The sequence below is a fragment of the Marinobacter azerbaijanicus genome, assembly GCF_030250645.1.
Taxonomy (GTDB): domain Bacteria; phylum Pseudomonadota; class Gammaproteobacteria; order Pseudomonadales; family Oleiphilaceae; genus Marinobacter; species Marinobacter azerbaijanicus.
Map to the genome: position 1 here is coordinate 57,672 of NZ_JASSVS010000009.1, position 112,634 is coordinate 170,305.

General features: G+C 58.2%; 112 protein-coding genes (2 of these 112 cut by a window edge). 50 read left to right on the forward strand and 62 right to left on the reverse strand.

Annotation, left to right across the window (positions count from 1 at the left end; translation table 11 throughout):
- Positions 1–868, reverse strand: partial view of an NAD(P)/FAD-dependent oxidoreductase gene (locus QPM17_RS16430; RefSeq protein WP_285392002.1) — the 5' portion only. The gene continues 443 nt to the left of window position 1, outside the view; the window shows 868 of its 1,311 coding nt (coding positions 1–868); the start codon lies at positions 866–868; its stop codon lies off the left edge, out of view.
- A 168-nt stretch (positions 869–1,036) separates the two neighbouring features.
- Complete coding sequence (locus tag QPM17_RS16435; protein ID WP_285392003.1) at positions 1,037–1,642, reverse strand: TetR/AcrR family transcriptional regulator; 606 nt, start codon at positions 1,640–1,642, stop codon at positions 1,037–1,039.
- Between the two features lie 124 nt (positions 1,643–1,766).
- On the opposite strand from QPM17_RS16435, the gene QPM17_RS16440 reads away from it, so the two are divergent.
- Positions 1,767–2,321, forward strand: coding sequence for a carboxymuconolactone decarboxylase family protein (locus QPM17_RS16440; RefSeq protein WP_285392004.1), 555 nt, complete (start codon positions 1,767–1,769; stop codon positions 2,319–2,321).
- Positions 2,322–2,331: 10 nt separating this feature from the next.
- Here QPM17_RS16440 and QPM17_RS16445 read toward each other — a convergent pair whose 3' ends face one another.
- Together QPM17_RS16445 and QPM17_RS16450 are read right to left on the reverse strand one after the other, a co-directional pair.
- A complete protein-coding gene (locus QPM17_RS16445; protein ID WP_285392005.1) occupies positions 2,332–4,458 on the reverse strand; it encodes a NosR/NirI family protein in 2,127 nt (708 codons plus the stop codon).
- 137 nt (positions 4,459–4,595) lie between these two features.
- The gene (locus tag QPM17_RS16450) at positions 4,596–5,333 is read right to left on the reverse strand and encodes a spermidine synthase (RefSeq protein ID WP_285392006.1); all 738 of its coding nucleotides are present in this window, start codon (positions 5,331–5,333) and stop codon (positions 4,596–4,598) included.
- A gap of 92 nt (positions 5,334–5,425) precedes the next feature.
- On the opposite strand from QPM17_RS16450, the gene QPM17_RS16455 reads away from it, so the two are divergent.
- Entirely contained in the window at positions 5,426–6,292 is an 867-nt protein-coding gene (locus QPM17_RS16455; protein ID WP_285392007.1) for a putative RNA methyltransferase, read from the forward strand.
- Here the strand turns inward: QPM17_RS16455 and QPM17_RS16460 are convergent.
- Positions 6,273–6,803 (reverse strand): ankyrin repeat domain-containing protein, encoded by a 531-nt coding sequence (locus QPM17_RS16460; RefSeq protein WP_285392008.1) that lies wholly within the window; start codon positions 6,801–6,803, stop codon positions 6,273–6,275. The two genes, QPM17_RS16455 and QPM17_RS16460, sit on opposite strands and share 20 nt — an antisense overlap.
- A gap of 166 nt (positions 6,804–6,969) precedes the next feature.
- Here QPM17_RS16460 and QPM17_RS16465 point away from each other — a divergent pair, with 166 nt between their 5' ends.
- The 3 genes from QPM17_RS16465 to QPM17_RS16475 all read left to right on the forward strand — a co-directional run bounded on the left by QPM17_RS16465 (position 6,970) and on the right by QPM17_RS16475 (position 10,578).
- Positions 6,970–7,593 carry a YbhB/YbcL family Raf kinase inhibitor-like protein gene (locus QPM17_RS16465; protein ID WP_285392009.1) on the forward strand — a complete coding sequence of 208 codons (624 nt, stop codon included), beginning with the start codon at positions 6,970–6,972 and terminating at the stop codon, positions 7,591–7,593.
- Positions 7,594–7,606: 13 nt separating this feature from the next.
- Positions 7,607–8,302 (forward strand): TVP38/TMEM64 family protein, encoded by a 696-nt coding sequence (locus QPM17_RS16470; RefSeq protein WP_285392010.1) that lies wholly within the window; start codon positions 7,607–7,609, stop codon positions 8,300–8,302.
- A gap of 149 nt (positions 8,303–8,451) precedes the next feature.
- Positions 8,452–10,578 (forward strand): TonB-dependent receptor, encoded by a 2,127-nt coding sequence (locus QPM17_RS16475; protein WP_285392011.1) that lies wholly within the window; start codon positions 8,452–8,454, stop codon positions 10,576–10,578.
- A gap of 46 nt (positions 10,579–10,624) precedes the next feature.
- Here the strand turns inward: QPM17_RS16475 and QPM17_RS16480 are convergent, their stop codons facing one another.
- Genes QPM17_RS16480 through QPM17_RS16490 form a run of 3 tightly spaced genes read right to left on the reverse strand, consistent with a single transcriptional unit; the run spans position 10,625 to position 13,616 of the window.
- Positions 10,625–11,671: a FecCD family ABC transporter permease gene (locus tag QPM17_RS16480; RefSeq protein ID WP_285392013.1), complete on the reverse strand. Its 1,047-nt coding sequence runs from the start codon at positions 11,669–11,671 to the stop codon at positions 10,625–10,627.
- Positions 11,668–12,672: a FecCD family ABC transporter permease gene (locus tag QPM17_RS16485; RefSeq protein ID WP_285392014.1), complete on the reverse strand. Its 1,005-nt coding sequence runs from the start codon at positions 12,670–12,672 to the stop codon at positions 11,668–11,670. The genes QPM17_RS16480 and QPM17_RS16485 overlap by 4 nt, the downstream gene beginning before the upstream one ends.
- Positions 12,666–13,616, reverse strand: coding sequence for an ABC transporter substrate-binding protein (locus QPM17_RS16490; protein WP_285392015.1), 951 nt, complete (start codon positions 13,614–13,616; stop codon positions 12,666–12,668). Before QPM17_RS16490 ends, QPM17_RS16485 begins: the two co-directional genes overlap by 7 nt.
- Positions 13,617–13,754: 138 nt before the next feature.
- On the opposite strand from QPM17_RS16490, the gene QPM17_RS16495 reads away from it, so the two are divergent.
- A complete protein-coding gene (locus tag QPM17_RS16495) occupies positions 13,755–14,576 on the forward strand; it encodes an ABC transporter ATP-binding protein (RefSeq protein WP_422732779.1) in 822 nt (273 codons plus the stop codon).
- The gene (locus QPM17_RS16500; RefSeq protein WP_285392016.1) at positions 14,573–15,490 is read left to right on the forward strand and encodes a sucrase ferredoxin; all 918 of its coding nucleotides are present in this window, start codon (positions 14,573–14,575) and stop codon (positions 15,488–15,490) included. Before QPM17_RS16495 ends, QPM17_RS16500 begins: the two co-directional genes overlap by 4 nt.
- Before the next feature lie 36 nt (positions 15,491–15,526).
- On the opposite strand, the gene QPM17_RS16505 is transcribed toward QPM17_RS16500, so the two are convergent.
- Entirely contained in the window at positions 15,527–17,581 is a 2,055-nt protein-coding gene (locus tag QPM17_RS16505; RefSeq protein WP_285392017.1) for a TonB-dependent receptor, read from the reverse strand.
- A gap of 194 nt (positions 17,582–17,775) precedes the next feature.
- On the opposite strand from QPM17_RS16505, the gene QPM17_RS16510 reads away from it, so the two are divergent.
- The 5 genes from QPM17_RS16510 to QPM17_RS16530 all read left to right on the forward strand — a co-directional run bounded on the left by QPM17_RS16510 (position 17,776) and on the right by QPM17_RS16530 (position 21,857).
- Positions 17,776–18,621, forward strand: coding sequence for a DUF547 domain-containing protein (locus tag QPM17_RS16510; protein WP_285392018.1), 846 nt, complete (start codon positions 17,776–17,778; stop codon positions 18,619–18,621).
- 87 nt (positions 18,622–18,708) lie between these two features.
- Positions 18,709–19,665 (forward strand): sulfurtransferase, encoded by a 957-nt coding sequence (locus QPM17_RS16515; protein ID WP_285392019.1) that lies wholly within the window; start codon positions 18,709–18,711, stop codon positions 19,663–19,665.
- 17 nt (positions 19,666–19,682) lie between these two features.
- Positions 19,683–20,897, forward strand: a complete 1,215-nt coding sequence (locus tag QPM17_RS16520) for a YeeE/YedE family protein (protein WP_285392021.1) — start codon at positions 19,683–19,685, stop codon at positions 20,895–20,897.
- A gap of 14 nt (positions 20,898–20,911) precedes the next feature.
- Positions 20,912–21,106: a hypothetical protein gene (locus QPM17_RS16525; protein WP_285392022.1), complete on the forward strand. Its 195-nt coding sequence runs from the start codon at positions 20,912–20,914 to the stop codon at positions 21,104–21,106.
- Between the two features lie 52 nt (positions 21,107–21,158).
- Complete coding sequence (locus tag QPM17_RS16530) at positions 21,159–21,857, forward strand: SDR family NAD(P)-dependent oxidoreductase (protein ID WP_285392023.1); 699 nt, start codon at positions 21,159–21,161, stop codon at positions 21,855–21,857.
- Positions 21,858–21,891: 34 nt separating this feature from the next.
- On the opposite strand, the gene QPM17_RS16535 is transcribed toward QPM17_RS16530, so the two are convergent.
- The 9 genes from QPM17_RS16535 to QPM17_RS16575 form a co-directional block, all read right to left on the reverse strand.
- Entirely contained in the window at positions 21,892–22,269 is a 378-nt protein-coding gene (locus tag QPM17_RS16535) for a cupredoxin domain-containing protein (protein ID WP_285392024.1), read from the reverse strand.
- Positions 22,270–22,352: 83 nt separating this feature from the next.
- Positions 22,353–23,342, reverse strand: a complete 990-nt coding sequence (locus tag QPM17_RS16540; protein WP_285392025.1) for a hypothetical protein — start codon at positions 23,340–23,342, stop codon at positions 22,353–22,355.
- 156 nt (positions 23,343–23,498) lie between these two features.
- Positions 23,499–24,731: an ADP-ribosylglycohydrolase family protein gene (locus QPM17_RS16545; RefSeq protein WP_285392026.1), complete on the reverse strand. Its 1,233-nt coding sequence runs from the start codon at positions 24,729–24,731 to the stop codon at positions 23,499–23,501.
- A gap of 32 nt (positions 24,732–24,763) precedes the next feature.
- Entirely contained in the window at positions 24,764–25,510 is a 747-nt protein-coding gene (locus QPM17_RS16550; RefSeq protein ID WP_285392027.1) for an amino acid ABC transporter ATP-binding protein, read from the reverse strand.
- Positions 25,507–26,181 (reverse strand): amino acid ABC transporter permease, encoded by a 675-nt coding sequence (locus tag QPM17_RS16555; protein ID WP_285392028.1) that lies wholly within the window; start codon positions 26,179–26,181, stop codon positions 25,507–25,509. Before QPM17_RS16555 ends, QPM17_RS16550 begins: the two co-directional genes overlap by 4 nt.
- Before the next feature lie 26 nt (positions 26,182–26,207).
- Positions 26,208–26,963, reverse strand: a complete 756-nt coding sequence (locus QPM17_RS16560) for an amino acid ABC transporter substrate-binding protein (protein ID WP_285392029.1) — start codon at positions 26,961–26,963, stop codon at positions 26,208–26,210.
- Between the two features lie 69 nt (positions 26,964–27,032).
- A complete protein-coding gene (locus QPM17_RS16565; protein WP_285392030.1) occupies positions 27,033–28,208 on the reverse strand; it encodes an ADP-ribosylglycohydrolase family protein in 1,176 nt (391 codons plus the stop codon).
- A gap of 73 nt (positions 28,209–28,281) precedes the next feature.
- Positions 28,282–28,596 (reverse strand): non-heme iron oxygenase ferredoxin subunit, encoded by a 315-nt coding sequence (locus QPM17_RS16570; RefSeq protein ID WP_285392032.1) that lies wholly within the window; start codon positions 28,594–28,596, stop codon positions 28,282–28,284.
- The gene (locus QPM17_RS16575; RefSeq protein ID WP_285392034.1) at positions 28,593–29,531 is read right to left on the reverse strand and encodes a fatty acid desaturase family protein; all 939 of its coding nucleotides are present in this window, start codon (positions 29,529–29,531) and stop codon (positions 28,593–28,595) included. Before QPM17_RS16575 ends, QPM17_RS16570 begins: the two co-directional genes overlap by 4 nt.
- Before the next feature lie 162 nt (positions 29,532–29,693).
- On the opposite strand from QPM17_RS16575, the gene QPM17_RS16580 reads away from it, so the two are divergent.
- Positions 29,694–30,452 carry an alpha/beta hydrolase family protein gene (locus tag QPM17_RS16580; RefSeq protein WP_285392036.1) on the forward strand — a complete coding sequence of 253 codons (759 nt, stop codon included), beginning with the start codon at positions 29,694–29,696 and terminating at the stop codon, positions 30,450–30,452.
- Here the strand turns inward: QPM17_RS16580 and QPM17_RS16585 are convergent, their stop codons facing one another.
- From QPM17_RS16585 to merT, 5 genes are read right to left on the reverse strand one after another with little or no spacing between them, the layout of a single operon-like run.
- Positions 30,453–31,532 carry an ADP-ribosylglycohydrolase family protein gene (locus QPM17_RS16585; protein WP_285392037.1) on the reverse strand — a complete coding sequence of 360 codons (1,080 nt, stop codon included), beginning with the start codon at positions 31,530–31,532 and terminating at the stop codon, positions 30,453–30,455. It abuts the gene before it with no gap.
- 40 nt (positions 31,533–31,572) lie between these two features.
- Positions 31,573–32,979, reverse strand: a complete 1,407-nt coding sequence (gene merA / locus QPM17_RS16590; RefSeq protein WP_285392039.1) for a mercury(II) reductase — start codon at positions 32,977–32,979, stop codon at positions 31,573–31,575.
- Positions 32,969–33,229, reverse strand: coding sequence for a mercury resistance system transport protein MerF (gene merF / locus QPM17_RS16595; protein ID WP_285392040.1), 261 nt, complete (start codon positions 33,227–33,229; stop codon positions 32,969–32,971). Before merF ends, merA begins: the two co-directional genes overlap by 11 nt.
- Positions 33,230–33,231: 2 nt before the next feature.
- Positions 33,232–33,528, reverse strand: coding sequence for a mercury resistance system periplasmic binding protein MerP (merP, locus tag QPM17_RS16600; protein ID WP_285392041.1), 297 nt, complete (start codon positions 33,526–33,528; stop codon positions 33,232–33,234).
- A 13-nt stretch (positions 33,529–33,541) separates the two neighbouring features.
- Positions 33,542–33,892, reverse strand: a complete 351-nt coding sequence (gene merT / locus QPM17_RS16605) for a mercuric ion transporter MerT (RefSeq protein ID WP_285392042.1) — start codon at positions 33,890–33,892, stop codon at positions 33,542–33,544.
- Between the two features lie 73 nt (positions 33,893–33,965).
- Here merT and merR point away from each other — a divergent pair, with 73 nt between their 5' ends.
- From merR to QPM17_RS16625, 5 genes are all read left to right on the forward strand, one after another.
- Positions 33,966–34,385, forward strand: coding sequence for an Hg(II)-responsive transcriptional regulator (gene merR / locus QPM17_RS16610; protein WP_285392043.1), 420 nt, complete (start codon positions 33,966–33,968; stop codon positions 34,383–34,385).
- A 35-nt stretch (positions 34,386–34,420) separates the two neighbouring features.
- Positions 34,421–34,570, forward strand: a complete 150-nt coding sequence (locus QPM17_RS23810) for an acyloxyacyl hydrolase (protein ID WP_422732780.1) — start codon at positions 34,421–34,423, stop codon at positions 34,568–34,570.
- Between the two features lie 129 nt (positions 34,571–34,699).
- Positions 34,700–35,017, forward strand: coding sequence for a heavy-metal-associated domain-containing protein (locus QPM17_RS16615; RefSeq protein WP_285392044.1), 318 nt, complete (start codon positions 34,700–34,702; stop codon positions 35,015–35,017).
- Positions 35,004–35,924 (forward strand): transporter, encoded by a 921-nt coding sequence (locus QPM17_RS16620; protein WP_285392045.1) that lies wholly within the window; start codon positions 35,004–35,006, stop codon positions 35,922–35,924. The genes QPM17_RS16615 and QPM17_RS16620 overlap by 14 nt, the downstream gene beginning before the upstream one ends.
- Before the next feature lie 14 nt (positions 35,925–35,938).
- Complete coding sequence (locus QPM17_RS16625) at positions 35,939–36,913, forward strand: NHL repeat-containing protein (RefSeq protein WP_285392046.1); 975 nt, start codon at positions 35,939–35,941, stop codon at positions 36,911–36,913.
- A gap of 26 nt (positions 36,914–36,939) precedes the next feature.
- Here the strand turns inward: QPM17_RS16625 and QPM17_RS16630 are convergent, their stop codons facing one another.
- The gene (locus QPM17_RS16630; protein WP_285392047.1) at positions 36,940–38,274 is read right to left on the reverse strand and encodes a TrkH family potassium uptake protein; all 1,335 of its coding nucleotides are present in this window, start codon (positions 38,272–38,274) and stop codon (positions 36,940–36,942) included.
- Between the two features lie 227 nt (positions 38,275–38,501).
- On the opposite strand from QPM17_RS16630, the gene QPM17_RS16635 reads away from it, so the two are divergent.
- Both QPM17_RS16635 and QPM17_RS16640 read left to right on the forward strand, forming a co-directional pair.
- On the forward strand, positions 38,502–38,933 hold the full coding sequence (locus tag QPM17_RS16635) for an SRPBCC family protein (protein ID WP_285392048.1): 432 nt from the start codon (positions 38,502–38,504) through the stop codon (positions 38,931–38,933).
- A 93-nt stretch (positions 38,934–39,026) separates the two neighbouring features.
- Positions 39,027–39,944 carry a YeeE/YedE thiosulfate transporter family protein gene (locus QPM17_RS16640; RefSeq protein ID WP_285392049.1) on the forward strand — a complete coding sequence of 306 codons (918 nt, stop codon included), beginning with the start codon at positions 39,027–39,029 and terminating at the stop codon, positions 39,942–39,944.
- Here QPM17_RS16640 and QPM17_RS16645 read toward each other — a convergent pair.
- Complete coding sequence (locus tag QPM17_RS16645; RefSeq protein ID WP_285392050.1) at positions 39,934–40,767, reverse strand: sterol desaturase family protein; 834 nt, start codon at positions 40,765–40,767, stop codon at positions 39,934–39,936. The genes QPM17_RS16640 and QPM17_RS16645 overlap by 11 nt on opposite strands.
- Positions 40,768–41,054: 287 nt before the next feature.
- Here QPM17_RS16645 and QPM17_RS16650 point away from each other — a divergent pair, with 287 nt between their 5' ends.
- The gene (locus tag QPM17_RS16650; protein ID WP_285392051.1) at positions 41,055–43,073 is read left to right on the forward strand and encodes an oleate hydratase; all 2,019 of its coding nucleotides are present in this window, start codon (positions 41,055–41,057) and stop codon (positions 43,071–43,073) included.
- A 12-nt stretch (positions 43,074–43,085) separates the two neighbouring features.
- Here the strand turns inward: QPM17_RS16650 and QPM17_RS16655 are convergent, their stop codons facing one another.
- From QPM17_RS16655 to QPM17_RS16680, 6 genes are all read right to left on the reverse strand, one after another.
- Positions 43,086–43,292, reverse strand: coding sequence for a hypothetical protein (locus QPM17_RS16655; protein ID WP_285392052.1), 207 nt, complete (start codon positions 43,290–43,292; stop codon positions 43,086–43,088).
- 26 nt (positions 43,293–43,318) lie between these two features.
- On the reverse strand, positions 43,319–44,551 hold the full coding sequence (locus tag QPM17_RS16660) for a TolC family protein (protein WP_285392053.1): 1,233 nt from the start codon (positions 44,549–44,551) through the stop codon (positions 43,319–43,321).
- Entirely contained in the window at positions 44,548–47,694 is a 3,147-nt protein-coding gene (locus tag QPM17_RS16665) for an efflux RND transporter permease subunit (protein ID WP_285392054.1), read from the reverse strand. Before QPM17_RS16665 ends, QPM17_RS16660 begins: the two co-directional genes overlap by 4 nt.
- 61 nt (positions 47,695–47,755) lie before the next feature.
- A complete protein-coding gene (locus QPM17_RS16670; protein ID WP_285392056.1) occupies positions 47,756–48,079 on the reverse strand; it encodes a copper-binding protein in 324 nt (107 codons plus the stop codon).
- Between the two features lie 15 nt (positions 48,080–48,094).
- Positions 48,095–49,588: an efflux RND transporter periplasmic adaptor subunit gene (locus QPM17_RS16675; protein ID WP_285392058.1), complete on the reverse strand. Its 1,494-nt coding sequence runs from the start codon at positions 49,586–49,588 to the stop codon at positions 48,095–48,097.
- An 86-nt stretch (positions 49,589–49,674) separates the two neighbouring features.
- The gene (locus tag QPM17_RS16680) at positions 49,675–50,070 is read right to left on the reverse strand and encodes a hypothetical protein (RefSeq protein ID WP_285392059.1); all 396 of its coding nucleotides are present in this window, start codon (positions 50,068–50,070) and stop codon (positions 49,675–49,677) included.
- A 236-nt stretch (positions 50,071–50,306) separates the two neighbouring features.
- Between QPM17_RS16680 and QPM17_RS16685 the strand changes: the two genes are divergently transcribed.
- From QPM17_RS16685 to QPM17_RS16700, 4 genes are all read left to right on the forward strand, one after another.
- A complete protein-coding gene (locus tag QPM17_RS16685; RefSeq protein ID WP_285392060.1) occupies positions 50,307–52,733 on the forward strand; it encodes an amylase in 2,427 nt (808 codons plus the stop codon).
- A 64-nt stretch (positions 52,734–52,797) separates the two neighbouring features.
- A complete protein-coding gene (locus QPM17_RS16690; RefSeq protein ID WP_285392061.1) occupies positions 52,798–53,094 on the forward strand; it encodes a hypothetical protein in 297 nt (98 codons plus the stop codon).
- 142 nt (positions 53,095–53,236) lie between these two features.
- Positions 53,237–53,800 (forward strand): DinB family protein, encoded by a 564-nt coding sequence (locus tag QPM17_RS16695; protein ID WP_285392062.1) that lies wholly within the window; start codon positions 53,237–53,239, stop codon positions 53,798–53,800.
- Between the two features lie 53 nt (positions 53,801–53,853).
- Positions 53,854–54,522 carry a c-type cytochrome gene (locus QPM17_RS16700; RefSeq protein WP_285392063.1) on the forward strand — a complete coding sequence of 223 codons (669 nt, stop codon included), beginning with the start codon at positions 53,854–53,856 and terminating at the stop codon, positions 54,520–54,522.
- A 24-nt stretch (positions 54,523–54,546) separates the two neighbouring features.
- Here the strand turns inward: QPM17_RS16700 and QPM17_RS16705 are convergent, their stop codons facing one another.
- Positions 54,547–55,917: a DsbA family protein gene (locus QPM17_RS16705; RefSeq protein WP_285392064.1), complete on the reverse strand. Its 1,371-nt coding sequence runs from the start codon at positions 55,915–55,917 to the stop codon at positions 54,547–54,549.
- Between the two features lie 126 nt (positions 55,918–56,043).
- Here QPM17_RS16705 and QPM17_RS16710 point away from each other — a divergent pair, with 126 nt between their 5' ends.
- On the forward strand, positions 56,044–58,191 hold the full coding sequence (locus tag QPM17_RS16710; protein WP_285392065.1) for a putative bifunctional diguanylate cyclase/phosphodiesterase: 2,148 nt from the start codon (positions 56,044–56,046) through the stop codon (positions 58,189–58,191).
- Here QPM17_RS16710 and QPM17_RS16715 read toward each other — a convergent pair.
- Both QPM17_RS16715 and QPM17_RS16720 read right to left on the reverse strand, forming a co-directional pair.
- Positions 58,161–58,916 carry a YiiX/YebB-like N1pC/P60 family cysteine hydrolase gene (locus tag QPM17_RS16715; protein ID WP_285392066.1) on the reverse strand — a complete coding sequence of 252 codons (756 nt, stop codon included), beginning with the start codon at positions 58,914–58,916 and terminating at the stop codon, positions 58,161–58,163. The genes QPM17_RS16710 and QPM17_RS16715 overlap by 31 nt on opposite strands.
- Positions 58,917–59,000: 84 nt before the next feature.
- Positions 59,001–59,411, reverse strand: coding sequence for a hypothetical protein (locus tag QPM17_RS16720; RefSeq protein WP_285392068.1), 411 nt, complete (start codon positions 59,409–59,411; stop codon positions 59,001–59,003).
- Between the two features lie 213 nt (positions 59,412–59,624).
- Between QPM17_RS16720 and nrtS the strand changes: the two genes are divergently transcribed.
- The 3 genes from nrtS (at position 59,625) to QPM17_RS16735 (ending at position 61,352) form a co-directional block, all read left to right on the forward strand.
- Complete coding sequence (nrtS, locus tag QPM17_RS16725) at positions 59,625–59,978, forward strand: nitrate/nitrite transporter NrtS (protein ID WP_285392069.1); 354 nt, start codon at positions 59,625–59,627, stop codon at positions 59,976–59,978.
- A 64-nt stretch (positions 59,979–60,042) separates the two neighbouring features.
- Complete coding sequence (locus tag QPM17_RS16730) at positions 60,043–60,411, forward strand: glutaredoxin domain-containing protein (protein WP_285392070.1); 369 nt, start codon at positions 60,043–60,045, stop codon at positions 60,409–60,411.
- Positions 60,411–61,352, forward strand: a complete 942-nt coding sequence (locus tag QPM17_RS16735) for a DUF3179 domain-containing protein (RefSeq protein WP_285392071.1) — start codon at positions 60,411–60,413, stop codon at positions 61,350–61,352. The genes QPM17_RS16730 and QPM17_RS16735 overlap by 1 nt, the downstream gene beginning before the upstream one ends.
- Positions 61,353–61,414: 62 nt before the next feature.
- Here the strand turns inward: QPM17_RS16735 and QPM17_RS16740 are convergent, their stop codons facing one another.
- Both QPM17_RS16740 and QPM17_RS16745 read right to left on the reverse strand, forming a co-directional pair.
- The gene (locus QPM17_RS16740) at positions 61,415–61,660 is read right to left on the reverse strand and encodes a zf-HC2 domain-containing protein (protein ID WP_285392072.1); all 246 of its coding nucleotides are present in this window, start codon (positions 61,658–61,660) and stop codon (positions 61,415–61,417) included.
- Positions 61,654–62,274: an RNA polymerase sigma factor gene (locus QPM17_RS16745; protein WP_285392073.1), complete on the reverse strand. Its 621-nt coding sequence runs from the start codon at positions 62,272–62,274 to the stop codon at positions 61,654–61,656. Before QPM17_RS16745 ends, QPM17_RS16740 begins: the two co-directional genes overlap by 7 nt.
- A gap of 218 nt (positions 62,275–62,492) precedes the next feature.
- Here QPM17_RS16745 and QPM17_RS16750 point away from each other — a divergent pair, with 218 nt between their 5' ends.
- The 8 genes from QPM17_RS16750 to QPM17_RS16785 all read left to right on the forward strand — a co-directional run bounded on the left by QPM17_RS16750 (position 62,493) and on the right by QPM17_RS16785 (position 73,179).
- Positions 62,493–64,682 (forward strand): FAD-dependent oxidoreductase, encoded by a 2,190-nt coding sequence (locus QPM17_RS16750; RefSeq protein ID WP_285392074.1) that lies wholly within the window; start codon positions 62,493–62,495, stop codon positions 64,680–64,682.
- A gap of 83 nt (positions 64,683–64,765) precedes the next feature.
- Entirely contained in the window at positions 64,766–65,728 is a 963-nt protein-coding gene (locus QPM17_RS16755; protein ID WP_285392075.1) for a radical SAM protein, read from the forward strand.
- Positions 65,729–66,132: 404 nt separating this feature from the next.
- Positions 66,133–67,548, forward strand: a complete 1,416-nt coding sequence (locus QPM17_RS16760) for a sodium:solute symporter family transporter (RefSeq protein ID WP_285392076.1) — start codon at positions 66,133–66,135, stop codon at positions 67,546–67,548.
- Positions 67,545–68,498 carry a metallophosphoesterase family protein gene (locus tag QPM17_RS16765; protein WP_285392077.1) on the forward strand — a complete coding sequence of 318 codons (954 nt, stop codon included), beginning with the start codon at positions 67,545–67,547 and terminating at the stop codon, positions 68,496–68,498. Before QPM17_RS16760 ends, QPM17_RS16765 begins: the two co-directional genes overlap by 4 nt.
- Positions 68,499–68,645: 147 nt before the next feature.
- On the forward strand, positions 68,646–69,161 hold the full coding sequence (gene ectA, locus QPM17_RS16770) for a diaminobutyrate acetyltransferase (RefSeq protein ID WP_285392078.1): 516 nt from the start codon (positions 68,646–68,648) through the stop codon (positions 69,159–69,161).
- A gap of 136 nt (positions 69,162–69,297) precedes the next feature.
- A complete protein-coding gene (gene ectB, locus QPM17_RS16775; RefSeq protein WP_285392079.1) occupies positions 69,298–70,566 on the forward strand; it encodes a diaminobutyrate--2-oxoglutarate transaminase in 1,269 nt (422 codons plus the stop codon).
- A gap of 51 nt (positions 70,567–70,617) precedes the next feature.
- A complete protein-coding gene (locus tag QPM17_RS16780) occupies positions 70,618–72,060 on the forward strand; it encodes an aspartate kinase (protein ID WP_285392080.1) in 1,443 nt (480 codons plus the stop codon).
- 120 nt (positions 72,061–72,180) lie between these two features.
- Entirely contained in the window at positions 72,181–73,179 is a 999-nt protein-coding gene (locus tag QPM17_RS16785) for a sigma-70 family RNA polymerase sigma factor (RefSeq protein ID WP_285392081.1), read from the forward strand.
- 47 nt (positions 73,180–73,226) lie between these two features.
- Here QPM17_RS16785 and QPM17_RS16790 read toward each other — a convergent pair whose 3' ends face one another.
- The 5 genes from QPM17_RS16790 to pdxH form a co-directional block, all read right to left on the reverse strand.
- The gene (locus QPM17_RS16790; protein WP_285392082.1) at positions 73,227–73,679 is read right to left on the reverse strand and encodes a DUF3429 domain-containing protein; all 453 of its coding nucleotides are present in this window, start codon (positions 73,677–73,679) and stop codon (positions 73,227–73,229) included.
- A complete protein-coding gene (locus QPM17_RS16795) occupies positions 73,676–73,981 on the reverse strand; it encodes a DUF6482 family protein (RefSeq protein WP_285392083.1) in 306 nt (101 codons plus the stop codon). Before QPM17_RS16795 ends, QPM17_RS16790 begins: the two co-directional genes overlap by 4 nt.
- A 110-nt stretch (positions 73,982–74,091) precedes the next feature.
- Positions 74,092–74,679, reverse strand: coding sequence for a DNA-3-methyladenine glycosylase I (locus QPM17_RS16800; protein WP_285392084.1), 588 nt, complete (start codon positions 74,677–74,679; stop codon positions 74,092–74,094).
- Positions 74,680–74,681: 2 nt separating this feature from the next.
- Positions 74,682–75,428 carry a 4'-phosphopantetheinyl transferase family protein gene (locus tag QPM17_RS16805; RefSeq protein ID WP_285392086.1) on the reverse strand — a complete coding sequence of 249 codons (747 nt, stop codon included), beginning with the start codon at positions 75,426–75,428 and terminating at the stop codon, positions 74,682–74,684.
- Positions 75,409–76,044 (reverse strand): pyridoxamine 5'-phosphate oxidase, encoded by a 636-nt coding sequence (gene pdxH / locus QPM17_RS16810; protein ID WP_285392087.1) that lies wholly within the window; start codon positions 76,042–76,044, stop codon positions 75,409–75,411. Before pdxH ends, QPM17_RS16805 begins: the two co-directional genes overlap by 20 nt.
- 179 nt (positions 76,045–76,223) lie before the next feature.
- Here pdxH and QPM17_RS16815 point away from each other — a divergent pair, with 179 nt between their 5' ends.
- Entirely contained in the window at positions 76,224–79,151 is a 2,928-nt protein-coding gene (locus tag QPM17_RS16815) for a DUF748 domain-containing protein (protein WP_285392088.1), read from the forward strand.
- Between the two features lie 11 nt (positions 79,152–79,162).
- Here QPM17_RS16815 and QPM17_RS16820 read toward each other — a convergent pair whose 3' ends face one another.
- Complete coding sequence (locus QPM17_RS16820; RefSeq protein ID WP_285392089.1) at positions 79,163–79,975, reverse strand: SH2 domain-containing protein; 813 nt, start codon at positions 79,973–79,975, stop codon at positions 79,163–79,165.
- A gap of 109 nt (positions 79,976–80,084) precedes the next feature.
- Between QPM17_RS16820 and yfbR the strand changes: the two genes are divergently transcribed.
- On the forward strand, positions 80,085–80,678 hold the full coding sequence (yfbR, locus tag QPM17_RS16825) for a 5'-deoxynucleotidase (protein WP_285392090.1): 594 nt from the start codon (positions 80,085–80,087) through the stop codon (positions 80,676–80,678).
- A gap of 37 nt (positions 80,679–80,715) precedes the next feature.
- Here the strand turns inward: yfbR and QPM17_RS16830 are convergent, their stop codons facing one another.
- Both QPM17_RS16830 and QPM17_RS16835 read right to left on the reverse strand, forming a co-directional pair.
- A complete protein-coding gene (locus tag QPM17_RS16830; protein ID WP_285392091.1) occupies positions 80,716–81,750 on the reverse strand; it encodes an SPFH domain-containing protein in 1,035 nt (344 codons plus the stop codon).
- 2 nt (positions 81,751–81,752) lie between these two features.
- The gene (locus QPM17_RS16835; RefSeq protein WP_285392092.1) at positions 81,753–82,211 is read right to left on the reverse strand and encodes an NfeD family protein; all 459 of its coding nucleotides are present in this window, start codon (positions 82,209–82,211) and stop codon (positions 81,753–81,755) included.
- A gap of 178 nt (positions 82,212–82,389) precedes the next feature.
- Here QPM17_RS16835 and QPM17_RS16840 point away from each other — a divergent pair, with 178 nt between their 5' ends.
- The 3 genes from QPM17_RS16840 to QPM17_RS16850 all read left to right on the forward strand — a co-directional run bounded on the left by QPM17_RS16840 (position 82,390) and on the right by QPM17_RS16850 (position 85,259).
- Positions 82,390–83,205, forward strand: coding sequence for an SDR family NAD(P)-dependent oxidoreductase (locus QPM17_RS16840; RefSeq protein ID WP_285392093.1), 816 nt, complete (start codon positions 82,390–82,392; stop codon positions 83,203–83,205).
- Positions 83,206–83,341: 136 nt separating this feature from the next.
- Positions 83,342–84,445 (forward strand): GGDEF domain-containing protein, encoded by a 1,104-nt coding sequence (locus QPM17_RS16845; RefSeq protein ID WP_285392094.1) that lies wholly within the window; start codon positions 83,342–83,344, stop codon positions 84,443–84,445.
- Positions 84,438–85,259, forward strand: coding sequence for a class II glutamine amidotransferase (locus QPM17_RS16850; protein ID WP_285392095.1), 822 nt, complete (start codon positions 84,438–84,440; stop codon positions 85,257–85,259). The genes QPM17_RS16845 and QPM17_RS16850 overlap by 8 nt, the downstream gene beginning before the upstream one ends.
- On the opposite strand, the gene QPM17_RS16855 is transcribed toward QPM17_RS16850, so the two are convergent.
- Positions 85,204–86,094, reverse strand: a complete 891-nt coding sequence (locus tag QPM17_RS16855; RefSeq protein ID WP_285392096.1) for a metal-dependent hydrolase — start codon at positions 86,092–86,094, stop codon at positions 85,204–85,206. The two genes, QPM17_RS16850 and QPM17_RS16855, sit on opposite strands and share 56 nt — an antisense overlap.
- 231 nt (positions 86,095–86,325) lie before the next feature.
- On the opposite strand from QPM17_RS16855, the gene QPM17_RS16860 reads away from it, so the two are divergent.
- The gene (locus QPM17_RS16860; protein ID WP_285392098.1) at positions 86,326–87,432 is read left to right on the forward strand and encodes a helix-turn-helix domain-containing protein; all 1,107 of its coding nucleotides are present in this window, start codon (positions 86,326–86,328) and stop codon (positions 87,430–87,432) included.
- A gap of 378 nt (positions 87,433–87,810) precedes the next feature.
- Entirely contained in the window at positions 87,811–88,218 is a 408-nt protein-coding gene (locus QPM17_RS16865) for an NINE protein (RefSeq protein WP_285392099.1), read from the forward strand.
- Positions 88,219–88,221: 3 nt separating this feature from the next.
- On the opposite strand, the gene QPM17_RS16870 is transcribed toward QPM17_RS16865, so the two are convergent.
- On the reverse strand, positions 88,222–89,589 hold the full coding sequence (locus QPM17_RS16870) for a WS/DGAT/MGAT family O-acyltransferase (RefSeq protein WP_285392100.1): 1,368 nt from the start codon (positions 89,587–89,589) through the stop codon (positions 88,222–88,224).
- A 204-nt stretch (positions 89,590–89,793) separates the two neighbouring features.
- Between QPM17_RS16870 and QPM17_RS16875 the strand changes: the two genes are divergently transcribed.
- Genes QPM17_RS16875 through QPM17_RS16885 form a run of 3 tightly spaced genes read left to right on the forward strand, consistent with a single transcriptional unit; the run spans position 89,794 to position 94,030 of the window.
- Positions 89,794–90,876 carry an efflux RND transporter periplasmic adaptor subunit gene (locus QPM17_RS16875; protein WP_285392101.1) on the forward strand — a complete coding sequence of 361 codons (1,083 nt, stop codon included), beginning with the start codon at positions 89,794–89,796 and terminating at the stop codon, positions 90,874–90,876.
- Positions 90,876–91,790 (forward strand): efflux RND transporter permease subunit, encoded by a 915-nt coding sequence (locus tag QPM17_RS16880; protein WP_285392102.1) that lies wholly within the window; start codon positions 90,876–90,878, stop codon positions 91,788–91,790. Before QPM17_RS16875 ends, QPM17_RS16880 begins: the two co-directional genes overlap by 1 nt.
- The gene (locus tag QPM17_RS16885; RefSeq protein ID WP_285392103.1) at positions 91,730–94,030 is read left to right on the forward strand and encodes an efflux RND transporter permease subunit; all 2,301 of its coding nucleotides are present in this window, start codon (positions 91,730–91,732) and stop codon (positions 94,028–94,030) included. Before QPM17_RS16880 ends, QPM17_RS16885 begins: the two co-directional genes overlap by 61 nt.
- Before the next feature lie 157 nt (positions 94,031–94,187).
- Here the strand turns inward: QPM17_RS16885 and nirD are convergent, their stop codons facing one another.
- The 8 genes from nirD to QPM17_RS16925 all read right to left on the reverse strand — a co-directional run bounded on the left by nirD (position 94,188) and on the right by QPM17_RS16925 (position 104,398).
- Positions 94,188–94,556: a nitrite reductase small subunit NirD gene (nirD, locus tag QPM17_RS16890; protein WP_285392104.1), complete on the reverse strand. Its 369-nt coding sequence runs from the start codon at positions 94,554–94,556 to the stop codon at positions 94,188–94,190.
- A 232-nt stretch (positions 94,557–94,788) separates the two neighbouring features.
- Positions 94,789–97,302: a nitrite reductase large subunit NirB gene (gene nirB, locus QPM17_RS16895; protein WP_285392105.1), complete on the reverse strand. Its 2,514-nt coding sequence runs from the start codon at positions 97,300–97,302 to the stop codon at positions 94,789–94,791.
- A 29-nt stretch (positions 97,303–97,331) separates the two neighbouring features.
- Positions 97,332–98,561, reverse strand: coding sequence for an NAD(P)/FAD-dependent oxidoreductase (locus QPM17_RS16900; RefSeq protein WP_285392106.1), 1,230 nt, complete (start codon positions 98,559–98,561; stop codon positions 97,332–97,334).
- Positions 98,562–98,860: 299 nt separating this feature from the next.
- Positions 98,861–99,766 (reverse strand): ABC transporter ATP-binding protein, encoded by a 906-nt coding sequence (locus QPM17_RS16905; protein ID WP_422732778.1) that lies wholly within the window; start codon positions 99,764–99,766, stop codon positions 98,861–98,863.
- 144 nt (positions 99,767–99,910) lie between these two features.
- Positions 99,911–100,906 (reverse strand): ABC transporter permease, encoded by a 996-nt coding sequence (locus QPM17_RS16910; protein ID WP_285392107.1) that lies wholly within the window; start codon positions 100,904–100,906, stop codon positions 99,911–99,913.
- Between the two features lie 24 nt (positions 100,907–100,930).
- Positions 100,931–102,280, reverse strand: coding sequence for a CmpA/NrtA family ABC transporter substrate-binding protein (locus tag QPM17_RS16915; RefSeq protein WP_285392108.1), 1,350 nt, complete (start codon positions 102,278–102,280; stop codon positions 100,931–100,933).
- A gap of 204 nt (positions 102,281–102,484) precedes the next feature.
- A complete protein-coding gene (locus tag QPM17_RS16920) occupies positions 102,485–103,741 on the reverse strand; it encodes an ABC transporter substrate-binding protein (protein ID WP_285392110.1) in 1,257 nt (418 codons plus the stop codon).
- Between the two features lie 30 nt (positions 103,742–103,771).
- On the reverse strand, positions 103,772–104,398 hold the full coding sequence (locus tag QPM17_RS16925; RefSeq protein ID WP_285392111.1) for an ANTAR domain-containing response regulator: 627 nt from the start codon (positions 104,396–104,398) through the stop codon (positions 103,772–103,774).
- A 442-nt stretch (positions 104,399–104,840) separates the two neighbouring features.
- Between QPM17_RS16925 and QPM17_RS16930 the strand changes: the two genes are divergently transcribed.
- Positions 104,841–107,504, forward strand: a complete 2,664-nt coding sequence (locus QPM17_RS16930; RefSeq protein WP_285392112.1) for a nitrate reductase — start codon at positions 104,841–104,843, stop codon at positions 107,502–107,504.
- Here QPM17_RS16930 and QPM17_RS16935 read toward each other — a convergent pair.
- The gene (locus tag QPM17_RS16935) at positions 107,484–108,185 is read right to left on the reverse strand and encodes a hypothetical protein (RefSeq protein ID WP_285392113.1); all 702 of its coding nucleotides are present in this window, start codon (positions 108,183–108,185) and stop codon (positions 107,484–107,486) included. The two genes, QPM17_RS16930 and QPM17_RS16935, sit on opposite strands and share 21 nt — an antisense overlap.
- A gap of 194 nt (positions 108,186–108,379) precedes the next feature.
- Here QPM17_RS16935 and QPM17_RS16940 point away from each other — a divergent pair, with 194 nt between their 5' ends.
- The gene (locus QPM17_RS16940) at positions 108,380–109,000 is read left to right on the forward strand and encodes a type IV toxin-antitoxin system AbiEi family antitoxin domain-containing protein (RefSeq protein WP_285392115.1); all 621 of its coding nucleotides are present in this window, start codon (positions 108,380–108,382) and stop codon (positions 108,998–109,000) included.
- A 129-nt stretch (positions 109,001–109,129) separates the two neighbouring features.
- Entirely contained in the window at positions 109,130–109,264 is a 135-nt protein-coding gene (locus QPM17_RS16945; protein ID WP_285392117.1) for a hypothetical protein, read from the forward strand.
- A 192-nt stretch (positions 109,265–109,456) separates the two neighbouring features.
- Here the strand turns inward: QPM17_RS16945 and QPM17_RS16950 are convergent, their stop codons facing one another.
- From QPM17_RS16950 to QPM17_RS16980, 7 genes are all read right to left on the reverse strand, one after another.
- Positions 109,457–109,906, reverse strand: coding sequence for a hypothetical protein (locus QPM17_RS16950; RefSeq protein ID WP_285392118.1), 450 nt, complete (start codon positions 109,904–109,906; stop codon positions 109,457–109,459).
- A 10-nt stretch (positions 109,907–109,916) separates the two neighbouring features.
- Positions 109,917–110,264, reverse strand: coding sequence for a hypothetical protein (locus QPM17_RS16955; protein ID WP_285392120.1), 348 nt, complete (start codon positions 110,262–110,264; stop codon positions 109,917–109,919).
- A 53-nt stretch (positions 110,265–110,317) separates the two neighbouring features.
- Complete coding sequence (locus QPM17_RS16960; protein WP_285392122.1) at positions 110,318–110,836, reverse strand: Hcp family type VI secretion system effector; 519 nt, start codon at positions 110,834–110,836, stop codon at positions 110,318–110,320.
- A 198-nt stretch (positions 110,837–111,034) separates the two neighbouring features.
- Positions 111,035–111,820, reverse strand: coding sequence for an energy transducer TonB (locus tag QPM17_RS16965; RefSeq protein ID WP_285392124.1), 786 nt, complete (start codon positions 111,818–111,820; stop codon positions 111,035–111,037).
- Positions 111,820–112,230 carry an ExbD/TolR family protein gene (locus QPM17_RS16970; RefSeq protein ID WP_285392125.1) on the reverse strand — a complete coding sequence of 137 codons (411 nt, stop codon included), beginning with the start codon at positions 112,228–112,230 and terminating at the stop codon, positions 111,820–111,822. Before QPM17_RS16970 ends, QPM17_RS16965 begins: the two co-directional genes overlap by 1 nt.
- On the reverse strand, positions 112,227–112,628 hold the full coding sequence (locus QPM17_RS16975; protein WP_285392127.1) for an ExbD/TolR family protein: 402 nt from the start codon (positions 112,626–112,628) through the stop codon (positions 112,227–112,229). The genes QPM17_RS16970 and QPM17_RS16975 overlap by 4 nt, the downstream gene beginning before the upstream one ends.
- Positions 112,615–112,634, reverse strand: the end of a protein-coding gene (locus tag QPM17_RS16980) for a MotA/TolQ/ExbB proton channel family protein (RefSeq protein WP_285392128.1). It continues 778 nt past the right edge of the window; only the last 20 of its 798 coding nucleotides appear in the window; its start codon lies off the right edge, out of view; it ends in the stop codon at positions 112,615–112,617. Before QPM17_RS16980 ends, QPM17_RS16975 begins: the two co-directional genes overlap by 14 nt.

Below are 112,634 nucleotides of genomic sequence, written 5' to 3' on the forward strand. Positions count from 1 at the left end.
CCAGGCCGTCAAGCTCTGCCAGGAACGCCGGAGCCTTGATGCCAGCGGCCCATATGGTCATCTCGGACACCAGCTCGGTGCCGTCCTTCATGACCAGACTGCCGCCGCGGATTTCACTCACCGGCTGACCGGTCATCACTCTGACATTCTGATGTTCCAGTTCACGGGTAGCAGCGGCCGATAGGCGCGCCGGAAGTGCCGGCAGAATTCGCTCGGCTGCCTCAATGACGGTAATGGACACATCCTCGGGTCGCAGGTGGTTCATACCGTAGACCGGCAGTTCGCGGGACGCCAGGCGCAGCTCGGCGGCCAGCTCCACGCCAGTGGCACCGGCACCTATAATGGTGATGGGTAGCTCATGGCCGTCACCGGAATAGGCCTCGTGATTCTTGCGCAGGAATGCATTGAGCATCAGTTTATGGAAGCGGCGTGCCTGGTTGAGGCTGTCAAGGAACAGGCAGTGCTCCTGGGCGCCCGGGGTGCCAAAATCATTGGCGTTACTGCCCACCGCGATCACCAGGGTGTCATAGCCAATATGACGTTCCGGCACGACTTCGTTGCCGTCCCCGTCAAGGAATGGGGCAATGACCACTTCCCTGGTCTCACGGTCGAGGCCGCTCATCCGTCCCAGCTGGAACTCATAATGGTGCTTGCGTGCATGGGCACGGTAGTTGATCTCGTTGGCGTTGGCGTCCAGCGAGCCGGAGGCTACCTCGTGAAGCAGGGGTTTCCAGACGTGTGTCAGGCCGGCGTCCACCAGGGTGATACGGGCCTTGCGCTTTTTTCCCAGTTTGTTACCCAGGCGGGTGACCAGTTCAAGGCCACCCGCGCCGCCGCCAACGACGACGATGTGATGCAGGTTTTCCATAACACGGGGTTCCTGAAGTGAAGATAGCCAAAAACTCTCGTTAAAAGCCCTTGGCTTTCCTCACTGCGGAATGATGATACGGGAGCGGCCAATGCTAACGCAGTGCCCTGGCAGGGCACAATTCGCCGTTAGTACCTATGCGGCTCCGGGATTTTGCCGGTGCCCGGTTCAGTGGCGGACGCGATAGTGGTCCAGAGTGGCCGCCATGTCTTCGGCAAGGCTGGTGACGTGTTCCGGGTGCGTCTCCCTCTGCGCAAACGAACGGAGGCCGATAAGCTGGGCCTGGAACAGTCTCGCCAGGCGTGCGCAGTCGGTATCCGCTGCCAGCTCACCCTGCATCTTTGCCTGCTCCAGAAGCTGGACGAGCGACTGCTCTACTGCATCAAGGATCGTGTTTGCCTGTTCTGCCATGGCGGAATTGGAGTTGCTGGCCTCGAGCAGGGTTTTCACAATCATGCATGCCCGTGACGGGGTTGCCTCACCGGGCTTCGACTGTTGGGCAATGCGACGCAGGTACCCCTGCAGGCCATCCAGTACCGACGAATATCCGGCCAGGTGCTCCCGGAGTTCAACGCCACCGCGCTCTGCGTAGGCGGCAAGAGCCTCCCTGAACAAACCGTCTTTGCTGCCGAAGGTAGCGTAAATGCTCCCCGGGCGCATATCCAGGGCCAGCTCGATCTGCTTCATGGAGGCCCCAGCAAAGCCCTTTTCCCAGAACAGGTTCATTGCCTTTTCCAGAGCAATCTGTCGATCATACCGAGCACTTCTGGCCATAGGTCACTACCCACTTACGGTGTTTGAAATATGTTCGATTATAACTTGAGTGAGCGCTCAAAAACAGATACGGTGGAAGTGTAATTGAGCGTTCACTCAAAAAGTAAGACTGGAGGAAAATTCTATGTCAGATTTCCCGGTTCACGATGTGGAATCCGCCCCGGAAAAATCCAAGCCGCTTCTGGAGAATTCCCTGAAGGGGTTCGGCATGATTCCCGGCCTGCACGCGGTCATGGCGGAAGCACCAGGCGTCCTTGAGGCCTATCAGACACTGCATCAGCTTGTGTTGGACAGCAGCTTCGACAACGAGGAGACAACGGTGGTCTGGCAGACTATCAACGTCGAGAATGCCTGCCATTACTGTGTACCCGCACACACCGGCATCGCCAAGATGATGGAGGTGTCGGATGACATCACCAATGCCCTGCGGGATGAAACGCCCCTCCCCAGCGACAAGCTGGAGGCGTTAAGAACCTTCACCCTGGCGGTGATGCGAAAGAGCGGGAATGTCAGCAAGGAGGATCTGGAGGCTTTCTATAGCGCCGGTTATAAACGCCGTCAGGTTCTGGAAGTGATCCTGGTGCTGTCCCAGAAGACCATGAGTAACTACATCAACCACATTGCGGAAACGCCGGTTGATGAGCCTTTCAAGAAGTTTGAATGGAAGAAGAACAGGTAACGGGACTTTTTCACCCCGGCTCCACGGGTGCGGCCTGGCCCGCATCCGTGGCCAGGATATTGGCCTGTCGCTGGCGCTTTTTCTGTAGCAGTTTGTCCACGCACTGATCCTCATCATTCAGAATGACCACACACTCAAGACACTGAATACACTCGTCGTAGTCGATACGCCCGTCCTTGTGGATGGCATTGATACCGCAACTGTTCTTGCAGTGCTGGCAGGGTTTGCCACAGAGCTCTACCCGATCCAGCCAGCTGAACAGGCGCAGCTTGCCGAGAACGGCCAGCCCCGCCCCCAGCGGACACAGATAGCGACAATAGAACTTGTGAATGAACATACCGATGACCAGCAGACCAACGGCGTAGACCACAAAGGGCCAGGAGCGAATAAAGAAGAGTGTGATACTGGTTTTGAACGGCTCCACTTCCACCAGTTTTTCCGCCAGTTCCAGTGAGTAGAAGGCCGTGCCCACCAGTACCAGAAGGATCGGGTACTTCAGCAGGATCAGCCGTCGGTGCCATTTCTCCGATACTTTCACCTGCCGGAATTTCAGCTTCTCCCCCAACCAGGCGGCCATTTCCTGCAGCGCACCGAAAGGGCACAGCCATCCACAGAACAGACCCCGGCCCCAGATAAACAGGGTGATGAACGTATAGGTCCACAGGATGAACAGAACAGGATCCATCAGGAAGACATTCAGGGAAAAGCCCTCCCAGATCGACAGGAACAGGGTGTAGATATTCACCACCGAAAGCTGGCCCTGGGCATAGAAACCAATAAAGAACAGGGTGAAGAAAAGGAAGGCCCAGCGGAAACGGTGCACCAACCTGGGGTGTCGGCTCAGTGTGCGCTGGCGGGCAAAAAAGACCGTCAGAACAGTCAGGCTGATTGCCAGGGCTGAAATGGTCAGCCAGCGCTCTTTCCAGAGCCCGATCCACACCGGCTGACGATTATCTTCCGGACGAGGGGCCACCTCGACAGTTTCGAACAGCTCGTCAGAAAAGCTCACCGGGATATCCAGTTCGGCGCTGTCTGCCACCAGATGGTTCTTGCGCAGTGTGACGCTCATTTTCAGGGTGGATTCGGCGCCGGGATTGAATCCGGCGTTGCCACCCACCCTGAACAGCGATGCCATTTCCACATCCGGCATACCCTCGGCGCTGAGACGTATGTCCTGATCGAACACGTTAATGTCGCGAATCTCCACCGCCAGGTTGTTCTGCTGCAGCCCGAGGCGGCCTGGTGAACTGCCCGGCGTGAAGTCTTCAGAAAGATGTGGATAAAGCCCCCGGGACATGACTGCCAATATCTGGGCATCCGGACCGATACGCTCCTTCAGTTGCGAAAAACCGTCGTCTCCCAGAAGGTTACGACCCACCATGGGCGCATTGATGTAGCCGAAAAACAGTTCCGTAAACGGTTCGCCGGGTTCAGGTTGCGGCATTTCAGGGTAGTCGGAAAGTGGAAGCCCGGTCTTGTGTTCGAACTCGTCGGGGCTGAGATGAAAGTGACCGACATACCCGCGATCAACAAGCTCTGACCACGACAGAGGCTCGTAAAAGCCTGCCCTGGCCTGTGTCGGCGCCTCCTGGGAAAACCCCTCCAGTTTTTCCCTGGCTACTTTCAGGGCGGAAGACAGAATAGTGTCGTTAATGATCAGTACTGAAACGGTCGCCTTGCTCACCCCGTCAAAGCGCACCACATTGCCGTCCGGATCCTTGCCGGAACGGCTGCCGGACGTACTGACTATGATCTGCTCTGTCAGCGAGCGGCCTTCATACTGGCTGATGAACTCGTACAGGGGCTCTTCGCCAAGCCCGTGGAGGAACACAGGCTCGTGATGGTTCAGGATGCGAACACCGGTAAAACGACCGCGGGTATCCAGGCCTATCAGCATACTGATGGGTTTGCCAGCAAAACCCTGAAGCCGACTCAGATCGAGGGATTCGTACGCGTAACCCAGCAACTCCTGGAGCTGATACACAGGATAGACCGGGTAGTCCGGCAACTTGTTCCGGATTTCCGTGGCCTTGGGGAACAGTTCCTGAATCATCGCCCGCCTGTCGTCGTCCAGCGCACCGTGAGTGGTGGAAAAAAAGCAGACAATGACCAACAGCAGCAACAGCCGCCCGGGCATAGCGTTTCTCCAGGTTTTCTTGTTATTGGTTGTTACAATCCTAGAGGTTTGCCGGCCTGGCACAATGCTACCTGCGGGCCAGGGGCTTGCTACTTTGTGAGGAGAAATAGTGGCGTAATGGCAGAGCTTGAAACGGCTCAGGTCAGGCGTGTGACCTTTGCCATAAGCCGGCGCCAGTCGATGGGTAGCCGCTTCTCCAGGGCCATCAGTGCCGGGTCTTTGCCATGCATTGCTTCGAACGGCTGCTTGCTGGCAAAAATCACCGTATTGTTGGTTTTGCTCTTGAACAGTAACAGTACTGCAAACTCACCTCTCAGCTGGCGGAACAGTGGCCCATCGGTGTCGGGTGTCCGGTGATAGTTGATTGAAAGCCAGCCGGTGTCGCTGAGAACCCGGCTGCATTGTCTGATAAACTCACGCTGGGTCTGGGTGGGGCTCATGCGGTCGGAGTTGTACATGTCCGCCAGGACCAGGTTGGTACTGCGGTCAGGCGCTTTGCCAAGGGCATCCCGGGCATCGCTGATTGTCACGGTGAGGTTTGCGGAGTCCGGCAGGCTGAAATACTCCCGCGCCACTTGCAGGACGCTTGGTCGCAACTCCACGGCATGGACCTGACAGCCGGGCAGGAGATGGAGCAGTGCGCTGGCCATCACACCTCCCCCCAGGCCCAGAACGGTCACATGCGAGGGCTGTGCGAAGGCGACCGGTAATAACATCGCACGGCTGTATTCATGAACAGGAAGATGAGGTGTGCGGCGGTCTATCTTGCTTTGCTCAAATACCGAATCAAAGGTCATCACCCGATGTTTGCGATAGTCAATCACCAGAATGCCACCGAGTGCGTCCCGGGTGTAATGGATAATCTCGCCTTTCAAGGTGGCTGTCCTCGTCTGATTTCCGCGCGGCTATTCTGGGCATTTTCCTGCGGCTACTCAAACAGGATGCCATGGCCGGAGCAATCCTGCCTATGAGTGTCCATGCGTTTGACGCCCTTGCCTGCCCCCTGGATGGTGATGCCCTGAGCCTTTCCCAGGCGTGCTGGCGCTGCCCGTCCGGCCACAGTTTCGATGTTGCCCGTCAGGGCTACCTCCATCTTTTACCGGTGCAGAACAAGCGCTCGCTGGACCCGGGTGACAGCAAAGCCATGGTGGCTGCCCGGCAGCGCTTTCTGAATGCCGGTTACTATCAGCCTGTTGCTGAAGCCGTTAACACCGCTGTCCTGCACGATATGCCCAGCCAAACCATCTCGTTGGCCTGCCTTGACGCCGGGTGCGGCGAGGGCTATTACCTGCGGCAACTGGCAGCGGCGGAAAGCGGGGTTCCCCTTTCACTGATGGGGCTGGATATTTCCAAATGGGCGACCCTTGCAGCCGCAAAACAGGATAAGCGGCCACGCTGGGTGGTGGGCAGCAACGCCAATATCCCGGTGTTGCCCGGCACCCTGGACCGACTGCTCTGCCTGTTTGGTTTTCCGGCCTATGCGGAATTTGCCCGTGTGCTGAAGCCCGGTGGGATTCTGGTCCAGGCAGATGCTGGCCCCGACCACCTGCGGGAACTGCGGGAGGTTATCTACCCTTCACTGAAGCCAGGGAAGCCGGCGGCTACAGAAGCGCCCCATGGGTTTTCCACACTGGATACGGAGACTGTCCGCTATCCACTGACTCTGGATAGCCAGGCTTCCATAGCCGACCTGCTGGCGATGACGCCGCATCTGTATCGGGCATCGGCGGAGGGTCGCGCCCGGGCAGAGGCACTCGAAACCCTGACCGTCACCGTCGAGGTGACGCTGCGACGTTTCGCCAACCAGGCAGGCGCTACTTTGACAGCAACCTGATGGTGTCTTCCGCGCCCATGGCTCTGGCCAGATCCAGGGCAGATTGACCGTCCCCGTCCTTCAGGGTTTTATCCGCGCCCGCCGCCAGCAGGCGCTCAGTCATCCCGACACGATTGAGCATGGCGGCCACCATCAGCGCCGTCCTGCCTCCCGCTGGCCGGCTGTCGACCCCCGCACCGGCTTCCAGTAGCAGGTTCACGATATCCCTATCGTCACGATGGACCGCGCTGGTCAATGGGGTCTGCAACTGATCATTGGACAGGTTGGGGTCTGCGCCTTTATCCAGCAGCAGGCGAGCAGTGTCCTGGTGGCCGTTGCTGCAGGCCAGTTTCAGCAGGCTGTCACCGGTATTGGTGCGTATATCTACGGGCACGCCGGCCTCAAGCATGACATTGAGAGGGCCCGTGCCACCATTGCGGGCCAGTTCAAAAAGCCCCTGGGCAAAGGCAATGGCGTCCTCGTCCTGCTGGTTATCGGGCTCCTGGGGCCCGTCCGACTTGTTGTCGCTCATGGTATTCCTGTGATTTTCCGCGAAATTAAGCCAAACCCTACCACGCCTGAGGCAGACAGCGAATTGGACCTGGGTACGGTATGGTTCTGGACAGACCCACGACACCACTGTTAAAAACGTTGTATAAGGTAACCAACAAGCATCAAGGGTACAGGAGGACAGGACAGTGAAAATCAAGGTTCGAGGTATTGAAGAAGGCCAGCCGGTGCCGGAGAAGTTTGCGTTTGGCGTATACAGCGAACAGGACCACATGAGCTTCGGCCCCAATCGCAACCCTGAGGTGACCTGGGAAGACGTACCGGACGGTACCAAGAGTTTTGTGGTTATGATGTTTGACCCGGATGTGCCCAGCGTTGCAGACGACGTCAATCAGGAAGGCAAGACGGTTTCGAAGGATATTCCACGAGTGGATTTCTTCCACTGGCTGCTGGTGGATATTCCTGCCTCTACTTCCCGCATCCCCGAGGGCGAAGACAGTGATGGCGTGATTCCCAAGGGTAAGGAGCCCGGCCCCGGCCCTATCGGGATTCGTGGCGTGAACAACTACACCCAGTTCCTGGCTGGCAATCCGGACATGGCCGGCACCTACGCCGGTTACGATGGTCCCTGCCCGCCCTGGAATGATGAGATCATTCACCACTACCACTACGAAGTGCATGCCCTGGATGTGGACAGCCTTGGTCTTGACGGTGAATTTGATGGTGCTGCGGTGCGTGAAGCCATGGCGGGCCATGTACTGGCAAGTGATCGGGTAACCGGTACCTACACACTGAACCCGGATCTGCGTTAATGCCAACAGCCCGATGACGATACCTTCCAGCTTGCCCTTCAGGCTGGGTATGGCGGCAGCCGTCGCCCTGCTGATGGCGTTGCTCTGGCTGGTACTGCGGGAATTGGGTATGCCTGCAAGCCTGTCTCCTGCTGCCCTGTCGGTTTGGTTGAACGGGCAGGGTGTCTGGGGGCCTGTGTTTCTGTTTCTGATGATGGTGCTGGCAGTGGTGGTGGGGCCAATACCGACCCTGCCTGTCAGCGCCGCATCGGGTCTTGCCTTTGGCATGCTCACGGGCACGCTGTTGGCTGCGGTGGGCGCTTTGACCGGTGCCATGATTGCGTTCTTCGTGGCCCGGGTACTGGGCCGGGAAATACTGCGGGAAAAGCTCTCGAGTCACCCGGTCTTTGCCTCGGACGGGTCCCAGCGCCTGCTGTTCTGGACGGTATTCCTGACCCGCCTGATTCCACTATTCTCCTTTGCCCTGATCAGCTATGCCGCTGGGGTGACCGCTATTCATGGGTGGCGGTTTGCCGTGGCTTCCCTGCTGGGTATGCTGCCGATGACGTTCGTGTTCGCGGGGCTGGGGAATACCTTTGAACTGAATCCGACGTTGACCGTGTCTGCCGCGGCGTTGGTGCTGGTGGTGATGAGCGCCCTCCCATGGTACCTGAGCCGTAAACCACACTCCCGCCTAGCCCGTTGGATCAACCTCTACAGACAGCCCTGAGAACCTTCCGCTGATTTGAAATGTCTTTGGGCAATCAAGTTTTGCATTATAGAATGCGAATCGTTAGCATTTGCGTCTCATTAATTTGAGTTAAGGTCTGTTGCCAACAGTGGTACAGGCGAAATGCATTAACGATTCGAGACCTGCGTATGAAAACCCTGGAGTCACGTTCCCTGCTGCTGGCCTTGGCCATGGCGGTTCCCGGTACTGCCCTTGCACAACCCGATACCAACACCCTGTCAAATCAGAACGTCAAAAGTCTCCCCGGCCTTGTTATCAGCGCCACCCGTAACAAAAGTACGGCCGGCGAGACTCCGCATAAAACAACGATCATCACCCGTGAGCAGATCGAACAGCAGCAGGCCATTTCCAGCGATCCGGGCCAGGTTCTGAGCAACCTGATCCCCTCGTATTCACCCGGACGTCAGAAGCTGTCCAATGCCGGGGAAACCTTCCGTGGCCGGTCGCCCCTGTTTCTTGTGGATGGTGTGCCCCAGAGTAATCCATTGCGGGATAGTGCGCGGGACAGTTACACCATTGACCTGGATATGGTTGAACGTATCGAGGTGATTCATGGTGCCAGTGCCGAGCATGGTCTGGGAGCAACCGGTGGCATCATCAACTTTGTCACCCGCAAACCCGAGAGTGGTCGGGTTTCCCAGTCTGTATCCGCGAGCGTCAGCACAGACGACGATGTGGATTCCGATGGCCAGGGTTACAAGGTTGGTTACCGGGTCAGCGGTCAGCAGGAGCGCTGGGACTATCTGCTGGGCGGGAATTTCCAGGAGCGCGGCATCTTCTACGATGGCAAAGATCGCCTGGTTGGCGTTGCCTACCCGGGAGAGATCCAGAACTCGGAAAGCTACGACGTTCTTGCCAAGCTGGGCTACTGGCTGGATGATGACCAGAACGTGGAGTTTTTCGTCAATCGTTTTGAGCTCGAAGGCAAGGGCGGTTACGTGCCGGTAGCCGGCGACCGCGATAAAGGCGTACCCACTACTGCAAGGCCGGGTATTCCCGACGGAGAGCCCGGATACAACAAAGTCACTACCGCCCGTCTTTCCTACTCTCATGGGGATTGGCTGGGCAACCAGATCGATACCCAGCTCTACAGCCAGACCTTCCGCGCACAGTTTGGGACCACCCCCTACTTTCCCTATGAGGACAGTAACGGCAACACTCAGTTCGATCAGACCCGCAACGAATCCGATAAGCTGGGTGCCAAATTCACCCTGACCCGGGATGGCCTGTTGAATGATCACCTGACTCTCACAACAGGGCTGGACGTACTCGAAGATGAAACCCGCCAGATGTTGGTGGAAACCGGACGAACCTATGTCCCCAAGTCGCGCTTCCGCAATTACGCGGCCTTTGTACAGGGCGATGTCGCCGTGACCGACCGTTTGATGCTGCAAGCCGGTGTTCGCCATGAACAGGCGGAGCTCGAGGTCGACACATACAACACTATTGATCGCAGCAATGTCACCCAGGACAACGTCACCGTACAGGGCGGCAACCCGGACTTCGAGGAAACCCTGTTCAACGCCGGTATTATCTTCCAGGCGACCGACCACATGCAGCTGTTTGCCAACTATTCCGAAGGCTTTGGCATGCCGGATGTCGGTCGTGTGTTGAGGGGTATCAGTGATCCCGGGCAGGATGTCGATAACCTGTTGGAGCTGGAGCCCATTGTGACCGACAACCGGGAGTTGGGTGCTCGTTTCGACTGGGATCGTTACCACCTCGAGGTGAGCTACTACGAGTCGGATTCGGATTTCGGTGAGCGCCTGACCGAGGAGAATGGCACCTGGGTCGGAAAGCGCGAAAAAACCGAGATCAAGGGTGTGGAAATTACCGCCGATGCGGATATGAACGAGGCGCACAACCTTGCGTTCTCCTACACCTATGCGTCTGGTAAATCTGATACCGATGGTGATGGGGGTGTCGACAAGAAGCTGACAGGTATCAACATTGCACCTGAAACCTTTCGGTTGAGCTGGTCTGCGGCCTGGACACAGGCACTGTCGAGCCACCTGCAGTTCAGCCAGTTCCTGGATCGTGATATCGAAGGTGACGACAAGGACTTCGATGGCTACGCATTACTGGACGGCTCCATGGCTTACCAGACACGAGCTGGAAAATTCTCTCTGGGTGTTGAGAATCTGCTGGATAGAGACTATTTCACGTACTACTCCCAGTCTGCCCGGGTCAGTGATCAGTATTATTTTCAGGGCCGTGGCCGCACTGTCACCCTCGGTTATCAGCTCGACTTCTGACTAATCCCCACTCCACAGCCCGGCGCCTTTGCCCCGGGCTGTGCTCTCATCCCGGCTCGTGCCTGAGCCGGTACAGCAGGTACACAAAAAACGGCGCGCCGATACCGGCGACGAAGACGCCTGCCGGCAGATCCCTGGGTATGAAGACCACCCGTCCGATCCAGTCCGCGTACAGAAGAATCAGCGCACCGATGAGTGCTGCAATCGGTAACAGGCCTGTGTGGCCACTTGTGACCAGCCGTCGAGCCATATGTGGTGCTATCAGGCCGATAAAACCGACTGCGCCGGCATAGGCAACAGCGGAACCGGCGAGGGCAACCGCCAGTACCAGAAACAACAGGCGATGGCCCTGCAAGGCGCTGCCGAGACCTCGAGCCATGTCTTCCCCCATTGACTGGGCGTCCAGATGTCGTAGTTTGATGAGCGCAAGAGGCAAGCAAACCGCCAGCCAGGGTGTCAGCGCCGTCACGTCGTGCCATTGTGAGGCGTAGAGACTTCCTGTCAGCCAAATATAGGCGTTCATGGCGGTGGAGTCGGGACTGAGTACTAACAGGAGAGTGGTAACCGCCGTCAGTGCCGCTGCCAGCCCGACACCTACCAGCACCAGCCTGGCAGGGCTGATACCACGGTGCCAGGCCAGGGCGGTAATGCACAGGGCTACGGTGAAGGCACCTCCCATGGCAACCGGCGCCAGTAGTAATGAAGTACCGGTGATGCCACCCAGCCAGAGAAACAGAACAGCCGCTGCAGAGGCGCCGCTGGTAATGCCAATGACGTCTGGAGAGGCAAGCGGGTTTCTTACCAGGCCCTGCAGAATCAGACCAGCCGAGCCCAACGCAGCCCCCACCAGGATGGCCATGATCACCCTCGGCAGGCGGATTTCCAGAATGATCAGTGCCAGGTCTGACCGCGCAGGGGCGGCCAGCGTGCCCAGGACATCCATAAATGAGGTTGGATGGCTGCCGGAGGCCAGAGCCAGAATACTGCTTATGGCCAGCAGTGCGGTCAGAGCCAGCGTCATCTTCAGCACTCTGATATTCAGTTTTAGCGAGTAACGGTCGCCGGGCGTTCTCAGGACAAGTGAGCGGGTCATGACAGCTGCCTTACTTGCCGGGCGAGATAAAGGAACAGCGGTGTGCCAAGCAGGGCGGTCATCACCCCCACCGGAACTTCCTGGGGCGGGATGATCATCCGCGCCACAGTGTCGGCGGCCAGCAGCAGTGTGGCGCCGAGGATGGCGGACATGGGCAACAGCCAGCGGTGATCGGTGCCGAAAATTCCACGGGCCATATGTGGCACGATCAGGCCAACAAACCCGATCAGCCCGGCCATGGCCACGGATGTGCCCGCCAGCACGATAACAGTTAGGCCGACCAACAGGCGTATCTGCCCCACCCTCAGGCCCAGGCCGCGAATTACCTCGTCATCCAGCCCCAACAGGTTCAGTTGCCGGGATAACAGCAGCGCCACAAGCAGGGCCAGGCCGAAGCCCGGCAGGAGTGGAACTATGGTGGCCAGCTCGCGACCGGACACGGACCCAGCCAGCCAGAACAGGATGCTCTCGAAGCGATTCTGGTTGAGGATCAACAACCCTTGAGCAAAGGATACAAACAGGGCGGTGACGGCCACCCCGGCGAGAACCGTGCGCACCGGAGAGATACCGCGCCCCGCCTCCTGACCCAGGAAGTAGACCAGAAAAGCAGCGGTAGCCGCCCCGGTAAAAGCGGCCCAGACCAATTCTGAGGGTGAGGTCAGTGAAAACAGTGTGGCGCCCACCACTACGAAGAACATCGCCCCGGCGTTTACGCCCAGAATACCGGGGGAGGCCAACGGGTTACGGGTGAGTGTCTGCATCAGCACGCCGGCAATGGCCAGGCCCGCGCCCACGATCAGAGCGGTCACAGTGCGTGAAAAACGTTCGGTGCGGATAACCAGGTGTTCCAGCGAGCCGGGGTCGTAATCCAGGCAGCTTGCGATAAGCATATCCAGCGAGACCGGTATGTTGCCAAACACCAGGCTGGATGCCATGGCCACCACGAAAAAAGTCAGGCAGAGCAGGGCCCCTGACGTTCTTGCCAGCAGTGAGGTCAGCATTGTGTGCACCCCTGGCGGTCGGGCTGCTCCAGATTGTAGTGCCGGTAGAGTTCATCAAGCATCCGGTTGGCGGCGATGATGCCGGCACCCATGTTCCAGGTCACCGGGTCCACCTGGTAGACATCATCTTGGCGGACCGCCTGAAGGTTCTTCCAGAGGGGGTGGCTGGACCAGGCCCCGTAGGTGCGCAGCACCGCCGGGTCGTCTTCCATGAAGATAAAGACTGCCTCCGCATCCATTGCGGGGATGCTCTCCTGGCTGGTGAGCTTTATGCCCCAGCCTGCCTTGCGGTGACTTTCCGGAGCAGTAAACCCCAGTTCATCAAGGATCGCACGGGCGAAACCGCCGTAGTAGATTCGGACATGATCCGCCCGGAAACTCAGTATCGCGACCTCCTGGGGCCATTGCTCGCCCAGTTTGCGCTGGATCCTGGCCCTGAAATCCTCCACCCGGGCCCGCCACTGCGCCAGCAGTGCGTCACCACGCGCCACACGACCGGTCGCTTTTGCCATCAGCTCAAGCAGTGCCTTGAAGTCGTAGACGTTACCAGGAATGACGGTGGGGGCGATGCGGTCCAACAGCGGGTAGATAGTGCGGTGGCGGTTGCTGGCCCCGACAATCAGGTCCGGTGACAGCCAGGCAATGCGTTCCAGGTTTGGCTGGGTTTCAAGTCCAAGGTAGGTGACCTCTCCCAGATCCTGCCGCAGATAATAGTACATGGGCTTTTCGGTCCAGGCTTCCACCACGCCGACTGGTTCAATGCCCAGCGCCACGGCGGTATCGGTGGCACCCTGATAGAGCGAAACAATACGTGCAGGGCTGCCCTGGATGCTTGCGCTGCCGAGGGCATGTTCCACCACGGTGGGGGAACCATTGGCACTGGCTGTCGGGGGGCAGGCCAGCAAGGTGGTGATCAGAATGAGGCCAGTGTAGCGGAGCATCATGGCAAATCCGGTTGATTGACGATCGGTACGACGTGCCGATTTGATAATGAGAATGGGAGATAATATCATTTGGCTACACTCAAATGCGACGCCAACATGCCCCTCAACCGACATTCTCCAATACCCGAATCCGGCGACCTGCCCCGATTGCGCGGCGAAGGCCTTTGCGCAGGATACAATGGCCGGCAGGTGCTGGCGGACGTGGACTTCACGGTGCAGGATGGCAGTGTCACTGTTCTGCTCGGGCCCAACGGCTCTGGCAAATCCACCCTGCTCAAAACCCTGGCAAGAACCCTGACTCCCGATGCCGGCCAGGTGATTCTGGATGGCACCGATATCCATCGACAATCCACCAGAGCCGTGGCGCAGCGCCTGGGGATACTGCCCCAGAGTCCCTCTGCACCGGATGGCCTGACCGTCAGGGAACTGGTAGGGCTCGGTCGTTTCCCCTATCAGAGCCTGATGCGCCAGTGGTCCAGATATGACGAAGCCGCCGTTGAAGAGGCCATGGCTGTGGCGGATGTGGCCGCCTTCGCGGAACGACCGGTGGATGCTCTCAGTGGCGGCCAGCGCCAGCGTTGCTGGATTGCCATGGTACTGGCCCAGGAAACGGAGCTGTTGCTACTGGATGAACCCACCACCTTCCTTGACCTGAAAGTACAGGTGGATCTTCTCGAGCTGTTGGTTTCCCTGGCTCACCAGAAGGGAAGGACACTGCTTGTGGTGCTCCATGACCTGAACCTAGCCGCGGCTTATGCCGATCGGCTGGTAATGATGAAGGCGGGCAGGATCATGCACGACGGCACACCGGAGGCGGTTTTTACGGCAGACAACCTTAAACAGGTGTTTGATCTTGATGCCCAGGTTATCCCCGAACCCGTAGCGGGCCGACCGGTCTGTGTGCCTGTCAAGCGGACCCGGTCAGGTAGCGCTGCCCGGTCGCAGGCGGCAGCCGTATGAAGGCTGCCGCTCACCGGTTCTGTTCCGTTGAAAGCGCTCAGGCTGGTGACCCCCTCGCCGGCACCGCCGCCCATGCTGCCAGCAACCTGCTGATTAGTTGGCCGCGACCGAAGTGGTCCCGCAGTCTGCGAACCGCCCGGGACATGGACGACGATTTGGCCGGACGGATAAATCGTCTTGCGGCCAGTGGGCGGCGGGTGAATCTGATTGACCAGCGCGGTCGCCCGGCTTCCCGCCATCGGATCTACCTGCTGCCCGAAGGGCGCTGTTTTGATGTGCCCCGTGACGAGCTGACGGCGTTTCTGAGGGATCTGGAATCCGGTGATGATTTGTCGCGATGGTCTGGTGCGGCCATCACCAAATCGCTGGTGCTGTGCTGCACCCACGGTCGCAAGGACAAGTGCTGCGCCAAATTTGGTTATGCGGCCTACCAGGAGCTCGCCTCAACAGTCACGGACCGGAAGCTTCCGTTTGACGTATGGGAAAGCTCCCATCTGGGGGGATGCCGGCTAGCTGCCAGCGTGATGGTGTTTCCCGCCATGCGCAAATATGGCCGGGTGGCGCCAGAACAGGTGTTGCCCCTGCTTCAGCACGAGGCTGAGGGCATGCCCTACCTGCCCTGCTACCGGGGCCAGTCGCTGCTGACGCCGGCGCAACAGTGTGCCGAGATCGCGGCGCTGGAGTGGCTGGAAGCGAGGAGTATCAGCGCCAGGCTTTCAGTGATGGCCGAATCCGACGGAAGTGAGGGTGGCGATGTCACCGTCCAGGTTCACTGGCATGGGGATGATACGTCAGGGGGGCTGGTAGCACAGTGCGGAACCACGGAACTAATGCGTGTGGATACCTGCGCCGATCTGGATGAAGGGCCCACGACATCAATGTGCTGGGTGGTAAAAAACATCAGGCCGCTTTGATAGCGGCCTGATGTCTGGTTTCTACCAATCCCCTGTTTACCAATCCACACCGTAGGTCAGCATGACGGTGCGACCTGGTGCGGTGGTGTATTGGGTGTCGAAATTGTAGATCTGCGAAATCACCGGGAAGTAGTCTTCGTTCAGCAGGTTGCTGATTGCCAGGGTGATGTCGCCATTACCGGTCCGCCACTGGCTGGTCAGGTCCAGCACGGTGAAGGACTCCACTTCACCTACCCCGAATCCGCTGCCACTGAAGCGGTCCCGGTCACCCACCACCATGGCTTGCAGGCGATTGGTCCAGCGCGCTGTGGTGTCGTGTTCCACGTAGCCGGTTACCTTGAGTGGAGGGATGCGGTTGCCGGCCAGGTAGGTGTCGTAACTGCCGTTATCGTCCGAGTCCACCTTGCCTTCCAGCCAGGTGAAGGTACCACCAGTGCTCAGGTCACTCGTGGGATAGACATTGAGTTCCGCTTCGAACCCATAGATGCGTTCAGGACTTCTGAGCACCGGGATGGGTTCGTCGGCGTTGGCGGCTGCCAGGCTGGTGCCGAGATCTGACTCACTGTAGAACAGGGCCAGTGCGAGATCGGCACGATCCCATACCGCCTCGGTGCCAAGTTCATAATTGTCGACAACTTGAGGTTCAGGACGAATCTGCTCAAGTGAGGTGCCTTCCTGGGGCTGGCGCAGCGTGCGGCCAATCTCGGGCACGGTGAAACCCTGGGAAAAGCTGGCGGTAGCCGCCCAGACATCGTTAACCTGGTATCGGGCACCAGTATTGAACACAGTTTCGCTGTATTCCAGCTCGCCGCCTTCGACATCCGCACCAAAGACTGTGGTGTAGTCGTCTACTTCAAACCAGAATTTTTCGTATCGGACACCGGCATTGACGGTCCATTTTGAATCCAGCCGGAGTTCCGCCTGCAGGAAAGGCGCTACGCTGTTCTGGTCCATCTCTGGCACGAAGGTTCGTCCGTCCTCCAGTGGCTGTGAGGTGGTTTCCATCAGGGTATCCAGTCCCCAGAGCAGTTTGGCTCCGGACATAACGTCAAACGGCGTTTCAAAATCGAGGCGTGAGCCAATGCGCTCGGATTCGGTCAGTGACTGGCCACCACCGGGGTAGAAAGTCGCGAAGTAGCCGAAACGAGTCATATAGTCACGATAGTAAAATTGTGCCCCCAGCGAGGTGTCACCGAACAGCTGACGATCACTGTAGGTCAGGTTCACATTCAGGTTTTCGGTGCCCTGGTCCTTGCCGCCCGGGTCGCCTTTCACGGCGCGGGTCTTCTGCTCGCCATACACGCCAGGCTGGAGGACATAGTTGGTGTCCTGTTTGATGTCGTAGTAGCTGGTGGTCAGTTCCAACCGTTTGTCGGCATCCAGATCAAAGCCGAGCTTGGCCAGAAGATCGAACTCGCGGGAGTCGGCAATACCGCCCTGGCCGTTCGGGTCTGGTGGGATGCGGTCGCCATCGGCATCGAAGAAATTCGACCGCTTCTCATAGGCGCCACGGAACTGGTAGTCAAAGTCACCGGAGCCGCCGGTCACACTCTGGGACAGCCCGAACTGCTCGCTGTCCTTGATGTGCTCGGTTGAGAAACCGCCTTTCAGTTCAGTGCGGTACAGAGGTGCGCCTTTTTCGTTCTTGCGGGTGATGATGTTGATAATGCCACCGGTACCGCCGAAACCGTAAACACCATTTGAGCCCCTGATAACCTCGATGCGCTCAATGGATGACGGGTCGATGGAGTTCAATGAATGCAGCCCGTCACGAAGGCTGATGGTCTGGGGAATACCGTCAATCAGAACAAACAGATTTCGGCCCCGCAGGGTCTGGGCAACGGTGGTTAAACCGTGGGTAGAAGGCGACAGGCCGGGAACGGTCTTGGCCAGGATATCGCCAAGATTACCACCCAGAGAGGACTGCCTGTCGATAGCGTCGCGGTCGACAACAGTGACGGCACCGGGGTTTACATTCAGGGAGTCAAGGCCACGTGTGGCAGTGACTTCAAGGGTACCAAGCGATTGTGGAACCGGATCAGAGCCTTCCTGTGCTGTGGCAGTTGAAGCGCATCCAAGCGCAAGGATCATTGGAACACCTAGTCTATAGATTGGTAGCGGCATGATGGGACACCTGGTGGTTGGTCTCACTAAGAATGCGGAATCTAAACTAAATGTAATCGATTATCAATACGAGTAAAGGTGTAACAAGTTCCCCGTTGGCGTGTCAGGGGTGTTGAAAAGCAAACCTTACACAGCGATCCCTTAAGTAAACGGAGGCATTAGTGATCAAGCCCGGACTGCTTATCCCGTACCTGATGGTATTTGGATGGTTCCTGCCGGTGGCGGCAGTTGCGGATGAGGTTCTGTTCGAGCCATACCAACGATTATTGACACAGCACCTGACCGAAGCCACAACCCCTGGTGACGGCCTGGTATCAGCTTTTGACTATGAAAGCGCCCTGGAAGCACCCCAGACAGGCGACCTGTTGTCGGCGCAACGTGAACTGTTCGCAGAAGTCGATATCGGTGTCCTGGAGGGAAGGGCAGAATCCGTTGCCTTCTGGATAAACGCCTACAATTTCTTCATGCTCGAACAGATTTTGACGGAACGGCCCGATGGAGAGCTTGTTGCGTCGGTCTGGGACTATGGCGGACGTGTAAATCCCTTTGTGGATAGTGTCTTCGACCGCAAGAAATTCGTGATAGGTGGGCAGGAATACAGCCTCAACCAGATGGAAAAAGAGATCTTGCTGGGCGAGGAGTACGCGGACAAAGGCTGGAAGGACGCGCGCGTCCATTTTGCGGTTAACTGTGCCTCCGTTGGCTGTCCGCCTTTACGGGAAGCTGTCTACACTGCCGACAACCTAGAGCAATTGCTGGCGGAAAATACCCGCCGGGCTTTCAATACCGCACGCCACCTGAAAGTTAAGGAGGATGTTCTCCATGTCACAGAACTGTTCAAGTGGTATGAAGAGGACTTTGCAGAGGCCGCCGGTTCAGGGAAAGCCTTCATAAAGGAATGGGCGGATTCATCTGTTGCTGATCGGGTTGTAGAGACATCGGCGATGAAGTTCATTGATTATGACTGGGCTCTGAATAAGCCGGCAAACTTCCCGGAATTCCGTTAGAAGAAAAAACAATAGAAAACCGCCTATGCATTCCGGTTCATTGGTTTCATAATGATCGTTCAAAAATGAGCGCAGAGGAGCAATGTCATGGGCCGTTTATTAGCGATTGTTCTGGTCTTTGCCAGTTCGCTGGCAATGGCCAAAGGTGGCGAAACACCGCCTCTGGTGGATGCTGTCTGGCTGAACGAGAATCTTGACCGGGACAACCTGGTGGTACTGGATGTGCGTTCCGCTATTGATAACGGTGGCGATCGCAGCAGCTTTCAGAAAGCTCACATTCCCGGCTCTATCTACAGTAGTTATACCGGCGATGGCTGGCGGGAAAGCCGGGATGGTGTCGTCGGCTTGTTGCCTCCGGTAGCCAGTCTGGAACGCCTGATTGGTGGTCTGGGCATTGGCAATGACGATACCGTGGTGATTGTGCCTGCGGGCACTGGCGCGACAGACTTTGGCAGTGCCGCCCGGGTGTACTGGACTTTCCGGGTATTGGGTCATGATGATGTGACCATTCTCAATGGTGGTTCCGCTGGCTGGAAGGCCCAGGGATTCGATATTGCCAGTGGTGATGGTGTGCGGCCCGCTGTTACCGAATTCGAGGGTAAACTCCAGCAACACCTGATCGCCTCACTGGAAGAAGTGGAGGAAGCCAGAGGCACTCAGGCCCAGTTGGTGGACGCCCGCCCGTCGGACTATTTCCGGGGTGAGAACCAGTCGCCGGCAGCGAGGGTGCCAGGCACCATACCCGATTCACGCAGCCTGCCCCACGTGGATTTTCTGGGTGAGCGCGATCAGGCCTGGTATCTCAATGAAGACAGCATCACCGCTCAGGTAAACGAGGCTGAGCTGAATCCCGGTACCCGTACCATCGCCTTCTGTAATACTGGTCATTGGGCCGCCACGGACTGGTTTGTGCTGAGTGAGCTGGCCGGGTTTGAAGAGGTTGCCCTCTATGATGGTTCCATGGCGGAGTGGTCCCAGGATAGCGACCGCCCCGTGCAGGTGGCCAAGAAGGGTCTTGCCAGACTCCTGAACCTGTTTAACTGACATCAAGTGGACACGTAATGGTTGATTCCGCAGTTCTCCAGCCCGGGCTTCAGCAGCCCGGCTGGCAGGTGGACCGTTTTATCGTATCAACCGCGCTGGTGGGATTTGCTCTCCTGGGCGGACTCATCTGGCTGGAAACCGCCCCGTTCATGGTGGCACTGTTTGTGATCGGCACAGTGCTGGGCATGGCGCTGTATCACGGTGCTTTCGGTTTTACCGCCGGCTGGCGCAATCTGGTGGTCAAGAAACGCGGCGCCGGCATGCGCGCCCAGTTGCTGCTGTTCGGGGTAACCTCACTGATCATGGTCCCTATGCTTCACAGTGGCCAGACCGGTCTTGTGGGCGCGGTCGCGCCGGTGGGTACGTCCCTGGTGGTTGGCTCCTTCCTCTTTGGTATCGGCATGCAGCTGGGTGGGGGGTGCGGCTCTGGCACGCTGTTCACCGTGGGGGCCGGCAACATTCGTATGGTGGTTACGCTGGTGTTCTTTATTGCCGGTGCCGTTCTCGGTTCCATCCATCTGCCCTGGTGGCTGGATCAGCCCGGGTTTGACCCGGTGCCGCTGGTCAGCAGTTTCGGTATCAGCGGCGCCATTCTTGTTCAGTTTGTCGGCCTCGGGCTGATCGCCTGGTGGGTCAACCGCATTGAGCGTAAAGCCCATGGCAATGTCGAGCGGGATGAACTGCTGTGGAAAAGTCAGGGGCACGGGGTATTCCGAACCCTGATCAGTGGCCGCTGGCCCTTCACCTGGGCGATACTGATCCTGGCTGCCGGCAACGCGCTGACCCTGGCCATCGGCGGCGCGCCCTGGAGCATTACTTTCGCGTTCAACGTCTGGGGCGCCAAAGCCCTGGAGGTGGTTGGCGTGAATATGTCCCAGTTCGAGTTCTGGACCTGGGACTATCCGGCCATGGCGCTGAAAGACTCCGTGCTGACCAATATCCCATCGGTCATGAACTTCGGGCTTCTGCTTGGCGCCATGCTGGCGGCGGGCCTGGCCAACCGCTTTAACGAGGCCAGTCGCAACCGCCCGGAAGGTCGCCAGTTCCTGGCTGCCGTTGTGGGTGGCCTGCTGTTGGGGTACGGCGCCCGGCTGGGCTTCGGCTGCAATATCGGGGCGCTGTTTTCCGGTATTGCCTCTGCCAGCCTGCACGCCTGGGTCTGGTTTGCCAGCGCATTTGTCGGCTCGCTGATCGGTATTGGGCTGCGGCCGTGGTTCCGGTTGCCCAACTGATGTGGGAGGAAACGATGGAGCGACCCTACAGCCGCGCCCGCATTCTGGTGATGCTGGGGATCATTCTGGCGCTGATTATGGCGGATCACCTGCGCAGCCCCACCTTTGCGTTCAACTCAGGTCAGGGTAACGTGGAGACAGCGTTGAGCCTGCGCGATGAAACCGCCTGTGCCCCCTGCGGGGCACCGTGTCCCTCAACACGGGATTGATGGGTTCTGATACTGACGTACAAGCCGGTATAACCGGCGGGAGAGACAGCTGATGAACAAGGTATGTGTTGTGATGGGTGTTGGCCCGGGCAATGGTGAGGCCTTTGTGCGGCGATTCAGCGATGAAGGTTTTCAGGTAGCCATGCTGGCCCGCAGCGAAGATTATCTGAAGCAGCTGGAACAATCGATCGACGGTACCCGCGCCTTTGTCTGTGACATGATGGAACCGGAGCAGATTGCTGCTGTGCTGGCCGCCATTGAGCGCGAGCTCGGGCCGGTGTCGGTGATGCTGTATAACGCCGGTGGAGGGGTCTTCAAAAGCGTGGAAGAGGCCAGCATGGAGGAATTCGAAGCCAACTGGCGCCTCAATGTTCGAGGCCTGGTGGCGGCCACCAAAGCTGTCCTACCGCAACTGCGCCAGCATGACACCGCCAGCATTATCGTTACCAGTGCTTCCGCGGCAACACGGGGCAGGGCCAACACTGCACCCTTTGCCTCTGCCAAGGCGGCCCAGCGCAGCCTGGCCCAGTCACTGGCACGCCAGCTGGGGCCGGAGAAAATCCATGTGGCGAACGTCGTGATTGACGGTGTGGTGGACCTGCCGCGCACGCGGGCGTTGCTTCCGGACAAGCCGGACGACTTTTTTGTCCAGCCCTCGGCCGTCGCCGATGCGGTCTGGACCCTATGCCAGCAGGACCCTTCTGCCTGGACTTTTGAACTGGATATCCGGCCGTTCGGGGAAAGCTGGTAGCGTTGTTATAGCGCCAATATTTTTTTGGTGTCCGCTAGTGGGCAACAATCTCGCCGGTCATGCCGGCCTGCTTGTGCCCGGGAACATTACAGAAAAACGCCAGCTTCCCATTTTCAGGGGCGGTCACGGTCAAGGTATCCGTATCTCCGGTCTGAATGGTTTCGGTTTTCATTCCATCGCCGGCAATATGCAGGTTGTGGCTGAGGCTGCCCTCGTTGATCAGCTTTATTTCCACCCTGGAGCCAGGCGCTACCTCAATTCTCGATGGCTCAAAGGTGAACTCTTTCGCCACCACCTCTACGGTCCTGGTATCACCATCCTTATGCTGATGGGCAGAAACCGCGCCAGGGCTCGCTGCCAGTGCACCAGCCACCAATAGCGCTATATACGAAAACATGCCAAAGAGTTTCATGGGACTCACCTCGATAATGGGCGTTTTACAGACGGAGCCGGGCAAGAGCCCGGACCGTCATTTGAGGACTGACGGGTCTGGAATCAGAGCCTCTCTACCTCATCCTGTTCGAACATGATGTGCAGGAATGGCTGATTCTTACCGTTGGGCAGCTCGAAGGCAGTGGGAACAGGTGAAAATACCGGCCCCTTACTGGTGCCCTTGATAGGTGGCATCATCAGGTGAGTGTGGTGCTCCTGCCCTCCTATATGACGCTCCTCTGGCGCCAACGGCAGATCCCCGGTGTGGACCAGTTCGTAGTCCTTGTTCCGTACCACTTCGGAGGTCATCAGGTGCATTACGCGATGATCGTCCACCAGCTCGCCGTTGATGTGTAGTTCCCCTACACCCCAGAGGGCAGCGACGGTATCGACTTTTGGCATTAGCGGGCTACCTGTGCCGTTGGTACCGTGGTGAACCGAGTCCAGCATCACGCCCCCCTCGGTTTGATAACCGGGAAATGGCGGCTTGACCACATGGTCCAGCACCACTCGGTATTCGTTACCCTGGGGGTCCAGAAATTCCGCCGTAAACTCTGCCGTGTCCGGCGTTTGGCCGGGCTTGCCTGGCGGGTCGGTTTTCACCATGTCGGTGAAAGTGGCTTCGAAGCTGCCCTGAATAATCCGCGCATCGTTGGAAAACGGCGTTGGCTGGGCGAATACGTAATCACCGTCGGGCGTTACCTTTCGGGCCTTCTCCGGGGCAGCCACCATAATCGGAACCTGCTTTAAAAGCTCCGGAACGGTTGCCGGCCCCTTGGCCTGCGTTGCTGCCTTAATCTTGGGCTCAAGGAGCATCTTCGGATTATCCGGCGTGCCAAAAGTTTCGCGGTCCAGTTTTCGGGGCCCAGGTAAAACCCAGTAGGTCACTTTGCCCTCTTCCTGTGTAACCCGCGTTTCGGCAAGCGGTTTCGATGTTTTTTCTCCGGAGTTCCCGGAATAGGCGCAACCTGCAAGAAACGCCGATGCCACCATTGCAGCCAGTGGCAGGGTGACAAAATTGGGTTTGCTGTTGGATTTGCTCATGAAAAACATGGTTGTCTTTCCTCCCGTTGTTACCTTGGAGTGAGCAGCCGCAATCTGCGATCTACGGCCCATGATATTGCCTGCCTTAAGCAGGTTTTATGATAGTGACACTTACCTCTGGCCAGTGTTACAAGTGAATGTAGCTCATGGAAAACGGGTAGTCGTCTAAAGCGCCAGGTGGCCATCGCCCCGGGCGGCGATTGCGGCGAACTGGCGGATTTCCTTCGCCAGTCTCTGGTGATTTTTCAACCCGGTTTGCCATTCTTCCGGCACGTCATGGCTGCCCGCTGCCAGTAACAGTCCCAGCACCATGCCCCGATGCACGCTGTCGCCTCCGGCCTCTGCATTGGCCCTGAGCGTGCCGATGAAATCACAATTCTGCTGATTGCCGAGCGCCGCCATTAGCGGTAGCGCCTGTTCGATATAGCACGCGGTTGCGAAGTACTCCGGGTTTTGCGCTGCGGCGCTCTTGCTCAGAAAGCTCATGTGCAGGCGCCAGATTTCATCCGCGGGAATATTGCCCGGGCCATCGTGGTCACGATATGCTTGGAACAGTGCCTGGCCTGAGACAGCCGGCGCCGGGAGCTGCTGGAGCAACTCCCTGAAGATGGTTTCCGGGGCTTCACCGTTCACCAGTCGTAGTAAGGCAGGCACCAGCAGGCTAAGGCCGCTACTGACCATTTCCGAGCGATGGGTCAGTTGCTGGTGGCCAAGTGCCATGCCAGTGGCCAGATAGGGGTTGCCCGGGTCCAGCAATGCCAGTACCAGTGGTCTTACCAGCCCGCCAACACTGCCGATGGACCATACGCGGCGCTGATGTTCGGCGCAGTTTTCCGGTGCTTCCCCCAGGCTGTAATGCTCGAACCAGCGCCGCAGGTAAATTTCGGTGTAAGGGTCCCTGTTGTCACGGGGTTGGGTCATATACCGGATAAAATCGTCCAGAAACCCGTCCTGGCTGTAACCGCTCCGGTTGATGATGGAGCGCATCAGCACACGGATCAGCCCCGCACCGAGGGTGGATTCCCCCGCCTCAAGGCGGTGGTGATAATGCATGCGCTTATCCAGAGCGGCGGTTGCGTTGCCATGCTCCCCGTCACGGTCTTCAAGCGAGAAGCCGAAGTCACTATAGGTGGTGTGGTAAAAGCGGGCATGCTGATGGAGGATGTCGTAGTTCCGCCCGGCGGCCCTCGCCTTCTCTACGTCCGGCTGATAGCCCATGCCCAGCATGAAAGCGTCCGGATGGGGATGGGGGGCTGGGTAGTAGCGGTCTATGCCTCCGGGGAACTGTTTGCGGATATTCTCTGGGGAATAGAACCAGTGCACCGGCATCGCCAGTGCATCACCGATGAAAGCGCCCCAGAGGGCATTTTCAATTCGCTGGACAACGGAGTGGCTCATTCTGGATATCTCCCTTGTCGATGTGTTGACCTTTACACAGGGTTGGTGGCGAGGATCTTCTTCAGAAAGTCCTTTGTCCGCGGATCCTGTGGGTTGTAGAAGATCTCGCTGGGCGGCCCCTGCTCCACAATGCGGCCGCCGTCGATAAAAATCACCCGGTCGGCTACGTCCCTGGCGAAAGACATTTCGTGGGTGACCACCATCATGGTCTGGCGTTCTGACGCCAGCTGTTTCATCAGCCCCAGTACTTCCTCCACCCACTCAGGGTCCAGCGACGACGTGGGCTCATCGAACAGGATGACCTCGGCACCGGCGGCCATGGCGCGGCCGATACCGACCCGTTGCTGCTGGCCGCCGGACATGGATGCGGGATAGGCATCTGCTTTTTCCCCCAGGCCGATCTGGTCGAGGATCTCGCGGGCTCTTCGGTAAGCCTTTTCTTTGGGCCATTTATCCACCACCAGCAAGCGTTCGGCGATGTTCTGCAGTGCTGTCTTGTTGGCAAACAGCGCATAGTTCTGGAACACGAAGGCGGTTCGCCGCCGCATGGAGAGAATCTCTGCCCGACTGGCTTTTTTCACATCCACGGTGAGGTCGCCAACAGTCATGGTGCCGGCGGTGGGTTGTTCCAGGAAATTGATGCAGCGCAGCAGGGTGGATTTACCGGTGCCCGAAGGCCCGATAATCACGACAATTTCGCCCTTATCAATCGTGAGATCGATGCCGTCGAGTACCACGGTCGTGCCAAAATGCTTGCTCAGTGACTCCAGTTTGATCATCGGCTATAGGCCCTGTTCAGGCGGATTTCCAGGTGGTTCTGCAGCTTGGAAAGCAGTTCAACCACAATCCAGTACATGATGGCGGCCACAATGAACGCCTCGAAGTACAGGAAGCTGCCGGCGGCTTCCTTCTGGGTTGCTCCCATCAGTTCAGTGACTCCCAGGGTAAAGGCGAGGGAGGTAGCCTTGATCATGTCGATGAAGTAGTTCATCAGTGTGGGCAACGCCACCCGTGTGGCCTGGGGCAGCACGATCCGCCGCATCATCTGGCCATTGGTCATGCCGATCGACAGCGCCGCTTCGGTCTGGCTGCGATCAACACCCACGATGGCGGCCCGGATCGATTCGGCCATGTAGGCGGAGAAGTGCATGGTCAGGCCCATGATGGTTGCCGTAATACCATCGATCACTGTCAACGCACTGGCCAGTTGCGGCAACCCGTAGTAGAACAGGAACAGTTGCACCAGCAGAGGTGTGCCCCTGAAAAAGGAGATGAAGACGATGGTCAGCTGGTTGAGCACCGGGATGCGAAGCACCCGGATGACGGCAAACAGGCAGGCGAGAATCAGGGCAAACACCATGCCGATACCGGCCAGTTGCAGAGTGAGGGGCAGGTACCTGAGCAGGACAGGTACCAGCCCAAGCATATACTCGACGTTCAACACGTCCATAGGGAATCAGGCCTCGGTATTGCCCCTCAGGGCCGGGTGATGTCCGTGCCGAACCATTTCTCTGAAATGGACGCCAGGGTTCCGTCGTCGCGCAGGGCTGCCAGGGCTTCGTTAACCTCGTCCCGCAGGGCCCGTCCGGCCTCGGTGTCGCGGAACGGATAGGCGTTGGTGATTTGCGAGAAGGTGGGGCCGGCCAACTCCAGTGGCAGAGGCTTCTCCTTGATGATCTGGCTGGCGCTGACCCGGTCCATCACAAACGCATCAACGCGACCCAGGGCGGTGTCCCGCTCCAGGTTGCTCTCATAGGTTTTGATATCAATCTCGTCCGCGTAGGGTAGCTCGCGCAGCAGTGCCTCGAAGTTGGAGCCGAGGTTTACGGCAACGGTTTTCCCCTTGAGGTCTTCCACGCTCTCGACTTCGGTGTTGCCTTTCTTGGTCACCACCTGGGCACCGTCATAGACGTAGGGCTCGCTGAAAATATACGCCTTCTGCCGCTCTTCGGTGATGGTGATCTGGTTGGCAACGGTGTCGATACGCCCGGATTCCAGCATGCCAAACAGGCCCGAGAAGTTGGCGGTTTCGTACTTGATGTCACGTCCCATCTCCTTGCCAATGGCGTTCATGACATCGACGTCGAAGCCTTTGAGCTCATCCTGCTCTACAAAGGTAAACGGGAAATACTGGCCGGACATCCCGACCCTCAGGGGGCCATCCTGGGCAAGCAAAGGTGCGCTTGCGAATATGGCAATCGTCAATAACGTGTTGATCAATAGTGTTTTCATAATAACCTCCTTCCGACGTGCATCTTACTTGAAGCATAGTCGTGGGTGAAAATTGGGCAATGATGCACGTCACCGGCTGTTAACCAGACGCTCAATATCCGTGAGAATATCAGCGGCATCGGTCACGCGCGCCAGCCAGCTCAGAGGGATGCCGCGTTCTCCACCCACCCCATGCAGTGCCGCCATGGCCGGCCCGATGATCCAGGCCCGACCACAGGAATCGCCGCCGCAATGAATGTTGGCGCGAACGGCTTCGGTATAGCTGGTGGCATGGCTGAGGATGTGAAAGATCACCGGCATGGCTTCGTGCAGATAACAGGTGCGTCCGAAATTGTCGCCGGCTTTGACCGCATCCAGCGAGGAACCGGATAGGGCGTTGTCCAGACTTTCCCGGTCCGGCGCCTCGGCTTTGACAGTTTCCAGGGCTGCCGACATGGGTTTGCCCTGGAAAAGCTGGTCGAGAAGTGTCGCGGCGGATTTTGCCCAGGCTACGGCTTCATCGTTGTGATTGGTTACCCGAACCGCGGCTTCAGTCACCTCCATCAGCCTGTCGTTGCCGCAATAACTGGCTACCAGTGGCGGCAACTTGGATACTGCCGGCAATTGCATGTCGTCGGCACCGCTTTCCGGCAGCAGGTGTCGGTCGATGGTTTCGGCGAGGTAAACGCCTGCTTCCTGTATCTCGGGTTCCTGATAGGTAAGGCTGATGGCCTTGCGAACCGGGTCAGCCAATTGATCGCCACTCAGGCGTCGGGTGTAGGGCAAAACTTTCTGCACCAGTATCCGTTTCTGCTTTTCGGTCAGTTTGGCAGTGGTGCCCGATTGCGCCTGTTCAATGGCATTCTGCTCGATAGTGTTCAGATTGTTGAGAGTGACCCGGGTGGGATTGTCGATATAACCCTGCCAGTGGCCGCCAGGTCCGAAAAACGCCCGGAAGCGCCTCTGATAATCCCGGATATCCAGTTGGCCGTCACTGGCCAGAATACTGTCGGTCAGTACCCCGGTCGCCGCTCCGTAGTGGCTGATGTCCCCTGACTGCTTGCCGCCGTGCGCAAAGTAGCCGAATCCACCTTTGAAATAATCGGCCTTCGGGGCCAGGAATTCCGGCGACTGTCCACCCACCTCATGGATTCGCTGGCTGTCATACAGCCAGTGCAAACCGAGGCTGGCCGCATCGGCAACCCAGCCGCCAGCAAGAGCGGCGATTATGGCGGGTTTTCTTTCGATCGACACGTTGCTGGTCATTGGAAATCCTCGCTGGTCGGGTTTCATGGTTGAATGTCAGGGAATGTACGCCTGATACCAGTCACAGGCTCAGTCAGAGCCGAATCTGAACCTGCCCGTCCCGCACCCGCACTTCAAGCGTCCGCATTGACCTGGTCGCGGGCGCGGCGATGGGCCGTCCGTCGCGAACGTCAAAGGCCCCCTGATGCAGCGGGCATTCGATGACGTGATCGTCGAAATAACCGTCGCACAGATCTGCACCGCCATGGGTGCAACGCGCGAGCGAGGCATAGATCCCGGTAGGCGTATCGTAGACGGTGATGGTCCGCCGGTCGACCTCGACCCGGGTGACCCAGTCCTTCTCCAATTCGTCCACCGCGATCACGTCGCGCCAGGGCTTGTCGCTCATGCCTGCGCCTCCTGGATCTGACGCAGGATGTCCCTGTGCGCGCCCAGATAGCCGCCCGGCTCGACATGAACATGGGCGCGCAGCTTTTTGTGCAGGCGCGGCAGGGTGTGGTAGGGAACCAGGGGCACATAGTGATGTTCGGCGTGGTAGTTCATGTTCCAGCACAGGAACCGCCACGGGGCCGAGACCAGATTGGTGCGGGTGTTCTCGCTCATTTTCGCCACGGTCGGGCGACCCACATGCTCTGTCATCCGGATGAAACGCATCACCGGTTCGCCGAGGAACAGCGGAATGATCCAGTACCAGATCAGCCCCCACCAGCCGGTGACTGCCATGCCCGCGAAGATCAGCCCGTATGTTCCAAGGATGATTCGTGCGTCCCGAAACACGGCGGCATGTTCCTCCTTGGGGATGAAGCGTTTTTCCGCGTCAGAAAGCCGCCCCATGGCGTGGCGCGAAACCTCGGTGAACTTGGTCTTCCAGTAGGGGATAGCGGACAGGTAGAACAGGTATTCACCATAGGTCTTCGGCATCGGGATCAGCTCCGGGTCCTTGCCGTACAGCTGGGTATAGGTGTGATGATCGCAATGCTCATAGCGGAAGAAGCGGTGCGGCAGCAGGATAATAAATCCGCAGATCTGCCCGACGATATTGTTCAGCTTGCGGGTGCGGAACACGGTGTAATGCACGCATTCATGCTGTAGCGAGAAATGATGCACCAGCACGATTCCCTGCAGGAACATGGCGGGCCAGATCAGCCAACTGTTCCATGCAAAGGTAATCAGCGTTGTGGTTCCGGCCAGTACCAGCACCCACAGCGCCAGATGGCGAATAGCGGGCCCGTCGGAGCGTTGCATCAGGACTTTCAATTCTTCACGGCTCAGCTTGCCCTCTGCAAGTGCCTGGGTCTGGGGTGTGACAATGCCTTGCGTCATTGTTGCTAATCCACGAGTTCGGCCAGTTCAGGAACATTTACGCAGGAAACGGCATTGTTTCTCACCGTAGCACGCTCCAATTCGGGGGCCCTCAGTGTAACAATTGATGCCGCTCGTTGGTCTCTTGAACGTAGACCAAGTTACCGGGAAAGGATAAGTACCATGACTCGATCCAAAGTAGAGTTTGCAAACGCACAGGGCCATAACCTTGCCGGCCTGCTGGAGCTGCCGGGCCAAGGCAAGCCCCGTGCAATGGCCCTGTTTGCACATTGCTTCACCTGCGGTAAAGACATCGCCGCCGCGTCGCGGATAGGGCGCGCCCTGGCGAAGCATGGCATCGGCGTATTGCGTTTCGACTTTACCGGTCTGGGCAGCAGTGACGGCGATTTCGGCAATACCAGTTTTTCCTCCAACATTGAGGACCTGCTGTCGGCTTCCGAATACCTTGCCGAACAGTATCAGGCACCCCGCATTATTATCGGCCACAGCCTTGGCGGCGCTGCGGTACTGGCGGCTGCCCAGCGCATGCCTTCCATTGAGGCGGTTGCCACCATCGGGGCTCCGGCCACCGCCGATCACGTCCAGCATCTGTTCGACGCAAAGAGCAGTGAGATCCGCGAGCTGGGTGAAGCCGAGGTAACCCTGGCCGGCCGGACGTTCAATGTTAAGTCGCAGATGCTGGATGATCTGGTGCAGTGGAATACGCCGGACCACATTGGCAACCTGCGCAAGGCGTTGATCATCTTTCACTCGCCGGTTGACCAGGTTGTGGATATCAGCGAAGCGGCCACCATCTATCAGGCTGCGAAGCACCCCAAGAGCTTTATTTCCCTGGACAATGCCGACCACCTGCTTTCAAGAGCTGCGGATGCGGAATACGTGGCGGATATGTTGGTGGCCTGGTCCAGTCGATATCTATAGCTACATTGTGGTATCCGGCATTTGAGAGGCTAGTGCATACGCCAGTTGCTGCAGTTTATCTGCGCGCTCAAGGCCATCCAGGAATCGCTGTGGAATGCCGGCAAGGCCCACTTGCGCGCCTACCAGTGCCCCGGCCAGCATGGCTCGTGACTGGTTCTGGCCACCGCCATTGATGGCGTGGAGTACGGCGCTTTCGAAATCATCGCTGAACCGCGCCGCCAGGTAATATGCGGCCGGTAACTGATGGTAGAAGGCGCAGGGCATGCCGTACAGATGTGAAACCTTCCAGGCGGGCTCGATGCGAATGGCCGGGTCCGTTGCGGTTGTCGCAATGTCAGAGGCGGCATGCAGTGCGTCACGAACAATGTGGCGTCTGGCCCTGAGGGGCATTTCCGGGTGATCCGGTGCTGGTTGGCGGGTGGTGACGGGCTCGAAAGCCATGGCACTCTCCGCCAGCCACTTCAGGGGTTGCTGCGAAATCCGTGCGTCCAGGGCGTCGCCCTGAATCAGCCGGGCCAGAATACAGCCGTAGCCAACGCCCATGGAAAGCATGGTTTCGCTGCTCTGGGTCAGCCCCGTGTTATCGGCGATGGCCTGGGACATCCGGGCAGGCTCGGAGGCATAGCGCACGGCAAGGGCTAGCGTGCGCTCCATGGCCTCGGTGGTGTCTGCGGCACCGCCGATATCATGCCAGGGGCGTTTCTCAACGACCCGTCGTTTCCAGACGTGGCGGATGGACTCGCTGGTGTAGTGGCCAGGACCGCTGCGGGGTTTGCCATCGAGCAGCGGGAAAAGGTCGTTATCCAGGCGCTGGCAGAAATCGGCTTCATCATAACCGTTGCTTTTATCCAGCGAGCGCAGCATCAGCTCCAGAATGAAACCGGCCTGGCTGTTCTGCCCGGCCTTCAGGCCATGGTGAAAACGCCCGGGTGCCGGTGTGGTGTAGTCGTCAATCCACTCACCGTAGGTGCGCCGCAGGTCATTCAGGTCGTAATACCAGTGTGGTCCGACACCCAGGGCTTCACCCACGAAAGCACCCATGATGGCGCCCATGGCGCGGTCTTGCAGGGTCATACTCATGTTGGTTGATGCCTCTCTGCCTTCATCCGAGCGCGAGTATTCATCCTGCGCAACAGGATAACAGGCTTACGTCTTTGGTGAAGGTCTGCGCACAGAGTTTAAGGCCCTCCACCATGGTCAGGTAGGGAAACAGTTCATTGCCGATCTCCTGCACCGTCATACCGGCCCGTAGTGCCATAACCGCCGTCTGGATCAGCTCACCGGCTTCTGCCGTGACCACCTGAACACCCAGCAAGCGACCGGAGTCGCGCTCGGCGACCATCTTTATAAAGCCATGGGTGTTGAAATTGACCAGTGCACGCGGCACGTTCTCAAGTTCCAGTACACGGATATCAACGCTGAAGCCTTGCTCAAGTGCCTGGGCTTCCGTCAGACCAGTGGTGGCAACCTGTGGGTCGGTAAACATCACTCCCGGCATGACACTGAGGTCCAGAGTAGCCTCGCCTCCGGTCATGTTGACGGCGGCCCGACTGCCCCCGGCAGCGGCGACATAGACAAACTGCGGCTGATCAGTGCAGTCACCGGCGGCATAGACACCGGGGGCGGTGGTTTGCAGCTGCTCGTCCACCTGAATCGCGCCACGGGAGGTTTCCACGCCGATGCCCGCCAGGTTCAGGGCTTCGGTATTGGGTGTCCGGCCGGTGGCCACCAGCAATTGATCCGCCCGCAAGGTGTCTGCATTGGTGTCGACGACGAACTCCTTGTCGCTATAGCCCACGCGGCTGGCCTGCGTCTGCCTGAGAACCCTGATACCCTCACGCTTGAACGCTACCTCTATGGCCTCACCGATGGCGGGGTCTTCACTGGACAGCAGCCGGCTGCGGGTCAGCAAGGTGACTTCGCTACCCAGCCTGGCGAAAGCCTGGGCTAACTCCAGGGCCACGAAACCGGCACCGATCACAATCAGCCGTTCGGGTACTGTCTCCAGTACTAATGCACTGGTGGAGGTCAGGTAGGGGGTATCGGCCAGCCCCGGTATCGGCGGCTCTGCCGGACGGGCGCCAGTGCCAATAAAGGCGCGGTCGAAGTGAACAGTCTGCTCACCGCCGTGGTTCAGCCTGACCGTCAGATTATGACCATCGACAAACCGGGCCTCACCGTTCAGGACGGTGATGGCTGTGTGGTCGCGCAGTATGCTTTCGTACTTGTTGTCGCGCAGTTCCTCGACCCGTGCCTGCTGTTGCTGAACCAGTTTCTCCCGGTCCACCCTTGGAGCCTGCTGGGCGCCTACCCCCTCGTCAAAGGGACTTTCCGTGCGCAGGTGGGCGATATGGGCGGCGCGAATCATGATCTTCGAGGGTACGCAGCCGGTGTTGACGCAGGTGCCGCCGATGGTGCCGCGCTCGATCAGGGTAATGCGAGCGCCACGCTCCGCAGCCTTCAGGGCGGCCGCCATGGCCGCACCGCCGCTGCCGACAACGGCAATGTGCAGGTTGTTATCGCTCATAAGGAGAATTCCCTGAATTTGTAGAGGCTTTCTCACAGTTGGCGTCATATTGCCTTTTTCGCCATCCCGCATAGAAGGTCAGGCCAATGAAGAAAGCCAGAGCTGGAAGCAGCACGTAATCGAGATAGCCGGTCAGGCCGGCCAGCCCAACGGTGGCAAACAGAATCACCAGGACTGGGGTGAAGCAGCACAACGCCACCAAGACGGTGCCAATCACGCTCACGCGCAGCAGGGTTTTCGGGTTTTTCATAATCACTCCCGCTCCACTTCCGCAGGCTTCATTGTTGAGGGATAGCCGGCATTGCCTGTGGCCTGGGTCAGCGCTTCCACAGACGTTTGTGTGTCGTCGAAGGTGACTACGGCTTCTCGTTCCGGGTAGCTCACGTCGGCTTGTGAAACTCCATCAACCTTGTTTAGAGCCACCTTGACGGTGATCGGGCAAGCAGCGCAATTCATACCCGGTACTGAGAGTGTCACGGTTTGCATAGCAGCCAGGGCAGGCATGCTGAGCAGGGTGATGACCAATGTGAGGACAAAACGCATTTTCATGGAAAATCTCCTGTCAGTAGAAAAGCGGAAGAGCAGAAGGGAACACCAGAGCGATCAGCACCAGTACTGATATTCCCCAGAACATTACCTTGTAGGTCTTTCGCACCTGGGGTACGGCACATATTTCTCCCGGCAGGCACTGTTCCACTGGCCGATAGATCCGGCGCCAGGCTAAGAACATGGCCAACAGAGCGAGGCCGATAAAAGCCGGACGATAGGGTTCGAGAGCCGTGAGATTACCAATCCAGGCACCGGAAACCCCCAGCGTGATCAGTACCAGCGGTCCGAGGCAGCAGGCCGAGGCGAGAAGCGCCGCGACCCCGCCAGCAGCCAAGGGACCACGCCCTGATCTGGAATTCGACATAACGCCCACACCTTTCATCACTTTGTTCGATCGGATAAGGTTACTTCCGTAGTCAGCTACGGAGTCAAGGCAGATGTCGGATAACAAAAATTCAATGACTATCGGGGGCCTGGCCAGGGCAGCCAACGTTCATATCGAGACGATCCGCTATTACCAGCGGCGAGGGTTATTACCGGAACCTCAACGTCCGCCGGGTGGTATCCGGCGCTATGGCGATGCCGATATCGACCGTTTAACGTTCGTCAAAACGGCGCAGCAGTTGGGATTCAGTCTCGACGAGATCATCGATCTGCTCCGGCTTGACGATGGCACCCACTGCCAGGAGGCCAGCGCTCTGGCCGAGCACAAGTTGTGGGACGTGCGAGAAAAGATCTCCAGGCTGGAGAAAATCGAGAAGGTGCTGGGTGAAATGGTTGATCGATGCCACGCACACGCCGGTAATATCAGCTGCCCGCTGATTGCTTCCTTACATGAAGGGATCAGAGAGAACTAATTCATCAGGAGTAGTGCTTAACAAACCATACAGAGCTGGAATTTCGCTCGGGGGTTAAGTCATTTTATCGATTTCATAACAAACTTCGGCTAGGAATTGAGTTGTTTCACCTTTCGAACGGTGGCATTGCAGATCGTAATCCCGGAACAGAGGTTGCGTTTATCTCCTTATCTTTTCCTTTGTGACAGGCGACCTAGGTTGCCCGGTGCCAAAGATTATTCAGATTGTAACGATGGGTATTGAGTCCGTAGTCGGGTACGGAGCTAGCCTTGGGTGGTGATCCAGACCGACACGATTCCAACGAGGACATCGTCATGATCAAGAAACTTTCCCTGCTTCTGTCGGCCCTGATATTCAGCGTCGCCGTGCTGGCCGTCGACAATCACTACGTATTGGGCGTGGACGGTCTTGCCTGTCCGTTCTGCGCCTATGGCATTGAGAAACGTCTGAACAAGATCGAGGGGGTTACTGACGTGCAGGTCGACGTGGGCGAAAGCGTGGTCCATGTGAGCATGCGGGAAGGTAAAACACTCACCGAGGACAGGGCAAGTCAGGCGGTTGACGAGGCTGGTTTCACGTTGCGCTCCTTCTCAGAGGCCGAGGGTGAAACAGGGGGCAATGATGCGCAGTAACCGCCCCTTAGCTGGTGTGTCAGTGCTGATTGGTGCCCTGCTACTGACTGGCGTGTCTTGGGTGCAAGCTGCCCCCAATACCTTCAACACCGCCCTGCCGGTAGCCGAAGGGCAATACCTCTGGCGCGAGCAGCTGGTGTTGCGTGAACGCTCGGACAACGGGCCTATGGATCGCGAGGTCTCGGTGCAAGCGCTGGGCAGCGTGCTGGGTTATGGCGTTACTTCCAGGTTCGCCGTGTTTGGCATGGTCCCCTACTTCTTCAATAAAGAGCTGGACGTCACCACGCCCATGGGCAGGATCGAGCGTGACACCAGCGGTTTTGGCGATGTTTCACTGTTCGGTCGCTACACACTCTACAAGAAGGATGAGACGGGCAACACTTTTCGCGTGGCACCGGTGTTCGGGCTTACAGCTCCCACTGGCGACGATAGCGACAGCGATCGTTTCGGCGAACTGCCAAGACCTCTGCAGGCCGGAGACGGCGCCTGGGACGGTTTCGCTGGCGTGGTCACCACCTATCAGACCCTCCAGTACCAGGTGGAAGGGCAGTTGCTCTATCGCGAAAACGGGCGCCATGACGGTTTCGCGCGGGGGGACGAGACCCGCTTCGACGCTTCACTACAATACCGGATCTGGCCGCGAAGCATGAAGGGTATGCCTGGCACGCCGGCCTTCGTCTACGCCCTGCTGGAATCCAATGTCATCCATCGGGAACGCGACGAGACGGGCAGTGGCACCGATGCCGATTCCGGCGGTGGCCAGTGGTTGCTGGCGCCGGGACTGCAATACGTCAGCCGAAGCTGGATCGTCGAAGGCACGGTACAGTTGCCTGTGGCCGAACACCCCAATGGCGACGCCATCGAAGACGATTACATTGTGCGCGTCGGCTTTCGCCGTAATTTCTAGTTTCGGGGCAGATCATGAAAGCAATCGGTAAATGGCTGGTTCACGCCGCTCTTACTCTTGCGGCCATGCTGGCATTACTTGCCTGGGTGGGCGGGGCCATTAATTGGAACCAGGAGCCGCCGTATTCCCTGGTCCACAGCTGGGGTGAAAAAGGCAACGGCGCGGGGCAGTTTAACGATCCCACCGGCATTGCCGTAACGAACACCGAAGTCTTCGTATCCGATGCCCGTAATGGGCGAATCCAGGTTTTTGATCACGAAGGGCGGTACAAATGGGAATTCGGCACCACCGGCGATGGCATCGGCGAGCTCGGGCGACCGATGAATCTGACAATCCACGACGAAAAGCTCTACGTTCCCGAATACATGAACGACCGCATTCAGGTATTCAGCCTCGCGGGCAAGTCTCTTGCATTAATCGGCGGCCCCGGTGAGGAACCGGGACAGTTCAATGCACCGGGCGGTGTTGCCCTCGCCGATGATGGCGACCTGTTCGTGGCTGACTTTTACAATCACCGTGTGCAGCACTTGCGGGCGGATGGTGCCTTCGTCAAACAATGGGGAACCACCGGGGAGACGGGAAAGGGCGCCGGGGAATTTACCTACCCTACTGATGTAACGTTTGCCGGTGACGGAACTCTCTATGTGGCAGATGGCTATGGAAATCGTGTCCAGGCTTTCGATGCCGGGGGCGATTTCCTGCACAAGTGGGGAGGGCCGTTTGCCCTGGGCCTCTACGGGCCGTTCAAGGGCTGGCTCACTACCGCGACGTCCGTTGCGGTTGGCCCCGAAGGCAATGTCTTTGTGGCTGATTTTTATAACGATCGTATACAGAAGTTCGCGGCGGATGGGGGCTACCTCACCGCTTTCGGCAGCAAGCCGGAAAACCCCGGCCACACGGCCATGGCCGTCGCCATTGGCAGTGACGGAACCGTGTGGAGCGTGAACTTTGCCGATAATCGGGTCGAGAAGTGGCAACCCGTGAAGTAAGTCGGCAAAAGCGGCATGCCCTGGTGCTAGCCGATCTCCAGCTCTGACCGTGTCGACTGCTTGGAAGATGCAAAGGCGGAGCCGACCAGATAGGCAACGGTCAATGGGCACAGTCGCCCCACGAACATCAGAACCATGATGATTGCCTGACCGGCGCCGGATAGCTCGGCGGTCAGCCCGCGGGTCAGTCCGACCGTGCCGATTGCGGAGGTGGCTTCAAAGGCTACGGCCAGCAGTCCGGCATCCTCGGTCATGGACAGGGCAAGAGTACCCATAAAGATCCCGGTAACCGCCATCACCGCTACCGCCAGAGCCTTGAGCAGAGTGGTGGTCGACACCGGCTGTGAAAACAGCGTGAGGGTCCGCCGCTGGCGAAGGTAGGCCCAGGTTGCGGCCAAAAGGACAAACAGTGTGGCCATCTTGATACCACTGCCGGTACCGTTGGCACCGGCTCCGATAAACATCAGGAACATCAGTACCAGCGCAGTGGCCTGAGTGACGCTGCCAATGTCGACACTGTTGAACCCTGCTGTCCGCGGTGTCGTGGCCTGCAGCCAGGCCGCCCAGAGCTGGTCAGAAAGATTCGGTAGCGCACCCAGGGTAGCGGGGTTATCCGACTCCAGCTGGAAAATCATCAAGGTGCCCACAATGCTTAATATCCCGGTACCCAGAAGCACCACCTTGACGTTGATGTTCAGAGAGCGGGTACGCGGGTAGTCCAGCAACCCCACGATCACGATGAACCCCGCTCCGCCAATCAGGTAGAGGCTGGAAATCACCGCATTGATCACTGGATGGGCGGCGTAGCCCATGAGGCTGTCGGGGGACAAGGTAAAGCCGGCATTATTGAAGGCCGAAACACTGTGGAACAGGGACCACCAAAGCCCCTGCAGCCAGCCATATTCCGGAATCCACACCAGCGCCAGAGGAACCAGTGCGATGCCCTCCACGATCAGGGCCAGCCCGACCACCTCTTTGGCCGTCCGTTTCAGGTCGCGGGGATGGGTTTCATTATAGCCACCGCTGGCGACCAGCTGTTGCCTTCCACGGATGCGCCCGCCTAACGCCAGCAGTGCCAACACAGCGAAGGTCATCAGCCCAAGGCCACCTGCCTGAATCAAAAGCAGAATGATCAACTGGCCCCAGAAACTGAAAGTGGTGCCGATCTCGGTTACCACCAGTCCAGTGACGGTTACGGCCGAGGCAGAGGTAAACAGGGCATCACCCCAAGACAGAGCACCATTCAACGAAAACGGCAGCTTAAGCAGGCCGGCTCCCACCAGGATCAAGACCATGAACCCCGCAGCCAGCAGGAAAGGTGGGTTGATGGGCCAGGCGCGAAGGTGTTTTCCTTGTTCCATGATTCTCCCTCCTGGGTCGCCTGGTAGCTGGAATCCGGTAGTTGCTGTTGCTCAGGCAACAGACCCCCGAGAAACAGGAATGTTACGGAAGCTGGATCCACCCCGGGCGTCGGGGAATTTACTTACATCGCTGATGTAACATTTACAGAGGACGGAACTCTCTATGAGTACCACCATGATGTCGAAGAAAGACATTTCACTTACGCAGGAGATTGAGGAGAGTCACCATGGGTAAAACCTATCAATCAGTTGTGGTTAATGCGCCCGTTGATACGGTCTGGGCAAAGCTCCGAGACTTTCACGACATGAGCTGGGCGCCGGAAGTGGTAACCAGGGTTGATGCTGTCGGGGACAAGCCCGGCGACCAGCCGGGTGCCAAAAGAGTGCTGAACGAGGCGTTTCACGAAACCCTGCATACGCTCGACGACGACAACCGGGAGCTCACCTACAGCATCGACGAAGGTCCTTCTCCGGTTTCCTCAAATGAAGTCAGCAGCTACGAGGGACATGTCGTGGTGCGCCCGGTAACGGAAGGCGACGGCGGCACCTTTGTGGAATGGTATTCACACTGGAAGGGCAATGACGAGTCCGCCGCTGAATTCTGTCACGGCATTTATGCCGGACTGCTGGGTCAGCTCAAGAAAACGCTGGAGCATTAAGCAATTAAGCAGCTGCTGAGTTGTGCAGTTCTCTCCGGTAACAATTGCCCTGTTTGTGTGTCCTGACCATCAGGATACGGAGGCAGGGTACTCATGTTTTCAGTTGTAATCGCATTGACCATTGCCGCGGTGATTGGTTACACCGCCCAGGTAACCGGCCTCTGTATGGTCCGCGGTGTCAGCGACTGGATCAAGGGTCGGCGTTTGCGCCTGACGGCGATTCTCATGGCCGGGTTCTGGATCTATCTGTTCACCCCCCTGATCGACTATAACGACTATTCCTTCCTGGCGGTCTACCCGTTTCACTGGTCTATTCCCCTGGGTGGTTTCGTGTTCGGGGTTGGGGCGGCGGTCAATGGTGCCTGTTCCATTTCCACGGCTACGCGTCTTTCCAGCGGAGATCTGCGCATGGTGTTAACCATGCTGGGCTGGCTGGCCGGATGGGTATTGCTGATCATTGCAGACGTGGAGCCGGACCTGCGAAGAACGAGCTACCAGCTCGGGCTTCTGCCCTGGTTTGCCATGGGCGCCCTGGTGCTGGCGTCGATACTGGTTTACTGGAAGTTTCACTACCGCTGGCGTATGTGGAGCGGCATCATGCTGGTGGGGATTTTTGCCGGCGCCCTCTTCCTGTATGAACCGGCCTGGTCACCCAGCGATTTCGTGCGAGATGCGGGGCTGAATCTGATGACTGGCGCCTCATCAACTCCTTCGCTTTCCCGGGCACTGATTCTGGTCGCCATGTTGCTGGGCATGACAGTCGGTGCCTGGCGTTTCGGGCGTTTCCGCTGGGTGTTGCCAGCTGCTGGCGAAACCGGCAAACACCTTGGCAGTGGGCTCTTGATGGGCATCGGATCAGCGCTTGCGCTGGGGGGCAATGATTTCCAGTTGTTGCTGGCACTGCCCGCACTGTCCCCCGCCAGCCTCTCCGCTCTTGCGGGTATGCTGGCGGGGATCTGGCTTGGTGTCTGGCTAACCCTGCACCGGCCGAAGCGTCGCTTCACTCCCTGACGCTAAGCCTGGCCTCCTTGTGAGCAGGCCGGAAAGGCTGGATCAGCATCCGGTCCAGGCGCAGATCCTGCACCGTGCGAAAGTCCTCGATTCCAATGGTCATGCCCAGGTGGCCCTTTTCCGGCTGGGCTCGGTAGGTGCCAAACAGCCGGTCCCACCAGGGCAGGTTGAAGCCGAAGTTGCTGTCGGTCTCCCGCACGATGACCGAGTGGTGGACCCGGTGCATGTCGGGCGTCACCACCAACAGCCGCAAGTACTTGTCAAACCAGAGCGGTAGCCGCACGTTGCCATGGTTGAACATGGAGGTGGCATTCAGCAATACCTCGAAAATCACCACCGCCAGCGCCGGGGCACCCAATGCCAGAACCACGGTCAGTTTGATGGCCATGGACAGAATGATTTCGATGGGGTGGAAGCGCAGGCCTGTGGTCACATCAAATTCCAGATCTGCGTGGTGCATCCGGTGCAGGCGCCAGAGCCAGGGCACGGCATGGAACAGCCGGTGCTGGAAGTAGATGGCGGCATCGAGCACCAGTACCGATACAATCACCGCAAGCCAGCCTGGCAGCGACACCAGATTCAGCAACCCCCAACCGTTTTCCGATGCCATAAAGGCGGTACCAACCGCCGCCACGGGAAACACCAGGCGCACGGCCAGTGTGTCCAGAACAACGATGAGCAGATTATTGGGCCAGCGGGTCAGTCGGCCGATCTGCTGGGGCCTGCGTGCCGCAAACACTTCCCATAGGGCCATCCCGGCCAGAACCGAGAGGAAAAAGCTCACCCGGATGAGGGGTTCATTGGCAAGCAGTGTGTCGGTCACAGCAATCCCCGGGTTAATGACCGGTAGTCCGGTGGCAGTAGGCAATGATCTCCCTGTCCCTGGGTCAGGATGCCGAACAGATCCCCTCGGGATGTCACTGCCGTTCGACACAGGGCGACTTTATCATACTCGAACAGTCATAGAATGATGGTAAGAAGAGTGGGCCAGCAGGTGGAGCATTGGTGAAGATGTTTCCTCGCCGGTCATATTGATGTGTGTCACCTACCCTCCTGGTTTAAGGGGCCACACTGTAAAGATACTCACCACACAGGAAAGGAGATCCTTCAATGGCCTACCGACATGTCCCCGGAACAGCGCCCTCGAAACTCAAAGCCCATATCGACGCCCTGGAGGCCCAGGGCGTCTGTGTCACCCCCGACGCTTCCTCCCGGCACCTGCACAATGGTATCGATACGCCGCTGCCTCCGGCGGACCTGCACGGTGCCTATGTCAATAATCGCCCACTTCCCACCAAAGGTATCGCAGACCGGCGCGCCTGGATTGTGGGTAGTGGTATCGCCGGCCTGTCCGCCGCTTTCTTTCTGATCCGCGACGGCCATATGCCGGCTGGCAATATCACCTTCCTGGAAGAGCAGGACATTGAGGGTGGCTCCCTTGATGGCGCCGGTAACGCGGAAGACGGCTATATCGTGCGCGGTGGCCGGGAAATGGAAATGACCTACCAGAATTTCTGGGATGTGTTCTCGGAAATACCGGCTCTGGAGTTGCCGGAACCTTTTACCGTGCTGGATGAATACCGCATCGTAAACGATGCCGACAAGAACTGGTCAAAGGCACGGCTGCTGGAGAAACAGGGCCAGATAAGGGACTTTTCGACCATGGAACTGAGCAAACGCCAGCAGCTGGAAGTGGTCAGGCTTCTGCTGGCGCGCAAGGAGGATCTGGACGACATCACCGTTGAGGAATGGTTCAGTGAAGGGTTTCTGAACAGCAACTTCTACACCTTCTGGCGGACGATGTTTGCCTTCCAGAACTGGCATTCCGTGCTTGAAATGAAGCTCTACATGCACCGTTTCCTGCACCTGATGGACGGGCTTAACGACATGACCTCGCTCGTCTTTCCGAAATACAATCAATACGACGCTTTCGTGCGCCCGCTAATGAACTGGCTGAAGGGCAAGGGAGTTAATATCCAGTACGACACGATAGTCGAAAACCTGGAGATGGAAACCTCTGGTGACACCAGAACGGTGACGGCGATCCAGTGTCATGGCAGCGAAGGAGACAAGACCTTTAACATTGGTGAGCGCGACCTGGTGTTCATCACCACCGGCTCGATGACCGAAGACACCGTTTACGGCGATGACGACACGGCGCCGCGACTGAAAGAGAGCGATGAGGCGGGCCCGGGTTCCGGCTGGCAGTTGTGGAAAAACCTGGCGCAGCAATCGGACGTGTTTGGCCGGCCGGAGAAGTTTTGCGGCAACATCCCCGGCTCAACCTGGGAGTCCGTCACCCTGACCTGCAGGCCCTCCCCTTTGATGGACAAGCTCAGGGAGCTGTCGGTCAACGACCCCTATTCCGGTTTCACGGCAACGGGGGGCATCATCACCTTTACCGATTCAGCCTGGTTGATGAGTTTCACCTGCAACCGCCAGCCACATTTTCCGGACCAGCCTGATGACGTGATTGTGCTGTGGACTTACGCACTGCTGATGGACAAACCCGGCAATTACGTGAAGAAGCCGATGCCCGAATGTACCGGCAAAGAGGTGCTGGCCGAGATGTGCTATCACCTGGGCCTGATGGATCAGCTCGATGAGGTGATGGCCGCCACTAAGACCCGGATTGCGCTGATGCCCTACATCACCGCGCAATTCATGCCACGCGCCAAAGGTGACCGGCCCTGGGTTGTGCCGGAAGGCTGCAGCAACCTGGCCTGCATGGGCCAGTTTGTGGAGACCCACAACGATGTGGTGTTCACCCTGGAGAGTTCGGTGCGCACAGCCCGGGTTGGCGTCTACAGTCTGTTGGGTATCAATAAACAGGTGCCGGACATCTATCCGGGCCAGTACGATGTCCGGCGGCTGCTGCGGGCGACCCGTACCCTGAACAACGACGAGGCGTTTCTGGGCGAAGGTTTTCTGCGTCGCATTCTCGGCGGCACCTATTTCGAACATATCCTGCCGCTGGGCCCGGATGAGAAGGCCGAGGAGCTGAGCCGGCCGGGCTTGTTCGAGCAGCAGGTCCAGGCTCTTCGGAGTCTTGTTGAAGACAATCACACACTGGAAGAAGCCAGGGACTGGGTTCAGGGTGTATTGAGCAAGTTGCGCGGGCGCCGCTGACGCCCTAGCCGGTTAATTTTTGAGATACTTGATCAGTGCCAGAACTGCCAACACCAGGAGTGTGATCAGCAGCAGTGGCATGATCATCATGGGCAGCATCATCCAGCCCATGCCTGACATCATGGAATTGCAGAATTCCCAGAAACCTGTCTCCGGGGCCGCCAGTGCGGTTGCGGGGAACAGGAGCAGTGTGGACAGAATTGCGAGTAATAGTTTCATGGTGGATCCTCTTTCAGTTTGGTATTTCAGTTTAATAGTGCGTTGGTTTGCGTGGGTGACAGGGCTTCGTAGTGTGCCCTGGCCCTGAACAGGTCACGGATGACCGCCGCCCGCGTGAGTTTTACTCCGGTGAGCTGTCTTGCGCTGCTGATGGCGTCTTCCAGTCTGCCGGCACCGCTGGCCAGTTCGTTCAGGCTGGCTTCCCAATGCGCACGCTGGTTGGGAATGCGCCGCTCATCAAGGATCTTCAGTCGTCCATGTCCTGACTGTACAGCGGCTGTCATATCGCCGATTGAAGCCAGCAGGTCACGGTGAGTCTGGGTGGCCTGCCACCGATGTCGTGATACCTCGGCGGAAGCCTTACGAACGGCACTTTTCTGTCGCTGCCCGCTCAGCGGAACCTGTACGCCTATGCCCACTATCCACCGTTTACTTTTGTCCGCCCACAGGCTGTTGTAGCCGGCACTGGCGGTAAATACCGGTCTGCGGCTGACTTCTGCAACATCCAGCCGGGCCCGGGCCTCTGCAGCTCTGGCCTTGGCGGCCTGTACCAGTGGGTGATCGATTTCCGCCAGACTGTCTGTCGCCATTGGCGTGCGAGGGGGTATGGTGAGTGTCAGTCCGGCCGGTTGGGGACGGCGGCCGAGCAATGGGATCAGGCTGGCGGAGATCCGGGCCTGGTCGGCTTTCATTCCGACCAGTTGGATGTCCAGTGCGTCCAACTCCGTTTCTATACGGATTAAGTCGCTCTGCGAGCCCTCGCCATAATCCAGTCTCTGTCTGGCAATCTCGGCTAATTGTTCCACCAGGGCGCGGGTTTCGTGATGCAGCTCAATGGCCTGGTTCGAATACCACCAGCGGGCATAGGCTTCCTTGACGGAGGCGGTCAGTTTTCGGGTTTGCCAGAGGCTGTCGTGTCTGGCCGCAACTACGCCAGCTTCCGAGGCTTCGCGGGAGGCCGACAGCTGGTCCGGCCAGGGCAATTTCTGGCTGACCTCAAACCGGTGCCCGACCATGTTCGGGCCCTCCAGGGTTTCGGGAGCCAGGCCATACTTGACAACAGGGTCTGCCCAGGTGCCCGAGCCTTCCACTTCGGCTTCTGCCGCTTCGATGGTTGATTGTAAGGCGCCCAAGGTAGCGTTGTTGGCCAGTGCCTCATCAATCCATTGCTCCACTGTTTCAGGCGATTCGGCCATTGCCGGTGCAGATAGTGTGATAAAGACCGCCAGAACTGCCTGAATTCCGGTATATCGGATCATTGGATCGCTCCTTTTCTGGCGAGATTTTTCAGACGGGCACGCTGCCAGAGATAGAAAATCACCGGAATCAGCAGCAACGTCAGCATCAGGGTGGTGATCATGCCGCCGATCATCGGACCGGCGATCCGTTGCATCACTTCCGAACCGGTGCCACTGCCGAGCATGATGGGAATAAGGCCGGCAACGATGGCGGCAAAGGTCATCATGATCGGGCGAACCCGCTGGGCGGCACCATCGCTGATGGCCTGGCGCAGATCGTCCGCCGACAGCCGCGTTGGCTGATGGTCCACGGTTTCCAGGGCGTTATGCAGGGACTGGTTCAGGTACACCAGCATCAGAACCCCGATTTCCACGGCTACCCCGGCCAGGGCAATAAAGCCCACCGCCACGGCCACGGACAGGTTGTAGCCCAGCAGGTACATCAGCCAGATACCACCGATCATGCCGAATGGCAGGGTGCCGAGGATGATGCCCACCTCGGTCAGGTTGCGGAAGTTCAGGTACAGCAGGATGATAATAATGGCCAGGGTCAGTGGCACCACCATGGTCAGGCGTTCCTTGGCCCGCTGCATGTATTCGTATTGGCCGGACCAGGCCAGCGAGTAACCTGCTGGCAGTTCGACCGTTTCCCGTACCCGTTGCTGGGCCTCCGCTACCCAACTGCCCAGATCCCGGCCCTCGATATCCACCAGGGTCCACCCATTGATACGGGCGTTTTCCGACTTGATCATCGGGGGGCCCTTGTCGATGCGGATGTCCGCTACGTCCGCCAGGGCAATACGCTGACCATTGGGTGTCACCATAGGTAGTAGTCGCATCTGCTCCACCGAATCCCGGTATCCCTGGGGGTAACGCAGGTTGATGGGGTAGCGTTCGAGGCCCTCCACGGTGCTGCCAACGTTCATGCCACCAATCGCGGTGCGAACCACCGACTGGATGTTTTCGATATTCAGTCCGAAGCGGGCGGCGGCCTCCCGTTGTATGTCCACCTTGATGTAGCGCCCGCCGGCGACCCGCTCGGAGAAGGCCGAGGCAGTGCCGGGTATGTCGGACAGCACACGCTCCAGTTCTTCTCCTATGCCCTGGATCACCTCCAGGTCCGGCCCGGCCACTTTGATACCGACCGGGGTCTTGATGCCGGTGGAAAGCATGTCGATGCGGGTCTTGATGGGCATCACCCAGGCGTTGGTCAGGCCGGGTAGTTTGACCACCTTGTCCAGCTCCTTGCGCAGGGATTCCGGTGTTACGCCGGGGCGCCACTGAGCCCGGGGTTTGAACTGGATAAAGGTCTCGATCATGGTCAGTGGGGCGGGATCGGTGGCAGTTTCGGCACGGCCGATCTTGCCGAACACGGTCTCCACTTCCGGAATACTGGCAATCAGCTTGTCGGTCTGTTGCAGAATCTGACGTGCCTTGCCGATGGAGATACCGGGATAGGTGGTGGGCATGTACATTAGATCCCCCTCGTCCAGGGGCGGCATGAATTCACTGCCCAGTTTGTTGGCCGGCCAGAAACCGATCACCAGTACCACCAGGCCGCCCGCAAGCATCAGGGCGGGCCGCCGCAGGGCCCAGCCAATCACCGGCCGGTACATGGCGATCAGCAGCCGGTTGATGGGGTTGCGGTGTTCGGGCAAGACCTTGCCACGGATGAAATAGCCCATCAGCACCGGCACCAGAGTAATGGCCAGCCCCGCAGCCGCTGCCATGGCGTAGGTCTTGGTGAAAGCCAGGGGGGCAAAGAGCTTGCCTTCCTGGGCCTGCAGGGTGAATACCGGCAGAAAGCTCACGGTGATGATCATCAGTGAGAAAAACAGCGCCGGCCCCACCTCACCGGCGGCCCGCGACATCACGGCCCACCGGTTTTCACGGGTCAGCGGGGTTCGCTCCATGTGTTTATGGACGTTCTCCACCATCACAATGGCCCCGTCCACCATGGCACCGATGGCAATCGCAATGCCGCCAAGGGACATGATGTTGGCGTTGATGCCCTGGGCGTGCATCACCACGAAGGCCGCGAGAATGCCCACCGGCAGGCTGACAATGACCACCAGCGAGGAACGCAGGTGGAACAGAAACACCGCGCAGATCACGATGACCACCAGAAATTCCTGCAACAGCTTGCCGTACAGGTTGTCCACCGCGTTGTTGATTAGCGTGGAACGATCGTAGGTGGGTACTACTTCCACGCCGCCCGGCAGGCTGGTCTTGATGTCCTCCAGGCGTTGCTTGACGCCTTCGATGGTTTCCAGGGCGTTCTCACCGAAACGCATCACCACAATGCCGCCGGCCACTTCCCCTTCCCCGTTCAGTTCGGCGATACCGCGGCGGATCTGGGGGCCAAGCTGCACATCCGCCACGTCCTTCAGTAACAGGGGTTTGCCATTGTCGTTTACGCCCAGGGGTACCTGGCGAAGATCATTCTCGTTCTGCAGGTAACCGGTGACCCGCACCATGTATTCCGCCTCAGCCATCTCCACCACCGAGGCGCCGGTTTCCTGGTTGGCGTTGTTGATGGCCGCGTGGATGCGCTGCAGGGTAATGTCGTGGGCCCGAAGCCGGTCCGGGTCCACCACTACCTGGTACTGTTTGACCATGCCGCCCACGCTGGCTACCTCGGATACGCCGGGTACGGTCTGCAGTTCAAACTTCAGGAACCAGTCCTGGATGGCCCGCAGTTCCGACAGGTCATGCTGGCCACTGCGGTCCACCAGGGCGTAGGAATACACCCAGCCAACGCCGGTGGCGTCGGGCCCCAGTTCCGGTCTGGCGGCGTCGGGCAGGTCCCCCGACACCTGGCTCAGGTATTCCAGTACCCGGGAACGGGCCCAGTAAAGATCGGTGTCGTCATCGAAAATAACGTAAACGAAGGAATCACCGAAGAATGAAAAACCCCGAACGGTCTTGGCCCCCGGCACCGAGAGCATGGCGGTGGTGAGGGGGTAGGTCACCTGGTCCTCCACCACCTGTGGTGCCTGGCCCGGATAGGTGGTCTTGACGATCACCTGCACGTCCGACAGGTCCGGTATTGCGTCAATGGGCGTTTCCTTGACGGAATAGAGCCCCCATCCGGTCAGAATGAGGGCGGCAAGCAGCACAAAAAATCGGTTATGAAGCGACCACTGGATAATGGCATTAATCATGGGCTGGATCCGGTCTGGTGACAGTCGGGGGAACGGCCATAACCGCGCCCCCGGGCTATCGCTATTGTTTGCTGATGGCGGTCACTTGCTGTCCTTTCCCCGCCGGTGTCAGGGTGAAGGCAACGGTGTCATCCTTGCTCAGCCCGTCCAGGTTCACCTCTGGCGCCACGGGAAATCCCATGGTCATGCGTGGCCAGTTCAGCTCGGGAATGGGCTCGTGATTCAGGGTCACTTTGCGGTTTTCGGTGTTGATCGCGGTGATCACGCCCCGGCCCTGGACCGGGCCAGCGGACTCTTTGGCGTCCATACCGGTTTCTGCCACTGTCAGCACAGGGGTCAGGGTTAATCCGAAGACAGCAGCCATCATCAGGGTTTTCAGGTTCATGGTTTTCTCCAGTGGTTATTGCGCGTCTTGCGCAGGTTCAATACGTTCAACGAGATAGCCTTCCGGGGTCTCGCGGAATTCAAAGCGGACTGTCTGGTCAGGGGTCAAAGCACCGGTATCCACGGAATCGGCAAGCCCAAACGCCATGGTCATGGCAGGCCAGCTCAGTTCCGGTATGGGGGCATGATCGAGGGTGATTGAGGTGCCTTTGTTATCCAGTTCGGTGATTCGGCCGACGCCTTCGATCAATTCCGACGGCGAGCTGTCTGAATCGGTGTCACCGTCGCTTTGCTGACCCGCTTCAAGCCTTAACATGGCGGCTTCAAGGCTGGTTTCGGAGTCGATCAGGAACTGGGCGGACACTACTACCTGCTGGCCTTCTTCCAGGCCCTCGGTAATCACGACCCGGTCGCCGGCTTCCTGGCCGGTTTTTACGGGCACCGGGCGGAAGTAGCCATCGTCTTCGGCCAACAGCACATGCTGGCTGTCGCTGCGCTGGATCAGTGCCGGGCGTGGGATGGTGAGCAGGTCATCGCCGATGGGCGCGTCCATGGTGAGGTTCACGAACATGTTGGGCCGCAGCCGGCCGTCGGGATTGGGAACGCGTACCCGTGCCCGCAGAGTGCGCGTTCTGGCATCCAGCTCCGGGTAGACGTAGTCAATGCTGCCCTGCCAGCTGGTGCCAGGCATGGAGGGGGTGGTGAATTTCACCGCCTGGTCTTCCGTGACCAGTCCGGCCTGACGTTCGAAGAACTCGGCGATCACCCAGACCGAATCGCGGCTGCCGATGGCCATGATCTCGGTATCCGGGCGCACGTACATACCGGCACGGACTGGCAGAGCGGCCACATAGCCAGAGCCGGGGGCAAACACGGTGATGCGTTCGCGGACCTTGCCGGTTTTTTTCAGGTTGGCGATCTGCGCATCAGTCATACCGAGCGAGCGTAGTTTTCCGCCAGTTGCCGTAGCCTGGGAACCCCGGCCCAGGCGTTCGGACATCAGGAATTCCTGCTGGGCATTGACCAGCTCCGGCGAATAGATTTCATACAGCGGCTCGCCACGGCTGACTTCCTCCCCCAGGGAACGCACGTGCATAACCTCTACCCACCCGGCAATGCGGCTGTGTACGTGGATCAGCCCGTCCTCGTCGTCGGTGACATAGCCAACCGTGCGGACCGGAATGGTGACCGGCCCACGGGAAACAGCCCGGGTTTTGACCCCCAGGTTATTCCTGACTGCAGAGTTTATCTGCACTCCGCCATCATCTCGGCCGGTGTCCTCTTCTTCATAAACCGGCACCAGATCCATTCCCATGGGGGACTTGCCGGGCTTGTCGCGGCGGTAGTCGGAATCCATGGGGGCAACCCAGTACAGGGGGTCTTTCTCTGCTGATTCAGCAGCCTGACTAACGGATCCTGCTGATCCGGACATTGGCATGAGTTGCTGACTGGCCAGCCAGCCAAGACCAAAGGCCATGGCAATCACTATCGCCATCAGGGCAATGCGCATTGATGTTTCCTCATTCAAAGCTTGTTAACGCTCGCTCGGTGCCTACAGGCCTACATGAACGTGCGCAGGAATCGAAAAGACTCGAGTCAGGCTTTTGAGGAATTGGGGGGAGGTGTGAGGGTATCGAGGATGATGCTGAGATAGCCTTCCTGGGGTTGAAGGTGCTTCAGGCTGGTAACCGGTCGCGCAGTCATGGTTGCTTTTTCAGACGCCAGTGCAGACACCGCAGAACCGCAGTTGCCAAGGCTGGCTGAGAGCGCACAATCGGCAGAGGTCAGGTCACCGCAAGTCATGGTCTGGTCCGAACGGCTGGAAGGAGTGTGCAAGCCGCCTTTGCAACAATCCATCATGGTTGCCTGTTCCGCCCGCAGCGGCGTCCCCGCCGGATTTAACGTGACTTGCCCGAATGCCAGCACCGGTTGCATGACCATGATGATCAGCAGCAGATATTTAACAGCTTGGCGGAAGGCATTGTTTGGCAAGTCAGACTGCTCTCGTGAGTTTCTGTGAATGATCAATAGCGGGAGGATGTTAGAACTTGGGTGCTACTCACAGGTCAAGCAAATATTTCATCTGTAACAACGGGCCATGCCGTGTGTCCTGTCTTGTGAGGAAAGAAATTGTCGGAAATCTGTAACACCCGCTGACGTGGTGTGTCCATGCGGGTGTGCAACAGAGAACAAAGACAAGATCCGGGCACAAGGGAGAACAGTTCAACATGACTCGACACTACTGGATGGGCGGCAACCGCACCTACGAGCAGGACCGCTTTTTCGAAGCATCACTGGACAAAGACCGCTGGCAGAAAGGCGACAGCCCGGATAACTGGGACGCCTGCTGGTATACGGGCATGCCCGATCCGGAGTTTTTCCGGCATGTCGGGCCCGAGCGCAAGATCAATCACATTCCCGGCAATAACGCCCTGACCGTCAAAAGCCGGCTTTACCAGAGCCTTCTGACGCTTCGCGATCGGGTGAGCCTCCAGGATAACGGACATGCCGGGCTGGTCGATCGCCTGCAGTTTTTCCCGCGGGTCTACTCCATGCCCGGGGACTATCACGGGTTCCAGCAGGAGGCCCTTGATGAGCCTTCCAGGCGCTGGATCCTGAAACCCAAGAATGCAGCACGAGGTAAGGGCATCCAGCTGGTGAAAGACCCGGCAAATGTGCCCATGGATTCATCGTGGATGGTGCAGGAGTACATCGAGAATCCTCATACCATGCAAGGGCGCAAGTATGTGTTGCGGTTGTATGTTGCGGTCACCTCGGTTGCGCCTCTGCGGGTGTATCTCTACCGCCAGGGCTTCGCCAAGCTGGCATCCGCGCCTTACGACGAGGAAAACGCCGACAATCCATACAGTTACCTCACCAATCCCGATGTTAACGCGCTGAATCTCGATGCCGATGTCCCCGTGGAGTTTGTCGACCTGGACCGCTACCGCGCCTGGTTGAGGGAGCAGGGCCATGATGATGAGGCCCTGTTTGCGCGGGTCGAGGACATGGTCGCCCTGACCTGCCTGTCTGCGGTGGAATCCATGCGCGAGCGCTCCAGAGTGGTGGGAGCCGATACCCGTGGCTGTTATGAGCTGCTAGGCATTGACTGCCTGGTAGACAGCAAGCTCAAACCCTGGGTGCTGGAGTGCAATCTCAGCCCTTCCCTGGAAGTATGTGCCGGGCCTGAGAGCGGCGGTGATATTGAAGAAGGCGTCAAGGGATCGCTGGTGGCGGACCTGGTAAGCCTGGTGGGGCTGAATGGCAAGCCTGAAACCGTTCCCGGTGCGTCTGTGGAGCAACAGCTGATCCTGGAAACCGAAAACGAGCAGGCCCGGGCGGGTAACTTCAAGCGCCTGTTGCCTTCGGAAAACCCTGCGGCCTATCTGCCGTTTTATACATTGCCACGGCTGGAGGACTGGGTTGTCGCGAAGGCTCTCTCCGGTAACGGATTAACCCAGCCAACCCTGCAACGGCGCTGTGCCGAGGATATGATCAGTGAGGATCGGGTGTATGTCTACGATACCCGGTTGGGGCATCTCAGCGTCCTGAACGAAACCGCATCTCTGATCTGGCTGATGGCCACCGATGGCATCGCTCCGGACGACATTGCCGATGCCCTGACCCAGTCGGCCAGGCAGAACGCTGCTGCAGAGCCCGATGCCTGGGCCATTCGGCGGGATGTCTGGAATTCGCTGGCGGACTGGGCCAATAACGGTTTTCTGGTCCAGGCGAACGCTGGGAATGCCTCGGCTTCTGACCTTTCCCCGGCAGGGAATATTCCGCTTCCACAGGTGTCTGAGCCCTATTCGAGTGTTCTCGAATGCGGTGGATTCCACGTGGAGCTGTTTACCGATAGCCCCGCGGTGGTGAGTCGGATCGGCTCGTTACTGGTTCCGCTTGAATCGCAAAGCAGGCCGGGTTCCCGCTCCAGGCTTGAGATCGTGCGTGACACCCCGGGCTATACCCTGATCCTCGACGGGAAGGTTGTGCAATCAAGGCTTGCCCTTTCCCGGGTAACACCGGCAGTTGTGCGTTGCCTCACAGGCCATGCGGCAGACGAAGGCGACATCATCATTGACGCCGGCCTTGTTACCCGGCCGGACGAGCCGTCAGATGCAGTGCTGGTTGCCAATAGCGACCCTGAGTTTGGCGATTCGCCGGCATTGTGTCTGGCCAGCCAGCTGGGCGCGAACTTTGGCCGGGCCCTGAGAATTTCCGCAGAGCCGGACACGGCCCTGTTTGCGCTTGGCCTGCCAGCGCAGCTACCTCCCGCCAGGGCTGAGGACCCTGCGGCCCCGGGCCGCTTTTCCATGCATGCCCCAAAGGATGGCCTTGAAGTTGCGTTGCAACCAGCATCGCTGGGAATGGCTGGCCAGGGGTACCGCATTACTACGGTTCTGATACCTGCACAGTCATCGTCTCAGCAAAAACCTGGCCTGCAAGCTGTGTCTGTGAGTGAAGCCCTGCGTTATCTCATCCCCGGCTGTTGTGGCCCTGACGGGCGTCCTCTGGATACGGCCGGGTTCTCGCGGCTGGCCGAGTGGCTCGAGACAGCAGACCGATACCTGGTGGACGCAGATAATCTTGATGCTGCTGTGCAACAGCTGTCGGGTGCGGACAGGCCAGAGGTAGATCAGGCATTCGGGCAATAGTCCGAAGTTCCGGGCATACCTGTGCCCGGTGTTAACCAGAGAAATGGAAAGGAGATTAAATACCATGTCCAGAGATACTCAGAAAAGACAGTTATTGCGGAAGCTTGCCAGGGGGATCACCTATACCGGGCCAATGCTTGCCGTTGTGGTTGGTGCTTCGGCCTTCGGCACGGCTACTGCTGCTGAAGTGAATGCCGAGAGCGAGTACATGATGCTTGCCGCAGGTGAAGCAGAAGCCGAGGGCGAGGCCAAAGGCGAAGCTGAGGGTGAAGCCAAGGGAGAAGCTGAAGGCGAAGCTGAGGGAGAAGGAGAAGGAGAAGGCGAAGGCGAAGGTGAAGCAGAGGGTGAAGCCGAAGGCTAAGCCAGAATCTGCGGCACCTGAGCAAGGCAGTGGCCCGGCCAGGGGTATCGGATCCCTCCGTAACCCTGGTGCCGGGGCCCACCTGCCGCTCCGTTGCTGCATTCAGTGAACGAATCAACCCAGACGATACGGGTGAAGAAAAATGCCAAATTCAAGTGCCGGGTCTGTTAGTTGTGAAGAACTTGTTGCCGAAAATGCCCACGCCATCAATCAGCTTGCAGAGTTGCTTGTGGTGATGCCTGGGCAGCTGTATCGGCGAACGTTCGGGGCGAAAAAACAGCATGTAATCGGTAAGCATGTGCGCCATATCATCGACCACTACATGGCTCTTCTGAAGGCCGTTAACGGGCGAACTGCCGGGCCGCTCGACTATGAAAAAAGGCAGCGCGAGGAAAATCTCGAGCTGGATAACCACGCTGCCTGCAACAGACTTCTTGCCATCATCAATTCACTTGGACACCTCACTGATCGGCCGCCGAATACACCGCTGGCAATGGAACATCTCAGTGATGATCAGCGGCGTGCCGTAACGACCAGCATTGACCGGGAACTGGTGTTCCTGGCCAGCCACACCATTCACCACATGGCCATTATTGCGATGCTGGCGGAGCAGGGTGGGGTTGAAGTCCGTGACGGGTTTGGCGTTCACCCTTCAACCCTGCGTCATCAGCAGCAGTTGCAAATGCAGATGGCGAGGACCGCGTGAACCCGGAGTTCATGCCAAAAAACAGGAATCAATGACGATTGGAGAATGATCAAATGAATACTGACAGTCATCGTAAAGAACTCCTGCGCAAGCTTTCCCGAAACCTTATGGTGTCGGTACCCGTAATGACGGTAGTGGCTATGGCGGGAATGTCGGCGGTATCGGAAAACGGTCTGGGGCTGATTCCTTCAGCGGAGGCTGCCCAGGGTGAAGCGGAAGGTGAAGCAAAAGGAGAAGCGGAAGGCGAGGCAAAGGGAGAGGCTGAAGGTGAAGCCGAAGGAGAAGGCGAAGCTGAGGGCAAAGCTGAAGGAGAAGGCGAAGCTGAAGGCGAGGCCGAGGGAGAAGGCGAAGGGACTTCCGAAGCCATGAAAGAAGCAGTCCGGCGCCCCGAAGGGTACAAACCCTATGAGGGTGATGCCGAATCCCTGGCCAGGAAAGGGGAGGCCCTGTTCAGCGATACCTCATTGTCTTCCAATGGCCTGTCCTGTGCGACCTGCCATACCAACGGTGCCGGCTACGCCGATACCTTCTCGAATGAATACCCGCATTTCGTGGCCATGGGCAAGAGCGATTTCGGCATGGACAAGGTCCACCTGGATGAGATGGTCCAGATCTGCATGGTTGCTCCCATGGCAGCGGAGCCGCTGGAATGGGATTCCGAAGAACTGGCCGCCCTGACCGAGTACATGCGCATTGAGCAGGAGAAATTCAGGCAACGCTGAGGAATGGTCTAAAGCCCGAACGAATCATTGCGCCGGATCTGTGTGACGCTCTGCATCGTCGGTTGTCTCGACGGCTTGGGTGGAGCCTGTCTCCACCCTTTTTTTGATCTCATCCTCAATCAGCCATAAACGATCCTGGCCCCAACATCCGGTGTCTCCATAACGGAAACTTGGAACGCCCCATAGCCCCAGGTCATACATTGCCTTGCGGTTCTCTTCCGCCCACTCGCGCCAGCCCTGATCTTCCAGCAGGGCCCGGGCTTTGGACCAGTCCAGCCCGGCACGCTCTACGATGGTCCGCAGGCCGGAATCGGTTTCAGAGCGAATGCCCTCGGCATTGACGGCACGTGCATAGGCGCGCATGTAGTCGATTTCCCGTCTACAGGAACGGGCGTATTCAAAGAGCGCATAACACCTCTCTACACCGGGTCCCAGGGGGTCGGCGACAAAGCCATAGGGTATGCCGAGTTTGGTGGCTTCTCGCTTGGTGTCCTGGAATATGTACCATTTCTTGGCATCCGGGACGGATTGGCCGCGCATCAGCATGGGTAGCACCGGGCGCAGCCGGAGTGGTATGTTCCAGGCGCGGGCGAGCAGGACAGCCCGCTCCAGGCCGAGGTAGGAGTAAGGGCTGCGTATGGAGAAGAACACTTCCAGCAGTGCCTGGTCCGGGCTTTCCAGAGGTTGGGCATCCTGGCCGAGAGTTGCCCAGGTCCGGTCCCATGCCGGGGTCTGGTCGGGTTGATGCGCCCGCCCTTCACGAATCAACAGGCGTTCCAGGTGGTCCAGCCTGTCGACGCCCCAGAACCACTCACCCCGGAAATGCACCATGCTGCCCTGGTAGTGGCCAAGGTCAACCAGCCGCTGCTCGTTTGCCCGCAGTCTTTCTGTCAGTTCGGTGTTGCTTGTGGCGGTAATGTCGTCATCTGGCGTTATCTCGCCCTGCCAGACGGCTCTCATCGCTTCTGTCGCGCGGGCCAGGTAACTGTCGCTGCTCTCGAGGGCGAGAAGCTGATCGCGGCAGTGGCTCAGGGCATTTTCGGTGGGCAGGTCGGGTGACTCCGGAGGAGTCAGTCCATAGAGCCGGGCCAGTCTGGCGGCGTCGGTAATGGCCCAGTCAGTCCACATGGCGGGTTCCGGAAACATTTCCCGGGGCTGGTGCCATACGGTGAAAAAGCGGAGCTGGACATCGTATCGGTAAGCCAGTTCCGGCAGGGCCTGCAACAGCACGAAACTGAAAGGATCGCGGGGATTGATAAATACATCAACCACATTGCCCTCCCCCTTTCTGGTTGCCCGTAACCGGTGAATTGCCTGCCGGCAACGTCGTGTCGCAGGACTTGAGATGGTTCTTGCCATCCAGGGCATGATGTCGGCTTTTTCGGGCAACCGCATGTTGGCGATCTCCTGGTGATTGTTCTGTGACGGCGAACCCGCAGATTACTGGTATGTAACAACCATCGTTCCGGGGTGTCGATAGTACGTCGAATCCTTATTCACACCAAACAGGAATGATGGCTCATGAAGTCGCCGGCAGGGATTGATACAGGTCTTGGAGCTGATGAGCAACTCGCCCGTCGTCGCCAGGATTACTGGCAGTCGGTTTCCCAGTGGGGGCGGCAGCTGATCTCCTGCCGTCTTTGCAGAAACCTGACCATGGCTGCGTTTGTGGCCATTCTGCTTATCGAATTTGTCATTCTGATCCCTTCCTACCGTAATTACGAAGAGGATCTGTTAAGCCAGCACGCTGCCATGGCGAGACAGGCCATTACAACCTACCTTGCGACCAAACCGGACGATGTGACTGCTGAGTCGCTGCAGAGGGTGCTGGGCAGCTCCAGAGTGACAGGCCTTGAACTGATGGTGAATGACCGCTGGTTAAGAGTCGGGGAGCCGGTGACCGATGCCGGGGATGCGTCAGGGCGCTTGCGGGACCTGCCAAAACCGGAGAACCAACGGCTGGACCTGGTCTGGGATTCCGGGCAGTGGCTTGGTGACTACCCGGTCAGGGCACGTGTCGATATTACCGGCGTTTCCGGGGAGCTGACGGCGTTTGTTCTGCGGATTCTCGGCCTGTCCCTGCTCATAGCCGTGTTCGTAACAGTGGTGACCATGGCTGTCGTGGACCGCATGATGCTGTCGCCATTATTGCGACTGCGCGCGCGTATCCTGCAGGCCGGTGGTGATGCGGAACACCCGATGATCTATGTTCGCGAACCGGAGCGCCGTGATGAATTCGGTGAGGTGGAAGGCGCATTCAACAGCATGCTTGAGCAGAATGCCTCCTACCTCAATCGATTACAGTCCCTGAACAAGCGTCTTGATCAGCTGCTGATGGAGCGCACGCGCTCACTGAAGCAGACGGAACAGGAGCTCCAGTTACGCAGCCTCTATGATCAACTGACGGGGCTGGCCAACCGGAACCTGTTTGAAGAGCGGCTGACCAGATTCCTGGCGGAGGCTGGTGGCGGGGAAGCCATGCCCTCGGCACTTGTGGTGCTTGGCCTCAATGATTTTCAGGCGCTGAACGGCCTGGCGGGCCATGAAACCGGGGACCGGGTGCTGCAGGAGATTGCCCGCAGACTGGCTGGGTTCAGTCGCGAGCCGGGATATGTTGCACGATTGGGGGGTGACGTATTCGGACTGTTGCTAACACCCCATCAGGGCCTGAAGGAAGATCTGCTCGAGGCCGACATTGCCGCTGTTATTAATGCCTGCATCGCACCGGTTGAGGTGGCTGGCAAACAATACCAGTGCGATGTCAGTGCCGGCGTTGCATTGACACCGCTGGACGGCAATGAGGCTGGCGTTCTGCTCAGCCACGCTGAAATCGCCATGCACCGTGCTAAAAAATCAACGGATTCCAAAGTACAGTTCTTTGCCTCGGACCTCGGTGAACAGATCCAGCGCCGCCAGGATATGGTCAAGGATCTCCGCAGTGCCATTGAGAAACAGCAGTTTGAACTTCATTATCAGCCCCAGTTTGATCGGTTGCGGCGTTGTGTAGGCTATGAGGCACTGCTGCGCTGGCGTCACCCGGAACTTGGCACGGTGTCACCCGCCGAATTCATACCGGTTGCTGAAGAAGCGGGGTTGATAGGCCCTATCGGGTTGTGGGTGATTGAACAGGCCGTCACCACCATGAAGCGCTGGGTGGATCAGGGCTTTTCAGGTCGCATGGCGATTAATATTTCTGCCCGGCAGCTGGCGGACCCGTCGCTGGTGGAGCACATCCGTGGCGTTCTGGGCAGCCATGACCTTGCGCCCGGTTACCTGGAACTGGAAATCACCGAAACCGCCCTGATGGAAGATGTCGCCACCGCATTGGAGATCCTGGAAGGCTTTCGTTCATTGGGGGTGCTGCTGGCAGTGGATGACTTCGGAACCGGTTATTCTTCGCTGGCCTACCTCAAGGCGCTGCCGGTCAAACGCATCAAGATTGATCGGGCCTTTGTGACCGGTTTGCCGGATAACGAGCAGGACGAAGTGTTGTGCCGCACCATGATCACCATGGCTCACAGTCTTGGTTGCGAGGTGATTGCCGAGGGTGTGGAAACGGAGGCCCAGGCCAGTTGGCTGGCAACTTCAGGTTGCGACGAACTCCAGGGGTTCCTGCTGGGGCCGCCGGCGCCGGACGGCTACCGGTCACTCCAGTCAATGGCCCGGTAATCAAAATTGTCTTCCAGCGTTGGCTTGATGATCCGGAAATAAGGCGAAGCGTCAAAATCCCGTGGTGTGAACAGGGAGTGGTGCCGAACCCGGAATTGCTCGTAAACACAGTCCTCACAGTCAGGGTCGTCACTGGGTAGCGTTCTGACAACCGGCAGGATTGGGTAACGCAACTGCTGGAAACCCTCTGCAATGAACGTTGAACAGATAGCCCGTGTGGGGTCGCCACTTCCGAACGCCAGCAACTTGTGCCGGTAGCGCACAGGAACCGGGGGTGTCGGAAACAGGTAACGGGCCAGGTCGAACACGTTCTTCATGTCGTACTGGTGACCCAACCGGCTTTTGGAATAGTCGGCAAGCTGGCGGATATCCTCCTTACTCAGCCCCACCGGGCGGCAGACCCGGGTGTGGGTATGCCGGTAAAACGATAAGGGGAGGGTTCGAATCCCCTCCTCAAGATCTGCCTCCACCAGCACATGAGGTTCGCTGTTTGCCGCTGTTCCAAGGCCTGCCTCCGGGCCCAGGTACAACGCAGCATGGGACCAGGTGGACTGGGTCAGGAACTTGATGGCTGCACTGATCCGAGTATTGCCCTCTACGAGCACGACGTCCCCCGGTTGAAGCGACTTTTCAAGCGCTTTCCAGGTGGATGTGCGTACCGAATGCCGGGTGACCTGTTTCGAAAGGTAGGCGGCCAGCCGACGCGATAGCCAGTTCAGCAACATTATTTCTCCCGGTTGTTATTGGAGCCTCTGTTGGGAGCAGAGACAAACAACCGGGATGACTGTTACAGCGCCTGACCGGGCAGTCTAGGCCGTTGCGGGTACCGGCTGTCTTGAAAGCGTCAGTGTATCGTAGTCACGTAGCAGGAACAGGGCTGCGCAGGCTGCAAGCATGGGCCAGGCCGCGAAGAACATCAGGTTATCGAAGGGCTGCAGGTACTTGGCGAAGGCCGAGAGAGTGGAAACACCGTGAAAGATCAGAATGGCCCCGTAAGTCCAGGTTTTCAGAAGACCAGCCACAAACAGCAGGATCAGCGCCAGCTGTGTAATGCCCATGATGTAGAAGACAGTTTCGCCAAGGCCACCAAGACCGTAGAAAGCACCGAATACCTTGGCGGCATGCTCTGGCTGGACCAGTTTATCCAGAGTCCAGAACAGGAAGACAACAAAAATACCGAGTCGAAGTAGCAACAGGGCGAGGGGTAACTGCTTGGGCATTCCATATCTCCTTCTGAATTTTGAACGATCGTTCCAGAGGCATGGGTCGAGTGCAAGAGTTCTGTGAAATCATTCAGATTCTGTAACGATAGTGCGACAAGGGTGTCCGTTAGCTTGTTGATAAACGCAACTGGCAAGTGTGGAGTCTGTTATGCCAAAAGAAGTCGTTCTGGGCGCGCCCGAGACCGAGAGGATGATCCAGGGTTTCCTTAAATGATGACAGGATTGATCCGGGGTCTGGTCATGCCCTTTTCACGGTTTGCATATCTCTTCCGTCATTGCAAAGAGGCTTGTGAGCTTGCCATCAGCCGAGGTACCCCGGGACGGGCGGCAAAATTGGCTCTGGTTGTTGGTAGCCTGCTTGTCCTGATTAATCAGTGGGAAGCGGTTGTGGGTAAAGCGGCTGTGGATTGGCTGAAGCTGCTGCTGACGTACTGTGTTCCCTATCTGGTGTCCACCTATACCAGCGTGAGCAAGGATCTTCATCTGATGCGCCAGTCCCGTATCGTGGAACAGGAGGTGCATACGGAAGCAGAAAACAAGCGGGCCCGGAAGTCCGCCCTGTAACACTTCTGGCCATCGTTTGTCAGTATTTCTGAAGCACCGCTATTGCGGGCCAGGAATAGGGGTAATGACGATGTTTTCAGTAAAAACAGGATTACCCGTTGTTGTAGGGGCCTTTCTGATAGCCATGCTGCCGGCCTTCTCGGGCGCGGCAGAGGTTTATGATAAGCCTCCGGAGCAGGCTATTCCCCAGGTGGTGCTGTTCTCGCAGCCTTTCTGCCCCGGTTGTGAGGCGGCCAAGGATTATTTCCAGACTAATGAAATTCCCTATGTCGAGTTCGATATAACCGCGTCCACCCAGGCCAGAAAAACGTTCGAGCGCCTTGGCGGTCGAGGAACACCCCTGTTGTTGATTGATGGCCAGCGGGTTCATGGTTTTTCGATACCGGCGGTTGAGCAGGGATTACAGGGGGCAGGTCTCCTGGAGGATAACTGATGACGATGCTAACCCGGGCTCTTATCGTACTGTGTGCATTACTTCTGGTGGCTGCCCGGCCCATGGCCCAGGAAAAGAACGGGTTTGACCTGAGCAATTCATTGATACCGGTGGATGAGATTCTCAGTGGCGGGCCACCCCGCGATGGTATCCCGTCCATCAATGACCCGAAGTTTGAACCTGCGGGGGATTCCCTGCCGTGGCGGGAAGACGACCTGTTAATGACCTATGACCAGGGACCGGCGCGGTATGCCTTTCCGATCGGTATTCTGAACTGGCATGAAATCGTTAATCACGAGTCGAACAGTGAGCCTGTACTCATCACCTTCTGCCCCCTGTGTGGCACCGGTATGGCCTTTGACCCGGTGGTGGAGGGGCGTCATCTGACTTTCGGGGTTTCGGGGCTGCTCTATAACAGTGATCTGCTGATGTACGATCACCAGACCGAATCCCTGTGGTCACAGATCGAAGGGCGTGCAATTTCCGGCCCTATGGCCGGCACAGAACTGGAGCCGGTCGCCATTCGCCATGAGCTGTGGCAGAAGTGGCGGGCCCGGGTTGGCGATAATGGTCTCGTGCTCTCCACCAATACCGGCCATCGCAGGAACTACCGCCAGTCTCCCTACGGCGACTATGACCACACTGAACGACTGTACTTCCCAGTATCCAGTACCAGCCGGAAATACCATCCGAAAACCTGGGTATTGGGCTGGACCCATAACGGTGAGAGCAAGGCCTGGCCTTTTCCGGAGCTTGCTGATCATGATGGCCGGGTGTTGGAGGATCAGATAGGCGGAAAGAAAGTCAGTATTCACTATGATGCTGACGCCCCTTCTGCTGAACTTCGGGACGAATCAGGCGAGTTGCTTCCGGCCACCCGGGCCTTCTGGTTTGCCTGGTATACTTTTCATCCCGAAACGCAAATATTCGAAGCCGAGTAATCTCTCAGACCGATGCAGCGAATCCGGGAATCTCTGCCCCGTTCTGGCGTCATCTGAAATCGTCAGTTTTTCTTTTTTGCACTTAGTGCTTGAGCAACCTGCTCGTCAATGCGGCGGACCAGCTCCGGGTCCTGCTTGCCGGAGGAGTGGGCCCGTATAAGGTCGGTGCTGGCACGAAGGTTGCCGATAAATGAGCGGCAGTCCTTGCACATCATGAGATGCATTTTTACCGACAGCTTCTGCCCTGTGCCCAGCTCGTCATCAATGTAGTCACTGGCGATCCTGGCCAGATCCCGACACATCAGCATTCGCCTGTCTCCTGAAAGGTTTCCACCATAAGGAATATCTTTTGCCTCGCACGGTGTAAAAGTACACGAAGGTTAGAGGCACTGACATCCAGAATGTTACACACGTCATCGGATTTATGCTGGTGGGCTTCGTAAAGCATCAGGGCGGATCGTTGGGTTTCCGGGAGACGGGCCAGATGTTGATCCAGGCAGTCGCTCAGGGCGCCGTTTTCCATGAGTGATTCGGCATCCTCATCGAATCGCAGGGTCGGTGGTGTTGCCCAGCGGCCGTTCGGGCGAAATCGGTTTGCCAGTTCCGGATCGAGGGACTCGGAAAAGTCAGCGCTGACTTCCCGTTTGTTTTTCCTGAGATGATTCTTTGCCCGGTTGGCCACAATCCGGTGCAACCAGGTTTTCAGGCCAGACCGGCCCTCAAATTTCTGTATGGCGTCTATGACGGTTACCCAGCAATCCTGTACGGTCTCCTCGGCAGACGCATTATCAAGGTAATACCTGGCCACGGCCATCATGCCGGGTGTATAGAGTCGGACAGCCTTCTGAAAAGCGGCTTCATTTCCGGATTTCAGGCCCTGAATCAGGATATCTTCATTAGACTGATGCGTTGCGGTTTCCATTCCGTATACCCCCCGGACACCTGCGTTAGAGCGTTGTTATAAAGATGTTATTGGACATCCAGAACTGTCTGGATAATGGTATGTTCCTGCTTGCTGTTATAAGTTCCAGCATTAATGAGTAACTGCTCAAAAAAGTTTAGACGGAAGCAGCTGTAACATCCAGCGCCGTGCAGTGTCTTTCAGGCAACCGTTTTCATTCTTAACCTATGGATTTAGCTATGAACTCCAAAAAGCTCATTCTGCTTCTGGTCATCGGTATTGTGGTTGCACTGTTTATTGGTTTTGGCGGCCACGAAATACTGACCCTGGAAAATCTGCAGAAGCACCAGTCCTCCATTGAGCAATGGATCAGTCAGAATCTGCTGGTGGCAGTTCTCGGCTTTGCCGGCATATACGTGGTGGTCACTGCCCTGTCGCTACCTGGCGCAGCCATTATGACACTGGCCGGCGGTGCGTTTTTCGGCAATGTGTATGGTTTGATCGCAGTGTCCGTGGCTTCAACCATCGGCGCCTCTATAGCTTTTCTGGTGGCTCGGTTCCTGATGCGGGACACCCTCCGCGAACGATATGCCGAAACCGTCGCCAGGATGGACCGTGGCATCAAAAAAGACGGCGCCTTTTACCTTGCGACATTGCGGCTGGTTCCGGTATTCCCCTTCTTCCTGATCAACCTGGCCATGGGCCTGACGGCCATGAAGCTGAAGACCTACGCGCTGGTGAGCTGGGTTGCCATGTTGCCCGGCACTTTCGTGTACGTTAACGCCGGCACACAGCTTGCCCAGATTGAATCCACCGGTGACATTGTTTCCGCCGACCTGCTGCTGTCGTTCGCATTGCTGGGTCTGTTCCCGCTGATTGCCAAGTTCATCGTTGGCTTTATCCGCAAGCGCCGGGTTTATGCCGGCTGGCAGAAACCCGACTCATTTGATTACAACCTGCTGGTCATCGGTGGCGGTTCTGCCGGTCTGGTGTCGGCCTACATCGCGGCGGCGGTCAAGGCCAAAGTGGCACTGATCGAGAAGGACAAGATGGGCGGTGACTGTCTCAACACTGGCTGCGTGCCGTCCAAGGCGCTGATTCGCAGTGCCAAGGCTGCCGACACCATGCGCCACGCCAATCGCTACGGGCTGGAGTCCGTACCGGTGAAAGGATCGTTCAAGAACATCATGAACCGTGTCCAGGACGTGATTGCCAAGGTAGAGCCCCACGACTCGCCGGAGCGTTACCGAAAACTGGGCGTAGACTGCATCTCTGGCACGGCCAGCTTCGTATCACCCTGGGAGCTGGAGGTTGTTCATAACGATGGCCGTACCGAGCGACTGACTGCCCGCAGCATTGTGGTTGCCACCGGTGGTCGCCCGGCGGTGCCACCGATTCCGGGGCTTGCGGAGATGGAGCCTCTGACCTCCGATAACCTGTGGTCGCTGGATACCCAGCCGGAACGTTTGCTGGTGCTGGGTGGTGGCCCCATTGGCTCGGAGCTGGCTCATGCCTTTGCGCGCCTTGGCAGCAAGGTAACCCAGGTGGAGATGGGCGACCGGATCCTGGCCAAGGAAGACAGTGACGTTGCCGAGGTGGTAATGAAACAGTTCGAACAGGATGGTATCGACCTGAGGCTGAATCATGCCGCCAAGGACTTTGCCGTTGAAGACGGAGAAAAAGTGGCTTACTGCGAACACGACGGCGAACGCATCAGGATCCCGTTTGATCAGGTTCTGGTGGCCGTTGGCCGAGCAGCCAACACTACCGGTCTGGGGCTGGAGAAAATTGGGGTTGAAACCCTGCCCAATGGCACCGTGCCGGTGGAAGAGGATATGAGTATGCGCTTCCCCAATGTGTTCGCCTGCGGCGACGTGGCCGGCCCCTACCAGTTTACCCATGCGGCCGCCCATCAGGCCTGGTATGCGGCAGTGAATGGCCTGTTTGGCCAGTTCAAACGCTTCCGGGTGGATTACCGGGTTATGCCCTGGGTGACCTTCACCTCGCCGGAAGTGGCTCGCGTCGGGCTGAGCGAGGCAGAAGCAAAGGAAAAGGGCATCGCCTATGAGGTGACCCGTTACGGGCTTGATGACCTTGACCGTGCCATCGCGGAAAGTGAGGACTACGGCTTTATCAAGGTGCTTACGCCGCCGGGCAAGGACAAGATACTGGGTGCTGTCGTGGTGGGCATGCACGCGGGCGAAATCCTGGCGGAATTCACTCTGGCCATGAAGCATGGCCTGGGCCTGAACAAGATTCTGGGGACCATTCACCCCTACCCGACCTGGAACGAGTCGGCCAAGTATGCCGCCGGTGAATGGAAGCGTGAACACGCGCCGCAGGGCATTCTCAGACTGCTTGAGAAGCTGCATGGCTGGCGCCGCGGCAAACAGCCCCGCAACAAGGCTGTAAAGGAAGCAACGACGTAAAACAAAGAAATGGCACCGGTGGTGTAATGCCGGTGCCATTGGTTTGTCTGTACAGAGAGATTCACCGTAAACACGGAGCAGCTATGCCCCTGACCGAAACCGCCGAAAAACGTATCCCCGCCGTGGAAGTGCTGGAACCCAGGGCCCACGACAGCTGGACCCATACCCGCAACGGCGACCCGCGCGGCTATATTGATTCGGATAGACTCAAGGAACTGTGGATTCACACCGGCACGGCCTGCAACCTGGCCTGCCCGTTCTGCCTTGAAGGCTCGCATCCCGGCGACGGTCGCATCCCCGGGATGAAGCTCAGCGACGTGAAACCCTTCATTCACGAAGCCCTTGATATGGGCGTGGAGCAGTTCTCCTTCACGGGCGGTGAGCCGTTCGTAATCCGGGACTTCATCAATATTCTGGATTACGCCAGCCACCATCGGCCGTGCTTTGTGCTTACCAATGCCACCGATCCGCTGCTGAAACGCCGCCATCAGGTGTTGCCGTTGCTGGACAACCCCTACCCGATCCATTTCCGTGTCAGCCTGGACTTCCCGGACCGTGCCCGCCACGACGTTGACCGGGGCGAGGGTAGTTTCGACAAGGCTCTGGAAGGTATCCGCTGGCTGGTGCACCAGGGCTTCAAGGTTTCCATCGCACGGCAGACTGACCCGGATGAGCTTGTTTCCAATGTGGAGTCCGCGTTTCGCGGCATCTTCCGTGAATGGGGCATCCCGGAAACCCTGGCGTTTACGGCGTTCCCGGACCTGGGTACGCCAGGCTCGGAGGACGGTAGCCCGGAGATCACGGAAACCTGCATGGAGAAGTATCCTACCAAAGAGGCCCGTTCCCATTTTATGTGCACCTATACGCGCATGCTGGTGAAGCGGGGTGAGCGGGTGCGGGTGTATGCCTGTACGTTGGTGGATGATGATCCGCAGTATGACCTTGGCGGAACACTGGCAGAGAGCATGGATGAGCGCATTATGTTGCGGCATCACCGGTGTTTTTCCTGTTATCGGTTTGGGGCTAGTTGTTCGGCGCCTGGTTAGTTTTTTGTAGGACTGGTTGCTGGGGATTGGCGGCCTGGGGGTGGTGTTTTATTTCCTTGGGAAAAAGAACTCGCTTCGCTCAGACACCTTTTTCCTGGCGGAAATAAAACACCACCCCCAGACCGCGGTTGAATCACTGCAATTCGTTGGATTAAAGACAAAGAATTTTTTCAATTGGTTGCTTTCAACGCAAAGTCGGGGACGGCATGGCGACTTTGATGACAGAGGCAGTGGTGGGGGGGGTTCAAAAAATGTGGAGCGCCAGGGATGGCGCGACCAAGCCCCCCATGGATGGGTTCACGGGCGTTTTTTTGAACCCCCCCCACCACTGACTCAGGCACCCAAAGCCCGAAGTAACCGAACCAGCCCCGGATAGTAAATAAAGAACGAGGACAGAACAGACAATGAATTTCACGGAAGCTTCCCTGTTTTGGGGATTTTTGGTGGTTTATGGGGTGGTGATGTATGTGTTGTCGCCCAAGAGCAAGAACGCCAATTCTTTCTACAAGGGAGCGGATGACCAGGGCAATCCGGTGGGTCAGTGGTCGCTGACGGCGAGTATTTTTATCAGCTGGATTTTTGCCAAGTCGGTTACCAATGCCGCCAACCTGGGTGCGGCCTACGGGGTGACCGGCGGGCTTGCTTATGCCAGTTACTGGTTGTCGATTCCGGTGGCCGGTTACATTATCTACCTGATTCGTACCCAGACCGGCGCGCGCAGTCTGCAGGATTTTCTGACGTCCCGTTTCGGTCGGTTTGCCAGTCTGGCGTTTGCAGCGGCGATTCTGATCCGGCTGTATAACGAGGTCTGGAGCAACACCGCTGTGGTGGGTGGTTACTTTGGTCTGCCCGGGGAGTGGGAGTACTACGGTGCTGCCATGCTGTTCACGGTGTTTACCCTGGCCTACAGCCTCAAGGGCGGTCTGCGGTCGTCGATTTTTACTGATGTGATCCAGGCCTTTGTGTTTGTGTTCTTTGTCGGGGCGGTGTTGTTCCTGATTGTGCCGGCCAACGACACCAGTGCGCTGCTGACCAATGGCGAGTTCAAGCTCAATGCCGGTTTTGACCTGCTACTGGTGGCCCTGCTTCAGATGTTCAGCTATCCCTTCCACGATCCGGTTCTCACCGATCGCGGTTTCGTGAACAGGGAGAAGACCATGCTGAAGAGCTTTGTGGTTGCCGGGCTACTGGGCTTTGTGGCGGTGTTTATCTTCAGCCTGGTGGGTGTCCATGCCCGGCTTAACGGTATCGAGGCCATGGGTAATGCGCCGGCGGCGGTGGGTCAGTCGCTGGGGCTGGCGGCGCTGTTCTTCATGAGTGTGGTGATGATGACATCGGCTGGTTCAACGCTGGATTCCACCTTCAGTTCGCTGGCCAAATCCCTGGCAGTGGATCTGCCGCGGCTGGCGAAGCGGGCGAAAGACCGGTTGCCCAGTGTGCGTGTGGGGGCGGTGATCATGATTGCCTTTGCGTTCCTGGGTAACCTGCCGATGTTTGCCGGCACCGACATTCTCAAGGCGACGACCATTTCCGGCACCATGGTGATGGGGCTGGCGCCGGTGTTCCTGTTCTATGGTTTCACTCGCTGGTCGCCCTGGAGTTTTCACCTGAGCTTCTGGACGGGTCTTGGGCTGGGCGTTTTGCTTGCGGTGGGGCTGATCCCATCAAGCTGGGCTATCGGTGACGGAGCGTATTCGATGCTTCTGGGTGTGAATGCCTATGGTTTCCTGATCTGCACTGCCGGTTTCTTCCTGCCCCTGGTGGCCCGCAGGCTCGCCGGGCGCACGCTGGCGACCGGCGAGGCCCAGGCACGGATATGAACGAAGGCCGCAGCTGTCCCCTGGCGTATCGATACAAGGCTGCCGACCTGTGTCGGGAGCCGCGCCATGTGTCGGAGGATGTGCTCTACATCATTGGCGGGCTGTATGGGAATCCGTACGCACTTGATGAAATTGAGCAAATGGCGCTCGCCGAGGAGCGCCGGGGCCACAGGGTAAAGCTGGTCTTCAACGGAGATTTCAACTGGTTCAATGCCAGTGATAGCCTGTTCCGGGAAATCAACAATCGCGTCCTGGATCATACCGTCAGCCTCGGTAATGTGGATTACGAACTGGCCAACCCGAATGATGGCGCGGGCTGCGGCTGTGCCTACCCCGACTTTGTTGACCAGGGTGTGGTCGAGCGCTCCAACACCATCATGGAGCGGCTTCAGGGCGTGGCCGGCGACCATCCGGACATCCAGAAACGGCTTCGCCTCTTGCCCCGCTATCGATGCCTGTTATTTGGAGGACTAAAGGTTTTGGTGGTGCATGGCGATCCTGAGTCCCTGGCCGGCTGGGGTCTGGCACATGAATCGTTCGTGGCGGGCAACGAAGCGCAGTTGGCGGAATGGTTTGCCGGGTCCGGGGCTGATGTGATTGCCTCCACCCATACGTGTCTGCCGGTCCTCTGGGCGGGAACCGTGGAAGAGCACAGCCGAATCGTCGTCAACAATGGTTCGGCTGGTATGGGTAACCTGGAGCAGGACCCACGCGGCCTGATTACCCGAATTGGTCTGACAAGTCCGCGGGCTGAGCCTGTTGCCGGTATCGAGCGGCGTGGGTTGAACGTATCGTTGCTGCCAGTGGCCTATGATCTGGATGCCTGGCTGCCACGGTTCGACCAGCTCTGGCCTGGTGGTTCGGCAGCTGCGGTGTCCTATCGGAGCCGTATAGTGGCCGGGACGCATCTGGGTGCAGACAGCATTGTGTTTCCTTCCACTGTTTCATAGTTCTGTCACTGGATTCCCGCTCAATTCCGTCTATCCTTTAGGTAGGAGGCGGCGTTCCTGAATGTGCTTCCTGTTAAGCCAGACTTGAAATATATTTTGTGGTCTATATAATTTGGCATTAACTTTTTGAGGCGAATCGATCACGTTATGACATCAGAAGGCTCAAATACCACCGCCATCAGCCTCCGGGTACCGGTCATGGATGATGGCTACAGGCTCCACCAGCTGGTTGAGGAATGCCCGCCGCTGGACCCCAATTCGATCTACTGCAACCTCCTGCAGTGCAGCCACTTTGCCGAAACCGGCGTGGCAGCGGAGATAGACGGCGATCTGGTCGGTTTTATTTCCGGATATATCCCTCCCCAACAGCCCGAAACCGTATTTGTCTGGCAGGTAGCCGTTCACGAGAAAGGTCGTGGGCAGGGTCTGGCCAAGCGGATGCTGAAGGCGATTGTGGCCCGGGACGTGTGCAAGAACGTGACCCACATGGAAACCACCATCACTGAAGACAACAAGGCTTCCTGGGCCCTGTTCCGGTCATTTGCCCGTGATATGGGTGCGGAACTCACCTATCACGAGCACTTTGAGAAAGACACCCATTTTGGCGGCAAGCACGACTCCGAGTTCCTGCTCCGCATCGGGCCTTTCACAAAGTCGGCGTAACAGCCTTCCCGAACGACCGATAGATACCCCCTGTTTGGACTGGCCGGCAGATTGCTGAGGTGAATCTGTCACTGCGGCCTCAACCAACGTGCCCCCGCACAACTACCTCGAACCTGACATGCTAAGAGGCAAGACCATGGAACTTTTCAAGTCGACTGAATCCGAAGTACGTGTTTATTCCCGTGCCTTTCCGGTGATTTTCAACCGCGCCAAGAATGCGCATCTCTACACCGAAGATGGCAAGGAGTACCTGGATTTTCTGGCCGGCGCCGGGTCACTGAATTATGGCCATAACAACGACATTCTCAAGAAAGCCCTGCTCGAGTACATTGAAAACGACGGTGTCAGCCAGGGCCTGGATATGTTCACCACGGCAAAGCATGACTTTATAGAGTCCTACAAGAAGCACATCCTGGACCCCCGTGGCCTGAACTACAAAATGCAGTTCACCGGTCCGACCGGCACCAACTGTGTGGAAGCAGCCCTGAAACTGGCCCGCAAGGTGAAAGGTCGCAATGGCATTGTTTCCTTCACCAACGGTTTCCATGGCGTAACCATGGGCGCGGTTGCCGCTACCGGTAACAAGCATCACCGCGGTGGTGTCGGTACGCCGTTGGGCAACGTGGACTTCATGTTCTATGACGGTTACCTGGGCGAGAACGTGGATACCCTCGAGATCATGGACAAGGTGCTGTCTGACGGTTCCTCCGGCTTTGAACTGCCAGCCGCAGTTATTGTCGAGGCGGTCCAGGGCGAAGGCGGTCTGAATGCCGCCCGAGCCGAATGGCTGCAGGGCCTTGAGAAACTGTGTAAAAAGCACGACATCCTGCTGATTCTGGACGATATCCAGGCAGGTAATGGCCGTACCGGTGAGTTTTTCAGCTTCGAGTTTGCCGGCATCAAGCCGGATATTGTGACTGTTTCCAAGTCCTTGAGTGGTTACGGCCTGCCCATGGCGCTGGTGCTCTTCAAGCCAGAGCTGGATATCTGGAGTTCGGGTGAACACAACGGCACGTTCCGTGGCAACAACATGGCTTTCGTGACGGCACGTACAGCGGTCGAGACATACTGGAAAGACGACGCCTTTGCCAATGAAGTGAAGGCCAAGACGCGGGTGCTGGCTGAGGGGCTGCAGGCCATCTGTGACAAGTATCCCGGCGAGTTCAGGATGAAAGGACGGGGCATGATGCGCGGCATTGAAGCCACCCGTGCAGAGCTGACGGACAGGATCACCGGCCGCGCCTTTGAGAAGGGGCTGATCATTGAAACCAGTGGCCCCAACGATGAAGTCATCAAGTGCCTGATGCCGCTGACTACCAGCGAGGACGATCTGCGCAAAGGTGCTAAACTTCTAGCAGAAAGCGTGGATGAAATCATGCAGGACGGACTGAGCAAGGCGTCCTGAGACGCCCGCGATGTCCCCAAATTCATTCTGCAGGATAACGACGGTAACACTATGACTAGCGAACAACATACCGTAGAGAAGATTGGCGGCACCTCGATGAGCAACTATGAGGCGGTGCGCGACAACATCATTCTCGGCGGGCGCGAAAAAGACGACTACTACCAGCGCATCTTCGTGGTCTCCGCCTACGGCGGTGTCACCGACGAACTGCTGGAGCACAAGAAGACCGGCGAGCCGGGCGTCTATGCCCTGTTTGCTGACGCGGAATCCGACTGGGCCTGGGGCGACGACCTCACCAAGCTGATCAAGTTTCTGACCGACATCAATGGCGACCTGTTCCCGGACCCCATGCTCAAACAGCAGGCGGACCAGTTCATTACCGACCGCATTGAAGGGGTTCGCGGTTGCCTGATCGACCTCCAGCGTCTTTGTTCCTATGGTCAGTTCCAGCTGGAAGAGCATCTTTTGACAGTACGCGAGATGCTCGCCGGTATCGGTGAGGCCCACAGTGCCTTCAATACCGCCCTGAAACTGCAGCAGGAAGGGGTCAACGCGCGCTTTGTCGACCTGACAGGCTGGCGTGACAACGAGCTTCTGCCACTGGATGAAAAGCTCAAGCAGGCCTTCGATGCGGTAGATCTGACCCGTGAGCTACCCATTGTCACCGGCTACGCCCAGTGCAAGGAAGGCCTGATGCGCACCTTTGACCGGGGCTACAGCGAGATGACCTTTAGCCGAGTGGCAGTCATCACCAATGCCCGTGAGGCCATCATTCACAAGGAATACCACCTCAGCTCTGCCGATCCCAACATTGTGGGCGCGGACAAGGTGGTGCCCCTTGGCCGGACCAACTATGACGTGGCCGACCAGCTTGCCAACCTGGGAATGGAAGCAATCCATCCCCGTGCGGGCAAGGGTATGCGCCAGAATGAGATTCCGCTGCGGGTCATGAATACCTTTGAGCCGGAACACACTGGCACCCTGATCACCGGCGACTACGTCAGTGAGAAGCCTCAGGTGGAAATCATTGCCGGCAACAAGGGTGTGTTTGCCATTGAGGTGTTCGACCAGGATATGCAGGGCGAGCCGGGCTCTGACCGTCGTATTCTCGAAGTGCTTGGCCGCTTCAAGGTCCGCTTCATGTCCAAGGACACCAACGCCAATACCATTACCCACTACGTGGACAGTACCCTCAAGCATGTCAAGCGCGTGGTGCGGGCGTTGAAAGACGAGTTCCCCAATGCGGAAATCAGTACCCGCAAGGTAGCGATCGTTTCTGCTATTGGCAGCGACATCAAGATGCCGGGAATCCTCGCGCGATCGGTCAAGGCTCTGGCAGATGAGGAGATCAGTGTTCTGGCCCTGCACCAGTGCATGCGCCAGGTGGACATCCAGTTTGTGGTTGATGAAGACGCCTACAAGAAGACAATCGTGGCGCTTCACGCCGTACTGATCGAGCCCTATAACCACGAGTACGCCATCGTTGCAGCGTAAGCCGGACAGGATTCGTCCTGTCCGTAATTGCCGCAACAGGCTCTTACCTTCCCCGTGAAAGGGGATCCATGGCCATTTTCCGGGCGTATCTTAAGTAAATTTACGATCGGAACCTGTGCCATGAATGATGTTCAGAGCCCGGGGCCGTCTCCGACCATAGCCCACTCCGGCGAAACGGAATCCCTGGTGGGGCTGTACTTCAGGGATGCGTCCCGTTATGAATTACTGACCGACGAGGGAGAGCGCCGGCTTTCCCGCAGGTTGTCCTTCTGCTACCGGGTCATTTCCGCAGAATTGGCCCTGCCGGAGGAAACCCCCCAAACCTTCCGCGAAGTGGTTGGCAGCCTGGGCGATGCCTGCGCTTTCTCAACCCGCTGTCGTCGCGCTTACCACCTCGCCACCGCTAGCCGTCAGATCCTGATCCGCAGCAACCTGCGGCTCGCGGTGCATATTGCACGGCGTTACGCCAACCGCGGTATACCGATGTCGGATGTAATCCAGGATGCCAATGTTGGCCTGATCAAGGCTGTGGAGCGGTTTGATCCCACCAAAGGGTTTCGTTTCTCCACCTATGCCTACTGGTGGATCAGCGAAGAGGTCAAGCGTTGTATGAAACGTGGAACCCGGCTGGTACACACACCCGAGAACGTAGTGGACGAAATCCGTCTGCTGCAGAAAAAATCCCTGATTCTTCATCAGACCCTGGGGCGTACACCGTCGCAAAGCGAACTGGCCCGTGAGATTGAGGTGTCACCGTCTCGAATTGGCGAGCTGCGGGCGCTGGCGAGCCTGGAAGTGTCTGTGGATATGCCGGTCACCACCGACGGTGGCATTACTCTGGGCGACAACCTGAGTGCGGGAGAGCAATCCGCACCGGACCATGATATGGCTCACCGTGACCGGAAGCGGGCTTTGGCAGCTCTGTTGTCAGACCTCAGTTCCCGTGAAAAGGACGTGCTGTCCAGGCGCTTTGGCCTGGGTCTGCCGGAGCCGGAGACCCTGCAGGTTATCTCGGACCATCTCGGTATCAGCCGCGAGCGGGTCAGGCAGATCGAAAAAGGTGCCCTGAAGAAACTCAGAAGCCGGGTCGAGGGCCCGGAAAAAACCCTCTGGAGCTAGGCTCCGGAGGGTTGTACCCCGCGACCGTCAGCCGGGGAAGGAAAAGTTCAGCCGTGGGTCATGAAAAACCAGGTGCCCGCCACCACCTGACAGACCAGAACAACGGCAGTCAGTACCAGCCGCAGTCTGAGATACCAGCCGGGCCAGTATCCCCGCATCCAGCGTGCATCGACAATATAGAGGCCGAGATAGGCAAGGGTATAAAGCACGATTTGCGCCGCAACGGGCAACAGAAGCCCAATGCCTGCGGAGACGAAAAACACCTGGCTGAGCAGCATGGTGACCAGGGGTGATATGGGGTAGCACCGGTTTTCAAGCTGCATGGCCAGGGGCCAGTAGATGCCTGCCATGAAGGCGAGGATGCCGGCGCTATAGAGATAGAAATAGCTGATGATGGCCACGCTTTTGGCCGGCATCATGAACAGGCCGATGATGGCTGCCAGGAACGGCAGCAGCCCGGCAATGCCAACGACAATGGCTAGCCTGGCGACGGCAATCACGAGTGGCGCCCCTGGACCCGTATTCTCATGGGCTCGATGTCGGCCGGTTCCATGCCGACCATTTCGTGGTAGGCAGAGGGGTGAACCACGTCAGTGGAAGCAATGTGGAATGCTGCCAGCATGTCCTGGACCTGCCAACTACTGCGGAATAGCTGGGTCTGGCCCTTGGCATCTGATAGCAGATGGTATTCTTCGTCGATCACCAGTCTGGCCATGTATTGCTGGCCCTCCAGGGAAATGATTTCCAGCAGGGCAATGGTCAGGTCTGGCGTCTGCCTGAGTTCTTCCAGGGTTATTCTCACTGTTTCGCTCTCACGGTAGTACTCGGGGATGATGTGCTACCCACGGACTTACGAGTGGCGGTTGGTTTGAGATCATCCCTGAGGGTGAAACAGGCAGGAAAAACGGGGGTTCAACCCTTGCCGGCCAGGTCGCGGCAAACAGGATGTTGTGGACAGTAAGTCAGGTGGTCATTCACCATTCCCACAGCCTGCATGAATGCATAGACAATGGTCGGGCCGACGAAATTGAAGCCGCGTTGCTTCAGGGCCCGGGACATGGCCTCGGCCTCCGGGGTGTATACCGGCACCTCACTTATACTGTTCCAGTGATTCTGTACCGGCTGGCCATCAACAAAAGACCACAGAAAGTCGCTGAATGAATGGCCCTGCTCCGTCAGCTCCAGATATCCCCTGGCATTGCGGATAATGGACTCCACTTTGAGGCGGTTGCGGACTATGCCCCGATCCTGTAACAGGGATTCAATCTTGCTGTTGTCGTAACTGGCGATGAGTTGCGGGTCGAAGTGATCATAGGCTGCGCGGTAGTTTTCCTGTTTCCTGAGGATGGTTATCCAGCTAAGCCCTGCCTGCTGGCCGTCCAGGCAAAGCTTTTCAAACAACGCCAGATTGTCGTACTCCGGCCGGCCCCAGACGTTATCGTGGTAGGCGACATACAGGGGGTCGTCACCGCACCAGGGGCAGCGCTGCTGGTCTTTCATGGTTACTCCTGCTCGCGAGTGATAATAGGGTGGTGAAACAGCCAGTTCACCGGGGACATTCTTTCTGCGGGGTGGCTAACCGGAAGCGTCTCACCAGGGCATTGTAGTAGTGAGCCCGAGGGTAGCGAATTTCCGTGCTGACGGTAAACCAGCGCTACCAGGAAATCGCCAACCTCGCCCGCGGAGGCCATCCAGCCTTCATCCTGGTCGCCAGATAGGGTGAAATCCGGGTAAACCTCCAGTGTCTGCAGGTTGCGGGCAATTCCCCGCCTGGTTGCCTTCAGCCAGGCTTCCTTGAGGGTCCAGACTGTCAGGAAGCTTTCACAACAGTTGGCGGAGAGTAGCCATGCCTGCTCACCGGGCGTAAACCACCGCTCAACCACCTTCTGCCAGTGTGGATGCCTGTGCCTGGGTTCGATATCCAGCCCCAGGCCCGGGGTGGCGGATACAGCACAGGCGGACAGCCCGTGACTGTGGCTGAGGGACAAATGCCAGCCAGGCGGATGTTCGGAGTTAACAGGCCGGCCGTCCACCGGGCAGCAATCCGGGCCGGGAACACCGGACGCTTCCGTCAGTGCCTGGCGAATCAGCCAGCGACTGGAAAGGTACTCCCGTCGCCGGAAACCACTCAGGCCGGCTACCGTTGCCCGCTCGAAGGCAGTCAGCCAGCCTGGTGCCACGTCGCAAGGTGAGGCCGGTTCCTGGCACAACCAGACCCTGGGTGCGAAATCAGGGCTGGAGCCGGTCAATGGTCCACCCGTCGTTCTGTCTGACGTATTCAAAGCGGTCATGGAGTCGGCTTGGCCGGCCCTGCCAGAATTCAATGCGTTGCGGCACTACCCGGTAGCCACCCCAGAAGTCAGGCAGTGGAATCTCACCCTCGCTGAAGCGGCGTTTCATCTCGGCAACTTTTTGCTCCAGCAGCCCGCGAGAGGTGATCGCCCGACTCTGTTCCGACACCCAGGCACCGATCTGGCTGCCCCGTGGGCGCGAGGCGAAGTAACGCAGTGACTCTGACTTGCTGACCTTCTCCACCACACCCTGGATCCGCACCTGGCGATTAAGGCCTATCCAGGGGAACAGCAGGGCCGCTTTCGGATTTTCCGCCAGCTCCCGGGCCTTACGGCTGCCATAATTGGTGTAGAAGACGAAGCCGGATTCATCGAAGTATTTCAACAATACGGTTCGTATGTCTGGCATGCCGTCACTTCCAGTGGTGGCGAGCGACATCGCATTGGGTTCGAGAATGCCGGCTTCGCGGGCATCGCCGAACCAGGTCTGGAACTGCTTGACCGGGTTGTCATCAAGAGCGTCACGATCCAGTCCTTCGCTCTCGAAGTCACGGCGCATATCGCTAATGTCCATCAGGGTTACCTGTCTCGGGAATTTGTCGTTCAATACGTTCACAACAGAATATCGGGTTCACTGCGCCTTGTCAGTCTGTCGGCGTTTCCAGCTGACAAAACCGCTACTTGCAGACTATCCTTGTGGGAAAGGTAGGGGCCGCGCCGTGCCCGTTACGGATAACCAACAAGGAGAACAGGGTGGTTGCAAACCGCACACGACGTCTGTCTGCCAGAAATATCTCGGTAGTTGTACTGGTTCTGGTCGTGATCTATGCCCTTGTGGGGTTTCTGGGACTGCCCTGGTGGCTTGAACGGGCATTGCCGGAAAGACTGGAACAGCATCTGGGATGGCAGGCGCAGATTGAAGAGATTCGCGTCAATCCCTTCGCCATGAGCATAGAGGTCCTGAACCTGGATGCGGAGGACGGGAACGGCGAACAGGTTGCGGCTTTTGACCGACTCTATGCCAATCTCGGGATCTGGCGGCTGGTTACCGGAATTGTTGCTCTGGAAAATATCGAACTGGAGGAGACCTACATCCGGCTCGACCTGCTGGAAGACTACAGCGTCAACTTTGCCCGGGACTGGCAGGCGAACAACCCGCCATCGGGAGACAGCACCACCGATGAGAGCGCGGCCGGAGAACCCGTCCGCCTCTATTTTGACCGTGTCAGGGTATCCGGTGGGGAACTGTTGTTCCGGGACTTCAGTCAGCAGGGGCAAGAGGAGTTCCGGGTCACACCACTGGACCTGGCGCTTAACGATCTGGCTACCTGGCCCCGTGAGGAGGCCGACAGCAACTACTATCTGCTGGCGGCGGTAGGGAGTCAGACCATCGAGTGGGAGGGGGATCTGAGCATCTCTCCGCTGTATTCCAAAGGCTTCATCAAACTCGGTGGAGTAACCCACACCACGCTCCAGCACTTCCTCAAGCCCTTTCTACCATACGAACTCCGTAACGGCAGCGTCGCTCTGAGTTCGGAATACGAGCTGCAGTCCGCCGACCGGCTTTTCCTCTCCACTTCCAATGGCAAGCTTACCGTTGAAAACCTTGACCTTGGCCTGATGGATGATGGTGACGAGATGCTCACCACAGACAACATCCGGGTTGATGATATTCGCTTCGGGTTGAACAGTCGCGAACTGGCCACTGGAACGGTCAGGATTGACGGCGTGGCCCTGTCACTGCACCGGGGCCCGGACGGAATGATCAACCTGCTTGAACCGTTTCAGAGCGGCGATGATGAGGAGCCGGCGGAGGAGTCAGCTGACAGCGACATGCCTTTGCGCTGGTCGGTAGCCGGGGTGGAACTGGATAACAGTTCGGTGAACTGGCGCGATGAACAGGTGCAGGCCGGAGCAGATCTGTCACTGACAGACCTGGCACTCCAGGTTGACAGGCTGTCACACCAGTTGGAGGAGCCCGTCAACTACAAGGCTGAGGCCTCTCTTGGTGACGGAGGGAGGCTGGTGTTCAACGGTCAGGCCACAATCGCGCCTTTCACCCTGGACGCCGGAATTACTGCCTCCGACATTGCTCTGGCCCAGTTCGGTCCCTACGTCAGGGAAGCCGCAAACCTGGATGTCCGGAATGGCCGCCTGAGTGTTGACGGTAACCTCGACCTGGACCAGCAGCAGGACCCCCTGACCGGCACCTTCAGTGGTACCGGAGAGGTGGTGTCGCTGGATCTTCGGCTCGGGGATAGCGATGAAAGCCTGATTGGCTGGCAGAATCTTCGTCTCGAACCGGTGGAATACAATGTGGCACCGGCGCGACTGGAAATCGGAACCATCACGCTGGCTGGTCCCATGGTCAATGTGATTCGGGAAGAGGATGGCGTGCATAACCTTGAGCGCATCGTGCGGTCGACATCGGCTCAGGAGGCTGACGGAGAGGCATCAGCAGGCAGTGATCAGCCATCGGCAGAGGAAAGTGAGCCAGAGTTTATATTCCGGATCGGGCAACTGATGCTGGAGGAGGGTGTCATTTCCTACGCCGATCGCACTCTCGATCCAACCTTCTCCACCCGATTTGATCAACTGCGTGGCTCTGTTACCGGCCTTAGCAACATTGCCCCGCAGCAGGGCAAGGTAACGATTCAGGGCCGCGTTGGCGAGGTTGCCAGCATGACGCTTGATGGCTCCGTAGGTACGTTGGGTAAGGAAGACACCAGCGAGCTCAAGCTGACCATGGAGAATCTGTCGCTGCCCATGTTGTCACCCTACTTTGGCCGTTATCTCGGTTATGGTGTGGATAGCGGCAAACTGAACCTTGATCTGGATTACAGCTTCACCGGCACCAGCATTGATGCCGGCAACAGCGTTATCATGGACCGTCTTGAGCTTGGGGAGCCGGTACCCAGCGACGACGCAGTCAGTGCGCCGGTCAAGCTTGGCCTGGCCCTGTTAAGGGACCGCAACGGGGTTATCGATATTGACCTTCCCATCAGTGGTGATCTGGAAAGCCCGGATTTCAGTATCGGCCAGGTTGTTATGAACGCGTTCGTCAACCTGGTTGCAAAGGCGGCTACGTCGCCGTTCAGCATGTTGGGCTCAATAGTGGATATGGCGGGTCTGTCCGGAGAGGATCTGGGCAGCATCAGCTTTGAGCCTGGCCGGGTTGAACTGGCCGAAGGCGAAAGCGCCAAGCTGGAGGCGTTGGGCAAAGCACTGAATGACCGCCCCGCCCTGGTTCTGAACATTCGCGGTGCCGTTTCACCGGAGGCCGATAGCAGTGGATTGAGGCAGAAGCGGCTGTTCGATCAGTTGGGCATTGCTGAGGCAGACCCGGCATCTACACGTATTGCCAGGCTGGAGCAGGCCTACGCCAGTTCGGATTATCTCGCCTCTGTAGAGGAGTTCAGGAGTGATGCTGCCGGCTCTGACGGGGAGATCAGTCAGTCAGAATGGGCGCAGGCGCTGGTGGAAAGGCTGGTGACCGATATTGACCTGCCACCGGAGGCCCTTGGCAACCTCGCTTCTGCCCGAGGAACCTGGTTGCGTCAGCAAATGCTGGAGAAATACGAGGTGCCAGACAGCCAGCTTTTCCTGCTGGACCCGGTACGCGATGCAAGTGCCGATGAGAATGGCAAGGTCACGGTTGGCTTTGAGCTGGATGCCCGCTGACGTTCTCGCGTTCAGTGCCCGGGCAGGTCAGCCGGTTGCTGAAGTCCGTGATTCCTGACCATTTGCTGGTAACGCCCCTGTTCGATCAACGGTAACAACATCTGCTCCAGCCGTTTGTGACTGATCGGTCCGCCTTTGCGGGCCAGGATGCGGAGTAAATACCTCTGATCGGCCACATCGGACACCAGGAACCGGCCGCTGTCCTCAGGGTTCTGCTCAAGGTACATCCGGAAATAGGAGCGGCTGATGACGGCCACTTCTGCCAGTGACGGACGGTCAGCCTTGATCAGGCTCAGGTTGCGTCGATGACTGTGGGAAAATTCAATGCTGAAGCGCTCCTGGAGCTCCGCATTGTTCGTTGACAGGCCAGCGAAGCCATAGTGATAACCGGAAATGGCGACAATATTCCGGTCGGCTATGTTATCGAAAAAGCTCTGGTCCCGGCCGGGCTTGGTGAGAGCTACATAGACATCCTCGTCTACCAGCACCGGGGCTGTGGCATCGACTGGCCGGGACTCCCAGCCCCAGTCCAGGCTTTCAAAGAAGATGACGTCGTACAAACCTGCTTCAAAATCCAGATACCTGCGCTGGGGGGAGGTGTGTACGATGCGAAAGGTGACGTCCTGATGAGCGGCCTCCAGCTCAGCAAGGAGTTCTCCCAGCAAACCCGCTGCCTCGTTATCGTCGTGTATGGCCGCCACGGGTGGGAAGTGATAGGCGCCGACAGCGATCTCCGTTTCTGATGAAACGTTGGCAGTAAAGCCCAGGGCTATAGGCAGGCAGAGGTACAGGAGGGCCGTTTTCAGTGGGCGTCTGGGATTCAAGGTCGCGGCTCCTCGACAGCAATAGTTGAACAGAGATTCACATTACCATCGTTTAATTCTTGGCAGAAGAGGCCAAATATAAACTCATGCAAAACGGGAGAGTTTCCTTATGAGCCGTCCCCTCAGCCATTTCTTTGCCTACGTCTCCCGGCTCCGCTGGATCAGACGCTGGGGATTGATGCGTAATGCCATCGAAGAGAACGTTGCCACCCATTCCTGGGAAGTGGCAACCCTGGCTCACGCTCTCGCCATTATCCGCAACCGGCATTTTGGAGGGACAGTCAATGTTGACCGGGTGGCGGCCGCAGCGCTCTATCATGATGCCACCGAGGTTATTACCGGGGATATGCCAACGCCCGTCAAGTATCACTCCAGGGTCATGCGGGAAGCCTTCGGGGATATCGAGCACAAGGCGGAAGGGGAGTTGCTGGCGCTGCTGCCTGACGACCTTCGTGACGAATTTGCCCCCTATATTCGTGAGTCCCGGTGGACACCGGAAGAAAAGGAACTGATCAAAGCGGCTGACCGGTTGTCGGCGCTGTTGAAATGTCAGGCGGAAATGCAGGCGGGAAACAAGGAATTCGAGCCGGCGGCGGGCCACATCCTCAAAAAGCTGGAGGAAGATGGCCTGCCGGAAGTACTCTATTTTCTGGAAGTGTTTGCGCCGGGCTACCAGCGGCCGCTCGACAACCTTCTGGGGTAAGGCTGATGGCGGCTGCTGCGGTTTGCGTCCGGTCGCTTCAGCTGTTGCCCGCCGATGCCACCATGCCGCCTCGCAGGCCATCCTGCTTCACGCTCTGGCGTACGATGTCTTCGGGGCTGCCGGCCAGTTCCCGGAACATTCCCATGGAGCCCAGCAGTGCCGAGGATTCGTAGGGCACAAAGACCCGCTCGCCCTCTTTGGCCATGTTCGGCAACACCTTGATATAGCTCTGACCCAGCAGGTAGCCAATAACGGTCTGCTTGTTGTCCTCGGTATCCCCTATGGCACTCAATACCAGCCGGATGGATTCCTGTTCACCCTGGGCGCGCAGGATGGCAGACTCCTTGTCACCCTCAGCGTTGAGAATGGCGGATTCACGCTGACCCTGGGCCATCGCGATGGCGGCGGATTTCTCACCTTCGGCCTCGGTCACGGTGGCGCGGCGCTTGCGCTCGGCAGCCATCTGCAGGCGCATGGCCTCTTCCACTTCCTCAGGCATGCTGATGTCCTGAACCTCAACGCGAGTCAGCTTTACACCCCATTTGGAGGCGGCTTCTTCCATCTCCGCCTGGATGGCGTTGTTCACTTCGCTGCGGGATTCGAACAGCTTGTCCAGTTCCATCTTGCCTACCACTGAACGCAGAGTGGTTTTAGCCAGCACCTCCACAGCCTGACTCATATTGGCGACTTCATAGACAGCGCGGCGTGGGTCGATGATCTGGTAGTACAACGCGCCATTGATATTCACGGTCACGTTGTCGGTGGTCACCACCGGCTGACCCGGAAAGTCCATGACCGTTTCGCGGCGGTCGATGCGTGTTTCAAAGCTGCTGCTGGGGTGGTATTCGTCACCCAGGCGGACATATCGGGTCATGATAATGGCGCGGGGGCGCTCAATGAACGGAATGATGATGTTCACACCGCTTTCCAGTACCCGGTTGAATGAGCCCAGCCGTTCGATAACCATCACCTCGGACTGGCGCACGATAACCAGGCCCTTGGCGATGATGAAAATACCAATGACGACAAAAATGAGGCTGATAACCAGCCCTGGGGAAATAACCGATTCCATGTTTACTGCTCCTTGTGAGTGATCGTGTGAACAACGGCGGTAGTGCCGTCAAAACGTTCGAAGACAACTTCGGTGCCTTCCGGCAATTCGGTCATGCCAGTATCACTGGTGCGCAGGCGATAGAAGTCGCCGTTGACCTTGATGCCGCAGGCGTTGTCGAAATCCCGCTTCAGCGTCCGGTATCGCTCGCCCTGCTCGACGCCCGTGCCCGTTGTTCCGTAAGCAACGCCCTTGGGGGAAAACCTTGGCTTGATCCAGCGAACGGCGACCGGGACGAGAATGCCTGAAAATACACCCATGCCCACCAGCTGCCATTCAAAGGGGGCACCCAGAAAGGTCAGCACTGCCGTCAATGCAGCCGCCATACCCAGCGCCAGCAAAACCAGGACTCCGGATGTCAGTTCCGCGAGGCTCAGTATGAGTGCGAGAATCAGCCAGAAGTGAGTAAGACTCCATTCCATACAGAAATATCCGCTAGTAACCGGTAAATGGTGGGAGTGGGTGATTGTACCCTGTCACCCATGCACGGGTCACCGAAAGTGGCTCTATTGCCCCGCTTACGGGTGTATTATTGCCATATCCACGAGCCCGACACCTGTTAGAGTAAGCAGCACATCGCATAACAAGAGGTCATCGACGATGAAGGATCTGAACAATAAGGTAGCTGTGGTAACCGGTGCGGGTTCGGGAATTGGCCGGGCACTGGCCGTGGCATTGGCGGCAAAGGGGTGTCGACTGGCACTGTCGGACGTTAACGAGGCGGGTCTTGCCGAAACTGCAGAGGAATGCAGCACCGCGGAAGTCAGAACCTATCATCTGGATGTGTCGGACCGGGATGCCATTTATGCCCACGCGGATCAGGTCCTGAGTGATTTTGGACAGGTCAATCTGGTGATCAACAATGCCGGTGTGGCCCTGTCGTCCAGTGTCCGGGAGATGACCGATGAAGACTTCAAGTGGATTATGGATATCGACTTCTGGGGCGTAGCTCACGGTACCCGCGCATTCCTGCCGCACCTGATTGCATCCGGGGACGGCCATGTGGTCAATATCTCCAGTGTTTTCGGGTTGATAGGGGTGCCCAAACAGAGCGCCTACAATGCCGCAAAGTTCGCGGTTCGCGGTTTCACGGAATCCCTGCGCCAGGAAATGAAACTGGAAGAACTGCCGGTGGCGGTGAGTTGCGTGCATCCCGGAGGTATCCGTACCAACATCGCCAACTCCGCTCGCATGGGTAAGTCCGAGAACGCCGAAGCCCAACGCAAGGGCTTCGACAAGATTGCCATGACGACTCCCGCCAAAGCAGCTAACACCATTGTCCGGGGCATCCTGAAGGATGAGTCCCGTATTCTTGTGGGGCCGGATGCATGGGGCATTGATGCCCTGAACCGGGTGCTCGGGTCAGCCTATCAACCGCTGGTTGAGCGTTTTTCCCGCAAGAACCTCTATATCTGATCCGTCCTGCGGTGCCTGCCGTAAAGCCCTGGTCATCAGCCCAGTCGCCGGAGTGATTGAACCCCGGTGACTGGCCCTGTATATTTTACGTACAGGGTTAGCCCGAGGCTCGCTGTATTTCAGGGAAGGAGGCAGCATGAAAGCACAACAGCACCCGGATCTTGGTGCGTCGCTTGAGCAAAGCCGCTCAGGGCTCCGGGACACCCATCGCCGCTCGCTGATGCGGACGCTGTTTCTGGTTACTGGTTCCGCGCTGGTGGTGTTCGGCTGCCTGCAGGTTCTCAACGGCTATCTCTGGCTGGCTGCCGGGGAATTTGTCGCCAGTGCACTACTGTTCCTCGGTGTCACTCGCATCGACCGGACACCCCATCTGCAAATCTGGATATACAGCTACCTGGTCACCGGATTTTCTTTCGCCCTGCTGATCATGGTGGTGCCTGACGCCTCGGTTGCCGCCTTTGTGTGGGTTCTTATGATGCCGGTCCTGGCCTATCTCCTGCTGGGCAAGAAGGAAGGTCTCCTGCTCAGCGCGCCGTTTATGGTGGCGGGGTGTGTTACCTACTACATCCATCTGGAGTTCATCGCCGACGCGGGGGGCATGATTGACCTGTTGAACATGGTGCTTTGCGCTGTGCTGATGCTGGGCTTCATACACCTTTATGAAACCCGCCGTGAGGAAGCTGAGCAGAGGCTGTTCACCCTGGCACAGACCGATGCGCTTACCGGCCTGTCAAACCGGGCCAGCTTCCAGAGTAGCCTTGGAAGGACCATTGCAGAGTCCGCCCGCAGTGGCGCTGGCTTTGCGTTGGTGATCATGGACATCGACCATTTCAAGGTGGTGAATGACACCATGGGCCATGAAGCCGGTGACCGGGTGTTGCGTGATGTCAGTCAGCGTCTTACTGAACGTCTGCGAATCACCGATTCCGTCGGCCGTCTGGGAGGGGAAGAGTTCGGCCTGATCCTGCGGGATGTGAAACCTGAGGACTCCTTTGAACTGATGGACGAGCTGCGTCAGCGTATCGCTGACAGTGAGCTGCAATATGGAGAAGCCGTGATTCGTGTGACCGCCTCTTTCGGTATTGCCCACTACCCTGAGAATGGCTCCGAAGCCGAAACCCTGTTCCGGATAGCCGACCACTGTCTATACAGCAGTAAGCGTTCAGGCCGTAACAGGGTGATCCGGGCGGGCGTCACTGCCGTCAAAAATCCGAGGCTTGCGAGCAGGCAGCATGTGTGAACTTCTGGCCATGAGTGCCAACACGCCGACGGATCTCTGTTTCAGTTTCACGGGGCTGACCCGTCGCGGAGGCGAAACCGGTCCCCACAAGGATGGCTGGGGTGTGGCGTTCTATGAGGGCAAGGGGGTGCGAGCCTTCCACGAACCCGGGGCCAGCGCCAATTCCCGCATCGCGGAAATGGTACAGACACACCCCATCAAGAGCGAAGTGGCTATCTGTCATATACGGCAGGCCAATGTAGGTTCAGTGTGCCTGGCCAATACCCATCCGTTTATCCGGGAGCTCTGGGGACGCTACTGGACGTTTGCCCACAACGGACAGCTCGCCGGGTTTACTGCAAGCCCCGGATTTTACGAACCGGTTGGCGATACCGACAGTGAGGCGCTGTTTTGCGATATTCTCAATCACCTGCGCAGTGAGTGCGATCGCCATGCTCCCCCCGAGCTAGTGGCCGAGACTCTGGTTCGGCTTTCCAGCGGCTACGCCCGCCAGGGTGTTTTCAACCTGCTGCTAAGCAACGGCGACTGGCTGTTTACCTACTGCACTAACAGGATGGCCAGCATTACCCGCCGCGCCCCTTTCCGCCCCGCGCGCCTCAAGGACGCAGACGTCACCGTGGATTTCGAGGCAGAAACGACCCCCAACGACATCGTAAGCGTGATTGTGACCGAGCCACTCACATCCGATGAACACTGGGACATCTACCAGCCGGGTGAGTGGCGGATGTGGCAACAGGGGGTCGTTATCCTCAAGGGTGTTACTGGATCGTCCGGCGGTTCCCACCACGATACTCCGGCGCAATATACTCGTTGATCTGCTCCTTGAAACGGGCAATCAGCTCACTGTTGTCATGATCCCAGGGGTGGAATCCCGGCTTGAAGTATTCCAGCCAGGTGGGAATCAGGCTCGAGAAGGTTCCGTTCCTACCCCACATCCGCCACAGGCTTCGGGCACCGTCCTTCAATGAGAAGTTCTTGCGGTCGTTCAGCATCATTCGCGTGGTGAAGTAACTGGCCATCACGCCCAGTGCCGCGGTGCTGAAGGCCAGGTAGAAGGTGCGCTCTGCGTAGGTGCCGCCGGCCTGGCTGAACACATCGTAGGCCACCGCCTTGTGCTCGGTTTCTTCGATGGCATGCCATACCCAGAGCGGGCGCATGGTTTCGTGCATGTCCTCGCGAACATCGTCCCGCTCCAGCAGCATATCTGCCATCATCGCCGTCATGTGCTCCAGGGCGCAGGTGATGGCCAGCTGGTGGCGTTCAGGCAGCTTTTTGGCAAGGCCCAGCACCACTTCCAGATGTGCCTCCAGTTCCTCCACCGGCATGCCCTGATCCCGTACATGCTGGTTCATGGCCTTGTGCTCCAGGGAATGCATGGCCTCCTGGCCGATGAAGCCGCGCACGTCTTTTTTCAGCTTGGGATCTTTGATCTGGTCCTGGAAGTAGCGGACCGAGTCCACGAAAAACTGCTCGCCCTGGGGAAACAGGACAGACAGCGCGTTCATGGTATGGCTCAGGGTATAACTCTTGTCCAGCCAGTAATGAGGGACTTTTTCGCCGAATTTGAACCCCATGCGCTGGGGTTTGATGGCGACATTCTCCGGTGTGCGTGCAACCGGCGCGGGTTCAGTGGTTTTCGTTCTCAGCATGTCAGTACTCCTGCGCGTTGGCGCTATGGCTGATGTGATGGCATCAGTGTGGGTGAGTCAAGCCAGGCTTGGAATGCGAAAAGGGGACGGCCATCGTGGAGTAGGGGCCAGAGCTGGCCTCAATTGACTGTGCTGACGTGGTTGCAGGTGCCTCCAGTCACAGTGTCGCTGTGCCGGGCTTCTGATAGCATCGGAAGCAATGAGTCCTTCCACAACAATAAAGGTACCTGCATGACGAATCCGGGCCCGGAAAAAGAACGGCAGATGCTGGGACTGTTTCTGGTTCCTGGTGTGTATCTCCGGGTGCTGGCGGACGTAGTGCGGCAACTGGGGTACAACGACCGCGCCCTGTATGAAGGCATGGAGTTCACGCCCCAGGACCTGAAATCGAACGACAGCCGGGTGTTCGTAACCGACGCCATCGTGATGGTAGAGCGGGCGCTGAACCTCGCCGGTAAGGACGGCCTGAGTTTCATGCTGGCGCGGGAGTTAAGGGTAACAATTCACGGCACCCTGGGCTTTGCAGCCCTGACCAGCCCTACCCTTGCCGGCGCCCTGGATTCGGTCCGGCGTTACCTGCAGCTGCGAGTCCCCTTCCTCACCATGGTTCTGACCGACACCGGCGATCATGTGCTGGTGCGATTACGGACGGAATTTGACGTGCCCACCGGCTACCGTTTCCTTGCGGAAACCGTGAGCGCCACGCTGATGATGCTGGCGGAACAATTGATTGACCGTGAGGACGCTGAAAAACAGGGCTTCGCCCTGACGGACGGCAAGCTCCCCGGTGTGAAAGTGCAACTGACCTCGCCGGAACCCTCCTATTACCGGAAGTTTGCCTCCCAGTTGCCGGTACCCTTCGAATACGGTCAGCCAGAAGAAACCATGGTGTTCCCCAAGGGCCTGCTGGACACCAGAATGCGGCTGGCGGACGCGGAAGCATCCCGGATGGCGCGGGACCAGTGCGAGCTCGAGCTGCAGAAAGCGCTGAAGGACCAGGGTGACATCACCTATGCCATTCGCAACATGCTTCACGTGATGCCAGGGCCGTTGCCCTCACTGGAGGCCATGGCGGAACGTTTCTGCGTCTCGTCCCGTACCCTGAAGCGGCGGCTGGCGGAGAAAGACACCACCTATCGGGAAATTGTGGAAGCCGTACTGAAAGACCGGGCCATCCAGCTGTTGCGCTACACCAACCAGTCGGTCAGCGAGATCGCCTACGAGCTGGGGTACGCCGACCTGTCCAACTTCAGCCGCGCTTTCCGCAAGTGGACTGGGAAGTCCGCCAGTGAATTCCGTGAGGGTGGTCCTGATCCGGCTCCTGAGGTTGGGCCTTGAGTTTGGTGCCTCCGGTCCTTTTGCCTCTGGCTTGGGAGCGTGGTTGCGGGGTGGTGGTATTTATTTTTTTCGAAAAATGAACTCGCTTCGCTCAGACACCATTTTTTGCGAGAAAAAATAAATACCACCACCCCACACCCATTTACCATGGAGAAGGCTGTCTTTCGGTTTCGTCACTTTTTTCAGTTTGTAATCGCGGACTATGCCCTAATAGTCTGACGGACGGGGGGATGGGATATTTTTCCGCCAGGAAAAAGGTGTCTGAGCGAAGCGAGTTCTTTTTCCCAAGGAAAAATATCCCATCCCCCCGGCCAGGCACCCTACCCAGCAGGCTGGGGCCAACGATTCAGGCCAAAACCAAAGTCAAAAGGAAACCAAATGGAAACGAACCAGGATACCCACAGCAAACTCATCGGCTACCTGCTCTGGATCTTCGGATTCCTGGGGGCACACCGGTTCTACTATGGCAAACCCATTACCGGCACCATCTGGTTCTTTACCCTCGGGTTGCTGTTTATCGGCTGGATTATTGACCTGTTCCTGATACCCGCCATGGATCGAGAGGCCGACATACGGTACGAAGCCGGTGAGGTGAGTTACAACATCAGCTGGATTCTGCTCACGTTCATCGGGGTGCTCGGCATCCACCGGATGTACATGGGCAAATGGATCACCGGCATTATCTATCTGCTTACCGGCGGCCTGTTTCTGCTGGGCGTGCTCTACGACTTCTGGACGCTCAACGATCAGATATCCCAGCGTAATCGAGAGAAAAGATTCGGTTAAAGCTCAAATACCGGCGGCACTTTCCAGTTCCGCCAGGCCCTCTTCCAGGTAATCCAGCATCCTCTGCAGGCTGGGGAGCGTGCGGCGGCAGCCGATCAGTCCGAACTCTATCTGGTCGCAGTAGCTGGTCAGGGTCATGTTCAGGGCGATCCGGTCCATGGCAATGGACACGGGGTACATGCCTTCCAGTTTTGCACCGTTCCAGTAACTGGGTTCCTTCGGCCCCGGGACATTGGAAATCACCACATTGAAAGTCTGCCACTTCGGTGCCAACCCGGTCAGCAGGTTGAAGCCTGCGGGCGCCAGCAATAACGCCGTATAGTTCAGGATCTCCTCTGGCGACATGCTGGCGTATCGTTCTTTGGAGGCTTTCACATCCTCATGGATATAGCGCAACCGCTCGGCGGGATCGTTCAGATGGGTGCCCAGCGAGGCCAGGATAATGCCCACCTGGTTGCCGCCTGAGCTGTCATCCTTGCGCAGGGAGACCGGCACCATTGCCACCAGTGGTTTTTCCGGCAGTGCGTCCTGGTTCATCAGGTAGGTTCGCAGCGCGGTGGCGCACATGGCCATGACCACATCATTGACCGTTGTCTCGTAGGCCTTGCAGACCGCCCGGATACGTTTCAGGCAGTAGGATTGGGCCGCGAAGCGGCGGGAGCCGGTTATCTTGCCGTTAAGGACACACTGGGGGGCATGGAATATGGAGTCGTAAGCCGGGTCTTTTCGCGCCCGGTTGACCGTGCTCAGCAATGCTCTGGTGACGGCAGGTACCGTGCCCAGCTGTTTACCGGATTCCCCCAAAAGATGGGCGACATTGCGCCACATGGAGGGGCCGCTATCGTCGATGCCGGGGCGGCTGCGAGGCGGTAGAGCCCAGATCGGGGGCATGTTCCGTTCATCCGGGTTTCCGGACAGCATACGCTGGAACAGTCGCATCGCTGACACGCCGTCCACCAGGGAGTGATGTACCTTGGTGTAAACAGCGAACTGCCGGTCTTTCAGGCCCTCGATGAGGTGGAACTCCCACATGGGTCTCTCACGATCCATCAGATGGCTGTGCTCAGCGGAGATGAATGCCAGCAATTCACGAATCCGGCCGGGAGTGGGCAGAGCCTCGAAGCGGAAATGGTGCTCCAGGTCCAGGTGCTCGTCTTCCACCCAGAATGGCTGGCCGAACCGGTTGATCAGTCGCTGGTCGAACGGCGGTGTGACGGTGCTCTGTTCCCGCAACTGGTCCGCCAACTGAGCCACATAGTTATCCGGTGCATCCTCGGGGAAGGAAAACAGCTGCAGGCCGCCGACATGCATCGGCTGTTGGCGCTTTTCCAGCCAAAGAAACACCTGGTCTAACGGGCTCAGTGGTTTCACGGTACAAATCTCGCATTGTTCTGGTTGTTGTCTGGTCGCCAGTGTTGCAGCATTTAAGGTTCGGTGGAAGTACCGGTTGCCGGCTGAACAGGCCTGAAACACCGATTTCGACAGGTCTGGCCGGGAATTCGGGACGTAGGTTTAAATGAATTTCAGGAGACAGAATTCAACGCAGGAATCGCACAAGGATAAAGAGGTAACTCAGTGAAACCAATCGTGTGGCAACTGGCTGTCATGCTCGGGTTGTGGTGTTCTTCGCTATCTCTGCTTCAGGCGCAGGAGCGCCCCGGGGTAGAACTTGAGCAGGTCAGAACCTCAGACATCATCAGCGAAGTCAGCCTGAACGGTACTGTCAACGCACTGCGTACGTCTCTGCTTTCCACGGCGGTAGCCGGGCTTGTGGAGGATGTACGGGTTGAAACCGGAAGCAGGGTTGCCAAAGGCGATCTTCTGGTAGCTCTGGATGATGAGCAGGCGGAGTTTGAACTGGCTAGCGCCCGTGCCGAGGCGGCCGAAGCTCGTGCCCGGCTTGAAGAGGCAGAGCGAAGACTGGCGGAAGCCCGCTCGGTGGGCGCCGGTCGCAATATTGCCGCCACTGAAGTACGTGCCCGCGAGAGCGAAGTCGCGGCCACGGAAGCCACGCTCGCCCGACTGCGAGCCGAGGAGAAACGTCGCCAGGTTGTACTCAAGCGTCACCGCGTCGAAGCGCCATTCGACGGTGTGATCAGTGATCGAGCCAGTGATCTTGGAGAATGGGTCTCCCCCGGCGACGAATTGCTTACCCTGGTAGACATAACCAATCTGCGTCTGGATTTCCGGGTGCCCCAGGATTACTACTACCGCATCAACGATGATTCGCAATTACTTGTGAAGGTGGATGGTGCCGGCCGGGAGTCAGTGCCGGCCACCATTGAGTCCCTGGTGCCGGTCAGCGACCCTCGGGCCAGAACCTTCCTGATGCGGGCGACGGGGCCTGAAGAACTGGCTGTGCTGCCCGGCATGGCGGTGCAGGCAACGTTACGGGTCTCCACGGGTGAACAGGGGCTGACCGTCTCCCGGGATGCCATCAACCGTTACCCCGACGGCCGCATTACAGTCTGGATTGCCGAACCGGTGGACGACGACCTCTACGAAGTCCGGGAAAAGCGGGTAGAGGTAGGCTCCAGCTTTGACAACCGCATGGAAATCCTCAGCGGCCTGGAGGGCGATGAGAAAGTGGTGATCCGCGGTAATGAGTCCCTCGAAGATGGCGCCAGGGTAAGGCTGGCTGAGCGGGGCTCGCGCTGATGTTCGCCGGCGTCATTCGCCACGGCACCCTGGTGACCGTGGTCACGCTGATTCTGGCCATTATCGGTGCCGCTGCGGCGCTGCGTATCCCGGTACAGATGATTCCGGACCTGGAGGTCCGCACCATCACCGTGGAAACACAGTGGCCGGGGGCGACGCCACAGGATATCGAGAAGGAAATCCTGATCGAACAGGAGCGTTATCTCCGCAACGTGCCCAACCTGAGCGAGATGGCCGCCACCGCTTCCAGCGGGTCTGCCGAAATCGAGCTGGAGTTTCCTTTCGGTGTGGATATCACTGAGACCCTGATCCAGGTGAACAATGCCCTGAGCCAGGTTTCCGACTACCCCGCCAATGTGGATGAACCGCGTATTGTGGCGGCTTCCTTCTCCTCCAACGCCTTTATGTATTTCCGGGTATCCACCCTGCCGGACAATCCCCGGGAACTGGATATCGACCTGATGCGGGATTTCGTGGAAGACCGGGTTCGCCCGCGCATGGAGAGCGTGGCCGGTGTGTCGGAAGTCACGGTGGGTGGCGGCGCTGACCGCCAGATGCAGATCACCGTGGACGAAGCAAAACTGGCACAGCGCGGCCTGAGCCTGCTGGACCTGCGGGACGCCATCACCAGTCGTAACCGGGACGTGTCCGGCGGCGAAGTGGACGCGGGCAAGCGCCGCTATCTGCTGCGCACCGTCGGGCGGTTCCGCGATATTGAGGAGCTGCGTAACCTGGTGGTCTCCCGCAGCGGCGACAGCGTGGTCAGGCTGTCTGACGTGGCAACCGTGGCCCAGGACCATTCCCGCATCCGCGAACTGTCATTTATCAACGCCGGCGGGTACTGGGCCTGCAGGTGCGGCGGGAAAGCGGCTCCAACGTCATTGAGATCAAACGTGGCATGTTGGAGGAAGTAGAGAGCATCAACCGGGAAGTCCTGGAACCAGAAGGCATGCAGCTGGCCCTGACTGCCGACGATGCCCGCTATGTGGAAGCCTCGGTCGCCAACGTCTGGACCAACCTGGGTATTGGTGCCGTGTTTGCCACCCTGGTGATGTTCCTGTTTCTGCGTTCATCCAGGGCAACCTTTGTGGGCGTGGTGGGTATTCCGCTTTGTGCCATTGCCGCATTTCTGGGGCTGATGATCACCGGCCGCACCATCAACGTGATTTCCCTGGCCGGTGTTGCCTTTGCCATCGGCATGACAGTGGACAACAGTATCGTGGTACTGGAAAACATCGAACGTCATCGTCGGCTGGGCCTGGACAGGTTCGAGTCGGCGCTCAAGGGGGTTCAGGAAGTCTGGCCTGCGGTACTGGCTTCCACCATGACCACCATCCTGGTGTTCCTGCCGATCCTGTTTATCGAGGAAGAAGCGGGGCAGCTGTATTCCGATGTGGCTATTGCTATCTCGTCAGCCATATTCGCTTCGATGCTGGTGGCTGTAACACTGATTCCAACCCTCAGTGCACGGCTGGATTTCGGGAATGGTAAGGGCAGGATCGATCAGTATGGCAACACCGTGTCACCAGGGTGGGCCAGCAGGGTGGTGGCAGCGGTGCGCTGGATGGTCAGCGGCACTGTCAGACGGTTTGTGGTGATTGTGGGAACCGTCGCGCTGAGTTTCTGGATCATCGTTTTCCTGACGCCGCCTGCGGAATACCTGCCGGAAGGTGAGGAACCGAAAACCTTCGCGTCCATGAATGCCCCGCCGGGTTACAACCTGACCGAGATGGCAAGCATTGCCAAGCAGGTGGAAAACCGCTTCCTGCCCCACGTGCAGGCAGAGCGGGACGCCTATGAGAGCGGCGAAACCCCGATCCCGCCGCTGGCCTACCTGAACATGCAGGTGAGCCCCACCAACGTGCGAATCATCGCGGAGACCATCAACCCCCGTGACATTGAAGTGCTGATGGATGAAATTACCAGCTTCTACGAGCAGTTCCCGGGCATGCGGGCGTTCGCCGCCAAGGGCTCAATCATCTCCAGCAACGACGGTGGCACCCGTAGCATAAACCTGGACATCTCCGGGCCGGATCTGGCCTCCATCTATAAAGTCGCCAACACGGCCTATGGCCGCGCCCAGAAAATCTTCGACAACCCCCGCATCCAGACCCGGCCAGCCACGCTCTCCCTGGCCCAGCCTCTGATCCAGGTGCGGCCTGACTGGGACCGGGCCGCGGAACTGGGCCTTGGCACCGAGGCAATCGGTTTCACTGTGGCGTCACTGACCGAAGGCTCCTACGTGGACGACTTCTTTCTGGACGACGACAAGATCGACATTTACATCTACGGCAGCGAGGGCAGAAACCCGAGCCTGGACGAGCTGCCGGATGTAATGGTCCACACCCCCCAGGGAGCCACCCTGCCGTTATCGAGCCTGGCGACCATCGAGGAAACCGTGGATACCAGCACCGTGCGCCGTCTGGACGGCCGCCGTACCGTCACCCTCAACGTGATCCCACCAGACGATGTACCGCTGGAAGCCGGCGTTGAACGGGTCCGCACGGAACTGCTGGACGCCATGCGCGACAGCGGCGAGCTGCCCACCGGCGTGTCCATAGACATCTCCGGCGCCAGCGACCAGCTCAACGCTACCCGTGATGCCCTGAGCGGCAATTTCATCATTGCGGTGGTGATTGTCTATCTGCTGCTGGTGGCCATCTTCGCCCACTGGGGCTTCCCGCTGCTGATCCTGACAGCCATTCCATTGGGCGTTGCCGGTGGTATCGTTGGCCTGGCACTGATGAACCTGGTAGGCGGCTTACTGCCAAAGATCGGCCTGCTGCCTCTGAGCCAGCCCTTCGACATGATCACCATGCTGGGCTTCCTGATCCTGATGGGCACGGTGGTGAACAACCCGATCCTGGTGGTGGAGCAGGCAAGGCAGAACCTGCGTCATCGGGATATATCGGTGGTGGATGCGGTCATCGGCGCGGTGGAAACCCGCCTGCGGCCGATTGCCATGACCACCCTAACCACCATCTGCGGCCTGTCCCCGCTGGTCTTCCTGCCGGGCGAAGGCACCGAGCTTTACCGCGGTGTGGGTGCTATCGTTCTGTTCGGTCTGGCTGGGGCGGCTACGGTGACTGTTACCTTTTTGCCGGCGCTTACGGTGTTTGTTCTGGGGTGGCGGCGTCGGTGGGCTGGTGGCTAGCCTGGGGGGAGTCGCCGCTTCGGGGGGTGGGGTTATTTTTTCTTTGGGAAAAAGAACTCGCTTCGCTCAGACACCTTTTTCCTGGCAGAAAAAATAACCCCACCCCCCAATCGGCTTTTTTAGCCTTGGCGAAGGCCTACCGGGAGCAACTCTAAGGTTATGCGGCGGCCGATTCTTTGTTGACCGTCGGGACTTCAACCCGGACGTTGTTGCCATCGAGCAGGACCGGGTAGGTTTTAACGGTTACCTCCTCATCTTCCAGGCATTGACCGGTCTGCAGGTTGAAATGCTGCTTGTACAGCGGTGAAGCCACCACCGGCTGTCCTTTCAGATCACCGGTAATACCTCTCGCCAGCACGTTCTTGCCGGTAAACGGATCGGTATGGCTGACAGCAAACAACGCCGGCAACCGATGCGGCAAATAAAACACCGCCACCGGCCCATCCTCGGTCCAGACCGCCACACCGGATTCCGGCACAAGGTCATCAACGGTGCAAACAACATCCCAGGAAATGCGTGCTCTCATAACGTTCTCCAATTTCAATGTGGTTTATTCAAAGTGTTGATTTGGGCTCTGCAGCGTCTATAACCAGCGAAAACCCGCTACTGGATAGGTATTCAAACAGCGAAAACTGGTGACCCGATGAGCGTGGGGGTGCGAAATTTTTTCCGCCAGGAAAAGATGTCTGAGCGAAGCGAGTTCTTTTCCCAAGGAAAAATATTTCGCACCCCCGCGCTCCGCCCCCAAACCACCAGTCCTAAGCAGGCTCCCCCTCAACCAAAGGCCGCCTCTGATCCCGCTCAGTAGTCCATTGTTGAACCGGATCTTTCTTGGACGGCGCATTAACAAACTCCCGAAACCGCTTCCGTTTCTCAGGATCCTCAACGGCTGTTTTCCACTCGCACTGATAGGTACCAACCAGATCCGCCATGTGCTGTTCCAGCTCGTCACAGATGCCCAGGCTGTCCTCCAGAACCACCTGTTTCAGATAGTCCAGACCCCCTTCCAGGTTCTCCATCCACACACTGGTACGCTGCAGGCGGTCAGCGGTGCGCACGTAGAACATCACTACCCGGTCAATGGTGCGTATCAGCTCCTCATCAGACAGATCGGTGGCGAACAGGTCTCCGTGACGCGGGCGCATGCCGCCGTTGCCGCAGACGTAGAGGTTCCAGCCGTTTTCGGTGGCAATCACGCCGAAGTCCTTGCTCTGGGCTTCCGCGCATTCACGGGTGCAGCCGGACACGGCCATCTTCACCTTGTGTGGCGCACGCAGGCCCTTGTAGCGATTCTCCAGGGTGATCGCCATGCCCACGCTGTCCTGCACGCCGTAGCGGCACCAGGTGTTGCCGACGCAGGATTTTACCGTGCGCAGGGACTTGCCGTAGGCGTGGCCGGTTTCGAAACCGGCGGCGATGAGTTTCTCCCAGATGTCCGGCAGTTCGCTCAGGGTGGCGCCGAACAGGTCCACACGCTGGCCGCCGGTGATCTTGGTGTAGAGGTTGTATTCCTTGGCCACCTCGCCCAGCACGATCAGCTTGTCCGGGGTGATTTCACCACCGGGAATGCGAGGCACAATGGAATAGGTGCCGTTTTTCTGCATGTTGGCCATGAAGGTGTCGTTGGTGTCCTGCAGGGGCACATGGTCGGTGGCCAGGATGTGCTCGTTCCAGCAGGTGGCAAGGATGGAAGCCACCGCCGGCTTGCAGATGTCGCAGCCGTGGCCCTTGCCGTGCTCGCGGATCAGCGTGCGGAAGGTGCGGATGCCGTTGACCTTGACGATGTTGAAAAGGTCCTGGCGGCTGTACGGAAAGTGTTCGCAGATGTCCTTGCTGACCTCCACGCCGCGTTTTTCCAGCTCGCTGTCCACCACGTTCTTCAGCAAGGCGGCGCAACCGCCGCAGCCGGTACTGGCCTTGGTCTCGGCCTTGACCGAACCCAGGTCGCTGCAGCCGGCATCAATCACGCCGCAGATATCGCCCTTGGACACGTTGTGGCAGGAGCAGATGGAGGCGGTTTCCGGCAGGGCGTCGGGGCCCAGGGCCGGGGCGCCGCCCTGGCTTTCCGGCAGGATCAGGGTCTCCGGCTGCTCGGGCAGTTCAATGCCGTTGAGGGCGTATTGCAACAGGGTGTCGTAGTGGCTGTTGTCGCCCACCAGGATGGCGCCCAGCAGCGTCTTGCCGTCTTCACTGATCACCATGCGGCGGTAGTGGCCGGCCTGTTCGTCATTGAAACGGATGTTGCGGGCGCCCGGTGTTGTGGCATGGGCGTCGCCAATGGAACCTACATCCACCCCCAGCAGCTTGAGTTTGGTGCTCATGTCGGCGCCGGTGAAGGCCGCTTCCTGGTCGCCATTGAGCACGGAGGCCAGGGTGCGGGCCATGGTGTAACCGGGGGCCACCAGTCCGAAAATTTTCTCGCTCCACAGGGCACACTCGCCGATGGCGTGGATGTGTGGGTCCGAGGTGGTGCACTGGTCGTTAATGACAATACCGCCGCGCTCGCCAATGGCCAGGTCGCAGGAGCGGGCCAGGGCATCCTGGGGGCGGATGCCGGCGGAGAAAACGATCAGATCGGTTTCCAGGTGAGAGTCGTCACTGAAGTTCATCCGCAGGCGGGCGTCCTCACCCTCAACGATCTCGGTGGTGGCCTTTTCGGTGTGCACCTGCACGCCCAGTTCCTCGATCTTATGCTTGAGCAGGGCGCCGCCGTCGGTATCCAGCTGCACTGGCATCAGCCGGGGTGCAAATTCCACCACGTGGGCTTCCAGGCCCAGGCTCTTGAGGGCGTTGGCCGCTTCCAGGCCCAGCAGGCCGCCACCGACCACCACACCGGTTTTGACGCCGTCGGCGCTGGCACGGATGCTGTCCAGGTCTTCCAGGGTACGGTAAACGAGACAGTTGGGATGTTCATTGCCCTTGATGGGCGGCACAAATGGGTAGGAGCCGGTGGCCAGCACCAGTTCGTCATAGCCGTAGTCGCCCATGGGTGTGGTGATGGTCTGTTTGTCGCGGTCGATGCCGGTGACCTGTTCGCCCAGGCACAGGTCGATGTGGTTTTCCGCGTACCAGTCGGCAGTACCCATGGCCAGGTCGGCGTGGGTGGAGCCGCTGAAATACTCGGACAGGTGAACCCGGTCGTAAGCCAGCAGCTTCTCCTCTCCAAATACCTTGATCTCGAAGTCCGCCGCAGCGGGCGTTGCCGCCAGCTGCTCCAGGAAATGATGGCCGACCATGCCGTTGCCGATTACGATCAGGGTTTTCTTGCTCATGGTAATTCCTCTCTCTGTTCCCGGCCGCTTTACGCGGCTTCGCAGTAGTGCTTGCCAAAGGCCAGATGGGCCCGGTAAGGGCTGATGTCATCGGCCTGTTGAATGCGTTCGCTGTACCAGGGGCCGTCGCTGGTTTCGCCAAATAACACAGCACCGGTCAGGCGATGGCCGCGCACCAGTAGCCGGCAGTAGCGATTGGTTTCATAGTCCTGCCAGACCACGGATTCGGTATCCGCGTCCGCTTCGGTCTGGCCGCAGGAAAAAATGGGAATGCCGCTGATTTTCAGGCGTGTGGCAATAATGGATGGCACAAAGGCTGCTTGGCTGTCCGGTTCACTCAACACCTGTGCCAGCACGTCAGCCTGTTGATAGCCTGGCTCCACCAGCCCGAAGGTCTGGCTGCCGACCTGGCAGCACTCGCCCAGTGCGTAGATGTGCGGGTCGCTGGTTTGCAGTTGTGGAGATACCCGGATGGCTCGCGCGTAATCCAGGCCGGCTTCGCGGGCCAGCTCCGTGTTTGGGGTGATACCGGCAGCAATCACCACCAGGTCGGTGCTGATCAGGGTTTCATCATCCAGTTGCACCGCGCGCACCAGGTTGCGGCCCAGCAGGGCAACGGGGGAGGTATTGGTGCGAACCGACAGCCCGCGCTCAGTCAGCGACTCTTCCAGTAATGCGCCACTGGCCTGGTCCAGTTGCCGGTTGAGAAGGTGCCCGTTGCGATGCAGCACGGTGACAGCCATCCCGCGGCTGCGTAAGCCTTCGGCGGCCTCCAGCCCCAGGAATCCGCCACCGATGACCACAGCCCGGCGGTGGCGCTGGCTGATGTTGATAAGCCGGCGGGTATCCTGCAGGTCCCGGAAGCCCATGACGCCTTCCAGATGCTCACCGTCCAGGCCGAGGCTGGCGGAGCGGGAACCGGTTGCAAGCACCAGGCGGGAATAGGGCTGAACCACCCCACCCTCGGTGCTGACGGTCTTCTCTGCGCGGTTGATGGCAACAACCGGATCGCCCTGGTGAACCTCAATGTTGTGCTTCCGGTACCAGTCAGGTTGTTGCAGTTGCAGGCTGTCTTCACTGGCATCGCCCGCCAGTACGGCCGAAAGCTGGATACGGTTGTAGGCCGGCGTTGCTTCACCGTTAAAAACCACAATCCGCTCGAAAGGGCTTTGCGGCTGCTCAACCAGTTTTTCGAGCAGACGCTGGGCCACCATGCCGTGCCCACAGATAACAAGAGTCTGTTCTGTCTCTGCGTTCATAATCGTCATCCCCTGTTCTGCCCGAACAAAAAAAGCCGGAGCATCTCACCCCCGAAGGGGGTCGATGGTCCGGCACCAATGCCAACAACAATGATCTGATGGTCCGGCCGATCCGTGGCCGGGACGTTCTTCCCTATATTTGTAGTAGCGAAGGCCGTGCCAACATAATAATTCTATTATTTACAGCTAGTTATGCTTAAAGCCTTTGAGGCTGGCACGGAATTCATGCGCTTTGACAGGGCGAGTGCACCGGATGAGTGCTTTGAACCGGCGCGAGAGCCCGCCATGCCCCAATGAGCTCAGGCGATGCGGCGAACCGGGCTTTCCTCGCTTTTGTTAACCACCTCAGGCGAGTTGTCCTCCTGAACGGGAACTTCGGCGTCGGCAGTCTGCTTCTCTTGCTCATTCTCCTCTTTGCCGGGGAAACGCTGCTTCTCGTAAAGGAAAGACAGCACCGCCTGGCGGTAACGCACGTACTCGGGGTGATCAGCCAGGGTTACCCGGTTGCGGGGCCGTGGCAGATCGATATGCAGTTCCTCGCCAATGGTGGCGGCAGGGCCATTGGTCATCATCACAATCCGGTCCGACAGCAGCACCGCCTCGTCCACATCGTGGGTGATCATGATCACCGTGCTGTTCAGGTCCTGCTGGATCTTCATCAGCGAATCCTGAAGATGGGCCCGGGTCAACGCATCCAACGCCCCGAAGGGTTCGTCCATCAACAGCACACTGGGCTTCATCGCCAGTGCCCGTGCAATGCCCACCCGCTGCGCCATGCCTCCGGATATCTCGCCGAGGCGTTTATCCAGGGCGTGGTCCATGTTCACGAGCTTCAGATTGTGCAGAATCCACTCGCGGCGCTCCTTTTTACTCATGGACTTTTTGAACACCTGTTGAACTGCCAACTCCACGTTTTCATACACCGTCAGCCAGGGCATCAGAGAATGATTCTGGAATACCACCGCCCTTTCAGGTCCTGGAGTGTTTACTTCATGTCCGTCCAGAACACAGCCTCCACGAGTAGCCTGAAGCAGGCCGGCGACGATATTGAGTACGGTGGATTTACCGCAACCTGAATGACCGATTAGCGATAGAAACTCGCCCTTACGAATTTTAAGATCGACATTTTCCAATGCCACAAATGGCCCATCTTTGGTATCAAAGGCCATCTGTACATTGGTCAATTCAAGATGCGACTTGCTCATGTTCTCTCTCCTCTAGGTTCTGAGTACGAGCTGGCAGGGAGGGTGGTCCGGGGCACGCTGTAAATACGTCCCTGTACGCTCGACAAAAACATCCCTGTTTTTGACGTCCCCGGACCACCCTCCCTGCCAGCTCTATGCCGAGTTCTATTCGTTCCACGCTACTTTTTTCTGTATCACCAGCATGATTCGATCTAGCAGAAATCCTATAAACCCGATCGCTAATACAGCCACCATGATTCGACTCAGGGATTCACTGCTGCCGTTCTGGAATTCGTCCCAGACGAATTTGCCGAGGCCGGGGCTCTGGGCGAGCATTTCGGCGGCAATCAGCACCATCCAGGCGATGCCCAGTGACACTCTTAGACCGGTAAAGATCATAGGAACGGATGACGGCAGCACGACTTTGCGAACGTGGGTCCAGAACGACAGGCGAAGGACCTTGGAAACATTCAGCAAGTCTGGATTTACTGCTGAGACACCCACACTTGTGTTGATCAACGTGGGCCAGAGGCTGCATAAAGTAACGGTGATCATCGAGGTCAGGAACGACTTCTCGAACATCGGGTCGTCACTGACGTAGGTGGCAGAGACCACCATGGTTACCAGCGGTAGCCAGGCCAGCGGGGATACCGGCTTGAAGATCTGGATCAAGGGATTCACCGCTGCCGAAAAATGGCGGTTCAGGCCGATAATGATGCCCAGAGGCACGGCGATAATGGTGGCCAGTACGAAACCCGCCAGCACGGTGCCGAGGCTGGTGAAGATCTGGTCAATAAACGTGGGCGCACCGGGGTAGTCGCGGATCTTTACTTCCGCGTCCGGGTTCTCGGCCAGGATGCGCTCATTGCGTTGTTCCTGCATGGTCACGAACTGAGCCGCCCGGTCCCGCTGGTTGCTGTGCTCCTGCCAGAGCTGGCCGGTCTGCTCCAGCACCTGGGCCGGGCCCGGGAAGGCGCCCAGGGAGGTCTGTACCTGCGGGGCGGCCAGGTGCCAGAAGCCCAGGAACAGGGCAATGCCAATGGTGGGCAGCAGCAGCTGGCGTCCGGTTTCGGCCAGGCTGCGTCCGGACAGTTTTTCAGTCAGTGCACGGAGCCATCGTTGGCCTTGTGATAACGAGTCGGTGTGGCTGAGCGTTGTCATGTGATGTCTCCTGACACTCAATGCTTAGGGGGTTTGCGAGCCTTTCAGGCCAATCTCGAAACTGTCGATGTAGGCGTTGGGCGCTCTGGGAGTGAAGGCCACACCGTCGATCAGCTCGCCCTGGTGAGGGCGGGTGAAGTTCTCTGCATCCAGGTCCGGGAAGTCCTCTGCACTAAGGGTGCCATCTTCGATCAGCGACCGGGCGGCTTCCTTGTAGATGTCGGCGCGGTAGACTTTGGCTGCTGTTTTCATATACCAGTCGTCGGATTTCGGCTCCGGGATCTGGCCCCAGCGGCGCATCTGGCTCAGGTACCAGATGGCGTCGGAGGGGTAGGGATAGGTGGCGTAGTAGCGGAAAAAGACATTGAAGTCGGGCACCTCACGAACATCCCCTTTCTCGTATTCGAAGGTGCCGGTCATGGAATTGGCAATCACTTCTTCGTCGGCGCCCACGTAGCTTGAGCGTGACAGGATCTTCACCGCCTCCTGGCGATTGGCGTTGTCGTTTTCGTCCAGCCAGTGCGCCGCGCGAATCAGCGCGCGCAGCAGTCTCAGGTGGGTGTTGGGGTACTTGTCGGCCCAGGCTTCTGTCACCCCGAACACCTTCTCGGGGTTATTGGGCCAGATTTCGTAATCGGTAATCACCGGCACGCCAATGCCCTTGAAAACGGCTTGCTGGTTCCAGGGCTCGCCCACGCAGTAGCCCTGGATGGTGCCGGCTTCCATGGTGGCCGGCATTTGTGGTGGAGGTGTGACAGACAGGTGAACATCGGCGTCGATCGTGCCGCTGGTATCTCCCCGTTGTGGGGCGTAGAGGCCCGGGTTCAGGCCACCCGCCGCCAGCCAGTAGCGCAATTCGTAGTTGTGGGTGGAGACCGGGAACACCATACCCATGCGAAAGCGTTCGCCTTCATCACGGTACTGCTCGATCACGGGTTTCAGGGCAGCGGCACTGATTGGGTGGGCCGGCTTGCCGTCCTCGTTCCTGTTGATGTGTGGGCTCATCTGTTCCCAGACATCGTTGGAAACGGTAATGCCATTGCCGTTCAAGTCCATGCTGAATGCTGTGATGATATCTGCCTGGGTGCCGTAGCCGATGGTGGCACCCAGTGGCTGTCCGGCCAGCATGTGGGCACCATCCAGGGTGCCAGTCACAACGCCGTCCAGAAGTACTTTCCAGTTGGCCTGGGCTTCCAGCTCCACAAACAGGCCTTCGTCCATGAAGAAGCCCTGTTCCCACGCGATAGCCAGTGGGGCCATATCCGTAAGTTTGATGAAGCCGAGCTTCAGGTCCGGCTTTTCTGCCGGGCCGATCCCGGCCTGTGCTGTGCCTGCCAGTATTAGTAGCGTGGCTGCGAGTGTTTTCAGTTTCATGGTGCTCTCCCGGAGTATGTTTCAGACAAAAAAAAGCCTGCCCCCCGTTTCCGGGACGCAGGCCTCAATGCCTGATGTTCTGTCAGTTTTCATCACTGTCATTTGCCGGAACAGTGAATGCAGGATCGTCTGGTGTCTATTAAGCAGACGGCATGCCAGTTCTGTATGTGTTTGAAATTAAATGATCATTAAGAGTTATTGGTGTCAGTTTCCATGCTCGGGCCCGGTTCTGGTGGCCGTTTTAGTGCGTGATGCATCGTTGTTGGGCGGTCTTGAGGCTTCATGACTGCCTGCCATCCAGTCATGAAGGTGCTCCCCCAGCAGACGGTCGCTGGACACATTGACGGGCCCGTAGTGACCGGAAAGGGTGAACGGGATCTGGTGCCGTCCTTCCGTCTTGCTGTCGATGACCGGTGTGTCGATGCCCATGGAGGCGGCGGCATCCCGGAACAGGTCCGGGCGAACCACCTGGCGCAACATCGAGCCGTTGACCGGGCCCAGTTGTCCGCGCAGAGTCAGCCGAGTGGCCAGCCAGTGGGCCTGCGACAACCAGGGGAAGTTGGCCGAGTGGCGGAAGAAATGCTGTTCCAGCCTTGGGTGGAAAAGGCTGTAGGGGTGGTTATCCAGTACATTGATCTGTTCGCCCAGGTATTCCGGTTTCGCAAGAATTTCCCGTAGCAGGCGGTGGTTATGGGTGTTGTCCAGCCACCGACAGGCGGCGAGCAGGGCGCGTAGCAGACGCCTGTACATGACGCCGTGTTGCGATAACCAGTCAGCTCGCATACCCAGGACTTTTTCCGGAGCGTTCTGCCAGATCTGATGGCCGGAATGAAGGATGCGGCCCAGTTCTTCATACTCCAGCAGGCTGTTCCAGGGCTCGCCCACGCAACAGCCCTCGATGGCATTCGAGCGGAATGCATCCACCATCTGGACCGGTGAAACCGGAATAATCTGGGTATGACTTTCCACCTCCGGGCCTGCGGAGGCCAGCCAGTCCCGAAGCTGAAGATCGTGGCTGGACCACGGCGCCACGGAAGCCAGCCGTATTGGTTTGCCTCTGTCCTTTGCCACCCGGACCAGCTCGCGGGCAGTGGCGATGGGGTTGTCGAGATCGGTGGTTGAACGAACCAGTTGGTGATGAAGCTGATTACCCAGGGTGATTCCGTTACCATTACGGCTCAGTACCATGCCTACCACTATGGGTACCCTGGGCCGGTCGCTGGCCAGGGACATGCTCAGAGGCATGGGAGCCAGCATGTGTCCGCCATCGAGCAGGCCAAACGTGACTTTGTCACGCAGCGAAGCCCATGAGCCCTCTCTAACCAGCTCGACATCAAGCCCTTCGGCATCGAACAGTCCTAACTCGCGGGCAACAATCAGTGGCGCACTGTCGAGGAGTGGTACGAAACCGAGCCGGACATGGAATCCGGGGTGTTTGTGGATTGGCGTTGGCTGGACCATCGTGACTCCGTAAGACCTTGACTGGCGCTGTTACGAGGCTTTCTGCGCCGGCTTGTCGGATCCCTGGCTGCGGCTCTCGATCAGCGATATAACGCGTCCTGCCATGACCGCCAGCCGCTCGCTGTGTTCCATGGCGGAGCTGCGCAACAGACGGTAGGCGGTTTCCTCGTCGCAGTGTTCATGTCGCATGATGAGGCCCTTCGCCTTCTCGATAATCTTGCGGTCCTCCAGCGCCGAGCGGGTTTCCTCCAGCTCGGTGCGCAACGCCTGAAAGGATTCAAACTGGGCCACCGCCGAGTCAATGATCGAGCGAACCCGTTCCGGCTGTATGCCGTCGACGACATAGGCGCTGACACCCGCCTTTACCGCCGCATGTATGGTGGCGCGATCGCCTGGTCGGTCGGCAAAGAAGACAATGGGCCTGGGTGCATGGGTATTGAGCGTGCTCATGTTTTCCAGGGTGTCCCGGTCTGGCGAGTCCATATCGATGATCACCATGTCTGGCTGGTCCCGGGCCACTGCTGCTGTCAGGCCATTGGCATCGGGGCGCTGACGGATCACTTCATGGCCTTCGTGCCTGAGGGCGGCACAAACCTGACTTGCCCGTTCGGGGTCCTTGTCTATCAGAAGGATGCGAAGGGGTTCTGGCGAATTCATGATGGTTACCTCAACTGAATAGTCGTTGACGGTGACTGGCTAACCGTTCAGCAAAGCCTTTCCCGTCCTGGCAGTCGCAGCTGCAATAAATCTGCCAGGGTGCTGCAACGCCTTCTGTCCGTGTTTGTCAGCGAATTCCGGAATGCCTTTGGCGTGTCCCGGTAAGGGAAAACTGCGCAGTTGTTGGGCGTTTTTTGCCGGTGTTGCACCGTTTTGATTCTGAATGGATGGTGAAGCTCCCGGTTTTTAAAGGCTGAAGTGCCGCTGCAGACAGATTGGGCAGGTGATGGCCCTGGATTTGCAGGTAGCCGGGCGTTGTATGAATAGCCCGGGAAGATGAAGGCCCGGTGAATAAATCTGGCAAAGAGGCCCGCCTGCCCCGTCTGTCTGGTCACAGATCCGGGGCAGTGCGGGCCTTTTTTTGTGATGCTCAGGAGATGTCGTGGATTCACTGAAAGCCGGTAACCCCTCTGTCCATACTACCTGCCCCTATTGCGGAGTCGGGTGTGGTGTTGTCGCCAGTCCCGACACCCGACAGCCGGTGGCGGGCGACGCTGAACACCCGGCAAACCAGGGAAGGTTGTGCGTCAAGGGCGCCAGTCTGCACGAGACCACCGGGCACGAAGGACGATTGCTGTTTCCGGTTATCAGGGGCCATCGGGCTGGATGGGATAAGGCCATTGAGGAGGTGGCGAAGGCAATTCGCAGCAGCATGGACGCCTACGGGCCCGAGTCGGTGGCCTTCTACCTGTCCGGGCAGTTGTTGACCGAAGACTATTACGTCGCCAACAAGCTGGCCAAGGGCTTTATACGCACACCCAATGTGGATACCAACTCCCGGCTCTGCATGTCGTCAGCGGTGGCTGCCCATAAGCGCGCTTTTGGTGCCGATGTGGTGCCCGGCTGTTATGAGGATCTGGAACTGGCGGATCTGTTGGTGCTTGCGGGCAGTAATGCGGCCTGGGCCCACCCTGTGCTTTACCAGCGCATGAAAACCGCCGCCCGCGAGGGCCGCCGGGTGGTGGTGATCGATCCCCGGCGCACCGCCACCAGCGAGCTGGCAGATCTGCACCTGCCGCTCCGTCCCGGTACTGATACGGTCCTGTTCAATGGTTTGTTGGGTTGGCTGGCGGACGGGGACGGGCTGGACCAGGCCTACATCGACCATCATTGCCAGGGGTTCGGTGAAGCCCTGGCGAGTGCAAGGGCGGCAGCGCCGGATGTGGCGTCTGTGGCCAAACAGTGTGATTTGCCACGGCAGGATGTGGAAACCTTCTATCGCTGGTTTACATCAACGCCACGCACGGTTACCGCCTTCTCCCAGGGGATTAACCAGTCCGTTGCCGGCACCGACAAGGGCAATGCCATTATCAACTGCCACCTGGCCACAGGGCGTGTTGGCAAGCCCGGTGCAGGGCCTTTTTCACTGACCGGCCAGCCCAACGCCATGGGTGGCCGGGAAGTGGGTGGCCTGGCCAACACGCTGGCCGCCCATATGGATTACGACAGCCCTGATTCCAGGTCAAAAGTGGCCGGCTTCTGGGGCACCAGCTCGGTAGCTGACGGTCCCGGGCTGAAGGCTGTGGATATGTTTGAGGCGGTTCACCGGGGGGATATCCGGGTGCTCTGGATTATGGGTACCAACCCGGCAGTCAGCCTGCCGGATTCGACACGGGTCCGGGAAGCACTGGCACTTTGTCCCACGGTGATCGTGTCCGACTGCGTGAGTCAGACCGACACAACCGCCCATGCCGACATACTGCTACCCGCCGCAGGCTGGGGTGAAAAGGATGGCACGGTGACCAACTCGGAACGGCGTATCTCGAGACAACGCAGCTTCCTGCCCCTGCCCGCCGAGGTGAAGCCGGACTGGTGGATAGTGAGTTCGGTGGCGGGAAAGCTGGGCTTTGCAGAGGCCTTTGATTACGACCGCCCTGCGGACATATTCCGCGAGCACGCCGCTTTGTCGGCTCACGAAAATGGTGGCGAACGAATCTTCAATCTCGCCGGACTGGCAGGCCTGACGGATACTGGCTACGACGCTCTGGAACCAGTGCAATGGCCAGTACTGTCGGGTGCTGGTGCAACTGGCTCGTCCCGCCTTTTTACCGATGGCCGCTTTGTAACCGACGACCATCGCGCCCGGTTTGTTGCCATCAACACGATATTGCCTGAACAGAAAGCCTGCGATGGGTATCCCATGGTGGTCAACACCGGTCGCATAAGGGACCAGTGGCATACCATGACCCGAACCGCCAGTGCGCCACGACTGCTGGCGCACAGATCCGAGCCATTCATTGAAGTTCATCCGCACGACATGGCGAGACTGAAGCTGCTGGAAGGACATCTTGGTCGGCTGACCCTGAAAAACGACCACTTTGTGGGGCGGGTGCGCAGCAGTGGCGAACAGCGACCGGGGGAAGTCTTTATTCCCATCCACTGGAACCGCCAGTTTGCCTCCAGTGCCGTGGCTACCGTGTTGACGGAATCGGTAACGGACCCCGTCTCTGGCCAGCCCGAAGCAAAACACGGCCGCGCATCCCTGACCCCGTTCCGCGCAAGCTGGCACGGACGGCTTCTGGTTCGCCGTAATCGGCCCCGACGCTGGCTGGCGGACTACTGGTGCCATGTGCCGCTCCATCACTGTGACAGCTGGTGGATCGCAGGGGGGCAGCCCGTCCAATGGCAGGGTGCCGTGAGCGACTGGCTTGGAGGGGCCGCCCATGTCGTTATGGCCGATCCGGCACAGGGGTGTTTCCGCGCCGCCCGTATCATCAATGGCCAACTGGAAGCTGTATTGATGGTGGATCATGACCCGGCCAGGATTCCGAAGGCGGGTTGGCTGGATGACTGTTTCTCCGAGCCGGAGTTGTCAGAATCCAGCCGCAGAACTCTGCTGGCGGCCCGCGACGTGGATGTAGAAGACCCGGGGGCCATTATCTGCAGTTGTTTTCAGGTGGGCGAGCGCCAGATCGGGGCTGCTATTGCCGACGGGGTGGAATCGGTGCAGGGGCTTGGCGATCTACTTCGTTGCGGTACCAACTGCGGCTCCTGTATTCCGGAATTGCGTAACCTGATTGACGGTTCAGTCGGCGAGAGGGTGTAGCAGAACGGCTGGCACTCTATACCGCAATCCACGGCATGGCCCCGTCCCTTCGACCGTACAGGTTTTCCGGTTTACCCGGATAATCGTGCCTTGCATGTGCCGCGTACTGGTACCAAACCCAACGCTGTCCCCCACTGACCATTTCGCCATCAACTGGCGCGTATCCGTGGACTGGATCGGCTCATGGGGTAAAGGTATGCCGGCACGCTCTGCCTGTTCTGCCAGGTGGCGCTTGGCAGCATCGGCGCCACCGCTGTCGTGAAGTTCATCCAGTATGCGGTAGAAATGCGGGTTATGGACGGAGCCGTGATAGCGTTGGCCGGCTACATGCTGGAGCAAGTGTGCAAATTCGTGGCAACAGGTGTGCGCCAGCAGATTCAGTGTGGTGACCTCGCCCTCAAAATACTTGCGCTGCCGTATCTCCCGCCCGGAAAGCCAGCCGGCGACAGCATCAGGCTGGTGCTTGGACATGATCATGCGCTTGCCATAGGTAATCTGGTGTTGTTTCAACCGCGGATCAAATCGGTGGTAGGTGGCCTGGCCGGAGCCGACCCGGCAAAGCAGGGTTGTGGCCGGAGCCTGTTTGCGGACCCAGTTCTGCGCGGGGGACCAGAGAACCTCTTGGGTTACGGCGCACATCAGTTCGCCGAGACGAATGGCGTAATTTGTGGAAATGGTCATTCTGGGGGAGCCTGAGTCTGTGTCTTCTACCGCTAATCTGCCTGAACTCGCTAAGGGTACCTTTCGGTTCACGAGTTTGCTATGGCTCTGTTCCGCTGACGACCGATAGAGCTCGCTGTGCCGACGAAGCCGTTGCTTGAATCGGCGCTCTTAATCAGACAAACTGTTACCAGATATAAATAAGTGGTGACAGTTTGTCTGATTCCGGCTCCGCCCGACCTTTCCGGGCACAACTCCAAACCATGTTCCGCCAGCACGGCGGCCAGCTTCGCCTGAGCGAGGCGCTGGCCCAGGGCTTTAGTCGGTACCAGTTCTATCAGCTCCGGGACGAGGGGCTGATTGAGCCGGTCAGCCGCGGTCTGTACCGGCTGGCGGATCTTCCGCCGATTGAAAATCCCGATTTGGTCGCCGCCGTCACTCGTTTTCCCCATGCTGTACTCTGTCTGATCTCAGCGTTGGACTGGCACGGCATCACCACGCAGGTCCCCCATCAGGTGTATCTGGCGGTGGAGCGGGGTGCCCGTTTGCCGGTTCTGGATTATCCGCCGGTGGCCGGGTACCGGCTCTCCGGGCGGGCATTCAGTGCAGGCATTGAGCATGTGGATGTGGATGGAATTACCCTGAACGTCTACAACCCGGAGAAAACCCTTGCGGACTGCTTCAAGTTCCGGAACCGCATCGGCATGGATGTGGTGCTGGAGGCGCTGGAGCTTTATCGCACCCGTAAAACCTTCCTTCCGGGCAAACTGATGGAATACGCCAGAATCTGCCGGGTCGCTAATGTGATGGCGCCCTATGTGGAAGCCAGGCTGTGAATGGAATCAGTCGATCACCGGAATAACCAAAGTGAAAGGAGATCACGATGGCCAAAAACACCACCGCGTCTGTTCGCCAGAAACTGCTGAAGTAAGTCCCGGGAAGAAAAACGCCCCTTTCAGGAGCTGTTGCAGTATTACGCCATGGAGCGGGATATTGAGTTGAACTCGGTGACTGCTCTCTACGAAGCCTGCAAGCCGGAGATTTTCCAACAGCACGATAATCAGCGCATTGCGGCTAGTGGCCGGAAATGGGTAGCTTAACTTTAGTTCCTTGGGCACGGCTCAGATACCAGAAGGCTATGTCATTGGAAGTGCGAAACTCGATGGGTTGTTGGTCGAAAGAAGCGCAACCCGAGATCAGGTTGATCAAAAAAATCCCGCAAGCCATGAACGCTTTCATAAAACACTCTTAACCGGCAAGCTGATGGACTACGCCAGAATATGCCGGGTCGATTAATTCGAAATCTTTGCGCCATTAATGCGTATCGACGCTGAGCTTTCAGTTGGACCCTGGAAGGTAATGAGAGACTGGGCTTGGTTGTCGGGTACGATAAATACGGTTCTAAAATCTCCCTGAACTACTCCAAATACCTGTGCTTCAGGAATCTTCTCTATCCAAACTGGTTTGCTAGAGCCCTGATCGGCGCTTTCAAAGAGAGTCATTGATGTGTCGAGTGCTGAATCCGAGCTTACGGTGCTAGGAATCTCATCGGATTTAACGAAACCTATGATTCGATTGTTTCTCAGAAAAAGAAGTTCACCATCCCTCGCCTTAACAGAGGAGAACATCTCATTTGGCACCTCTATAGATAATTCGCTATATGGTTGAATGATCAGTGAAAAATGGGATGCACAGCCCGAGAGCAAAAGTACAAACGCTAAAGCTAGACCTATCCTTGGCATGGTGGGAGTCTCATCTCAATGTCGTTTCGATAGAGGATCTGAATTGACCAGAACGGACATTCCGACACAGCCAGCTTACCCTCACTTCGTTCTGCAGAAAAGGTTTCCCTGCCTCTCGAATCAGGCGTAAAGCCCATTTTGTGATCCTTCGCGTTGGCCGGAGCAGGTCCTGCGGAGAAGGAACTGCATCAACCCACCTACTGCAATCAACCGTTTCCACGAGCATATGGGCGATAGCGCGCACAGTCTCTTCGGTTACGCTGCTCTCAGTAAAACCCGAAGCAACAGATTGGCCGAAGAACGCCTTCATGATGGCTCTGATTTTATCAATGTCTTCGGCTGACAATTGACTATCCATATTTTCATCCTTGAAAAGCGAAAGGGCCCCACGCAGGAGCCCTTGTTAGGTGATTACCCCTCGATCGGCGAGCGCCAGTCGTCAGCACCGGAAGTACCGGCAACAGCATGCTCCCAGGTTATCTTGCGGTAGGACAGGGAAGCGGTTACCAGCTGGGTAAAGTCGGCGCTGGCAGCGTCCTGGCAGTGCGGCATATTGCAGTTGATGTCGATGATAGTGGCATCTTCCAGGATGGTGGAGAAGAAGTGCTCCTGCTTGCCTTCAACAGAGGTGCGGTACCACTTCAGCTCAACCTTCGGCAGCATTTCACCGGAAGCCAGGGCGTTGTACATCAGCGGTGTTGCCTTGTTCAGTGCAGAGGTGAACTTGAACGGCTTGTGAACGCGCTGGCCTGAAGGCTGGCCGGACTGGGGGTCAGTCGGAACCGTTACAACGTGGCTGAATTCCTGGACAAGCACTTCGTCTTCGTGGCCTTCAACGTAGATGTTGCCTACGGAATCGGACGTGAATGCGCCGGCGGTGATGTTCCCCTGGGTCTGGCCTTCGATGCTGATATAACAAGGAGTTGGCATAGTCTGCTCCATGACGATTGAATGAATAAGTGTCCCCGGGTTTTCCCTGGACACCTACTCATTATCAAAGGTCGTGCCATAAATAAAAAATCTATAAATAACAATGGTTAAGAGGTTTCTGGAGAGTAATTGCGGGGTCAGCCAGGCAATCCGTTGCTGGCTTTGGGGCGAGATCTTGCTGGTCGGGCAAACTATTGCTCAGCGCAGACGGAATCTTACCGGCAGGGCGTAGGTGAACGTTTCGCCTTTCATGGAGTCCGGCACTCTGGGTAGAGGTTCTGCATCCTCAAGCATGTCGAGAGCGGCATAGTCCAGCAGTGAGTGGTCCGAGGACTTGCGCAGGAAATACTGCACCAGCTCGCCATCGCGGTTGAATTCGAACACCAGAACCGGCGAGCCTTCCTGTCCCAGGCGGCGGGCACGGCGCGGGTATTCATAGAACTGGCTCAGGTGCCGGCTCAGCTTGGTAAGGTAGCTGTCCACATCGGAGGAGGCGCCGGCCGTGAGCTCAACCTGCTGGTTGGGGTTTTCTTCCTCGGCGGTATTCTCCGTGGGCGCTTCTGGACTGTTATCACTTTCCGTTGTGTTGACTTCAGCCACCTGCTCCACTATTTCAGGCTCAGGCTCAGGCTCAGGCTCAGGCTCAGGCTCAGGCTCAGGCTCAGGCTCAGGCTCAGGCTCAGGCTCAGGCTCGGGTTCGGGTTCAGGTTCAGGTTCAGGTTCCGGCTCAGGTTCAGGTTCAGGTTCAGGTTCCGGTTCCGGCTCTGGAGGCTGCTCCTGAACCTTTGGTTCGGGGGCGGCGGTTTCCTTCGGTTTTCTGGCCCCGGCCAGGGATATCCGCAATGCCGGGGCGGAATTGACCGCCGAGTCTCCAAGTGGCTTCAGTTCGGGCACACGCTCAGGCGCCGCGATCACGAGGGCGACGGCGGTAATGGCAATGGCGATGATCAGTAGCAGGCCGCGGACGGTTTTACTGGCACCCATCAGTTGGCGGGCTCCGTCAACAGGATGACTTCCTCGTAGCCGATGTCCTCAAGCACTCCGAGCAGGGTTTCCAGGTTGTCCATGGCGATGTTCTGTTCGGCAGCAATTTTCAGGGGGGATTCTCTGTCCGGTGCCGGCAGTACATCGGGGAGACCTTTGGAGGCGACGGTTTGGCCGCCCACCTGCCACTCCCCGTCTGCCGTAACTATGAGGTCGGCATGGGGCTGTTCGCTGGCTGCCTGGTTGCCGGTGCCGGGAAGGTCCGGTAACGGCGTATCCGACAGCTGGCCCGCCACGATAAAAAACATCAGCAACAGAAATACCAGGTTGATGAGCGGCAGGAGGGCATCTTCCAGGCGCTCCATCAGGGACTTCCCGGATGTGACCGGGGGCGGAACCAGATCGCTCATGGTTGCTCCGCGGGCTGTTTTGAGCGTTTCCAGTGGGTAGTGATGCCGCTGTCCGAGAGCTGGCTGAAGGCGGTGGTGAAATCGGTCAGGCGCGTGTTGGGCGCGGTGGCCAGGTTGATTTCGTCGATACCTCGGGCCTTGAGCTGGCCCGCCAGCGCCCCGATGGCGTAGGTGTGGCCCTTCCAGCTTGCTTTACCATCCCGTTCAACCGTGACTTCCGGCAGCGGTTGCCCGGTAATGGGGCTGGTATTGCCGGTGGTGTTACTCAGCTCCATAAAACTCACGGGCAGCAGGCGGCTGGTGAGCATGAAGAACACCAGCAGGATAAAAACCACGTCAATCAGCGGTGTAATGCGGATGGGAACCGGGCGTCCCGGTCTTGGTTCAACCAGTTGCATTGGCCA

What these genes read in the sequence shown, in the direction of transcription:
- merP (WP_285392041.1), bottom strand. Translation starts at nt 33,528, where the DNA reads ATGAAAATGCGTTTTGTCCTCACATTGGTCATCACCCTGCTCAGCATG.
- QPM17_RS16705 (WP_285392064.1), bottom strand. Translation starts at nt 55,917, where the DNA reads ATGCGGTTGCCCGAAAAAGCCGACATCATGCCCTGGATGGCAAGAACC.
- QPM17_RS16570 (WP_285392032.1), bottom strand. Translation starts at nt 28,596, where the DNA reads ATGAGCGACAAGCCCTGGCGCGACGTGATCGCGGTGGACGAATTGGAG.
- QPM17_RS16700 (WP_285392063.1), top strand. Translation starts at nt 53,854, where the DNA reads ATGAATACTGACAGTCATCGTAAAGAACTCCTGCGCAAGCTTTCCCGA.
- QPM17_RS16565 (WP_285392030.1), bottom strand. Translation starts at nt 28,208, where the DNA reads ATGACCAGCAACGTGTCGATCGAAAGAAAACCCGCCATAATCGCCGCT.
- yfbR (WP_285392090.1), top strand. Translation starts at nt 80,085, where the DNA reads ATGAGCCGTCCCCTCAGCCATTTCTTTGCCTACGTCTCCCGGCTCCGC.
- QPM17_RS16540 (WP_285392025.1), bottom strand. Translation starts at nt 23,342, where the DNA reads ATGTTTTTCATGAGCAAATCCAACAGCAAACCCAATTTTGTCACCCTG.
- QPM17_RS16965 (WP_285392124.1), bottom strand. Translation starts at nt 111,820, where the DNA reads ATGGGTGCCAGTAAAACCGTCCGCGGCCTGCTACTGATCATCGCCATT.
- QPM17_RS16530 (WP_285392023.1), top strand. Translation starts at nt 21,159, where the DNA reads ATGAACAAGGTATGTGTTGTGATGGGTGTTGGCCCGGGCAATGGTGAG.
- QPM17_RS16670 (WP_285392056.1), bottom strand. Translation starts at nt 48,079, where the DNA reads ATGAACCTGAAAACCCTGATGATGGCTGCTGTCTTCGGATTAACCCTG.
- QPM17_RS16715 (WP_285392066.1), bottom strand. Translation starts at nt 58,916, where the DNA reads ATGTTGCTGAACTGGCTATCGCGTCGGCTGGCCGCCTACCTTTCGAAA.
- QPM17_RS16915 (WP_285392108.1), bottom strand. Translation starts at nt 102,280, where the DNA reads ATGAAACTGAAAACACTCGCAGCCACGCTACTAATACTGGCAGGCACA.
- QPM17_RS16850 (WP_285392095.1), top strand. Translation starts at nt 84,438, where the DNA reads ATGTGTGAACTTCTGGCCATGAGTGCCAACACGCCGACGGATCTCTGT.
- QPM17_RS16655 (WP_285392052.1), bottom strand. Translation starts at nt 43,292, where the DNA reads ATGAAACTATTACTCGCAATTCTGTCCACACTGCTCCTGTTCCCCGCA.
- QPM17_RS16625 (WP_285392046.1), top strand. Translation starts at nt 35,939, where the DNA reads ATGAAAGCAATCGGTAAATGGCTGGTTCACGCCGCTCTTACTCTTGCG.
- QPM17_RS16585 (WP_285392037.1), bottom strand. Translation starts at nt 31,532, where the DNA reads ATGAGTATGACCCTGCAAGACCGCGCCATGGGCGCCATCATGGGTGCT.
- QPM17_RS16575 (WP_285392034.1), bottom strand. Translation starts at nt 29,531, where the DNA reads ATGACGCAAGGCATTGTCACACCCCAGACCCAGGCACTTGCAGAGGGC.
- QPM17_RS16905 (WP_422732778.1), bottom strand. Translation starts at nt 99,766, where the DNA reads ATGAGCAAGTCGCATCTTGAATTGACCAATGTACAGATGGCCTTTGAT.
- QPM17_RS16830 (WP_285392091.1), bottom strand. Translation starts at nt 81,750, where the DNA reads ATGGAATCGGTTATTTCCCCAGGGCTGGTTATCAGCCTCATTTTTGTC.
- QPM17_RS16880 (WP_285392102.1), top strand. Translation starts at nt 90,876, where the DNA reads ATGTTCGCCGGCGTCATTCGCCACGGCACCCTGGTGACCGTGGTCACG.
- QPM17_RS16950 (WP_285392118.1), bottom strand. Translation starts at nt 109,906, where the DNA reads ATGCCAAGGATAGGTCTAGCTTTAGCGTTTGTACTTTTGCTCTCGGGC.
- QPM17_RS16515 (WP_285392019.1), top strand. Translation starts at nt 18,709, where the DNA reads ATGGGCCGTTTATTAGCGATTGTTCTGGTCTTTGCCAGTTCGCTGGCA.
- QPM17_RS16955 (WP_285392120.1), bottom strand. Translation starts at nt 110,264, where the DNA reads ATGGATAGTCAATTGTCAGCCGAAGACATTGATAAAATCAGAGCCATC.
- QPM17_RS16840 (WP_285392093.1), top strand. Translation starts at nt 82,390, where the DNA reads ATGAAGGATCTGAACAATAAGGTAGCTGTGGTAACCGGTGCGGGTTCG.
- nirD (WP_285392104.1), bottom strand. Translation starts at nt 94,556, where the DNA reads ATGAGAGCACGCATTTCCTGGGATGTTGTTTGCACCGTTGATGACCTT.
- QPM17_RS16475 (WP_285392011.1), top strand. Translation starts at nt 8,452, where the DNA reads ATGAAAACCCTGGAGTCACGTTCCCTGCTGCTGGCCTTGGCCATGGCG.
- QPM17_RS16635 (WP_285392048.1), top strand. Translation starts at nt 38,502, where the DNA reads ATGGGTAAAACCTATCAATCAGTTGTGGTTAATGCGCCCGTTGATACG.
- QPM17_RS16435 (WP_285392003.1), bottom strand. Translation starts at nt 1,642, where the DNA reads ATGGCCAGAAGTGCTCGGTATGATCGACAGATTGCTCTGGAAAAGGCA.
- merT (WP_285392042.1), bottom strand. Translation starts at nt 33,892, where the DNA reads ATGTCGAATTCCAGATCAGGGCGTGGTCCCTTGGCTGCTGGCGGGGTC.
- QPM17_RS16650 (WP_285392051.1), top strand. Translation starts at nt 41,055, where the DNA reads ATGGCCTACCGACATGTCCCCGGAACAGCGCCCTCGAAACTCAAAGCC.
- QPM17_RS16545 (WP_285392026.1), bottom strand. Translation starts at nt 24,731, where the DNA reads ATGAGCCACTCCGTTGTCCAGCGAATTGAAAATGCCCTCTGGGGCGCT.
- QPM17_RS16750 (WP_285392074.1), top strand. Translation starts at nt 62,493, where the DNA reads ATGAACTCCAAAAAGCTCATTCTGCTTCTGGTCATCGGTATTGTGGTT.
- QPM17_RS16935 (WP_285392113.1), bottom strand. Translation starts at nt 108,185, where the DNA reads ATGACCATTTCCACAAATTACGCCATTCGTCTCGGCGAACTGATGTGC.
- QPM17_RS16835 (WP_285392092.1), bottom strand. Translation starts at nt 82,211, where the DNA reads ATGGAATGGAGTCTTACTCACTTCTGGCTGATTCTCGCACTCATACTG.
- QPM17_RS16520 (WP_285392021.1), top strand. Translation starts at nt 19,683, where the DNA reads ATGGTTGATTCCGCAGTTCTCCAGCCCGGGCTTCAGCAGCCCGGCTGG.
- QPM17_RS16455 (WP_285392007.1), top strand. Translation starts at nt 5,426, where the DNA reads ATGAGTGTCCATGCGTTTGACGCCCTTGCCTGCCCCCTGGATGGTGAT.
- QPM17_RS16760 (WP_285392076.1), top strand. Translation starts at nt 66,133, where the DNA reads ATGAATTTCACGGAAGCTTCCCTGTTTTGGGGATTTTTGGTGGTTTAT.
- QPM17_RS16800 (WP_285392084.1), bottom strand. Translation starts at nt 74,679, where the DNA reads ATGAAAGACCAGCAGCGCTGCCCCTGGTGCGGTGACGACCCCCTGTAT.
- QPM17_RS16555 (WP_285392028.1), bottom strand. Translation starts at nt 26,181, where the DNA reads ATGGACGTGTTGAACGTCGAGTATATGCTTGGGCTGGTACCTGTCCTG.
- QPM17_RS16525 (WP_285392022.1), top strand. Translation starts at nt 20,912, where the DNA reads ATGGAGCGACCCTACAGCCGCGCCCGCATTCTGGTGATGCTGGGGATC.
- QPM17_RS16900 (WP_285392106.1), bottom strand. Translation starts at nt 98,561, where the DNA reads ATGAACGCAGAGACAGAACAGACTCTTGTTATCTGTGGGCACGGCATG.
- QPM17_RS16975 (WP_285392127.1), bottom strand. Translation starts at nt 112,628, where the DNA reads ATGCAACTGGTTGAACCAAGACCGGGACGCCCGGTTCCCATCCGCATT.
- QPM17_RS16480 (WP_285392013.1), bottom strand. Translation starts at nt 11,671, where the DNA reads ATGACCCGCTCACTTGTCCTGAGAACGCCCGGCGACCGTTACTCGCTA.
- QPM17_RS16580 (WP_285392036.1), top strand. Translation starts at nt 29,694, where the DNA reads ATGACTCGATCCAAAGTAGAGTTTGCAAACGCACAGGGCCATAACCTT.
- QPM17_RS16550 (WP_285392027.1), bottom strand. Translation starts at nt 25,510, where the DNA reads ATGATCAAACTGGAGTCACTGAGCAAGCATTTTGGCACGACCGTGGTA.
- nirB (WP_285392105.1), bottom strand. Translation starts at nt 97,302, where the DNA reads ATGAGCAAGAAAACCCTGATCGTAATCGGCAACGGCATGGTCGGCCAT.
- QPM17_RS16630 (WP_285392047.1), bottom strand. Translation starts at nt 38,274, where the DNA reads ATGGAACAAGGAAAACACCTTCGCGCCTGGCCCATCAACCCACCTTTC.
- QPM17_RS16695 (WP_285392062.1), top strand. Translation starts at nt 53,237, where the DNA reads ATGCCAAATTCAAGTGCCGGGTCTGTTAGTTGTGAAGAACTTGTTGCC.
- QPM17_RS16845 (WP_285392094.1), top strand. Translation starts at nt 83,342, where the DNA reads ATGAAAGCACAACAGCACCCGGATCTTGGTGCGTCGCTTGAGCAAAGC.
- QPM17_RS16665 (WP_285392054.1), bottom strand. Translation starts at nt 47,694, where the DNA reads ATGATTAATGCCATTATCCAGTGGTCGCTTCATAACCGATTTTTTGTG.
- QPM17_RS16640 (WP_285392049.1), top strand. Translation starts at nt 39,027, where the DNA reads ATGTTTTCAGTTGTAATCGCATTGACCATTGCCGCGGTGATTGGTTAC.
- QPM17_RS16560 (WP_285392029.1), bottom strand. Translation starts at nt 26,963, where the DNA reads ATGAAAACACTATTGATCAACACGTTATTGACGATTGCCATATTCGCA.
- QPM17_RS16780 (WP_285392080.1), top strand. Translation starts at nt 70,618, where the DNA reads ATGACTAGCGAACAACATACCGTAGAGAAGATTGGCGGCACCTCGATG.
- merR (WP_285392043.1), top strand. Translation starts at nt 33,966, where the DNA reads ATGTCGGATAACAAAAATTCAATGACTATCGGGGGCCTGGCCAGGGCA.
- QPM17_RS16970 (WP_285392125.1), bottom strand. Translation starts at nt 112,230, where the DNA reads ATGAGCGATCTGGTTCCGCCCCCGGTCACATCCGGGAAGTCCCTGATG.
- QPM17_RS16615 (WP_285392044.1), top strand. Translation starts at nt 34,700, where the DNA reads ATGATCAAGAAACTTTCCCTGCTTCTGTCGGCCCTGATATTCAGCGTC.
- QPM17_RS16855 (WP_285392096.1), bottom strand. Translation starts at nt 86,094, where the DNA reads ATGCTGAGAACGAAAACCACTGAACCCGCGCCGGTTGCACGCACACCG.
- QPM17_RS16925 (WP_285392111.1), bottom strand. Translation starts at nt 104,398, where the DNA reads ATGAATTCGCCAGAACCCCTTCGCATCCTTCTGATAGACAAGGACCCC.
- QPM17_RS16745 (WP_285392073.1), bottom strand. Translation starts at nt 62,274, where the DNA reads ATGGAAACCGCAACGCATCAGTCTAATGAAGATATCCTGATTCAGGGC.
- QPM17_RS16765 (WP_285392077.1), top strand. Translation starts at nt 67,545, where the DNA reads ATGAACGAAGGCCGCAGCTGTCCCCTGGCGTATCGATACAAGGCTGCC.
- QPM17_RS16500 (WP_285392016.1), top strand. Translation starts at nt 14,573, where the DNA reads ATGAAGGCTGCCGCTCACCGGTTCTGTTCCGTTGAAAGCGCTCAGGCT.
- QPM17_RS16660 (WP_285392053.1), bottom strand. Translation starts at nt 44,551, where the DNA reads ATGATCCGATATACCGGAATTCAGGCAGTTCTGGCGGTCTTTATCACA.
- QPM17_RS16535 (WP_285392024.1), bottom strand. Translation starts at nt 22,269, where the DNA reads ATGAAACTCTTTGGCATGTTTTCGTATATAGCGCTATTGGTGGCTGGT.
- merA (WP_285392039.1), bottom strand. Translation starts at nt 32,979, where the DNA reads ATGAGCGATAACAACCTGCACATTGCCGTTGTCGGCAGCGGCGGTGCG.
- ectB (WP_285392079.1), top strand. Translation starts at nt 69,298, where the DNA reads ATGGAACTTTTCAAGTCGACTGAATCCGAAGTACGTGTTTATTCCCGT.
- QPM17_RS16755 (WP_285392075.1), top strand. Translation starts at nt 64,766, where the DNA reads ATGCCCCTGACCGAAACCGCCGAAAAACGTATCCCCGCCGTGGAAGTG.
- merF (WP_285392040.1), bottom strand. Translation starts at nt 33,229, where the DNA reads ATGAAAAACCCGAAAACCCTGCTGCGCGTGAGCGTGATTGGCACCGTC.
- QPM17_RS16675 (WP_285392058.1), bottom strand. Translation starts at nt 49,588, where the DNA reads ATGCGCATTGCCCTGATGGCGATAGTGATTGCCATGGCCTTTGGTCTT.
- QPM17_RS16710 (WP_285392065.1), top strand. Translation starts at nt 56,044, where the DNA reads ATGAAGTCGCCGGCAGGGATTGATACAGGTCTTGGAGCTGATGAGCAA.
- QPM17_RS16910 (WP_285392107.1), bottom strand. Translation starts at nt 100,906, where the DNA reads ATGACAACGCTCAGCCACACCGACTCGTTATCACAAGGCCAACGATGG.
- QPM17_RS16865 (WP_285392099.1), top strand. Translation starts at nt 87,811, where the DNA reads ATGGAAACGAACCAGGATACCCACAGCAAACTCATCGGCTACCTGCTC.
- QPM17_RS16735 (WP_285392071.1), top strand. Translation starts at nt 60,411, where the DNA reads ATGACGATGCTAACCCGGGCTCTTATCGTACTGTGTGCATTACTTCTG.
- QPM17_RS16730 (WP_285392070.1), top strand. Translation starts at nt 60,043, where the DNA reads ATGACGATGTTTTCAGTAAAAACAGGATTACCCGTTGTTGTAGGGGCC.
- QPM17_RS16440 (WP_285392004.1), top strand. Translation starts at nt 1,767, where the DNA reads ATGTCAGATTTCCCGGTTCACGATGTGGAATCCGCCCCGGAAAAATCC.
- QPM17_RS16920 (WP_285392110.1), bottom strand. Translation starts at nt 103,741, where the DNA reads ATGGTCCAGCCAACGCCAATCCACAAACACCCCGGATTCCATGTCCGG.
- QPM17_RS16860 (WP_285392098.1), top strand. Translation starts at nt 86,326, where the DNA reads ATGACGAATCCGGGCCCGGAAAAAGAACGGCAGATGCTGGGACTGTTT.
- QPM17_RS16490 (WP_285392015.1), bottom strand. Translation starts at nt 13,616, where the DNA reads ATGATGCTCCGCTACACTGGCCTCATTCTGATCACCACCTTGCTGGCC.
- nrtS (WP_285392069.1), top strand. Translation starts at nt 59,625, where the DNA reads ATGATGACAGGATTGATCCGGGGTCTGGTCATGCCCTTTTCACGGTTT.
- QPM17_RS16740 (WP_285392072.1), bottom strand. Translation starts at nt 61,660, where the DNA reads ATGCTGATGTGTCGGGATCTGGCCAGGATCGCCAGTGACTACATTGAT.
- QPM17_RS16690 (WP_285392061.1), top strand. Translation starts at nt 52,798, where the DNA reads ATGTCCAGAGATACTCAGAAAAGACAGTTATTGCGGAAGCTTGCCAGG.
- QPM17_RS16445 (WP_285392005.1), bottom strand. Translation starts at nt 4,458, where the DNA reads ATGCCCGGGCGGCTGTTGCTGCTGTTGGTCATTGTCTGCTTTTTTTCC.
- QPM17_RS16470 (WP_285392010.1), top strand. Translation starts at nt 7,607, where the DNA reads ATGACGATACCTTCCAGCTTGCCCTTCAGGCTGGGTATGGCGGCAGCC.
- QPM17_RS16460 (WP_285392008.1), bottom strand. Translation starts at nt 6,803, where the DNA reads ATGAGCGACAACAAGTCGGACGGGCCCCAGGAGCCCGATAACCAGCAG.
- QPM17_RS16785 (WP_285392081.1), top strand. Translation starts at nt 72,181, where the DNA reads ATGAATGATGTTCAGAGCCCGGGGCCGTCTCCGACCATAGCCCACTCC.
- QPM17_RS16485 (WP_285392014.1), bottom strand. Translation starts at nt 12,672, where the DNA reads ATGCTGACCTCACTGCTGGCAAGAACGTCAGGGGCCCTGCTCTGCCTG.
- ectA (WP_285392078.1), top strand. Translation starts at nt 68,646, where the DNA reads ATGACATCAGAAGGCTCAAATACCACCGCCATCAGCCTCCGGGTACCG.
- QPM17_RS16620 (WP_285392045.1), top strand. Translation starts at nt 35,004, where the DNA reads ATGATGCGCAGTAACCGCCCCTTAGCTGGTGTGTCAGTGCTGATTGGT.
- pdxH (WP_285392087.1), bottom strand. Translation starts at nt 76,044, where the DNA reads ATGGACATTAGCGATATGCGCCGTGACTTCGAGAGCGAAGGACTGGAT.
- QPM17_RS16720 (WP_285392068.1), bottom strand. Translation starts at nt 59,411, where the DNA reads ATGCCCAAGCAGTTACCCCTCGCCCTGTTGCTACTTCGACTCGGTATT.
- QPM17_RS16960 (WP_285392122.1), bottom strand. Translation starts at nt 110,836, where the DNA reads ATGCCAACTCCTTGTTATATCAGCATCGAAGGCCAGACCCAGGGGAAC.
- QPM17_RS16505 (WP_285392017.1), bottom strand. Translation starts at nt 17,581, where the DNA reads ATGATCCTTGCGCTTGGATGCGCTTCAACTGCCACAGCACAGGAAGGC.
- QPM17_RS16685 (WP_285392060.1), top strand. Translation starts at nt 50,307, where the DNA reads ATGACTCGACACTACTGGATGGGCGGCAACCGCACCTACGAGCAGGAC.